The 98,688-nt window shown below is 60.9% G+C and carries 83 protein-coding genes, 1 tRNA gene and 1 pseudogene (1 of these 85 running past the window's edge); 35 read left to right on the forward strand and 50 right to left on the reverse strand.

Features of this window, described 5'->3' with window-relative positions; genetic code table 11:
- Positions 1 to 900, forward strand: partial view of a Do family serine endopeptidase gene (locus CCE89_RS04805; RefSeq protein ID WP_234989940.1) — the 3' portion only. It extends 624 nt beyond the left edge of the window; 900 of the gene's 1,524 nt are visible here — the last part of the coding sequence; its start codon lies beyond the left edge, outside the window; it ends in the stop codon at positions 898 to 900.
- Positions 901 to 987: 87 nt separating this feature from the next.
- Here the strand turns inward: CCE89_RS04805 and CCE89_RS04810 are convergent, their stop codons facing one another.
- The 4 genes from CCE89_RS04810 to CCE89_RS04825 form a co-directional block, all read right to left on the reverse strand.
- Positions 988 to 3,231, reverse strand: a complete 2,244-nt coding sequence (locus CCE89_RS04810; protein WP_407640387.1) for a transglycosylase domain-containing protein — start codon at positions 3,229 to 3,231, stop codon at positions 988 to 990.
- Between the two features lie 109 nt (positions 3,232 to 3,340).
- Positions 3,341 to 3,766 carry a peptide-methionine (R)-S-oxide reductase MsrB gene (msrB, locus tag CCE89_RS04815; protein WP_086436830.1) on the reverse strand — a complete coding sequence of 142 codons (426 nt, stop codon included), beginning with the start codon at positions 3,764 to 3,766 and terminating at the stop codon, positions 3,341 to 3,343.
- 209 nt (positions 3,767 to 3,975) lie between these two features.
- Positions 3,976 to 4,647: a glutathione S-transferase family protein gene (locus tag CCE89_RS04820; RefSeq protein WP_086436831.1), complete on the reverse strand. Its 672-nt coding sequence runs from the start codon at positions 4,645 to 4,647 to the stop codon at positions 3,976 to 3,978.
- Between the two features lie 225 nt (positions 4,648 to 4,872).
- Complete coding sequence (locus CCE89_RS04825) at positions 4,873 to 5,259, reverse strand: hypothetical protein (protein ID WP_086436832.1); 387 nt, start codon at positions 5,257 to 5,259, stop codon at positions 4,873 to 4,875.
- Positions 5,260 to 5,332: 73 nt separating this feature from the next.
- Between CCE89_RS04825 and CCE89_RS04830 the strand changes: the two genes are divergently transcribed.
- On the forward strand, positions 5,333 to 5,704 hold the full coding sequence (locus CCE89_RS04830) for a VOC family protein (protein ID WP_086436833.1): 372 nt from the start codon (positions 5,333 to 5,335) through the stop codon (positions 5,702 to 5,704).
- Positions 5,705 to 5,719: 15 nt separating this feature from the next.
- Here CCE89_RS04830 and metW read toward each other — a convergent pair whose 3' ends face one another.
- Positions 5,720 to 6,325: a methionine biosynthesis protein MetW gene (gene metW, locus CCE89_RS04835; protein ID WP_143255962.1), complete on the reverse strand. Its 606-nt coding sequence runs from the start codon at positions 6,323 to 6,325 to the stop codon at positions 5,720 to 5,722.
- Positions 6,322 to 7,416, reverse strand: a complete 1,095-nt coding sequence (metX, locus tag CCE89_RS04840; protein ID WP_086436834.1) for a homoserine O-acetyltransferase MetX — start codon at positions 7,414 to 7,416, stop codon at positions 6,322 to 6,324. The genes metW and metX overlap by 4 nt, the downstream gene beginning before the upstream one ends.
- Positions 7,417 to 7,523: 107 nt before the next feature.
- Here metX and hisC point away from each other — a divergent pair, with 107 nt between their 5' ends.
- From hisC to CCE89_RS04855, 3 genes are all read left to right on the forward strand, one after another.
- Complete coding sequence (gene hisC / locus CCE89_RS04845) at positions 7,524 to 8,624, forward strand: histidinol-phosphate transaminase (RefSeq protein WP_086436835.1); 1,101 nt, start codon at positions 7,524 to 7,526, stop codon at positions 8,622 to 8,624.
- Positions 8,621 to 9,523 carry a prephenate/arogenate dehydrogenase family protein gene (locus CCE89_RS04850; protein WP_086436836.1) on the forward strand — a complete coding sequence of 301 codons (903 nt, stop codon included), beginning with the start codon at positions 8,621 to 8,623 and terminating at the stop codon, positions 9,521 to 9,523. The genes hisC and CCE89_RS04850 overlap by 4 nt, the downstream gene beginning before the upstream one ends.
- A 209-nt stretch (positions 9,524 to 9,732) precedes the next feature.
- The gene (locus tag CCE89_RS04855; RefSeq protein ID WP_143255963.1) at positions 9,733 to 10,218 is read left to right on the forward strand and encodes a PilZ domain-containing protein; all 486 of its coding nucleotides are present in this window, start codon (positions 9,733 to 9,735) and stop codon (positions 10,216 to 10,218) included.
- A gap of 54 nt (positions 10,219 to 10,272) precedes the next feature.
- Here the strand turns inward: CCE89_RS04855 and CCE89_RS04860 are convergent, their stop codons facing one another.
- Genes CCE89_RS04860 through ftsE form a run of 4 tightly spaced genes read right to left on the reverse strand, consistent with a single transcriptional unit; the run spans position 10,273 to position 13,178 of the window.
- Entirely contained in the window at positions 10,273 to 10,953 is a 681-nt protein-coding gene (locus CCE89_RS04860; RefSeq protein WP_086436838.1) for a lysophospholipid acyltransferase family protein, read from the reverse strand.
- Positions 10,954 to 10,960: 7 nt separating this feature from the next.
- Complete coding sequence (locus CCE89_RS04865; RefSeq protein WP_086436839.1) at positions 10,961 to 11,491, reverse strand: YdcF family protein; 531 nt, start codon at positions 11,489 to 11,491, stop codon at positions 10,961 to 10,963.
- A complete protein-coding gene (locus CCE89_RS04870) occupies positions 11,488 to 12,423 on the reverse strand; it encodes a cell division protein FtsX (RefSeq protein WP_086436840.1) in 936 nt (311 codons plus the stop codon). Before CCE89_RS04870 ends, CCE89_RS04865 begins: the two co-directional genes overlap by 4 nt.
- Complete coding sequence (gene ftsE, locus CCE89_RS04875) at positions 12,417 to 13,178, reverse strand: cell division ATP-binding protein FtsE (RefSeq protein WP_086436841.1); 762 nt, start codon at positions 13,176 to 13,178, stop codon at positions 12,417 to 12,419. The genes CCE89_RS04870 and ftsE overlap by 7 nt, the downstream gene beginning before the upstream one ends.
- Before the next feature lie 156 nt (positions 13,179 to 13,334).
- Between ftsE and CCE89_RS04880 the strand changes: the two genes are divergently transcribed.
- Both CCE89_RS04880 and CCE89_RS04885 read left to right on the forward strand, forming a co-directional pair.
- Positions 13,335 to 14,369 carry an MJ0042-type zinc finger domain-containing protein gene (locus tag CCE89_RS04880; RefSeq protein WP_086436842.1) on the forward strand — a complete coding sequence of 345 codons (1,035 nt, stop codon included), beginning with the start codon at positions 13,335 to 13,337 and terminating at the stop codon, positions 14,367 to 14,369.
- 134 nt (positions 14,370 to 14,503) lie between these two features.
- Positions 14,504 to 14,590 (forward strand) — tRNA-Leu (locus CCE89_RS04885).
- A 202-nt stretch (positions 14,591 to 14,792) separates the two neighbouring features.
- Here the strand turns inward: CCE89_RS04885 and CCE89_RS04890 are convergent.
- From CCE89_RS04890 to CCE89_RS04900, 3 genes are read right to left on the reverse strand one after another with little or no spacing between them, the layout of a single operon-like run.
- Positions 14,793 to 16,430: a recombinase family protein gene (locus CCE89_RS04890; protein ID WP_143255964.1), complete on the reverse strand. Its 1,638-nt coding sequence runs from the start codon at positions 16,428 to 16,430 to the stop codon at positions 14,793 to 14,795.
- The gene (locus CCE89_RS04895; protein ID WP_086436844.1) at positions 16,427 to 16,846 is read right to left on the reverse strand and encodes a DUF2924 domain-containing protein; all 420 of its coding nucleotides are present in this window, start codon (positions 16,844 to 16,846) and stop codon (positions 16,427 to 16,429) included. Before CCE89_RS04895 ends, CCE89_RS04890 begins: the two co-directional genes overlap by 4 nt.
- Positions 16,846 to 17,097 carry a DUF3489 domain-containing protein gene (locus CCE89_RS04900; protein ID WP_086436845.1) on the reverse strand — a complete coding sequence of 84 codons (252 nt, stop codon included), beginning with the start codon at positions 17,095 to 17,097 and terminating at the stop codon, positions 16,846 to 16,848. Before CCE89_RS04900 ends, CCE89_RS04895 begins: the two co-directional genes overlap by 1 nt.
- Before the next feature lie 252 nt (positions 17,098 to 17,349).
- On the opposite strand from CCE89_RS04900, the gene CCE89_RS04905 reads away from it, so the two are divergent.
- Positions 17,350 to 17,982: a tyrosine-type recombinase/integrase gene (locus tag CCE89_RS04905; RefSeq protein WP_086437022.1), complete on the forward strand. Its 633-nt coding sequence runs from the start codon at positions 17,350 to 17,352 to the stop codon at positions 17,980 to 17,982.
- Positions 17,983 to 18,063: 81 nt separating this feature from the next.
- On the opposite strand, the gene CCE89_RS04910 is transcribed toward CCE89_RS04905, so the two are convergent.
- Positions 18,064 to 18,387 (reverse strand): hypothetical protein, encoded by a 324-nt coding sequence (locus CCE89_RS04910; protein ID WP_143255965.1) that lies wholly within the window; start codon positions 18,385 to 18,387, stop codon positions 18,064 to 18,066.
- Between the two features lie 190 nt (positions 18,388 to 18,577).
- Here CCE89_RS04910 and CCE89_RS04915 point away from each other — a divergent pair, with 190 nt between their 5' ends.
- Positions 18,578 to 18,919, forward strand: coding sequence for a c-type cytochrome (locus CCE89_RS04915; RefSeq protein WP_086436847.1), 342 nt, complete (start codon positions 18,578 to 18,580; stop codon positions 18,917 to 18,919).
- A 153-nt stretch (positions 18,920 to 19,072) separates the two neighbouring features.
- Positions 19,073 to 19,981, forward strand: a complete 909-nt coding sequence (locus tag CCE89_RS04920) for a cyclase family protein (RefSeq protein WP_159456580.1) — start codon at positions 19,073 to 19,075, stop codon at positions 19,979 to 19,981.
- 153 nt (positions 19,982 to 20,134) lie between these two features.
- Here the strand turns inward: CCE89_RS04920 and CCE89_RS04925 are convergent, their stop codons facing one another.
- Entirely contained in the window at positions 20,135 to 21,226 is a 1,092-nt protein-coding gene (locus CCE89_RS04925) for a helix-turn-helix transcriptional regulator (RefSeq protein ID WP_086436849.1), read from the reverse strand.
- Positions 21,227 to 21,705: 479 nt separating this feature from the next.
- On the opposite strand from CCE89_RS04925, the gene CCE89_RS15085 reads away from it, so the two are divergent.
- The gene (locus CCE89_RS15085; protein WP_143255966.1) at positions 21,706 to 23,136 is read left to right on the forward strand and encodes a hypothetical protein; all 1,431 of its coding nucleotides are present in this window, start codon (positions 21,706 to 21,708) and stop codon (positions 23,134 to 23,136) included.
- 33 nt (positions 23,137 to 23,169) lie between these two features.
- Positions 23,170 to 23,583, forward strand: coding sequence for a hypothetical protein (locus CCE89_RS04935; RefSeq protein WP_086436851.1), 414 nt, complete (start codon positions 23,170 to 23,172; stop codon positions 23,581 to 23,583).
- Between the two features lie 348 nt (positions 23,584 to 23,931).
- Here the strand turns inward: CCE89_RS04935 and CCE89_RS04940 are convergent, their stop codons facing one another.
- Both CCE89_RS04940 and CCE89_RS04945 read right to left on the reverse strand, forming a co-directional pair.
- Positions 23,932 to 24,222, reverse strand: coding sequence for a hypothetical protein (locus tag CCE89_RS04940; protein ID WP_143255967.1), 291 nt, complete (start codon positions 24,220 to 24,222; stop codon positions 23,932 to 23,934).
- A gap of 323 nt (positions 24,223 to 24,545) precedes the next feature.
- The gene (locus CCE89_RS04945; RefSeq protein WP_086436853.1) at positions 24,546 to 25,163 is read right to left on the reverse strand and encodes a TetR/AcrR family transcriptional regulator; all 618 of its coding nucleotides are present in this window, start codon (positions 25,161 to 25,163) and stop codon (positions 24,546 to 24,548) included.
- 205 nt (positions 25,164 to 25,368) lie between these two features.
- Here CCE89_RS04945 and CCE89_RS04950 point away from each other — a divergent pair, with 205 nt between their 5' ends.
- Positions 25,369 to 26,322: a homocysteine S-methyltransferase family protein gene (locus CCE89_RS04950; protein ID WP_200810282.1), complete on the forward strand. Its 954-nt coding sequence runs from the start codon at positions 25,369 to 25,371 to the stop codon at positions 26,320 to 26,322.
- 265 nt (positions 26,323 to 26,587) lie between these two features.
- Here the strand turns inward: CCE89_RS04950 and CCE89_RS04955 are convergent, their stop codons facing one another.
- Together CCE89_RS04955 and CCE89_RS04960 are read right to left on the reverse strand one after the other, a co-directional pair.
- Positions 26,588 to 27,115, reverse strand: coding sequence for a group I truncated hemoglobin (locus CCE89_RS04955; protein ID WP_086436854.1), 528 nt, complete (start codon positions 27,113 to 27,115; stop codon positions 26,588 to 26,590).
- 11 nt (positions 27,116 to 27,126) lie between these two features.
- Positions 27,127 to 28,002 (reverse strand): DUF3034 family protein, encoded by an 876-nt coding sequence (locus CCE89_RS04960; protein WP_086436855.1) that lies wholly within the window; start codon positions 28,000 to 28,002, stop codon positions 27,127 to 27,129.
- A gap of 204 nt (positions 28,003 to 28,206) precedes the next feature.
- Between CCE89_RS04960 and CCE89_RS04965 the strand changes: the two genes are divergently transcribed.
- Together CCE89_RS04965 and CCE89_RS04970 are read left to right on the forward strand one after the other, a co-directional pair.
- A complete protein-coding gene (locus CCE89_RS04965) occupies positions 28,207 to 28,704 on the forward strand; it encodes a cupredoxin domain-containing protein (protein ID WP_234989941.1) in 498 nt (165 codons plus the stop codon).
- Positions 28,701 to 31,010, forward strand: a complete 2,310-nt coding sequence (locus CCE89_RS04970) for a putative bifunctional diguanylate cyclase/phosphodiesterase (protein WP_086436857.1) — start codon at positions 28,701 to 28,703, stop codon at positions 31,008 to 31,010. The genes CCE89_RS04965 and CCE89_RS04970 overlap by 4 nt, the downstream gene beginning before the upstream one ends.
- Before the next feature lie 236 nt (positions 31,011 to 31,246).
- On the opposite strand, the gene CCE89_RS04975 is transcribed toward CCE89_RS04970, so the two are convergent.
- From CCE89_RS04975 to CCE89_RS05025, 11 genes are all read right to left on the reverse strand, one after another.
- Entirely contained in the window at positions 31,247 to 32,704 is a 1,458-nt protein-coding gene (locus CCE89_RS04975) for an ADP-ribosylglycohydrolase family protein (RefSeq protein ID WP_086437024.1), read from the reverse strand.
- Positions 32,705 to 32,762: 58 nt separating this feature from the next.
- Positions 32,763 to 33,185: a DUF5681 domain-containing protein gene (locus CCE89_RS04980; RefSeq protein ID WP_086436858.1), complete on the reverse strand. Its 423-nt coding sequence runs from the start codon at positions 33,183 to 33,185 to the stop codon at positions 32,763 to 32,765.
- A complete protein-coding gene (locus tag CCE89_RS04985) occupies positions 33,185 to 34,519 on the reverse strand; it encodes a site-specific DNA-methyltransferase (protein ID WP_086436859.1) in 1,335 nt (444 codons plus the stop codon). Before CCE89_RS04985 ends, CCE89_RS04980 begins: the two co-directional genes overlap by 1 nt.
- A gap of 671 nt (positions 34,520 to 35,190) precedes the next feature.
- On the reverse strand, positions 35,191 to 36,882 hold the full coding sequence (locus CCE89_RS04990; protein ID WP_234989942.1) for a recombinase family protein: 1,692 nt from the start codon (positions 36,880 to 36,882) through the stop codon (positions 35,191 to 35,193).
- Positions 36,840 to 37,253 carry a DUF2924 domain-containing protein gene (locus CCE89_RS04995; RefSeq protein ID WP_086436861.1) on the reverse strand — a complete coding sequence of 138 codons (414 nt, stop codon included), beginning with the start codon at positions 37,251 to 37,253 and terminating at the stop codon, positions 36,840 to 36,842. Before CCE89_RS04995 ends, CCE89_RS04990 begins: the two co-directional genes overlap by 43 nt.
- Positions 37,250 to 37,480 (reverse strand): DUF3489 domain-containing protein, encoded by a 231-nt coding sequence (locus tag CCE89_RS05000; protein ID WP_086437025.1) that lies wholly within the window; start codon positions 37,478 to 37,480, stop codon positions 37,250 to 37,252. The genes CCE89_RS04995 and CCE89_RS05000 overlap by 4 nt, the downstream gene beginning before the upstream one ends.
- 501 nt (positions 37,481 to 37,981) lie before the next feature.
- Positions 37,982 to 38,965 (reverse strand): alpha/beta fold hydrolase, encoded by a 984-nt coding sequence (locus CCE89_RS05005; protein WP_086436862.1) that lies wholly within the window; start codon positions 38,963 to 38,965, stop codon positions 37,982 to 37,984.
- A 58-nt stretch (positions 38,966 to 39,023) separates the two neighbouring features.
- The gene (locus tag CCE89_RS05010; RefSeq protein ID WP_086436863.1) at positions 39,024 to 39,953 is read right to left on the reverse strand and encodes a glutathione S-transferase N-terminal domain-containing protein; all 930 of its coding nucleotides are present in this window, start codon (positions 39,951 to 39,953) and stop codon (positions 39,024 to 39,026) included.
- A 27-nt stretch (positions 39,954 to 39,980) separates the two neighbouring features.
- Entirely contained in the window at positions 39,981 to 40,766 is a 786-nt protein-coding gene (locus CCE89_RS05015) for a glutathione S-transferase family protein (protein WP_086436864.1), read from the reverse strand.
- 14 nt (positions 40,767 to 40,780) lie between these two features.
- A complete protein-coding gene (locus CCE89_RS05020) occupies positions 40,781 to 41,728 on the reverse strand; it encodes an NAD(P)H-dependent flavin oxidoreductase (RefSeq protein WP_086436865.1) in 948 nt (315 codons plus the stop codon).
- Between the two features lie 162 nt (positions 41,729 to 41,890).
- Positions 41,891 to 42,784, reverse strand: coding sequence for an oxygenase MpaB family protein (locus CCE89_RS05025; RefSeq protein ID WP_086436866.1), 894 nt, complete (start codon positions 42,782 to 42,784; stop codon positions 41,891 to 41,893).
- Positions 42,785 to 42,875: 91 nt separating this feature from the next.
- Here CCE89_RS05025 and CCE89_RS05030 point away from each other — a divergent pair, with 91 nt between their 5' ends.
- The gene (locus CCE89_RS05030) at positions 42,876 to 44,105 is read left to right on the forward strand and encodes an acyl-CoA dehydrogenase family protein (protein WP_086436867.1); all 1,230 of its coding nucleotides are present in this window, start codon (positions 42,876 to 42,878) and stop codon (positions 44,103 to 44,105) included.
- On the opposite strand, the gene CCE89_RS05035 is transcribed toward CCE89_RS05030, so the two are convergent.
- Positions 44,102 to 45,196: an acyl-CoA dehydrogenase family protein gene (locus tag CCE89_RS05035; RefSeq protein WP_086436868.1), complete on the reverse strand. Its 1,095-nt coding sequence runs from the start codon at positions 45,194 to 45,196 to the stop codon at positions 44,102 to 44,104. The two genes, CCE89_RS05030 and CCE89_RS05035, sit on opposite strands and share 4 nt — an antisense overlap.
- Before the next feature lie 44 nt (positions 45,197 to 45,240).
- Positions 45,241 to 45,900, reverse strand: coding sequence for a TetR family transcriptional regulator (locus CCE89_RS05040; protein WP_086436869.1), 660 nt, complete (start codon positions 45,898 to 45,900; stop codon positions 45,241 to 45,243).
- A gap of 96 nt (positions 45,901 to 45,996) precedes the next feature.
- Between CCE89_RS05040 and CCE89_RS05045 the strand changes: the two genes are divergently transcribed.
- Both CCE89_RS05045 and CCE89_RS05050 read left to right on the forward strand, forming a co-directional pair.
- On the forward strand, positions 45,997 to 48,501 hold the full coding sequence (locus CCE89_RS05045) for a TonB-dependent receptor (RefSeq protein ID WP_086436870.1): 2,505 nt from the start codon (positions 45,997 to 45,999) through the stop codon (positions 48,499 to 48,501).
- 54 nt (positions 48,502 to 48,555) lie between these two features.
- Entirely contained in the window at positions 48,556 to 50,394 is a 1,839-nt protein-coding gene (locus CCE89_RS05050; RefSeq protein ID WP_086436871.1) for an AMP-binding protein, read from the forward strand.
- A 367-nt stretch (positions 50,395 to 50,761) separates the two neighbouring features.
- On the opposite strand, the gene CCE89_RS15560 is transcribed toward CCE89_RS05050, so the two are convergent.
- The 3 genes from CCE89_RS15560 to CCE89_RS05065 form a co-directional block, all read right to left on the reverse strand.
- Entirely contained in the window at positions 50,762 to 50,980 is a 219-nt protein-coding gene (locus CCE89_RS15560; protein WP_086437026.1) for a DUF1971 domain-containing protein, read from the reverse strand.
- Between the two features lie 90 nt (positions 50,981 to 51,070).
- Complete coding sequence (locus CCE89_RS05060) at positions 51,071 to 51,529, reverse strand: hypothetical protein (protein ID WP_086436872.1); 459 nt, start codon at positions 51,527 to 51,529, stop codon at positions 51,071 to 51,073.
- Entirely contained in the window at positions 51,522 to 52,007 is a 486-nt protein-coding gene (locus CCE89_RS05065) for a group III truncated hemoglobin (protein ID WP_086436873.1), read from the reverse strand. Before CCE89_RS05065 ends, CCE89_RS05060 begins: the two co-directional genes overlap by 8 nt.
- A gap of 83 nt (positions 52,008 to 52,090) precedes the next feature.
- Here CCE89_RS05065 and CCE89_RS05070 point away from each other — a divergent pair, with 83 nt between their 5' ends.
- On the forward strand, positions 52,091 to 52,525 hold the full coding sequence (locus CCE89_RS05070) for an RrF2 family transcriptional regulator (protein WP_086436874.1): 435 nt from the start codon (positions 52,091 to 52,093) through the stop codon (positions 52,523 to 52,525).
- 185 nt (positions 52,526 to 52,710) lie between these two features.
- Here CCE89_RS05070 and CCE89_RS05075 read toward each other — a convergent pair whose 3' ends face one another.
- Together CCE89_RS05075 and CCE89_RS05080 are read right to left on the reverse strand one after the other, a co-directional pair.
- Positions 52,711 to 54,066, reverse strand: coding sequence for a dienelactone hydrolase family protein (locus CCE89_RS05075; protein ID WP_086436875.1), 1,356 nt, complete (start codon positions 54,064 to 54,066; stop codon positions 52,711 to 52,713).
- 252 nt (positions 54,067 to 54,318) lie between these two features.
- Positions 54,319 to 54,507 carry a hypothetical protein gene (locus tag CCE89_RS05080; RefSeq protein WP_086436876.1) on the reverse strand — a complete coding sequence of 63 codons (189 nt, stop codon included), beginning with the start codon at positions 54,505 to 54,507 and terminating at the stop codon, positions 54,319 to 54,321.
- A 95-nt stretch (positions 54,508 to 54,602) separates the two neighbouring features.
- On the opposite strand from CCE89_RS05080, the pseudogene CCE89_RS05085 reads away from it, so the two are divergent.
- The 3 genes and pseudogenes from CCE89_RS05085 to CCE89_RS05095 form a co-directional block, all read left to right on the forward strand.
- Positions 54,603 to 55,163 (forward strand): annotated as a pseudogene (locus tag CCE89_RS05085) (ImmA/IrrE family metallo-endopeptidase); the annotation flags it as partial.
- A gap of 718 nt (positions 55,164 to 55,881) precedes the next feature.
- Positions 55,882 to 56,664, forward strand: a complete 783-nt coding sequence (locus CCE89_RS05090; protein ID WP_086436878.1) for a Crp/Fnr family transcriptional regulator — start codon at positions 55,882 to 55,884, stop codon at positions 56,662 to 56,664.
- Positions 56,665 to 56,742: 78 nt separating this feature from the next.
- Positions 56,743 to 61,131 carry a CheR family methyltransferase gene (locus CCE89_RS05095; protein WP_086436879.1) on the forward strand — a complete coding sequence of 1,463 codons (4,389 nt, stop codon included), beginning with the start codon at positions 56,743 to 56,745 and terminating at the stop codon, positions 61,129 to 61,131.
- A gap of 23 nt (positions 61,132 to 61,154) precedes the next feature.
- Here the strand turns inward: CCE89_RS05095 and CCE89_RS05100 are convergent, their stop codons facing one another.
- The gene (locus tag CCE89_RS05100; RefSeq protein WP_086436880.1) at positions 61,155 to 61,367 is read right to left on the reverse strand and encodes a hypothetical protein; all 213 of its coding nucleotides are present in this window, start codon (positions 61,365 to 61,367) and stop codon (positions 61,155 to 61,157) included.
- Between the two features lie 489 nt (positions 61,368 to 61,856).
- Between CCE89_RS05100 and CCE89_RS05105 the strand changes: the two genes are divergently transcribed.
- Positions 61,857 to 62,471, forward strand: a complete 615-nt coding sequence (locus CCE89_RS05105; RefSeq protein WP_086436881.1) for a GNAT family N-acetyltransferase — start codon at positions 61,857 to 61,859, stop codon at positions 62,469 to 62,471.
- A gap of 63 nt (positions 62,472 to 62,534) precedes the next feature.
- The gene (locus CCE89_RS05110; RefSeq protein WP_086436882.1) at positions 62,535 to 63,098 is read left to right on the forward strand and encodes an ATP-dependent Clp protease proteolytic subunit; all 564 of its coding nucleotides are present in this window, start codon (positions 62,535 to 62,537) and stop codon (positions 63,096 to 63,098) included.
- A gap of 8 nt (positions 63,099 to 63,106) precedes the next feature.
- On the opposite strand, the gene CCE89_RS05115 is transcribed toward CCE89_RS05110, so the two are convergent.
- From CCE89_RS05115 to CCE89_RS05140, 6 genes are read right to left on the reverse strand one after another with little or no spacing between them, the layout of a single operon-like run.
- Complete coding sequence (locus CCE89_RS05115; RefSeq protein WP_086436883.1) at positions 63,107 to 67,291, reverse strand: hypothetical protein; 4,185 nt, start codon at positions 67,289 to 67,291, stop codon at positions 63,107 to 63,109.
- Positions 67,288 to 68,151 (reverse strand): hypothetical protein, encoded by an 864-nt coding sequence (locus CCE89_RS05120; protein WP_086436884.1) that lies wholly within the window; start codon positions 68,149 to 68,151, stop codon positions 67,288 to 67,290. Before CCE89_RS05120 ends, CCE89_RS05115 begins: the two co-directional genes overlap by 4 nt.
- Positions 68,148 to 68,927 carry a hypothetical protein gene (locus CCE89_RS05125; protein WP_086436885.1) on the reverse strand — a complete coding sequence of 260 codons (780 nt, stop codon included), beginning with the start codon at positions 68,925 to 68,927 and terminating at the stop codon, positions 68,148 to 68,150. Before CCE89_RS05125 ends, CCE89_RS05120 begins: the two co-directional genes overlap by 4 nt.
- Complete coding sequence (locus CCE89_RS05130; protein WP_086436886.1) at positions 68,924 to 71,476, reverse strand: poly-gamma-glutamate biosynthesis protein PgsC/CapC; 2,553 nt, start codon at positions 71,474 to 71,476, stop codon at positions 68,924 to 68,926. Before CCE89_RS05130 ends, CCE89_RS05125 begins: the two co-directional genes overlap by 4 nt.
- A 4-nt stretch (positions 71,477 to 71,480) precedes the next feature.
- Positions 71,481 to 71,858, reverse strand: coding sequence for a response regulator (locus CCE89_RS05135; RefSeq protein ID WP_086436887.1), 378 nt, complete (start codon positions 71,856 to 71,858; stop codon positions 71,481 to 71,483).
- The gene (locus tag CCE89_RS05140; RefSeq protein ID WP_143255969.1) at positions 71,858 to 74,389 is read right to left on the reverse strand and encodes an ATP-binding protein; all 2,532 of its coding nucleotides are present in this window, start codon (positions 74,387 to 74,389) and stop codon (positions 71,858 to 71,860) included. Before CCE89_RS05140 ends, CCE89_RS05135 begins: the two co-directional genes overlap by 1 nt.
- 422 nt (positions 74,390 to 74,811) lie before the next feature.
- On the opposite strand from CCE89_RS05140, the gene CCE89_RS05145 reads away from it, so the two are divergent.
- The 4 genes from CCE89_RS05145 (at position 74,812) to CCE89_RS05160 (ending at position 79,649) form a co-directional block, all read left to right on the forward strand.
- The gene (locus CCE89_RS05145) at positions 74,812 to 75,561 is read left to right on the forward strand and encodes a response regulator (RefSeq protein WP_086436889.1); all 750 of its coding nucleotides are present in this window, start codon (positions 74,812 to 74,814) and stop codon (positions 75,559 to 75,561) included.
- 4 nt (positions 75,562 to 75,565) lie between these two features.
- Entirely contained in the window at positions 75,566 to 76,507 is a 942-nt protein-coding gene (locus tag CCE89_RS05150; RefSeq protein WP_086436890.1) for a hypothetical protein, read from the forward strand.
- 249 nt (positions 76,508 to 76,756) lie between these two features.
- The gene (locus CCE89_RS05155) at positions 76,757 to 78,277 is read left to right on the forward strand and encodes an MFS transporter (protein WP_086436891.1); all 1,521 of its coding nucleotides are present in this window, start codon (positions 76,757 to 76,759) and stop codon (positions 78,275 to 78,277) included.
- Positions 78,270 to 79,649: an alpha-amylase family glycosyl hydrolase gene (locus CCE89_RS05160; protein WP_086436892.1), complete on the forward strand. Its 1,380-nt coding sequence runs from the start codon at positions 78,270 to 78,272 to the stop codon at positions 79,647 to 79,649. The genes CCE89_RS05155 and CCE89_RS05160 overlap by 8 nt, the downstream gene beginning before the upstream one ends.
- Before the next feature lie 23 nt (positions 79,650 to 79,672).
- Here CCE89_RS05160 and CCE89_RS05165 read toward each other — a convergent pair whose 3' ends face one another.
- Complete coding sequence (locus CCE89_RS05165) at positions 79,673 to 82,924, reverse strand: amidohydrolase family protein (protein ID WP_086436893.1); 3,252 nt, start codon at positions 82,922 to 82,924, stop codon at positions 79,673 to 79,675.
- Between the two features lie 146 nt (positions 82,925 to 83,070).
- On the opposite strand from CCE89_RS05165, the gene CCE89_RS05170 reads away from it, so the two are divergent.
- Both CCE89_RS05170 and CCE89_RS05175 read left to right on the forward strand, forming a co-directional pair.
- Complete coding sequence (locus CCE89_RS05170) at positions 83,071 to 84,372, forward strand: APC family permease (protein WP_086436894.1); 1,302 nt, start codon at positions 83,071 to 83,073, stop codon at positions 84,370 to 84,372.
- Positions 84,373 to 84,502: 130 nt separating this feature from the next.
- Complete coding sequence (locus CCE89_RS05175; protein ID WP_268762215.1) at positions 84,503 to 85,783, forward strand: APC family permease; 1,281 nt, start codon at positions 84,503 to 84,505, stop codon at positions 85,781 to 85,783.
- On the opposite strand, the gene CCE89_RS05180 is transcribed toward CCE89_RS05175, so the two are convergent.
- From CCE89_RS05180 to CCE89_RS05190, 3 genes are all read right to left on the reverse strand, one after another.
- Positions 85,780 to 87,066: an acyl-CoA dehydrogenase family protein gene (locus CCE89_RS05180; RefSeq protein WP_086436896.1), complete on the reverse strand. Its 1,287-nt coding sequence runs from the start codon at positions 87,064 to 87,066 to the stop codon at positions 85,780 to 85,782. The two genes, CCE89_RS05175 and CCE89_RS05180, sit on opposite strands and share 4 nt — an antisense overlap.
- A 3-nt stretch (positions 87,067 to 87,069) precedes the next feature.
- Positions 87,070 to 88,431 (reverse strand): phosphotransferase family protein, encoded by a 1,362-nt coding sequence (locus CCE89_RS05185; RefSeq protein ID WP_086436897.1) that lies wholly within the window; start codon positions 88,429 to 88,431, stop codon positions 87,070 to 87,072.
- A gap of 68 nt (positions 88,432 to 88,499) precedes the next feature.
- Positions 88,500 to 89,927, reverse strand: a complete 1,428-nt coding sequence (locus CCE89_RS05190) for an aldehyde dehydrogenase family protein (protein WP_086436898.1) — start codon at positions 89,925 to 89,927, stop codon at positions 88,500 to 88,502.
- A gap of 187 nt (positions 89,928 to 90,114) precedes the next feature.
- On the opposite strand from CCE89_RS05190, the gene CCE89_RS05195 reads away from it, so the two are divergent.
- The 3 genes from CCE89_RS05195 (at position 90,115) to CCE89_RS05205 (ending at position 92,374) form a co-directional block, all read left to right on the forward strand.
- Entirely contained in the window at positions 90,115 to 90,810 is a 696-nt protein-coding gene (locus CCE89_RS05195; protein WP_086436899.1) for a glutathione S-transferase family protein, read from the forward strand.
- A 100-nt stretch (positions 90,811 to 90,910) separates the two neighbouring features.
- A complete protein-coding gene (mtnP, locus tag CCE89_RS05200; protein WP_086437027.1) occupies positions 90,911 to 91,783 on the forward strand; it encodes an S-methyl-5'-thioadenosine phosphorylase in 873 nt (290 codons plus the stop codon).
- A 39-nt stretch (positions 91,784 to 91,822) separates the two neighbouring features.
- The gene (locus tag CCE89_RS05205; protein WP_234989944.1) at positions 91,823 to 92,374 is read left to right on the forward strand and encodes a hypothetical protein; all 552 of its coding nucleotides are present in this window, start codon (positions 91,823 to 91,825) and stop codon (positions 92,372 to 92,374) included.
- Between the two features lie 175 nt (positions 92,375 to 92,549).
- Here CCE89_RS05205 and CCE89_RS05210 read toward each other — a convergent pair whose 3' ends face one another.
- A complete protein-coding gene (locus CCE89_RS05210; RefSeq protein WP_086436900.1) occupies positions 92,550 to 95,051 on the reverse strand; it encodes a TonB-dependent receptor in 2,502 nt (833 codons plus the stop codon).
- Positions 95,052 to 95,122: 71 nt separating this feature from the next.
- Here CCE89_RS05210 and CCE89_RS05215 point away from each other — a divergent pair, with 71 nt between their 5' ends.
- Together CCE89_RS05215 and dcd are read left to right on the forward strand one after the other, a co-directional pair.
- Positions 95,123 to 96,751, forward strand: coding sequence for a tetratricopeptide repeat-containing sulfotransferase family protein (locus CCE89_RS05215; RefSeq protein ID WP_159456584.1), 1,629 nt, complete (start codon positions 95,123 to 95,125; stop codon positions 96,749 to 96,751).
- Between the two features lie 180 nt (positions 96,752 to 96,931).
- Positions 96,932 to 97,486, forward strand: a complete 555-nt coding sequence (dcd, locus tag CCE89_RS05220) for a dCTP deaminase (protein ID WP_086436902.1) — start codon at positions 96,932 to 96,934, stop codon at positions 97,484 to 97,486.
- Positions 97,487 to 97,509: 23 nt separating this feature from the next.
- Here dcd and CCE89_RS05225 read toward each other — a convergent pair whose 3' ends face one another.
- A complete protein-coding gene (locus tag CCE89_RS05225; RefSeq protein WP_234989945.1) occupies positions 97,510 to 98,376 on the reverse strand; it encodes a class I SAM-dependent methyltransferase in 867 nt (288 codons plus the stop codon).
- Between the last annotated feature and the right edge of the window lie 312 nt (positions 98,377 to 98,688).

The following is a 98,688-nucleotide window of genomic DNA, read 5'->3' on the forward strand; positions in this document are numbered from 1 at the left end:
GTGCTGCGTAACGCAGGCGGCGGTGCCTATGACCGCTACATCCAGACCGATGCCAGCATCAACCGCGGCAATTCGGGCGGCCCGCTGTTCGACATGCAGGGCAATGTGATCGGCATCAACAACGCGATCATCTCGCCCACCGGCGGCAGCGTCGGGATCGGCTTTGCCATCCCTGCAGACGTCGCCGCGCCGATTGTCGAGCAGCTGCGCGCGGGCGAGGAAATCGAACGCGGCTTCCTGGGCGTGAGCATCCAGCCGATCAATGACGATCTCGCGGATTCGCTCGGCCTGCCGCGTAACCGCGGCGAGTTCGTCCAGACCGTGCAGCCCGATGGCGCGGCCGACCGCGCAGGGATCCGTCCGGGCGATGTCGTGATCAGCATCGATGGCCAGGCGGTGACCGAAGAGCAGACCCTGTCCTTCCTCGTCGCCAACATCACCCCCGGCACGCGCATTCCGATCGAGCTGGTCCGCGACGGCGAACGCCGCACGGTGCAGGCCACCGTCGGCAAGCGTCCGAGCGAGGAAGAGCTGCGTCAGCAGCAGATGTTCGACCCTGATGCCGAGCCCGAAACCGGGCCCGAGACCTCGGACGGTCTGATCGAGGAAAAGCTCGGCCTGCAGGTCATGACCATGACCCCGCAGATCGCGCGCCAGCTGGGCGCGGATGAGGACCTGACCGGTCTCGTCATCGGCGCGGTCGATCCGAATGCCGATGCCGCCCGCAAGGGCCTGCGCCGCGGCGATATCATCCTCACCGCTAATTATCGCGCGGTGGCGCAAATCGCCGACCTCGAGGCGATTATCGCCGAAGCAGAAGCTGGCGGCCGGGATGCTGTGCTGCTGCGCATCCAGCGGCGCGGAGGCCAGACGGCCTACTTCCCGATCCGTCTGCGCTAGGCGAGGCCAACTGCCGAAAAGAAAAGGCGCTGCGGAGAGATCCGCGGCGCCTTTTTCGTTTGCCACTCCGGTCCGGGAGGACGGCGTTTAATTGGGCGGTGGTGGTTGTTCGCGGTTCCGCTCGTTCGGCCTGTCCGAGGGACGGATCGTGCGCGGCATCGGAGGCCTCTGCGGATCGGGCGGAAGCTGCTGCCCCGTGGCCCGCTCCAGAAAATCGTCGCTGGCCGCCTGAGAGTCCTCGCCGCCGCCATCGGAGCGAGGTTGCCGATCGTCCCCCGGCACCTGCTCGCCTTCGACCGGGAACGGCAGACCGTTTTCATCGACTTGCTGGCCCCGGCCCGGCTCGATCAGATTGCCCTGCTCGTCGATGAAATAATAGTCGTCCGGATCGCCGAAGAAGTATTCGTCATCAGGTTCGAGTTGCCATTCGGGCAGCTTGAGATCGGTGTCGAATTCCTCGACCGGGCGATCCTTGACGGCGTAGCGCATGAAGGCCGCGAAAGCCTGCGCCGGCGCGCGGCCACCCTGCAGGCCCGCAACGCGCTGATTGTCGTCGCGTCCCATCCACACCCCGGTCGTGATGCCTGAGGAAAAGCCGACGAAATAGCCATCCTTGTTGGAACTGGTCGTGCCGGTCTTGCCCGCTACCGGGCGGCCGATCTGCGCCGCCTTGCCGGTGCCGGTGTTGACCGCCGTCTGCAACAGGTCGGTGATGCCAGCTGCGACATAGTCCGGCACCAGTTTCGAGGCGCGCGTCGCCTCGTGCTCATAAAGCACTTCCCCGCCTGCGGTTGTGACCTTGGTCACGCCATAAGGCTCCACCGAGGTGCCGCGCGCCGACACCGCGGCAAAGGCCCGGGTCATGTCGATCAGGCGCACTTCGGAAGAGCCGAGCACCATCGAAGGGTAGGTCGAAATCGGCGTGGTAATGCCGAAACGCCGCGCCATCGAAGCGACAGTGCCGAAGCCGACTTCGTTGCCGAGCTGGGCTGCGACCGTGTTGATCGAATAGGCGAAGGAGGTGCGCAGATCGATCTCGCCGACATTGCGGCCCGAGGAGTTGCGCGGGCTCCACCCGTTGATCGTCACCGGCGTATCGACCACGCGATCATCCGGCGTGTAGCCGGCTTCCAATGCGGCGAGAAACACGAACAGTTTCCAGGCCGAGCCCGGCTGGCGCATCGAGTTCGTCGCACGGTTGTAATTCGTCTCGACGTAATCGGTCCCGCCGACCATGGCGAGAATCGCGCCGTCGCGATCGAGACTGACCAGCGCGCCCTGCGCCCCGTCCGGCGTGTTCGATTTGATCGAGGCGGTCGCAGCGCGCTGCATGCCGACGTCGATCGTGGTCCATACCTCGATCGGCTCGAAGGTTTCGGGCAGTAGCAGGTCGAGCTGCGGCAGCACCCAGTCGGTGAAATAGCGCACCGAGTTCTGCCCGGTGCTCTTCTTGAGCTTCACCGCATCGACATCCACGGAAGCCTGCTGCGGAGTGATGAAGCCCTGCTGTTCCATCAGCATGAGGACCACCCGCGCACGATCGACCGCCGCATCGACATCGGCCGTCGGTGAATAGCGCGAGGGCGCCTTCACGAGACCGGCAATGATCGCCGCTTCCGCCGTCGAGAGCGTCGTCCCCGGATGGCTGAAAAAGTTGCGGCTGGCGCTGTCGATGCCGTAGGCACCGCCGCCGAAATAGACCTTGTTGAGATAGAGCTCGAGGATCTGTTCCTTCGAGAATTTCCATTCGAGCGCCATCGCCAGCACGGCCTCCCGCAACTTGCGGTCGATGGTGCGGTTGTTGTTGAGGAAGACGTTGCGCGCCAACTGCTGAGTGATGGTCGATGTACCGCCTACGCGCTCGCGCCTGCCGGTAAACCCTTCGATGATGGCGCCGGTGGTCCGGATCGGATCGATCCCGTAGTGCGAGAAGAAGCGACGGTCTTCCACCGCCACCATCGCCTGCTTCATCGAAGTCGGGATTTCGCTGTAGGACAGCCATTCGCCGAAACTCGGCCCGAGTTCGACGATCTCGCTGCCGTCGCGCGCGCGCACGAGAATGGTCTGCGCATTCTGCGTCGTCTTGAGCTGATAGTAGCTGGGGATGGACCGCGCGGCAAAACCGACCGCCACGGCGATCATCAGCGCGACGAGGACTGCGGCGCCGCCGCCCCAGATCGCCAAACGCTTGAACCAGCGACCGACGCGCGAACCCTCGCCGGAGCCGCCCGAACCGCCGCCTGACTTGCGCCGACGGGATTTGCCCGACGAGCGCGTTTCCTGCGCAAGCTGCTGCGACGCGGCTCGCCTGCCGCCACGCTTCATGCGCATCTTTGCTCCGCGTTTGGAATTCACCGCTCGTCAGTCACTCGCTTGCCACCCTGCATGGGCTCAAACTGCATAGGCGAGTTGTAACGCGTCGTGAACGGGGTATTCCCGCCTATTCCCCGTCCTTTTCGCCGTCGTTCTTCTCGTCGAAATCGAGGCTGAGCGAGTTGATGCAGTAGCGCATGCCGCCCTCTTCGGGTGGGCCGTCTGGGAAAACATGCCCGAGATGCCCGCCGCATTCGGCGCACAGCACTTCGGTGCGAACCATGCCGAAAGACATGTCGCGCTTTTCCTCGATCTTGTCGTTCTCGGCCGGCTTGGTGAAGGCCGGCCAGCCGCAGCCGCTGTTGTACTTCGCATCGCTTTCGAACAGCACGGTTCCGCAACCGGCACAGGTGTAGGTGCCTTCCTCGTAATGCTTGTCATACTGGCCGGTGAAGGCGCGCTCGGTCCCCGCCTCGCGCAGCACGTGGTATTGCTCGGGCGTCAGGCGCTCGCGCCATTCGGCTTCGGTCAGGTTCTTGGGGTTATCGGTCATCTGTTTTCTCCTCAAGCGCCGGCGGGGCCATCCGGCCCCTTGGCTATCCTCGCGCCTTGCGACCTGTTGCCCTGTCGCTTCGCTACATCAGTGCGAAGGTCGCGGCGCTGCGGGCGCGCAGTCGCGCTTGCGGTCGCTGCGCGACCGTTTGGCTCAATCCAGGAATTGGTGTGATCGCGTCGGAATTCAATCTCGAGCGCCGCGCGAAACTATATATCTATCTGCGCATAGTGCGCAGGCGGCTGGATCACCTCCATCCGCTCGGTCAGCAGCGGGCGGAAGCTCGGGCGGCTCTTGAACACCGAATACCAGCCGCGCGTTTGTTCGTGCCCCTTCCAGTCGATCCCTCCGAGGTAATCCGCGACCGAGATCTGCGCCGCCGCGGCGAGATCGGCAAGGCTCATCTGCGAACCCGCCAGCCAGGGGCGGTTATCGATCAGATAGTCCATGTAGTCGAGATGCCCGTGCGCCATCTTCATCGCTTCGCGCAGCGCGCGCGAATCGGGCGGCTGGCGCAGCACGATGCGCTTCTTCATTCGTTCGGAGAGAAGAGGCGCGGTGACGTCGGCGTAGAAGTTCTCGTCGAACAGGGCGACAAGCCTGCGGATCTCGGCCCGGTTGGCGACAGTGCCGTTGATCATCGGCGCCTTGTCGACCGTCTCTTCGAAATATTCGGAGATTGCCCGGCTGTCCGACAGCACGATCTCCCGCTCCGCATCGACCAGCACCGGCGTGCGGCCTGCCGGATTGAGGTTGTAGAACATGTCCGACGCAGCCCAGGGGTCCTCGCGCACCATATCGTACGCGATCTGCTTCTCGCCCATGAGCAAGCGGATCTTGCGACTGAACGGACAAAGAGGGAATTGGTAGAGGCGCCACATACTTGGCATTGCTAATGCCTCAAGCAGCACGCTCCGTCCACATAACTAATTGGCAAAAAGAGTTGCCCGCCGGCCGAAGCCAGCGGGCGGCGCACACGATCGTCAGCTACCCCCGTGCTCGATCTGCGCGCGAAATGTCCGGGCCATGAGTTCTGACCATCATTCCGGCTTACACGAGGGTTTAGTTCATCTTCACTTAGCGAAAGCTGAACGAAAAGGTGTCGATCAAAGCCCCGACAGGTCGAGCATGGCGAGGCAGGCCGGCATGACCTGATCGATCTCGCCCGACTCCAGCAGCCGCTGTGCCTCCGCCTGCGCCATACGCGCGGCGTCTTCGCGGCCCATGCCGGTCTCGTCCATGATCTGCGCCATCGTGCGAACGAAGAACTCGCGGCCCCGCTCGTCGAGGTCGGGCCATTGCCGCGCCGCCTCGTTATTGTTGGCCTGCCCGTAGGAGACGAGCGCGAAGGCAGCCGAGCACCGCAAGGCGGCGTTGCTCTCCGCCGATAGCGCGACGGGCGGGACATAGGGCTGCGCTTCAGCCTGCGGGGTGGACTGTGCGGGAACGGATTGAAGGGCAACCAGCGCCGCTGCAAAAAGAAAAGTGCTCATGCCGATTGCCTATAGCAGCGCGGATGAACCCCATGCTACCGCTCGCTGAGAATTAGGAAGAGGAGACGCAAGCATGTACAGTCACATGATGGTCGGATCGAACGACATCGAGCGATCGAAGAAGTTCTACGATGCAACTTTCAAGGCAATGGGCGGCCAGGAAGGGATCAAGGATGACAAGGGTCGTCTGATGTATCTCCATAACGGCAGCGCGTTCCTCGTCACGCCGCCGATCGACGGCAAGCCCGCAACGCATGGCAACGGCTGCACCATCGGCTTCGCCATGACGCCGGAACAGGCAGACGCGTGGCATGCCGCAGGCGTAGAGGCCGGTGGTACGGCGATCGAAGACCCGCCGGGGGAGCGCCCGGGTTCGGGCCTCTATCTCGCCTATCTGCGCGATCCCGACGGCAACAAGCTGTGCGCGCTACACCGCATGGGGTGACCCGATCGGCAGCCCTCAGCGGCTGAGCAGGAATACGGCGAACTCGGCGCGCCAATTGGCGCCCGAGGCGCCGACCTGCCGATTGCCGGCGAAGAACCAGCTAGCCTCCACCGTGACGTTCATTTCGCGCAATAGAGCGTGGAAGTCCTTCACGGTGAGATGGTGGATGTTCTGTGTCTCGTACCAGCTGACGGGCAGGTGGCGCGTCACCGGCATGCGTCCGCGCACCAGCAGGTCGCGGCGCATCCGCCAATGGGCGAAATTCGGAAAACTGACGAAGGCCTTGCTACCGACGCGTAGCAGTTCGTCCAGCATGCGGTCGGGACGCGCGGCGGTTTGCAACGTCTGCGAGAGGATCGCGTAGTCGAACGCCTTGTCGGGATAGTCCGCAAGATCGCGGTCGGCATCGCCCTGCACCACCGATAGCCCGCGCGCGACGCAGCGTTCGACCAGTTCGCCGTCGATCTCCATGCCGCGCGCATCGACATCGCTGCGCGAGGTGAGTTCCGCCATCAGGCTGCCATCCCCGCAGCCAATGTCCAGCACGCGGCTGCCCGGTGCGACATGCTCGGCTATGACGGCGAGGTCGGGCCGTAGCGCGCTTTTCTGCTCGGGGCTCATTCGAGGAACCCCTTCACCACGCGGTCGAGCGCGGGCACGTCGAGCAGGAAACTGTCGTGGCCGAAAGGCGCCGATAGCTCGACGAAGCTGACCTTGGCTCCCGACGCGTTCAGCGCATGGACCACGTGGCGGCTTTCCGAAGTCGGATAGAGCCAGTCGGTGTCGAAGCTGACCACGCAAAAACGAGCGCTCGTACCGGCAAAGGCATTGGCGAGCCGTCCGCCATGCTCCTCCGCGAGGTCGAAATAGTCCATCGCGCGGGTGATGTAGAGATAGCTGTTCGCATCGAAACGCTGGGTGAAGCCCGAGCCCTGATAGCGCAGATAGCTTTCCACCTGGAAATCGGCATCGAAGCCGAAGCTCTTGGAGTCGCGATCCTGCAGGCGGCGCCCGAACTTCTCGGTCAGCCCTTCCTCGCTGAGGTAGGTGATATGCGCAGCCATGCGCGCCACGGCGAGCCCGGCAGCGGGCACTTCGCCGTCATAATAATTGCCTTCGTTCCAGTTGGGATCGGCCATGATCGCCTGCCGCCCCACTTCGTGGAAGGCGATATTCTGCGCCGAATGGCGCGCCGTGGTTGCAATCGCGAGGACCCGTTCGGCGCGTTCGGGGAAGTTGGCCGCGAGGCTCAGCGCCTGCATTCCGCCCATCGATCCGCCGACGACGGTGTGCAATTTCTCGATCCCCAACCCGTCAAGCAGCGCGACCAGCCCGCGGGTCATGTCGCGGATCGTGATGACCGGGAAGCGCATCGCATAGGGCGACCCGTCGCTCGCCTTGGAGGCAGGACCGGTAGAGCCCATGCAGCTGCCGATGACATTGGCGCAGATCACGTGGAAGCGATCGGTATCGATCGGCTTGCCCGGGCCGACCATCCGTTCCCACCAGCCGGGCTTGCCGGTCATCGGATGGGTCGAGGCGACATATTGGTCGCCCGTCAGCGCATGGCAGATCAGCACCGCGTTGGACCTGTCAGCATTCAGCTTGCCATAGGTCTCGTACGCGATCTCCACGCCCGAAAGGGCCTGCCCGCTGTCGAGCGGCAGGTCGCGGGGGAGCGCATAGCTCTTCGAGGCGGCAGCAGTGGCCATGGGCGGCGTGGATTGGGCGAGCGCAATCGCCCTGTCAATCTCACTGTCACTTGCCCTATCAATCACACTGTCAATCGCGCACACTTCGGGCTATTGCGCCGCGCGCTATGTCAACGCGTCCTGAAGCCAAGCCCTGGATCATGGGCATCCACGCCTATGTGCCCGGCAAATCGTCGGGTGCGGACGGGCGTCCGCTGGTCAAGCTGTCGGCCAACGAGAACCCGCTCGGCACGAGTGATGCGGCGCTTGCTGCTTTGAGCGGGGCCAAGGCACCAGCCAATTATCCCGACCCCGATGCGCGCGCGCTGCGCGAGAAGATCGGCGAAGTGCACGGCGTCGATCCGGTGCGGATCGTGTGCGGCACAGGCTCGGACGAATTGCTCAACCTTGCAGCGCAAGGTTTCGCGGGGCCGGGCGATGAAGTGTTGTTCGGGCGCTACAGCTTTGCGGTGTACGACATCGCGGCGCGGCGCTGCGGCGCGACGCCGGTCGAAGCGGCGGACACTGATTTCGCGATGGACGTCGATGCGCTGCTGGCTGCGGTGACCGAAAAGACCCGCGTCGTCTTCCTCGCCAATCCGAACAATCCTACGGGCACCTATCTTCCGCGCAGCGAGATCGAGCGGCTCCATGCAGGCCTGCCGGGTGACGTTCTTTTCGTGCTCGACCAGGCCTATGCGGAATACCTCACGCCCGAAGAGGACGATAGCGGGCTGGAGCTCGCCGCGGCGCATGACAATGTGCTCGTCACGCGCACCTTTTCCAAGATCTACGGCCTTGCCGGAGAGCGGATCGGCTGGGCGACCGGCGCGCCGCATCTGGTCGATGTGCTCAACCGCATTCGCGGACCCTTCAACGTCACGCTGAGCGGACAGGCGGCTGCGGTGGCCGCGCTTGGCGATCAGGACTTCGTGGAGCGCTCGCGCGAACACAATGCGCGCGGTCTTGCACGGTTCGAAGAGGCGATCGCGGCGCTCGGCAATCATGGTCTGCGCGCCGTGCCGAGCAAGGCCAATTTCAGCCTCGTCCTGTTCGAAGGCGAATTGCAGGCCGAAACCGCTCTCGCTGCCATTGCCGAGGCTGGTTACGCCGTGCGGCATCTGCCGGGGCAGGGCCTGCCGCAAGGTCTGCGTATCACCATCGGCAGCGACGCCGACATGGAGCGGGTCATTGCCTGCCTGCGCGAGCTCTGCGGGGAAAGCGCATGAGCATCCAGAGCGTCGCGATCATCGGGCTGGGCCTGCTGGGCGGATCGATCGGGCTCGCGATTGCCGAGCATGCTCCCGATATCGCCACCAAGGGCTATGATGCCGACGCCGATGTCCGCAAGAAAGCGGCGGCGCGCGGGCTGGTGCAGGAGGTGTGCGACAGCGCGGAAGCCGCCGTGGCGAATGCCGACCTCGTGATCCTGTGCGTTCCCGTCGGCGCAATGGCCGGGGCGGCCAGCGCCTTTGCGGATGCTTTGCCGGATGGCGCAATCGTGAGCGACGTCGGATCCTCCAAGCAGAGCGTGATCGACGACCTGGCGGCGGTTCTTCCCGGTCGCACGGTCATCCCGGCTCACCCCGTCGCAGGTACCGAGCAGAGCGGTCCGGAAGCGGGCTTTCCCAGCCTGTTCGAAAACCGCTGGTGCATCCTGACGCCCCCTGCCGGTGCCGACCAAACAGCGGTCGACGCGCTTTCCGCCTTCTGGGAGCGGCTCGGCGCGCGGATCGAGATCATGGATGCAGAACACCACGACCTCGTGCTCGCCGTGACGAGCCATATCCCGCACCTCATCGCCTACACCATCGTCGGCACCGCGTCCGATCTCGAGGACGTGACCCGCAGCGAGGTTATCAAATATTCGGCCGGTGGTTTCCGCGATTTCACGCGCATCGCCGCTTCCGACCCGACCATGTGGCGCGACGTCTTCCTGCATAACAAGAGCGCAGTGCTCGAAATGCTGGGGCGCTTCACCGAGGACCTGACCGCCCTCCAGCGCGCGATCCGGTCAGGCGATGGCGAGACGTTGCACGAACTCTTCAGCCGGACCCGCGCAATCCGCCGCGGCATCATCGAAGAGGGACAGGACGACGCTGCGCCCGACTTCGGCCGCGAGCATTAGAGCTGCGTTTCGGTCAAGGTCCGCTTACGACCCGACAACCGCCGGTAGCCGTTTTCAGGCCGTGCGTTCCAAGCCGCCGGACGATTCTGCTGGCGTCCAGATTTCGATAGTTTGAAAATCGACCAATTGAGCCGACCGAGAGACTAAAAGAGCGAGGGCTTTATTACGCCTTAACTTAATAGCGCTCAAATGACGCATGGATATAATTCATGCTTCCTAAGGTCGCTCAAATATCGTCCCCTGTAGCTTCTGCCGACCGGCGCAGCGCTGAACGGCGGGTAATCACCTTTGGGTTCGATACAGGTGGAGCTCGAAGCGATGCTCGCATCGTCATCCTCAATCTATCTCGTACAGGCTTGCTCATGCAAACGGCAGCACAGCTTGAGGTGGGTGAGACATTCCAGATCGGGATACCCGAAGCCGGATTGGGGGACGCCAAGATCATGCGCCGGAATGGCGATCAGTTCGGAGCAATGTTCGATAACCCCATCTCCCAGGCAGCATTGAGTGCGGTGCTCCTCGCCTCACCGGCGACCCCGCCGACGTCAGACCAAGAGGACACCCTAGGGGTCCGGCACAATTATCCGAGTTATGATCCCATGCCGGAATGGCTGCTGTGGAGCGTCTTGATCGCTACAACCCTGGCAACAGTTCTCTTCGTATATGCGCTGGCTTTCTTACCGATCGCAGGCTGAAATATTGGGTAATCCCGATTCCCGAGATTCCGCTTTTCACCCAATTCCGGCCAATCAATCGTTCAGCGCATTCATCGCATCGAGCACACGTGCCTCGACCTCGTCGCGCGGCAGCCCCGCCGGGATCGGCTCCCCGAAACGATAAGTCACCGTTCCGCTGCGCTTCCAAGTGCGGTGATAGAGGGGTCCACTATTCACCGCGACCGGCACCACCGACATGCCGAGCAGCTTGTAGAGACCGGCGAAGCCCGATTGCAGCGGGCGGCGTTCGCCATGCGGCACGCGCGTCCCCTCCGGGAAAATAACCAGCGGGCGGTTTGCCTCGACCATCGTGCGCGCAGTGCCGATCATCTGGCGCAGCGCCTTTGCTCCGCCATCGCGCGACACCGGGATCAGCCCGTAGACCACCGCCGAATGACCCCACAGCGGGATGTTGAACAGCTCGCGCTTGGCAAAAACCGAAGGGAACTCGAACAGGGTCGGCATGTCGATCGCTTCGAAGAAGCTCTCGTGCTTGATCGCCAGCAGGACGGCACCCTCCGGGACCTCGCCTTCGATGCGGACCTCGATGCCGAGGATGTGATTGACGCACCAGCGGTGCCAATCGGTCCACATGCGCACGAGGCGCCGCAGCGCGCCCTGCCCGATCAGGCTGGCGATCGCCGCCCCTGCCACCAGGAAGAAGCTGACCCCGTAGAACAGCGGGTAATAGAGAAGGCTGCGGAGTACCGACATATCGGCCCTACAGCCCGGTCAGGCCGCGCACCGTGCTGGCGAGCAGCTTGTGATATTCGAGGAAGAGCGCGCCGAGGCTGGGGTTGGACGGCACGGCATCGCGCACAATCCGGATGTCATCAGGGAGCATGCGTTCGAGCTCTCCGGCCGCGCGGCGCATATGCCAATCGGTCGTCACAAGGCGAAGCGACTTTATCTCCTGATCTTCGACCCATTCGGCGGTCTCGGTCGCGTTGGAACGCGTATCGACGGCGGAAAAGCCGAGCGTTACGCAGCACTTCATCTGCCGCTCACTCACTTCGAACTCGGCGGCGAACTCTTCCGGAGTGACTTCCGGATCGACGCCGGTCACCAGCATGGTCCGCGCCTGCCCCTCGCTCAGCACCTCGAGCCCCTGCGATATCCGCCCCGGCCCGCCGGTCGGCACGATTACCGCATCGGTCTGCTCGTCTCCGGCAGGCTGAGGGAGCGCCGCGGCAAACCAGAGGAAGCCGAGCGCCCAGACCATGAAAAGAGCAGCGAAAAAGCGACGCATCACAACATTCGTTTCAGCGCGGAAAGGACAGTGAAGCGCGCCGTTACAATGGCGAGCACCAGCCCGACAAGGGGGATAGCGGCGATCAGACCCCAATCCATGGGGGAAAGTCCGCCGCCTGCGACCATGCCTGAATCGAGCGCTGCGAATTGTCGCCCGATCAGCCACACCGCGCCGGCCCCGAGCGCAAGGCCAGCGAGCCCGCCGAGCGCCGCGTCCACTGCTACGGAGCGCTGGAAGATGCGCGCGATCTGGCGGTCGGTGCCGCCCAGCAGGTGGACGATCTCTACCGTTTCGCGATGGGCCGAAAAGGCGCTGCGCGAAGCGAGCCAGACCGCTGCGCCGGCTGTTAGCGCCAGCAGCACGATCAGCGCGAGCGCGAGATACTGCAGCGCGGACAGCGCGGAATAGACCGGGCGCAACCAGTCCGATTGCGCATCGACGCGCGCTGTCGGCACTGCGTCTTCGAGCAAGGCCTGCAGGCGCGCGACCTCCGCCTCATCCGCATCACGGCGCAATTGTACGTCGATCAGGGCCGGGATCGGCACCGCATCGCCCGCACCGACATCGCCAAGCCAGGGCTCGAGCAATTCGCCAAGTTCCTCTTGCGGCACGGCGCGCAGACTTGCCACTGCCGGATCATCGACGAGGATTGCGCTCAACTCCTCGACCTGCGCCGCGCGGGTGCGGGCATTCGCCTCGACCACCTGCACCGTGATCGCGCCCGAGAGATCGCTGCGCGCACGCTCGGCGAGGTTCGCAAGGCCCAGCCCTCCGGCGGCGGCGACCACGATCAGCGCGATCATGATGGCGATCACCCAGGAAACAGGCCCTGCCACGCGACGCTGGACGAGTTGCTGGCCTGCACCGCTGCGCGCGAATGGCGAGCCACCACCGAGCAGCTTTCGCTTAATCTGCGGGGGGTTCGTCACCATATGTCGGCCCCTGGCATGTCGGTTTCTGCGCCGGGCTGAGTACCCTCGTGCCGCGGCGGGAAACGCAGGGCGCCAGTCGGGTCGAGCAGCTTGCCCTGAGCCAGTCGCATGATGAGCGATTGCGGCGCCTTCTTCAGCAAGTTGATATCGTGCGTCGCGACCACCACGGTCGTGCCAAGCCGGTTCATGGCTTCGAACAGGCGGAGCAGCTTCAAAGCCATTTCCGGATCGACGTTGCCCGTCGGCTCGTCGGCCACCAGCAGCTTGGGCCGCGCGATGACCGCACGCGCAATCGCGACGCGCTGCTTCTCTCCGCCCGACAGCTTTTCGGGTATGGCGTGCGACCGCTCTGCCAGCCCGACCCAGGCGAGCATATCGTCGACCGGCTTCCTGAGGTCATTCTCGCTCACCCCGGCGACGCGCAGCGGCAGCGCGACATTGTCGAAGGCGGAGAGGTGTTCGACCAGTCGGAAATCCTGGAACACCACGCCCATCCGGCGGCGAAAGTCGGGCAGGCGCGAACGCGGCATGGTGATCACGTCCTGCCCGAACATCCTTACCGCCCCGCGCGATGGGCGCTGGGCGAGATAAAGCAGCTTCAGCAGGCTGGTCTTGCCCGCGCCGCTGGCGCCTGTGAGGAAGTAGAAATTGCCCGGATAGAGCGTGAAAGAAACGTTGCGCAGCACCTCTGGATCGGTGCCGTAACGAAGGCCCACATTGTCGAAAGTCACTATTTCGGCGCGCCGCTCGTTCATGGCGCGGCTCTATCCCAAGGGGGGCACGCTGCAAACACTATCATGGGTCATGCAGGCTATATCCGGGCTACGATGTGGAAAAAAGCGCACAATTCCCCCTGCGCTACCCCCAAAGGCTTGTTGCGATTCGCGCACGGACCTAAGACTTAACCACCGATGATTATTGCCTGCCCTGCTTGCAAGACGCGCTATGTCGTGCCGGATGCCGCGATCGGTATCGAGGGTCGCACCGTTCGTTGCGCCAAGTGCAAGCACAGCTGGTATCAGGACGGACCCGAGATCGAGACGCCTGCGGCGAAGGCGGAAACGCCTGCGGCCGAGGCTCCGCCGAGCCCGCCTCCCCCGACCACGGCGCCACCACCCCCGACTCCTGCGGAATCGCCGCCTGAGGACACGTCGGAAGAGGGCGCGCCCGAAGAGACACCGAGCGAACCAGTTGCTGCGGAGCGTGCTCCTGCACCGACACCAACTCCGGTGCCTCCCACGTCCGAAGACAACGCGAAGCCCTCGGTCAATTACTGGCAGACCCCGCAAAAAATGGCGGCCGCCGTTGCATCGAGCGTCCGGCGCGCGCAGAAAACCGAAGAACCCGCGAGCCCGCCGCCGCCCGCTCAGCCTCCGGCACGCGAGCCAGAGCCGGTGGGATATGCGGCTGACACCGGTGACAGCGGCGCGGGCCTTGGCAGCGATGCGAAGCCAGCATGGGCCGCCGACGATGATGACGAGGGTTCGCGCTTCGATTACGAGCCGCCCTTCCGCCCGCGCCACAACCCGCTCAAGATCTGGACTGCAGCCGCCGTCGGCTTCTTCATTTTCGCTGCCGCGCTGATCGCTGCGGTCAGCTATTGGGGGTTGCCCAGCTGGGTTCCGATAAGTCAGCCGACCTTTGCCGCGAACGAGCCAAGCCTCGAGCTCGATTTCCCGCCCGACCAGCAGGACCGGCGCACGCTTCCCAATGGCACCGAATATTTCGGCGCCAGCGGCACCGTCACCAATGTCGGACGCGAAACGGTCGCAGTCCCGCCGATCCTGATCGTGATGCGCGATGAGCGCGATACCATTGTCTATGATTGGGAGATCGCCCCCTCGCAGCCGACCCTGGCACCGGGTGAAACTCTGACGATCAAGGAAGCGGTTACCGATGTCCCGCGCTCGGCCAAATTCGCCGAGATCGGCTGGGGCCACGACTGACCGCTTGACGGTCCGATCCGTCAGAACCTCGCACAGCTTTTCTTTAAGTGCTTGCGGACCACCAAGCCCCTTGCTAGGGGGCCGCACCTGTTCGCGAAGCGGGCGATTCACTCGCCCGTTTTTTTGATGACTGTGCGGTCGTGGCGGAACTGGTAGACGCGCAACGTTGAGGTCGTTGTGGCCGAAAGGCCGTGGAAGTTCGAGTCTTCTCGACCGCACCATACAGTCCCCGAGAGGACTAGGTCATCGCCTTCGGACAGAGACTGCGCCCGGAGTGGCGCAGTTCTGCGGGCTTCGCAGCCATAGCATCCTCAGCCTGCAGCCAGAGACCGCCGCAGCAGCGGTGCGAGAACCGTCAAAACCCGCAACATTCTCTGTTACGGATTTTGTGGCTTCACTGTCTTTTTGATTGGGCGATTGGTTTTAGCGAGCAAAACCCAGAAGGCGCTCTTGCTCGATCCAATCCACCGGGAGTTCGCAGTTCAGGAGCTGGGCGCGCTTCAGGTTTGATGGTTGTGTACCGCTCAGGATGGCCTCGACGATCCCTGGGCTAAGCCAAGATAACCGCAGGAGCTTTGCCAGCTGCGTTCTACATCGTCCTTCGCGCTTGCCGATTTGGTTGAGGCTGAGTTCTGGGGAACAAAGGATAAGCGTTTGGGCATTCGCTGCGTCAATCAGCAACTGAACAAGCCGCTGATCTGGCTTGGGTTGCCCGCTCTCTTTATCGATCCTCAGCTTGGCTTCGCGGAATGGCTTGCGAGACGGAAGTGACATTGACCAGCGTATTGGGTCCTCGTTCGCGAGGCCAAGAGCACCTGGATGGATCATTATTTCGATCCGGCCTTCCTTGATCTGTACGGCCTGCCCAATCGAACGTATCGCCGCTTCGCGGGTGGCCGGATTACCCAGCTCTGTTTTTCTAAGATTCGCTTTCTTGAACATGGCGGACAACTGACCTGCATCCTCTATGTTCGATAGCCGCCTGAGCGCATGTTGATCGCCAAGCAGATCCGACAGGCTGGTGACGATGTGCTTGTCCAGAGAGCCCCGCGACCAGCGCGTCGCTGGTGCATCTCCAGCCTTCACGAGGTCCTTGCGGGTCTCGTAATACGCATAGCGCCTGCTGCCCTTGGTGACGTAGGTCGGGACCATTAATCGCCCCTCGCTATCGGTCAGCAGCCCACGCAACATGGCCTGCTGCGGATCATTGGTCACTCGCCTGCGCGGAGGAGCTTTCTGCTTGAGCCGCGCCTGGACGGCTTCCCAGAGGTCCTCGTCGACGATGGCCTCGTGCTGGCCATCATATACCTTGCCCTTATGCACGATCTTGCCGCGATAGACCGGGTTCTTCAGCAGATGGAACAGACTGCCTCGTTTGAACGGGATACCACCCCTGTGAGGGCCGCTGGTCCTGCGCTGGATCTTCGTTAGGATGCCTTCAGCCTTGAGCTCCTCAATCAGCTCGTTTGCTGAAGTGGAGGCGATATAGCGCCGCATGATGGTGCGGACCCGTTTGGCCTCCTCAGGTGCTGGGATCAGCTTCCTGTCGATGACCTGGTAGCCCAGCGGAACCGGTCCTCCCATCCACAGGCCCTTCTTCTTGGAAGCCGCAATTTTGTCCCTGATCCGCTCGCCGGTGACCTCACGCTCGAACTGGGCAAAAGACAGCAGCACATTCAGGGTTAGCCGCCCCATGCTGTTGGTAGTGTTGAACGCCTGCGTCACGCTAACGAAGCTGGCTTCCTTCGCATCGAGCCGTTCGACGATCTTGGCAAAGTCCGCGAGGCTTCGTGTTAGCCGGTCGACCTTGTAGACGACGATCACATCGACAAGGCCGGCCTCCACATCATCCATCAATCCCTTCAGGCCCGGGCGCTCCATGTTGCCGCCAGAGAAGCCGCCGTCACCGTAGTGTCGCTCATTAAGCACCCAGCCTTCGTGCCGCTGGCTCAGGATATAAGCCTCACAAGCTTCCCTCTGGGCGTGGAGGCTATTAAACTCCTGCTCCAATCCATCCTCGGTTGACTTGCGGGTGTAAACGGCGCAGCGAAGCGTCTTCACGTCAGGCCAAAGAAGCGAGGCCCGTTCCAATGCGAGCCGGTGATCGCCTTGGCGACCGCTGTTAGCGATCGCCAGGTCCGGCCATCGTATTCGAAGCCCTTTTCAAGCACTGTCACCGTATGACCAACACCATGCCAGTCGCGGACGAGCCTTGTCCCTGAAAGGAGTTTGCGCGGCAAGGGCGCGGCGTCTTTGGCTGTCACGCTCAGCTTGGCATGCTGTCTCAGTAGCGATGTGGCCTCACGGCTGAGCCCGCCCTTCCGTTGTTCCTGCAACCTGTAGCCCAAGCCAAGCCGGAGGAAGTTTGACGAGATATTGGGCGCAGGCGAGCCGAACAGGCGCGCCCACTCCTCCTTTAGCTCGGCCTGCGACAGCTCAGGCAGTCTCGCCAGCCGCTCTTGCCTGGCGCCGACCATCACGCTTTTGCCTTTGCAGCTTCGAGCGGGGTCATCTTGTAGGTGCTCTCACCCTTATCGTTCCTGTAACGGACGACCTCGCGTCCTTTCTTGCGCAGTCCAGTGAGGAAGGCGCGACAGCTGTGGCTCTGCCATCCTGTAGCCTCGCACATCGCTTCGACAGTGGCGCCATCCTTGCGTTCCAGCAGGCGTTTCACGATCGAGCTCTTGGTATTCTTTGCGGTCCGCTTCTTTGTTTCAGTTTTCGTCATGGGTGGTTCTCCTTGCGAAGCAGCAACTCGCTGCTCTCACCACCCGGAACCCCAATCCGCGTTCAGCGTAGGGGCAGCGTCCTCTCGGGCGCGTTTCAATGACAGCACCAATGCTCGGTTCAGATCAGAAGTCGAATGGTTTTTTGTGCGGACTCCAAGGGCCAGTTTTGCCCATCCAAGACGCAAGCATCCAAGTTCTTAGTTCCCGAAGGCGGACATTCTCTCCGGCCATTCTGGCCAAGGAGAATGACGATGACTTACTCGCAATTTGATCCGGCGGCTCAAAGCCGCGTGCCCTGGAACTTTGGTGCCAAGATTGGTCCAAAGCGGCCATTCAATCAGAAGCAGATCTGGGCGATCCGGTTCTTCCTTGATCGCGAGAAGCGCATTCGAGATCGAGCGCTGTTCGATCTGGCGATCGACAGCAAGTTGAGAGGCTGTGACCTTGTCGAGCTCAAGATCGAAGATTTGGTCAGTGGAGCGGAGATCAGGACACGAGCCACGATCACCCAACGGAAAACCGGCCGTCCAGTCCAGTTCGAGATTGCCTCAGATGCCAGGGCAAGCCTGCTGGCTTGGCTCGAACGTCGGGGCGGCTGCGTTGAAGACTATGTCTTTCCAAGCCGCATTGATCATACAAGGCACCTGAGTACGCGCCAATATGCTCGCCTAGTCGACGAGTGGGTCGAGGGTATCGGACTTCGAACTGAGGAGTTTGGGACCCATTCACTTCGTCGCACCAAAGCCTCGATCATCTACAAAGCCACAGGCAACATTAGGGCCATCCAGATCTTGCTGGGGCATTCCAAGATCGAAAACACCGTTCGCTATCTAGGAGTCGATATTGAAGACGCCCTGACATTAGCGGAGAAGACCGAGATTTGACTGCTGCAGGGCGCCGGCTCGATCTGGGCTGGCGTCCGCTATTGGGTGGAAAGCGGACATTTGGCCAGCGATGGCGACGGATCAAACTATGGTTGCGCCGTTGGCAATCGCGATGAAACCCGAGCCCGAGAATGCGAGAATTACTACGCGCCAAATGTTTTGATTTGCGCGGCTCATTTCCCGCCTTTGTCCAGAGAGGCTGACATGCGAGCCGACGAGACATGTCACCGCCATAAATAGCAGCCAGTTCACCCCGATGATGGGCCAAATCGGAAGCGAGGGCTTCACCAGCGTCACGATCACCATGCTAAGCGAAACCGTGACGGAAAGAACCGCGCCAGCGATTATCGCTTGCTGCCTTTTTCGGGATACAAAACTGTGACCATCAGAGCGCATAGCAGTCATTCTTCCACGACACTCCAATGTCCGCAACCGGGTCGTTAGCGGACTGTCCGGTTCGAACGCTTGAGGAAGAGAACCAGACTTTCAGCTTTCGACCCGATTGAGGTCGCCAAGACCATTGCCCTCTGGGTTCTTGCTCATTTGCGTCGGCCCGCCCCGCTGCGATATAATGGTCAGGTGAAAGGGAGGCCGTATGGTGCTCAAGCGTCCATTTATCCTTACATTTCCTCTACTCGCTGCAGCGTGCGCAACTGATCGGGATGCGAACGCGCTCTCCGAAAGTGCCGCAGAGGGCAGGGTCTTCGCGCAAGCGAACTGCGCAAGCTGTCACGCGCTTGATGACGGGGTGTCGCCCCATCCGAAGGCTCCGAGCCTTCGAAGGGCCGCCAACCGTTTGCCAGCATGGGCGGTCGAAGCGTCGTTCGAACGGGGAGTCCAGGTAGGACATTCAATGGAAATGCCAGCTTTCGTATTCGAGGAAGGCGACATCGCCAATTTGCTCGCCTACCTCGAGGCGCTGAAAGAAGAAGAGTGAACGGTGCCTAGCCCGAAAGCGTCTGGTCGACTGACCACAGATGTGGCCAATAGCGCGGCCGAACATCGGATATTAGACAGCTGCAATGTGTGCGGATAACTTCCCGTGAGAACCACTTTGGGGGGATTTATGTCCAAGCGAAAAACATGCCTCATGACAGTCGTCGCCACCGCGTTCGTTTTGACTGGATGCAGTAAGGTTGAAGCCGAGGAGCATACGAGTGTCGCTGTCGAACCGGACCCGGTTCTCGGGATGGTCGGGACCATCACTCCCGAGCAGGTTCGTCGCGGAGCTGACTTGATAACTCAAGGCAAGGTTTATCAGCTCGGGATAGTTACCGGTCCCCAGACACCCGCCTGGGGCAACCGCAAGTTCGAAATGCAGGTGTTCGACCTCGGCGAGTTTGGCTCAAACAAGCTGACTGGTCACGACGATCGGGTCATCACCCATATCGGGATTGGCTCCCAGATAGACGGGTTCGGGCACATCGGCCTCGATAGCGTGTATTATGGTGGATTCACGGGGGACCAGGTCTTCGCCGCGGACGGCCTAAAAATGCACGGCGCCCACAATATTCCCCCTATTGCGACGCGGGGCGTCGTTATCGACATGGCCATGCATTTCGAGAGCGCAGTGCTTGAGCCATTAACGAGCTATGGTGCTGACGATATTCGCGCGGCGGCAGCTGCACAGAATGTCGAGATACGCCCCGGCGACGTCGTTCTACTTCACACCGGCTGGCTATCGAGAATTGACGAGGCAGAAACCTTCGGGACACGTCAACCTGGGATCAATCTGGATGGAGCCCGTTATCTTGCCAATCTCGGGGTCGTGGCTGTCGGGTCGGACACGCCTGGATTGGAGTCTGATGCACCAACCGCCGATGGCGCGGCGTTCCCTGTGCACGGTTATCTCCTCGCTGAAAAAGGCATCCACATTCTAGAGAACATGAACACCGCGGAACTTGTCGCCGACAATGCAAACGAGTTCTTTTTCGTTCTGGGAACTCCGCGCCTCGAAGGCTCCGTTCAAGCAATAATCAATCCTTTGGCAATTCGATAGACATGGGATGTCCGCTTCCCACCCAATAGTAGCCTTTGATTGGACGCAGGCAGCGTCCTGAAAGCCGACTGGCAGCTCTGTCACTCAATCTTCCAAAATCAGTCCGGCTGCTAACGACCCGATTGCGGACTTTAGCGCTTCACGAAGGTATGATTAGCCTTGAGGCTGACGGATGCGAGGTAGGCTTGCGACCAGCTGAGCTAATTGGCTGGCCTTCTTGACACCGGTTTTCTGATAGATGTGCTGGATATGTGTGCGCACGGTCGCAATCGAGATCTGATGCTGGTCCGATATTTCTGCCGCGGAATATCCCTGGCTGACCGCCATAAGAATGGGAAGCTCAGCTTCGGTCAGGCCATAGATCTGCTGCATGGCTATAGAAGCTGATGCGCTTGCTTTGCACCGGTCAATCCAGACCAAAACCTTCGTTTCACCTTCGAATGCTTTTGGTGCCAGAGTGAAGCGCCATATGGTCCCACTGTTATCTTTGGCTAGAAAAGAGAGCCTGCCGGACCGGTGATTATGATTGGCGTCGTTTAAAGCAGCAGAAAGCTTTTGATCGTCTTGCGGACGATGGAGAAAAAGTCTCCCTTGGAAGGCTTGCAGCAGACTGTGATGGTTGAGCAAGGCCTCTGCCTCAGCATTGGCAAAGGAAATCCTGCGGTCGGCAGCTAGAACGAGATAGGCATCTTCGATCTCGTTTAGCCCGAGGATTGCGCCCGATGCCAGTTCCTTCTGCTTGCGAAGGTTGCGGCGGAGGGCAGCCATACGCGCTATATGAGGGCGTAATATTTCAAGCAGTCCGAGTTCATCGTCGGAAAAGTCATCCTCCGTATGCGCTTTTTGAATGCCTACAACGACCAAACCGTCATCGCTCTGCTTTGAAATGAAGCCCATGCACTGACCGGAATCATCTCCGAAGCGGCGAATAAACTCATTGAAGAAAAACGAATCTCTGAAATCAGAAACTTCCATGAAATCCGAATGCTTTGCGGACCGGTTGAGCCCTATCCGTGTAAGATTCGTTCTGGTCCACGCATCATGCCGATGCATAGAGTGGAGTCGGTAATAATCGTCCATGTCAGCGCTGAAATGGTTGTGCCACATTTCTTCGAGTTCAAATTGTGGCGAGAAAGTTTGAATTGTGCAGGAGCGCCCCCCGAGTGCGCCGGCAAGACGGCCAGGCATGGACGAAATAGCTTCGTCATCATCGAGTGACTCGTAAATCTGGCTGACTATTTCCATACGCTCGCTCCTAGTCTTGAATTTAGAGCACAGCGGTCTCCATCATTCGGCTCAAAGGTATTAAGACGAAATAGCACACGCGAATTGAATGCTCATTATCAGGGCAAATGATGAGAACATCACCACCTTAATGAGAGATATATAAATCGCATCACTAGAACAACGTCAGGCATTGGACCTTCGGTTACCGATGGAGCCAAGGCCTGCCACTATACTTTAGCCGGATAGGATGCCCAACCTAACGGTGTATGTCCGCTTCGAGCAAATCCATCCGTAAAGGATTTGGTGCAACGTCATTAGTTCTGATGATGCCCTCCTTGTCGAATTACGCAACTTTCCCAACAGATCGATTCGCGAGACGCGAGGCGACGATGTCCTTCGTTTACGACTGAAAAAGGACACGGATCGCTCGTGTCACTAAAAGTCTGCAAACAGGGGGTGGAATAGATATGCGGAGCACGAAAGCTTATTGGAGGCTATTGGTCTGCCTGCCGATCCTCGGCGCGGTTTACGGATGTGGCGGCGGAGATTCGTCGAGCAGTAGTGGCCCAACAGGAACAGCAACACCAACGCCAGCGCCCGCGACGATCTCCCTGACGAACGTGGGTCCTTCGTTCTACGTCGACGATACCGAAATAAAGCTAAAGATCGGACCGGCAACGGCCGGCGGAGACCCAATAACGGCAACGTCGCTTTCGTTATCTTCTGACCTCCAGGGCCAAATCGCGGACAATCTTACGCCAGATACGGCAATCAACTTTCGCTTAAATGATGGCGCACATAAGCTGACGTTAACGGGGGATTTTGGCGCCAACGGGACAGCGAGTGCAACTTTGGATATCCTTGTCCTGCCGCGCCATGCACCAATCCCAGAAACAGCGAAAAGAGCTGGTCAAAGTGACCGTAGGGTCCCCGTCGTAGTTGTGACCTATATTCCAACCGAAGACGGGGTGAATCTCGATACATCGGTGGCCGACTACAATGTTATACCAGCGGATTGGTCTGATAAAAAAGTGCAAAGTATCATAGATTATTCAACGACCCTCTCAGTACGATCTGCATTCATGCTTACAGAGATGTCCCGCTTCCGTGGGCACAAGGATAACACACAACCGTACTTAGGCTACGAGGTGGTGGATCATATTATCTACTATAAGCCATATCCGCAAAAGGACTATCCTCGAGATCCCAGTCAAAAAATATTTGACTATAAAGCGGCTTTGGGAGGTATCAGCGCGCAACGCCTTGTAGAAAACGAAGGCGTAAAAGAGTTTTGGCTCATGACCTACTTTGCGGGAGATGATGTCAAATTGTGGGAGTCAAATATGGCCAGCCCCACAACCGGTGACATCTCGAATAGCGATAGGGCTCAGGATGATCTCCCCATCTATGCGAACACATATATTGTCTACGGAAATAACTATCACAGGACCCAGGCAGAAGCGGTTCACAACCACGGACATCAAATCGAAGCCATGCTGGATTATCTCGATTTGCGGGCCAATGGCTTGCATGACTTATTCTGGGGAAGCTTCGTAGGCTGGCCTTCCTTCCCAAGTGGGTCCATGACCCCTGGTTCTTGCGGCTGGACCCATTCTCCGCCGTACACCAATGAGAACTACGGTTATCTGAATGGCTCTCAAGTTCAGTCAAACTGCGAAGACTGGCATCCGGATGGAACTGGCGCGACGACACTTGTTAGCGCGAATTATATGGATTCTTTAGGTTATAACTGGCCCGGCGGGAACCCGCCGCAAAAAGTAGAATCCAATTTTTACATCTGGTGGGGGCAAAACATTCCGGGAAAGAACAATAATGTAAAATACGGGGGCAGGGAGTTGAATAACTGGTGGGAGCTTCTGAACGATTGGGATGATACATCGTCATCATCGAAGCTACTCTACAAATAACAGTACCTTTTCCTCGGTTGCTACGGAGGCCGTATGAGCATTCATATTTGCCCAAACTGTGGTTGTAGACTTACGCAATTCAATCACTTTGCCTTTGGCAACGTTGAAGTTGACCAGTCCGGCTTCATCATATTTGAAGGGCGCCCAATCGAGCTGCCCCGAACCCAACACCTCATAGTTGATGCATTAGTCAAAGCGCAGGGGCGCGCGCTGACACGGTCAATCCTCGTCGAAATTTTGGGCAACGACATCATCGATCGGACAGTTGCCAAATACGTTGAGCGAATTCGGTCGAGTTTTCGCGACGTGCGAAGTGACTTCGATCAAGTTGAGGCGCTACGTGGCTTTGCTGCGTATCGCTGGATCTTCAAGCCCGCTAAAACGAGAGCACGTAACAAAAGTATTCGCACCCAATCATTCTTCGGAGCGGAGCTTGCACCTATTTAGGTTCACGAAGCGGTCAATCACTACTCGGTTAAAGGGTGAAGCGCCTCGCAGCAAAGAGCTCGTCAGGAACGTTTCAGGGCAACCATAGGTTTTTCATAAAATCTTGAGCAAGCTTGCTGTTAGCTCGACAAAATTGGAAGCAGAGGCGGAATCTTCGAAATAAGTCGTCGGAAAGGCCGGAACGCGTTGGAAGGAACGTTCTACCAAATTCCAATGCGTTTGCTCGATCCGTACAAATATCGAAAAGGTGGGAGTGGAGCGAACTTTGTTGCAATCGCGCGTTTAATGACTGCTTTCCACCCAATTCCGGACATTCGGTGGCGGTTCTCGATTGCCCGATTGCCGACCTTATTGAGTGGCGTCAGCCGACAGCCTCCAGCCCCATAGACTGAGCGCCAGCATTGCAGCATTTGCGCCAAAATCTAGCGCCAGCCATCGATTGAAGATAGGCACTTCGAAGACGAACCAATAATTGAACCAGAAGAAGGGCAAGAGCGCTATCGCGTAGACTAAGAAGGTCCGGCGCTGCCATTGGCTGAACCAAATGAACAGACCACCCAAGACAGCTTGAGCGCCAAAGCATCCAATTAGCAGTGCGCTAGTTTCACTAAGATGCTGATATGCCGGTGTGATCGTCAATCTCTCAACCATTCCAGGTGCAACGAGACACCAACCCCCAAGAATGAAATATGGAAGCGAGATTAGCCGTTGAAGATGTTGCGGCTGCATGAAAAAAGCTCCGAGAACCGATGGCTTTTGATACCACAGTCGTGGATGACGTAGGAAGCCAGGCATCAATAAATCTCTAATCCGCTTTCCCACCCCATTGGGAGCACCGATTTCTGCCGCGCGGTGGTCCTCAAACCGGTCTGGGAGCTTTAGCAAAATTAGAGGCGAGAGCTGCCGGCCAGGCAACGCCCGACTTTGCAAACATTTTCAGGTGCAAGGACAACGGGTAGAACTCATTGCGAATTCGGCCGGTACAGCAGCTTGATGTACGACCTCAGCAGATGGACCTGCTGCGACGTGAGCGACGGTTCACTCAGTGCCCGTGCCATGACGATGCCTCCTTCCAGCACGGCGCTGACCATATCCGCTAGCGCATCGCGATCGACCGCATCATTGGGCGGGTAAACGTCCTCAATTTCATCGAACATTTGTTTGAAGCGGTTTCTCCATCCCATGACTGCGCGCTTATTGGCTTCTCGGACGTTCTGGTCGAACAACCGGTCTTGATAGGCCGCAGTTGCAACGATGCATCCCGGGTGTCCGCCGGGCATGTCTTCGATCAACTCTGCAAGTAGCTTCAGGCCAATCAGCAATATCTGCAGAGGATCGTCGGTGAGCTCCCTGGCTCGATCCATAAGCTCATCGAAGAGGTCGTCTTCGACTACGATGTGACGCTCGATCAACGCATGGGCCAGCGCATTTTTGTCTTTGAAATGGTAGAAGAAGCCGCTCTTGGTTATCTCGGCGTTGGCCACAATCTCGTCTATCGAAGTGGCGTCGAACCCCTTGTTGAGGATCGCCTCCTGAGCCACGTCCATGATCTTTTGGCGAGTCTCGAAGCCGCGGGCCACTATTGCCTCCTGCAAAAACCGCACCGAAGGTACTGTACTCGCAGTATGGTTTTTGCCAAAGCTATACTGCGAGGGCTGTCAGACGCATCGCCAAGACTCTGATTATTAGTACGATTTTACCAAAAGATAATTTGTACCACAGGTCGGCTAGAGCAAAAGCTTTTATTCCACCATCACTTCCTCATCCCAATCCCTAATGAGGAATATGAAAATGTCAGCCTTTAATAAATTGATGGCAACGAGGAGAGCGTTCCTTACTGATGGCGGTCTTGAAACCTGGCTATTCTTCCAGCAAGGTTTCGACGCACCGGAGTTTGCAGCAGTGACACTGGTCGATGATCCCGCAGCCAGGCAGGCTCTCAACACTTACTTCGACCATTTCCTCGCCATCGCAGAACAGGCCGATACTGGTTTCGTTCTCGACACGAACACTTGGCGCGGCTGCACCATCTGGGCGGAGAAACTGGGCGTCAGCGCGCAGGAACTGCTCGCTATGTCTGCCAAGTCAGTGGAGTTTGCAAAGCAGATTCGCTCGCGTTGGAGTAGCCGGGTGGAGCCAATCCTTATTAATGGAGTGATTGGACCCGCCGACGATGGCTATCGGCCGGGAGAATTGCTGAAGGCCGAGGCCGCCGAAGCTTTGCACTGGCCGCAGATCGAGACCTTTGCAAATGCGGGTACCGACATGATTTCGGCGATCACCATAACCAACATCGGTGAAGCAGTGGGCATCGCTCGCGGTGCAACCAAAGTCGGCCTGCCTGTCGTGATCTCGTTTACCGCTGAAACGGATGGACGCCTTCCAACAGGCGATCTGCTGGGTGAAGCGATCGAAGCGGTAGATTCAGCCACGGATGGTGCGCCGGCCTATTACATGATCAATTGCGCGCACCCGGACCATTTCCGTGATGCCATCGCAAAAGGCGAGGCTTGGATAAGCCGGATCGGTGGACTAAGAGCCAATGCCTCCCGCCTCAGCCACGAAGAACTCGACGAGTCCGAGGAACTCGACCAGGGTGACCCAGTGGAATTCGGCCATCTTCACCTCGATCTCGCCCAGCTACTGCCCAATCTCAGAGTTGTAGGCGGTTGTTGCGGCACCGACTTCCGGCATGTTGGTTGCGTATCGCAGGAGTTGCACCTCGCTCATGCAGTTTGAATTGAGAACTGGCGTCGGCCCCATGAATGTGGGGTCGGCGTCGAACGCAAGAGGACACACTTATCAGACATTTAATGGAGCAAGATGGGACGAATGCTCGCTTGTCCGCTTTCCACCCGTTGGTGACGCTCCTACTTTGGCGAGCTGTTCCCGAAAGCGGAATCCGGCGAAAATAGCGACGGAAGGTCCGCTATTGGGCCGTTTGCGGACTATCCGCTTATGGATTTAAGAACTCAAAACCACACTGAGCGAAGTCTTGCGCTCTTCAGCGCTCGACGACATCTCGTGACATGGGGGCGAGTTTGGATAGTAGCTTGTTCTGTGCGCGGAAGGGCACATCGGCCTCACGCATGGCTTGCTGCAGGTTTTCGACCAACGCGTTGAGGTCAGCCGTTGTCAGGCCCATGCCGTCATGCGCTGACTTCATGTCTCGACCGCTGTAGTCGCACCCCGCATTGAGCAGGTAGCAGAACTGCTCTGAGAGCGTCCGCTTGAGGCGAACCGTGTCATGCGCGACGAAGATCCCGGAAATGCGCGGATCGGATTCGCTGATTTCTACGGTCCGCTCTGCCATCCGCGCGATACCCTCGCGGCCGCCGAAGGCAGCGGCAAGGCGATCGCCAGAGAAAGGTTCTGCGCCGGCATTGGCATTGTCTTCCACATAGGGATCGACCGGATATTCGCCGGTCTCGGGATCGCGGACCCGTTCCTCGACGCCGTACTCCTTGTCCCAATCGACCCCTTCGGCCGGAGTTTGCTGCAGGAGTGCGATGACTAGTGCGCTGGCAAACATGAAGTAACCTCTCAGAATGCCAGCTGCGCAGACAGGAACGCGCCGCGCTGGTCTTCGAATGTAGCGATCGAACCGAGATCGGCATAGGCTGCCGTCACGGTGACATTGTCGGTCACCGCATAGGCGGCGAACAGGTCGAACCAGTCATCCTCGCCCAGCCCGAGGTTGTCAGGCTTGCTGCGAAACTCGGCCCCCAGCACTGCGCGTCGTGAGAGCTGATAAGCCAGCGAACCTTCGAACTGGAGCGAATAGCCTGCTCCGGCGGCACTGCCGAAACCCAGCAGTCCGTTCTGGTTCGCCTCGGTATAGCGCGCGGTCGCGCTGACCAGAACACTGTGTTCCAGGAACAGCTTGGTCGCGCTCAACGTGATGTCGGTGCTCCGGTCGTCCGCAGCGCCGACGGCTAACGCCACCGGACCATCGAGATTGCGCTTGTGCTCCACCCCGACACTCACCTGCGGCACCATGGCGGCACCATAGACGAGGTCGCCGAACAGCCGCAGCTTGGCGCCGTAAATGTCCTGGTTGAGGGTATAACCCTGACCGAGACCCAGCGCCGCGCCAACATCGCGGGTGTCCAAGTTCTGGCGGGCATAGGAAAACTCGACGCGGTTCGCGATGCCGATCGACACGCCGTGGCTCTGCCAGCCGTAATCGGGCAGTTCGACTATGGTTGCATGGCCGGATACGCCGATCCCGCGATCGGTTTCCATGCCGGCGATAGTCGCCCAGGTCGCGATCCCGCCGCCGCTAGTGCCTTCTATGGTCGAGACGCCGTTTGTCAGCACGAGCTTGTCGCCCTCGAAGACCTCGAAAGCTTCGGCCTTCGCTTCATAATTGGCATGCAGCCCCAAGGAGAAGGCCGCGCATATTAGTGACTTATGCATGAAAGGCGCTTTAGGTGGACATGGTAAAATCCCCATTAAGATTGAACCGAGGAAATCTTAAGCCTTGCCGCCTAGTCAGCCTTCATGACTTTGCGCTGGCTGCTACTGGTTTTGATCCCGACAGGAATTCTTCTCGCGGCCGCCGCTCATGCGGGTCCGGCGTCGAGCTTGCGCGTTCAGGTGACCGATGAGAATGGACTCCCGGTGCGCGACGCCGTGGTCGAGTTTCACGCCTCGTCGAATGGTTCCGGTCCGATCCGTTTTCCCTGGCGCATGGCGATGGCGCAGAAGAACGAGCACTTCATTCCAGGAACGCTGATCGTCGCCAAGGGTAGCACCGTCGCCTTCCCGAACCTCGACCGGGTCCGTCACTCGATCTACAGTTTCTCAAAGCCGGCCCGGTTCGAGATCGATCTGTATGGACGCGACCAGTCCCGCAGCCAGGGTTTCCCGATTACCGGGAGCGTCAAGCTGGGCTGCAATATCCATGATCAGATGCGCGGCTATATCCGTGTGACCGACACGCCCTTTGCGGCGAAAACCGATCACAATGGCTATGTCGACCTTGGCTCAATACCCAGCGGCGCGGGCAAACTCACCATCTGGCACCCGCGCCTTCGCGCACCTGCCAACGAGATGAAGCAAAAGCTGACGCTGCGGGCCGGCGCGCAATCGCGCAAGGTCAAGGTTCGCCTCCGGTGACCGAAGGCCCGCTCTCTTTCGACGCGCTGCGGTTTGGCTCACTGAAGCTGCGTATCGCGGTGCTCTACGCCGGGCTCTTCGCGCTTGTCCTCGCGGTTGTGGTGATCATCGCTGGAAATGGATTGTCGCGTTTCGGCGAGAACAGCGCGGCGCGCGACATGGCATCGAACGCGCGCGTTTTCGACGAGATCATCGAACTGCGGGCGCGCCAGATGCGCGGAGCTGCCGATGTGCTGGCGCGAGACTTCGGATTTCGAGAGGCAGCTGCGACCCGCGATGCGCCGACGATCGACAGTGCGCTCGAGAGCCTGCAGATGCGCTCGCGCACCGATGCGGCCTTTGTCCTCGAACTTGACGGATCGCTACTCGCCGAGGGCGGTGCTGCGGTCAAATCTCCCGAGGCGCTCTGGTACGCTCTCGACGAAGGTACACAGCACGGGATTATCCGGCTGGGAGATGAACTGGCCTTGGCAGCGGCTGCCCCTATCGAGGCCCCGGATCTGATCGGCTGGTTGGTCCTTGCTCAACCGCTCGATGCAACGGAGATGGAGAGACTTACACATCTGGCGGCGATCGACATAGATGCCGAAGTCGCACTGAAGGGTAACCTGCCGCAGGGGTTGACGACAACCGCTGAGGGGAAGGTGTTCGAGCACGAGACCACCGAGCGCTTTCTTTATCAGGTCTCGGAGCTGCCCACCCTTGAAGACGGGCTCGAGCCGCGCCTGATCCTGCGACACTCGCTGACTGCCACGCTCGCGCAATACTCCAGCCTCAACTACCTGCTTGCCGTGCTCGCATTCTGCGGCATCGCCGCAGTAATAGGCCTCAGTTGGCGTGTCGCCAGAACCGTCACTGGCCCACTTCAGAAACTCGACGAGGCGACTCGCCTGCTGGGCGAAGGCAAGGAAGTCACGCTGAAAGTGGATACGCATGACGAGATCGGGCGGCTTGCTTCCAGCTTCAACGCCATGGCCAATGCGATCGAGGAACGCGAGCGCGAGATCATCCATGTCGGGCTGCACGATGGCCTCACCGGACTGCCCAATCGCAAGCTTTTTATCGAACAGCTCAATCTTAAGGCAAGCCGGCTCGCGGAGGGCGAGCAGATGATGGTGATCTATGCCGATCTCGATGACTTCAAGGTCGTCAACGACACGCTCGGCCACCCCAGCGGTGACGCGCTGCTGCGCGAAGTAGCAAACAATCTGCGCAATCAGTTGCCGGATGCGCTCGTTGCCCGGCTCGGAGGCGACGAGTTTGCCATCAAGATCACCCTCGACAATGCAAAGGAAAGTCCCGCCGCCGTTGCCGAGCGGGTGCAGGCTTGTTTTGAACGGACCGTGATGATCGACGGGCAGCAGGCGGAATGCAGCGCGAGTCTCGGCATAGCGATCGCCCCGGGAGACGGCTCGGAAGGTGTGACATTGATGAAGAATGCCGACCTCGCCTTGTATCGCGCTAAGAGCGAGGGCAAATCGACCTACCAGTTCTTCGAACCCGAGCTCGATGCGCAGGCACGCCTGCGCCGCCAAACCGAGCTCGACCTGCGTACCGCCTTGCGCGATGGTCATTTCGAGCTCAATTTCCAGCCGCTCTACAGCCTTGCCGAAGAAAAGATGACCGGCTTCGAAGCGCTGATCCGCTGGAACCATCCGGAGCGCGGACGCGTCAGTCCGGCCGAGTTCATCCCTCTGGCGGAAGAAACCGGTCTGATCGTTCCGATCGGCGATTGGGTGGTTCGCGAGGCCTGCCGACAGGCAGCTTTATGGCCCGAAGATATCTCGGTCGCCGTCAACATCTCGCCCAAGCAGTTCGGCTCTCCCGGGCTTGCCAACACCATTCTCCAGGCACTGTCGGGCAGCGGATTAGAGCCCAAGCGCCTCGAACTGGAGATTACCGAAAGCATCTTCATCGCCGATGTCGAACGAACGCTTTCAACGCTTTACAGCCTGCGCAATCTTGGCGTCAGGATCGCGCTGGACGACTTCGGAACGGGCTATTCCTCGCTGAGCTATTTGCGCTCTTTCCCGTTCGACAAGGTCAAGATCGACCGCAGCTTTGTCGAAGATCTCGCCAACGGCGGCAACGCGCACGCGGTTATCCGCGCCATAACGACGCTGGCCGATGCCTTGGGCATGGACACGCTGGCAGAAGGTGTCGAGGTACACGAGCAACTCGACGTGTTGCGCCGCGAAGGCTGCAATTACATCCAGGGTTTCCTGTTCAGCAAACCGGTGGCGGGCGACCAAGTGTTCGACGTTCTGGGAATTGGCCATGGCGGCGAACGCATAAGGGTCGCTTGAAATGGGCCCGCGCGCACCCGGCTGAGTAAGCCATTCTCCTTGGCCAGAATGGCCTTGGACAACGTCCGCTTTCAGGACCTAGAATCTCGGATCGCAATGTCTTTGATGTGGGCGCAAGGCAGACGTTCGAGAGTGCATCTAAGGACATCCGCGATCCGATGGGATTTGGTCTGAACCGCTGCAAGCAGACGGCTAGCTATTGGGATTGCGGGTGAGCGATAGTCAGGCAAGATGCGTCATCCTCGCAGGAGTCCCAAGGCCTTGCTCTCTATTTCCTCCCGCCAGGCCACCTTCTCGAGCCATTCGGCTGGAATGCCGCTGGCACCGTAGAGCGTGCCGGCAAGCTGCCCGGCAATGGCGGCAGTGGTGTCGGCGTCACCGCCAAGATTGGCTGCGGTCAGAATGGCGGAGCGGAAATCGCTTGTTCGCCCGATCGACCAAAGGGCGGCCTTCAATGAGTGCGCAACGTAACCACTCGACCCGATGTCTTCACGCGAAGCACCGCGCCAGGACCCGCGCATGATGGTCTCGATCTTGCCGGCATGGTTGGACCTTCGAGGTGCAAGCACCTCGTGCCTTGGCTGGCCTGCAATCGCATCGGCAATAAGGTCTGCGTAGGCAACGCACGCACTCACCGCTTCAGGCGCGCCATGGGTTGTCTGGCTCTGGATCGCTGCAACCTTGCGCATCGTTTCCCGGTCCTGCCAGTGGCGGATGGCGACAGGAGAAAGGCGCATGAGTGAGCCGTTGCCGGCGGACTGGGGATCGGTTGAACCGGCGATCGGATCTCCGCTCCGTTTCCAGCGCGATAGGGCAGAGGCTACCGTCCCGCCGATGTCGAAGCAGGAACCGGTGCACGAGTATTTGCCCTGATCACGCCAGGCGACAAAGCGCTCCATCAGATCTGCCGGATCGAACTCGTCGGTAGCGAGCAGGCTGTCCGCCAGCGCCAGCGCCATCGAGGTGTCATCGGTCCATTGGCCTGCTTGGAGCCCGAAAGGACCGCCTCCCACCATGTCGATAAGCAAAGGATAGCTATCGCGCGATTTGAACTCGAGCGTTGTGCCTACTGCATCGCCCACCGCTAGACCGAGGAGTGCGCCGATCGCCCGGTCTTTGATGGCCTCGTGGCTGGCGGAAGGCGCTGACTCTTCGACCGGGGTATGGCCGAGCACATAGCGCTCCTGCGCGGGTGTCTCGATCGCGCCTTCTCTGACCGCGCGGACCTCATTGATTGCATCTGCAGGGTCGGTTCCCAATTCGACGAGTAGTCTTGCTGCGATCGTACCGGCACGACCGAGACCGCCCTTGCAATGGACCACCACGTTAAAGCCGTCCCTGATCCGCGCCCTCAAGCCCGGGCCATGGACCTGCCAGGCCTGCTCGAAGTCAGGGCCGGGGACCGAGACGTCTGCAATGGGTAAATGCAGCCAGTCCATGTGTCGCAGCACTGCCTGCTCGCCAATGCCATGCACTCCGAGATCGCTGATCTCGTGATCCTCGATCAGGGTGACGAGCGCAGCAGCACCGAAAGCCTGGATCGCGTCGAGGTCCAGTCCGAGGTCGCGGTCCCAGGCACCGGTCAGGGCACCGGACTGCTTCTTGCCGGGGCAAAAGGTGATCCCCACACTTCCGAGGCCCGGACCGACTTTCGCTTCTGCAATCTCGAGCGGGTGGGACTGACTTGTTCTCATGGCTTTACCATTGCTTCCTTTCGAGCCGAAAGCCACTCGAAAGAAGACCGCCAGCCCTTCAGAATTCCTCCTCGGGGCCTTCCAATCGTTCACGCCACCGCCGGTTGCTTTCAGCGATCTCCTTCGCACGCTCTTCCTCTTCCTCGAAAACGAGGGTCACGGTCATCACCTCCTCCCCCTCCGCCGCTTCACGGTTCTTTTTGGCTGCGCGGTAGAGTTCGCTGACAAATCGAACGGCCTTGGGATCGCCCTGCATCGCGAGGTTGACCTGCCTCTTGAGCACGATCTCCATCTTGGTCATGCTCTTCTTCTTCCCGCCCTCGGTGATAGGCACGAGGGCGTTGAGCTCTCGGAGCATGATCTCCTCTTCGTTGCGCACCTTCTTTGGCCTGCCGCTTGGGTTACCCGATTGTCCCTTCTTGAACTGCGTATGCTTGGGGGGCTTCTTGAAACCTACCTCGTAATCCTTCTCCTCGGCCATTACGCTGCCTCCTTGCCTTGAAGACGACGGGCAGCGACCTCCTCAAAGCTCTCGCCCGTCGCAGACAGGCGCGGCTCGGCATTCATTTCCTTCCCCAGGCGCCTGAGAGCACAGTCCACGTAGCCCGGGTCGAGCTCGATGCCGTAGCCTCGCCGCTTTGCCCGGTGGGCTGCGACCAGTGTCGTTCCTACGCCGGCGAAAGGATCGAGAATGATGCCCTTTGGCTTCGAGCAATCGAGGATCGCGTCCTCGACCATCTTGACGGGCTTGACCGTGGGATGATCGGCCAGGTCTTCATCGCGTCCTTTGCGGAACGTGTTCGCCCCGGCATAGGTCCATAGGTTGGTCCGGTATCTTCCTTTCTCGCCCAGGCCGAAGTTGTTGATGTGTTTGGCCGTCCCGACCTTCCAGACAAACACGAACTCGTGCTGCGAGCGATAGAATGTCCCCAAGCCTGCATTGGCCTTGGCCCACACGCAGATGTTCTTGAGCTCGGAATAGACCGCGCAGCCAGCCTCTTCCATCTCGCCCGCGTGGCGCCAGTCCATACAGATGAAGTGTATCGAGCCATTCGCACTGGACCGGGCCATGAGTGTCATGACTGTCCGCAGGAAAGCAGTGAACTCTGTCCGGGACATTTCGCCAGAGGCCATGGCGAACTCGCGGTGCTTCGCCTTGCCGAGGCCCGAAACATGGCCGGCGATAGGCACGTTATAGGGCGGGTCGGTGAAGACCATCTGCGCTGTCTCGCTTGCCAGGAGGCGCGTGTAGCTTTCAGGCTCGAGAGCATTTGCACATAGCAGGCGATGCGGGCCAATCTGCCAGAGGTCGCCAACTTCTGAAACCGCTGGCTCATTACCTGGAAGCTCAACCGGCGGTTCCTCTGGCTGACTTTCCTCTGTCTCCTCCTGACTTCGAAGAACGATGTGGTCGATCTCCGATGCATCGAACCCAATCGCCTCGAGATCGAGATTGATGTCCTCATCGAGAAGAAGACCGAGTTCCTCGCCGAGGATGTCGAAATCCCATCCGGCCAGCTCAGCGAGCCTGTTGTCTGCAATGATGTAGGCACGCTTTTGAGCTCCGCTCATGTGCGACACCTGGATGGTAGGAACTTCCTTCATCCCGCGACGCTTCGCTGCGGCATGTCGTGCATGTCCGACAAGGATGTTGCCGGCTTCATCGATGATGATCGGATTGATGAAGCCGAACTCATCGAGCGACTTCGCGATCAGTTCGATCTGCTTGTCAGTATGCGTACGGGCGTTGCGTGGATCGGGCGTAAGCTCCCCGAGCGGCATCAACGTGATTTTCAGTGCTGATAAGTTTCCCATGGTTAAACCTCCTGGTTCTTCGTTCTTCACTCGGGCAGGTGAACCGGAGGCCAGGCGGTCGCAGCGCAACCCAAGCCAAGGCTTGCTGCCGCGGAAAGCGCCGGTTGATCAATGAGGTCGGAGGTAACAATCCACAGAAAAAACGTTTAGAATCTTGTGCTTGTGTCAATAGATTGATACATTTCGCTCAATTTGCGCGGCTTCGAGACCTAGGTTTCAGAGAAGCAACGCTGCTTTTCGCGGCAAATTCGCCACTCTAACTTTCGCTGTTCTCGGGATGAAAATTCCCTTTTAGGCGCGACAAAATTCCCTGCTCGAAGGATGGCCGAGCGCGAATGCTCCGCAGTATTCCGCGGTTCTCAGCGGCGAGATGCCGGCAAGTTTCGAGATAATCCCTGAAAATTTCCCTGAAAGCAGGGAAAATTGGCTTGAGACTGGTTCGGTCGTGACTGCGTCACGCACCATTCATCCGGGTAGCGAACTCCAATCGGAGATTTCTCCAATAATTCGAGCCGAAAGCCCGCAGTTCTGCGGGATTTCGGCGCTGGTCATGTTGGCATGAGGTCGGGAGACCCCACCAGGTAGCGCCAAACCAGGGCGCTTTTGGCCTGAAGTCTCCACTCGCAAAAAGCCCGCCTCACCGGGCGGGCCATTGTACCGTAATACTGCGCTTAGGAACTTGCGGAGAATCCCAGAAAGAACGCCTGCTCTTGCCAGTCGAGAGGCAAATCGGCGTTCATGAGGCGGTTGCGCGTCAGTCTCTTGGGCTGCCGCCCATCACAAATCGCTTCCACAATCTCGGGGCTCAGCCACGATATCCGTAGCAGTTTGGTCAACTGTTTGCGGCAACGTCCTTCCTGCTGAGCAAGCTGCAGCAGTGACTTATCTGGCTGGCCCAGAACTAGAGATTGGACATCTCGCGCCTGACGCAGAAGCTTCACGAGTGAGGCATCCGGCTTGCCAGGATGGTCAGCTGGTGCATCGAGCCGAAGCTTCGGCTCGCGGAATGGTTTCTTTCGCAGGCGCGCGACGGCGTACTCGGTGGCCCCGCCCGCTCCATCCAGGCCCAGTCCTTCCGGCCGGATCGACAGGACAAGTCGCCGTTCTTCGACTTGGATGCTCGCCAGTATCTTGCCGATTGGCTCGCGCCAGACCGCCTCATTCTGAAGGTTGTTCGCCAGAGCCCCCGCATCCTTGAGCGCCCTCTCGAGCGTCGCTGCATCGTCGATCCTGAACAGGCGCCTGATGGCATGCTCGTCTGAAAGCAACGTTTTGAGCGCATCGACCACATGACGATCAAGCTGGCGCATGGGATAGCGCGTTGCCTTGGGCTGATCCGGCGCGGCGAGATCGCGGCGTGTCTCGTAGTAGCGGTAGCGCCTCGTCCCCTTGCAAGCGAAGGTCGGCACCATCGGCCTGCCCTGAGGATCGGTCAGCCGGCCAACCAGCAACGCATCGTTTTGTTTGTTTACGCCGGCCCGTCTGGGAGGTGCATTGGCTCTCAGCTTGGCCTGGACAGCATCCCACAGCGCTTCATCGACAATCGCTCGGTGCTCACCTTCATACGCCTTGCCCTTGTGAACGATCTTGCCTCGGTACACGGGGTTCTTGAGAAGGTGGAACAGGCTGCCCCGCTGAAAGGGAATGCCACCGCGGTGCGGCCCGCTGACCCGCTTCTGGACCTTTGTGACAATGCCTTCAGCCGCAAGCTCATCCAGCAGCGCGGGAGCAGAGGGCAGTGCGAGATAGCGCTGCATGATATGTCGCACGCGCTGCGCCTCTTCTTCCACTGGCACAAGCTTGCGCTCGATCGCCTGGTAGCCAAGCGGGACCGGCCCTCCCATCCACAAGCCCTTTTTCTTCGACGCAGCTATCTTGTCCCTGATCCGCTCGCTGGTCACTTCGCGGTCGAACTGGGCGAAGGAAAGCAGGACATTGAGCGTCAGGCGGCCCATGCTGGTCGTCGTGTTAAAGGCTTGTGTGACCGAGACGAAGCTCGCTTCCTTCGCATCGAGCCGTTCGACGATCTTGGCAAAGTCCGCGAGGCTGCGAGTCAGGCGATCAACCTTGTAGACAACGATAACGTCGACCTGTCCGGCATCGACCTCGGCGAGCAGCTCCTTGAGCCCGGGCCTGTCCATGTTGCCGCCCGAGAAGCCGCCATCGTCATAGCTTCTCTCGATCAGCTCCCATCCCTCGTGCTTCTGGCTACAAATGAACGCTTCACAGGCCTCACGCTGCGCATCGAGGCTGTTAAACTCCTGCTCCAGGCCATCCTCGGTCGATTTACGAGTATAGATTGCACACCGGACCGTCTTCATCACGACGCGCCAGTCAGCCCGAAGAAGCGTGGCCCAGACCATTTCGCACCGGTGATGTGCCGAGCGATCGCGGTGAGCGATGACCAGTGCTGGCCATCATATACAAAGCCTTCCTCGAGAACGGTGACGCTGTGTCCCTGACCGTGCCAGTCGCGTACCAGACGCGTGCCAGAAGTGAGCTGGCGCGAGGAGCCCGTAGTAACAGCCAATCGGGGATCCTCACTCAGCTCGCGCTTTGCATCCCTGCTCAAGCCACCGAGCGCCTTCTCCTGTATCTTCCAAGCCAGGCCGAGCCGAAGAAGCTTCACTGAGATGTTAGGCGCTGAAGATTTGACCTGGGCCTGCCACTCCGATCGCAGCTCAGCCAACGGCATCTCTCTAATCGCGTCGAGCCTCACTTCGAGCCGCGTCATGTGTTGGTCTCATTGACAAGCCGATAGATGCTGACGCCATCGGCAACGCTCCGCTCAACTACGTGCCCCCTCTTCTTCAGGCCGGTCAGTGCGGCCCTGACCGAATGCTTCTGCCAGCCAGTTGCCTGCATCATCTGCTCGAGGGTTGCGCCGCTCTTGCGCTGCATCAGCTTGGCGACTTGCGAAATCTTGGTTTGTCCAAACTTGTCTGATTGAGGCCTTGGCATGCGTGGTTCTCCTGGATCGGAGCCGCCCTGCGCGGCTCCCACCACCCAAAGCCCCGTTTCGCGATCAGCGTCGGGGCAGCAGCCTCTTTGGCCTCGCTTCAATGACAGCACCAATGCTCGGTTCAGAGGGGAAGTCGAATGGTTTTTTGGATGAATGCTAATGACCGCTTTGCGCCCTCACCTGAGACATTGCGATCCGAGATTTTAGGTCCAGAAAGCGGACGTATATCGTAACCACGAGTCGAATAAGCTCTGGTGATGAATTGAAATTGCGGGACGGAGTGTGGCTTTCTAGGTCAGAGTAAGGGGGCGCCTTACCCTGACCTCCTCATCCGTCGATCAGGTGCATTTGGTTTGAGAGCGCCAAGCCAAGGACCGTTGCGGAAAGCAGAGCAATGAACGACGGACTTACCATACCTACTGTGCAGGACAGCAACTAATGCAATCTTCTCAGCCGTATAGACACAAGGCCACGAAGGGATTGATCGCTAACCCGACACCTCAAGCAAGCGTGGTAAGGAAATCGATGAGAAGCCGATTGCAGTCTTTGGGCCGCTCCTGCTGTGTCCAGTGACCGCACCCATCAAGAATGTGCAGGCCGCGATTATCCGGCAATAGCTTCGTCATCGCAGACAGAGGTTCCTTGCCCGCGAGACGCGTCGCCAGATCGCGTGTTCCGCTGATAAACATGCTTGGCTGGGCGATGACATGGGATCCGCGCTGCGTCAGCATGTCATAGTCCCGCCGCCGGTTGCGATAGCGGTTCAGGGGACCGCGAAAGCCCGATTTGGCGAACTCGCCCGCAAGATACTCCACATCTTCGTAAGTGAGCCATGGCAGCGGCATTGGCGGCTCTGGCAAGCCTTTCAGCAGGCCATCCCCAGGCTTCTTGTCGGTCGGCCAGGTCCCTTCCGGCGCGTCTCCGGACAAGGCGTAGTAGAACCGGCGGATCGTTGCGGCCCGATCGGCTTCAAGCTCGGCTTCCGCCTCTCCTATGCGCTGAAAATCATTGATGTAGAAGTATCTGCCGCGCTGAGTGAACACCTTGTCATGGATCATATCGGTCGGTTCGGACCCGGGTGCGGAGTGCGGAACGGAAAGGCCTGCGACCGCGCGAAATCTGTCCGGATGCACCAGGGCTGAAGTCCAGGCGATGGGTGCGCCCCAGTCGTGCCCGACAATGACGACCGGTTCGTCCGGCGAGAGCATTTCGGCCAGATTGGCGAAATCGCCCGCGAGTTCTTCCAGGCAATAGGCTTCGATTTCAGCGGGAGCGGAAGATCCCCCATAGCCCCTGACATCGGGAGCGACCACTCGCCAGCCAGCATTTGCGAGAGCGGGAATCTGGTGGCGCCAGCTGTACCAGCTTTCGGGAAAGCCGTGGATCAAGAGGACCACCGGTCCCGTACCCATTTCGGCGCAACGCAAGGTGATGCCGGGTTTCACCTCGTAATGACAAAAGCGAATGTCTTCCAGAATACTCATGGCTTTTCAGCCCGCCGTTGCGACCCGGGTCGCCATTTGTACCTTGGCGCAGACACACTCATGTTGCCTCTCTCACGATGAAGCCGACCTGAGGGAAGGTGATATTGACCGTTCCGGTGGCGGGATCGGTTCGCCTGATCACGATGCGTTGGCTGGTAGCGGCGAGGAGCTCTCCTGCGATGGGATCGCGACCGTAGTCATCGGCTGAAACGATCACCTGCTTTCCGATGAGATCGTGGGCCCCACCGGCTTCGTCGTGACCGAGTGAAACGTCGGCCGGTTCCGCTCCAGCAGCCACCTGTATCGCATCGGCACCGCTGATCTCGGCCCGGTCGCCTTGGCCGATAGTCTCTATGGCCTCGCGCCATTGGTGGAGGCGTTCAAAGCCCTGCAGTAATTCGTCGGCCATGTCGGGGAAGACGGATGCGAGGAACCAGATGTTCATGTGCGCGGCGAGATCGCCGATGCCGGGTTTCGCGCCACCCAGATAATCGATTCCGGCGGAAGCGAGTGCGGATTCGATCCATCCTGCCTGCGCACGCCATTGTTCCTTGGCCGGTTCGGCGGCTGCGGCCATTGCCTTCACGTCGAAAGGTCGCCCTGACAGCTTTTCACGATCCTTGATAAATGCCGGGTCCACCTGGTCTCCGAGCGAGCCGAAAATGATCGCGACCGAATGCTGGAACCAGATGCGATCGGCCCAGATATTCACCGGCCAACTCGCGCCCAGATCGGTCTTCGGCTCAGGGTGGCGGCGCTCGATCTCGGCCATGATGGCCTGGCTGTCGCAGTAGATGTCGGCCCCGATCTGCATCACCGGTGCGCGGCGGTAGCCCCCGGTCAGCGGGATCAGAACCGGCTTCGGCATCATGTTGGGTGTGACAACCGATTTCCAGCGGAGGCCCTTGAGACCCAGCAGGAGGCGCACCTTGTTCGAGAACGGCGATGCATCGTAGTGATGCAGGATGATGTCGTGACTGCCTGACATGGCCAGTCCCTCCAAATCGAAGAATTTTCAGCCGGGGAGCGGCGTGAACCGGATGTTGTCTCTTGCCAGCCCCTGCACGACGATGTCCAACCCACCGGATTTCACCATCCATTCGAGCCTGTGATCGCGGTACTCGCGCTTGAATATGCCGGCTTCGACGGCCCCTGCTACTTGCTCCATGCCGCTGAGTACTTCCTGAGCGGCGGTGCTGGCTGAGTTTACCGAAGGCCTTGCGTTGGCCCTGTCGAGCCAGGCGGCGAGGCGCGAACCCTCTGCTGGCGTATATCCGAATCCCGCTGCGCCATTCACGTAGGGCGCGGTGCACATATCGGCCCATCCGAACTCGTCACCCCCGAACCAGCGGTCCTCTCCCAACTGCTTCTCGAGCCAGCGATAATAGCCGTCGATCTGGTCCTTGGCGGCAGATTGCATCGCCTCGGCGAGTTCTCCATCGGCCCGCTTGAACCACTTGAGTTCGCCCAGACCCCACACGATCGCTTCGAACTGCGTGTCGAGCACGTCCTCGATCGTGCGATGCCTGGCACGCTGGGCGGGACCGCGCGGAAGCAGGGCGGGTTCCGGCCACTTTTCCTCGATGTATTCGAGGATGATGGTGGATTCGAACAAGCGGGTATCGCCATCGATGAGGGCGGGAACTTCGAGGCGCGGGCTGGCTTCGACAAAATCGCCCTGAGCGCCGCCTATTCCTATCCCGTCGGGCACGCGTGTTTCGTACCCCACGCCCTTTTCATCGAGAGCGATCTTCACCTTCTGCGCATAGGGCGAGAGCGGGTGGTCATAGAGTATGAGCATTCGCGCGAGCCCGCCTATGAAGCCATCTCGGCCAGACGCTGGGTGATGATCGCATCGGCTTCGTCGATGATCCGGTCCACCAGTTCACCCACGCTAGGAACATCGTGGATGAGGCCCTGGATCATGCCGGCGCTCCATACGCCGCGATCGGTGTCGCCGCTTTCATAGCCTTCCAGACCGCGCTGCCCTTTCACCAGATGCGCTACCTCTTCGAAGGGTTTGCCTTCACGCTCCAGTTTCACGACTTCTTCCGAGATGGCATTGGTCGCGACACGTGCCGTGTTGCGATAGGTGCGGAAGATGAGCTTCGTCTGGCGCTCGTCCGCTTCGACCATGGCCTGCTTGAAGTTCTCGTGGATCGGTGCCTCTTTCGTCGCGCAAAAGCGGGTGCCCATGTTGATGCCGTCGGCGCCCAGCGCGAGCGCTGCTGCGAGACCCCGGCCATCGCCGAAGCCACCTGATGCCAGCATCGGAATCGAAATCTTGTCGGCGGCAGCGGGGATAAGGATCAGCCCGGGAATGTCGTCCTCACCCGGATGGCCGGCGCATTCGAACCCGTCGATCGAGATCGCATCGACGCCCATCTTCTGGGCCGAGACCGCGTGACGGACAGCCGTGCACTTGTGGATGACCTTGACATCGTGCTCTTTGAAGTGGTCGACATGCTCCTGCGGCTTGTAGCCTGCCGTCTCGACGATCTTGATCCCGCTCTCGATGATCGCAGCGCGATACTCGGCATAGGGCGGCGGGTTGATGCTTGGCAGAATGGTGAGGTTCACGCCGAACGGCTTGTCCGTCATGTCGCGGCAGCGCGCGATTTCCTTGGTCAGTTCTTCGGGAGTGGGCTGAGTGAGGGCGGTGAGGAAGCCCAGCGCCCCGGCGTTTGCCACGGCGGAAACCAGCTCCGCCTTGCCGACCCACATCATGCCGCCCTGGGCGATCGGATGCTCGACGCCGAACATCTCGGTAAACCGTGTCTTCAAGTCATTTCTCCCGCATTCAAATAAGGTTCTGTCTTTCGTTGATGATGAAAACCGGCCCTCTCGTGAACTCGCAATATGACGCACCGCTAGGGAGCGCCACGCGCCATTACAAACGGAGCCAGTTCTCCTGACTTTAGGAAATTAGCGCCGCCAGGCCGTGTCACCCGGCAGGCCGAGGCGCAGTGCCGCCTGATAGGCAGGATGCCCGCTTTCGACCTTCTTGTCGGCCGCGCGCCCGACGAACTTCACAAGCAGGCGCTCCGGGTAGGAGAGGTTCCATTCCGGACCAAGCTCCAGTTTCTGCCGCACGACCGGCGGCAGAATGTCGACGGCGGCACGGGCCAGCGCCTTGTGAATGAACTTCGGGATTTCCGGACGGGCCTTGCCCGAGGATACGATCTCCAGGAAATCGCTGTTGATCTGGTGCGGCTCGAAGCGCGGGACCAGCCGTTCCATCATCGCGAGGAACTCCGCTTCGGAATGGGGTATCTCGGTGACGCCGTAGAGCTTCGCCACCTCGTCCCCGCCGGTCCAGTATTCGTGCTTTTCCTCGTCGCTCAGCTTGTAAACGAAGCGGTCATAGGCCGTCAGGAAACCATATTGCGCGGTCGCCGATACCCAGTCGAGCAATTCGGGATCGAGCGCGGTATAGGCCTCTCCCTTCGGAGTTTCGCCGGACACCTTCGCATGCATCCGTCCGACGCCTGCGATCACCTTGCGCGCCATGCTTTGCGGTCCGTAGACACCGAGCATCGCCGCCATCCCGGTGCGCTGCGAACGGCCGATCGGGTCGACCGGATAGACCGAGTGGTCCCACACGCCAGACCGGATGCGGGCATCGGCAAACTCAAGCAGGACGGCGGCCACTCCGCCGATGGCCATGGCGATGCTGTTCTTGAAGATCCGCCAATGAACCGAACCGGGGTCGCTGAAGGCAGGCTCTCCGGCCGGTTTCGTGAAATCGAACTTCGTCGGCGTCGTGCTCCTCTGATAAGCCTTGCCATCCGTTCTGGTGATCGAAGAGTGTTCGTTCATGACTTCCCGTTCCCAAGCTATCCAGTCGCAAGATTGACCTGCGGGGGAATATTGTTATCAGAACTGATAAATATCGGCAAATGGATAAAAGATGAACCTCGACTGGTCCCCGCAAGACAAGGCCTTCGCCTCCGAAATCTCACAGATTCTCGAGCGCGAACTGACCGACGACATTCGCGATGCAGGGCATAACGCGACGAGCGTCTATCCCGATCACGAAGCGTCGATGGAATGGCAGGAAAAGCTTCATGCAGCCGGCCTCGCAGCGCCGCACTGGCCGGTCGAACATGGCGGCAAGGACTGGAGTGTAGCGCAGCATTACCTGTTCGCGAACGAGAAGGCCAAGGCTGGCGCGCCATCGCTCTCGCCCATGGGCATCCACATGGTCGCCCATGTCATCGCGGCTTTCGGCACTCCCGAGCAGAAGGACTACTTCCTTCCGGGGATTCTCTCCGGCGAGGTCTTCTTCTGCCAGGGCTATTCTGAACCGAACGCCGGCTCCGACCTTGCCGCGCTGCAGATGAGCGCTGTTTCCGAAGGCGATGACTTCATCCTCAATGGCTCCAAGATCTGGACGACCCACGCGCAGGAAGCGAACTGGATCTTCTGCCTGGTTCGCACGAGCAATGAGGGGCGCAAGCAGCAGGGTATCACCTTCATCCTCGTCCCGATGGATCAGGACGGCGTAACGGTGCGCCCGCTCACCATGCTGTCGGGCGAGACGGTGCAGAACCAAGTTTTCTTCGACGACGTTCGTGTGGCCAAGTCGAATGTGATCGGCGAGGTCGATCACGGCTGGAGCGTGGCGAAATACCTCCTCGAGTTCGAGCGCGGAGGGTCGGCCTATTCGGCGGGTCTCAAGATCAGGGCATGGGATATCGAAGCCCATGCGCGCTCACAGACCATGGGCGACAAGACACTCCTGGAGCACGGCGACTTCGCCCAGCGCCTGGCGCGCGCCATGATCCGCATCGATGTTCTCGAAGTGCTGGAGCTCAAGCTGCTGTCTTCGGCCGGGCGCGGCGAAAGCGTCGGCCCCATGTCCTCGTTGATGAAGATCATGGGCACCGAACTCGCACAGCATCTTACCGAGCTGGCACTCGAGGCGGCCGGAGCGAGTGGAACTGTGTTCCAACCGCATCCCACCCGTCCCGGTGCGGATATCCCTGGCTACGAGGCGCCGGAGGATGGTTACGTCTCGGGCGAAAACTGGCAGGCAATTGCCCCGCTGCGCTACCTCAACGAACGGGCTGGTTCTATCTACGCCGGCTCGAACGAGGTCCAGCGCAACATTCTCGCCAAGGCGGTCCTGGGCCTCTAGCCGACCTGTCGGAGCATGCGGTAACGCTCCACGTGATCCGCGGCCGTTCCCAGACGGTTCTCGATCACGGTCGCGCGCTTGAAATAATGGCCGACACGCAGTTCTTCGGTCAGGCCCATCGCGCCGTGCAACTGCACGGCTTCCTGCCCGATCAGCCGCAGCGCATCGCCCACGGTAGCCTTGGCCGCAGATATCGCGGTGGGATCGTCCACCTTGAGCGAGGCAAGCAACGAGGCCGCTTCGATTTCCTGCGCCTTCGACCACATATCGACCATGCGGTGCTGCAATGCCTGGAATGAGGAGATCGGAACGCCGAACTGCTCGCGTTCCTTGGAGTATTCGACGGTATCGGCAACCATGACCGAGGCGATGCCGGAGGCTTCCGCGCAAACCGCCGCGAGTGCGCGCGCGACTGCCTTCTCGAGCGCGGACAGGACCTTCTCGCCGGTAGCTATGCAGGCGTCCTCGGGCAGTTCCAGCCCGTCACACACGACATCCGCAGAAGGAGTATCGTCGATCAGCGAGTAGGGTTTGAGCGAGGCGCCCAATGTCGCCGGATCGACCGCGAAAAGCGCGAACTCGCCGCCATCGACCTTGGCTGGAAGCAGTATCAATTCCGCCTGCGCGGCAAAATCGACGACCAGCTTGGTGCCGGTCAGGCGCCAGCTGGCTCCGGCCCGCTCGGCGCGCATCCGGGTGAGCGCGACATCGCCGCGCGTCTGCGGTTCTTCGATGGCTGTTGTGACAAACAGCTCGCCGCCTGCAATGCGCTGCGCCAATTCGGTTTGCCCGAGCTCGTCGAGCACAGTCGCCGACAGCACGTGGCACGCGATATAGGGCGTGACCGCAAGGGCGCGTCCTAGCGCGGCGGAGATGATCATCTCGCTCTCGCTACCGCCACCAAAGCCACCGGAGCGTTCTTCGATCCCGGCAGCAGCGATGCCCAGTTCCGATTCGAGTATCTTCCAGAAGGTCACGCTGTCGTCCCCCGATGTGTGCTCGCGGCGAACATCGAAGGGGAGCGTTTTTTCGAGATAGCGGTCGAGCGACTGCTTCAGCAGCTCTTGTTGCTCGTCAAGTTTCAGGTCCATGCGCGCATCTATGCCGTCTGCCGTGTAATTATCAAGTCTGATAATTAAATGAGAAGCCCTGCCATCAGCGTTTCCACGGTCTGGCGCTTGTAGCGCTCATGCAGCGCGTCGTCCGCTTCGGCGATGCCACCAAACACCGCAGAGAGGGTGAAGCGGTTGGCGTAGAGGCCGTCAGCCGAACCGATCGTGTTGAAGTAGAACAGTTTGGGATCGACCTTGCGGAACTCCCCGGCGGCGATGCCTTCCTGGATGATGCGATGTTGCGCGTTGGCGATCGGCTTGAGCAGCTCGTCGGCGATATGATGGACGCGCTCGGGCGAGGCATCGCGGACCATCAGCTGGATCAGCCGGTTGAGATAGGGAATCTGGTAGTAGGTATCGAGAATGCCCTCGAGGTGGATCCGCATCCGTTCGGTCGGGGTCATCTTCAACCGGAACAGCGCGGCAAGCTGCCTGATTCGTACGCCCACGTCCCGATCGAGCAGGGCAAGCAGCATCCCTTCCTTGCTGCCGAAGTAATAGCGGATCATGCCATGATTGACCTCGGCACGCGCGGCGATGTCGAGAATACCGATATCGACCGTGTCCTGCTCGCGCATCAGAGAACTCGCAGATTCGAGCAGCGTGTCGCGGATAGCCCCCTTGGGCAGCTGCTTCGTGGCGGTATTTGTACGAACCCGGTTCATCTCCGCTCTCATGGTCATTTCAGCGCTTCAAAGCAATTGCCCTTGCCAGAATTATCAGACTTGATAATCTATCATTCCTGATAAAAGCCCAGAAGGGTCGAAGGGAGAGAGTTGATGAAGAGGATCACGAAAGGCGTTCTCGCTTGCAGCGCGGCATCGGTAGCTTTGGGTGTCCCCACGTTTGCGCTGGCACAGTCTGCGGGTGACGAAGATGCGGTGGCGGAGACCGCCGCCGACAGAAACACGATTATCGTTACCGCCAATCGCCGTGAAGAAGCGATCACCGACGTCGGTGTCGCCATCCAGGCCTTCTCAGGCGAACAATTGGACAATCTCCAGGTCAATTCGACCGAAGATCTTCAGGCCGTCGTTCCCAGCCTCAATATCTCGCGCGGCTACCAGGGCATCCCGATTTACACCCTGCGCGGGATCGGCTTCAACACGATCAACCTGTCCGCGACCTCGACCGTCGGCACCTATCAGGACGAAGTCGCGCTTGCCTATCCGTTCATGAACAGCGGGCCGGTCTTCGATCTCAACCGCGTCGAAGTTCTCAAGGGGCCGCAGGGCACGCTCTATGGTCGCAACACCACAGGCGGTCTTGTCAATTTCATTTCGGCCAAGCCAGAATTCGGAGATTTCAACGGTAGCCTCGCGGTCGAGGCGGGCACGGAAGAAACGCTGAACACCGAAGGCCATATCAACCTTCCGGTGGGCGATGCCGTCGCCTTGCGCGCAGCGTGGCGCACCGAACGCAGTTGGGAAGGCTGGCAGAAGAGCGTCAGCCGCGACGAAAAACAGGGCGAGGTCGAACGCTATGGCGGCCGTCTGACCCTCGCGGCAGAGCCTATCCCCGACATGCGGATCGAGCTTGCGGGCAACTTCTGGATCAATAAGTCCGACACGCTTGCCGCGCAGGCCGTCGGCTTCACCCCGAATACCGATCCGGCCAACGGCACTGTGTTCAGCCTTTTCAACGCGCCCGGTCTTCCGGCTTTCGTCGCTGCCAACGCCGATAACTGGTCGAGCGACACGGCCGACTGGCAGCCGCTCGCTGCGCGTGCGCAGAACATCGGCCGCGGCACCGGTATCGATCAGCCCAATGCCGAAGACAGCAATTTCTACGGTCTGCGGGGCATGCTGCAGTTCGACCTGACGCCGGACATCAGCTTCATTTCGCTCACCGGTTTCAACCGCGTGAAGCGCGATGCGAGCTACGACTGGAGCGGCAGCCCTTATGAGATCCTAAGCCAGCGGGCCGAAGGCGAGGTCGAATCGCTTTCGCAAGAGATCCGCTTGCAGGGCACAACCGGCCCTGCTGAATGGGTTGTCGGCGGCTACTACGCAAATGACAAGGTGATCGACACCAACCAGACGCTGCTGGGAGAGAACGCCAATGTCGGTGCGATCCGTGGACTGATCTTGGCGCCCCAGGCTGCTCTCGGCGGCGCGAGCATCTACCAGTTCTTCGCCGCACAGGGGTATGCGCCCTATTCGGTGAACGACGTTCTGACCTCGTTCCGCACCTATCGTGACGAGGCGGAATTCGACGTCGAAACCTTCAGCGTCTTCGCCAGCGCAGACTGGGAGCTTACGCCTGCGCTGACCCTGACGACCGGCGTTCGCTACACCGAGGACACGCAGGATTACGAGGGCTGTTCGCGCGACTTCAACGGCTCGATGCTGCCGAACGTAAACCTGTTCAACCGCTTCTTCTTCTTCGCCACATATGGCGCGATCGTACCGCCGATTTCGGAGAACCAGTGCAACACTTTCGATGTCGACACACTGTCATTCGGCCCTGTCACATCGAGACTCGAGGAAGACAACGTCGCCTGGCGCGGTGCCCTTACGTGGGAGCCGAATGACGATACGCTGGTGTACGCTTCTGTCTCGCGCGGCTTCAAATCAGGCTCGACCCCGGTCAACGCGGCCAACATCGCCACGCAGAACCGGCCGGCACGTCAGGAACAGCTGACCGCCTATGAAATCGGCACCAAGCTCGCGCTGGCGAACAATGCGTTCAACCTCAACCTTGCCGGTTTCTATTACGATTACAAAGACAAGCAGCTTGCCGTGTACTTCGCCGATCCGATCTACACGACGCTGCTTCGGCTCGACAATATTCCCAAGTCGAAGGCTTACGGCATCGACGGCGATTTCACCTGGTATGCAACCGACGAGCTGACACTGTCGGTGGCGGGCACATGGCTGCAGACCGAGATCGTTGGCTACCAAGGGATCAATGCCGCAGGTCAGCCGCTCGATTACGACGGCTACGCGTTCCCCTACAGCCCGGAGTTTTCCGGCGCCGCAACGATTACCTATGACACTCCGATTACCGCCGGGCTTGGCCTGAGGGCGATTGCCAACGGCCGCTACCAGTCTTCGACGGGGAGCACGATCGAGGATTTCGATCCGCTTGCGATCGACAGCTACGGCATCCTCAACGCCAGCCTCGCGCTCTACGATCTGGACGGGGTCTGGGAGGCGTCCATCTGGGGCCGCAACGTGACCGATACCTATTACTGGTCTTCGGCTGCGACCAACGCCAACACCGCTGTGCGTTTCCCGGGGCGCAGTTCAAGCTTCGGCGCCACCGTTCGCTTCCGCTTCTGACAAGGGATAGTTCCCGGCACCGAAATCCTTACCCGCGGTGCCGGGAACGACTTTATGACTGATACCAAACCCCCATTCAGCCCGCTCCCCCAAAAGGGTCCTGCAACCGATGTCGAGCGCCGCGAAGACGGCTCCATCCTGATTCGGTCGCGCCACGATCCTGCCGATGTTCCGCCAAATCTTGCGGCCATTTTCCGCGAACGCAGCGAGGCGCATCCCGATCGGTCGTTCCTTCTGCAGCGCGAACCTGGTCATGGGCCCTGGACCGGCGTTACCTGGGCGGAAGCCAGGGCCGCAGCCGATTCCATCGCACAGTGGCTGATCGATCACGATTTCGGTGCAGACGACCCGGTTATGGTCATCTCGGGCAATTCGCTCGAGCATGGCTTGTTGATGCTCGGCTGTTACACCGCCGGTGTCCCGATTGCTCCTGTCAGCGCGGCCTATTCGCTGATGTCGCAGGACCACGAGAAACTGCTGCATTGCTTCCGCAAGATCGGCGCCAAGGCGGTTTTCGCAAAAGAAGGCAGCATGCATTCGGCAGCCCTTGCCCGACTGCGAGACGCGGCCCCCGATCTGATTGTCATCACCTGTGATGGCGAACCCGGGGGTGCGGTTGATTTCAGCGAGCTCTGCCGCCCTGAACCCACTGACAAAGTCGATGAGCGCGTTGTGGCAATCGGTCCTGACACCGTGGGAAAATATCTCTTCACTTCGGGGTCGACCGGCATGCCGAAATGCGTGCCTCAGACGCACGGAATGATGACGACCGTCATCGCGGGCCAGGAAGGTCTCGCGGAAGAGAGCCGGGACAAGCGCGAACCCGCTGTCGGACTCGAATGGATGCCGTGGAGCCATATCAGTGCCGGCAACATCTTCTTCAACGGCCTCCTGTGGGCAGGCGGCACGATGTATCTCGACGAGGGCAAGCCGATACCCGGCATGTTCGAGACCACGATCAAGAACCTCTACGAAGTCTCTCCCACGGTATTCGGTTCGGCTCCGGTGGCTTTTTCCATGCTCGCCGATGCGATGGAAAAGGACGAGCGGCTTCGCGCTTCCTTCTTCAAGCGGGTAATCTCGCTCGGTTACGGGGGAGCAACGCTTTCCGATGACCTATACGACCGGCTACAGGCACTCGCGATCGCCGAAACCGGGAAGCGCATTCCGATCACCACGATGTACGGTGCAACCGAAACCCAGGGCATTACGATGGTCCACTGGGTAGTCGACCGGGTTGGCCTGATTGGCCTGCCGATGCCCGGTATTACCCTCAAACTGGTGCCCAATGGCGCGAAAATGGAAGTGCGGGTGAAAGGGTCTTCGGTCACTCCCGGATACAAGGATGACCCCGAAAAGAACGCGGAGGCTTTCGACGAAGAGGGCTTTTACTGTCTGGGCGATGCGGCGGGATTCCTTGATGAAGACGATCCTGATCGCGGCCTCGTATTCGATGGTCGCGTCACCGAGGATTTCAAGCTATCGACAGGGACCTGGGTTTCGGTCGGCACGCTCAGACCGCAAATCGTTGCTGCTTGCAGCCCGCTCATCCACGATTGCGTCGTCGCCGGCCAAGACCGGGAACATATTGGCTTGCTCGTTTGGCCGAGCCCCGTCGCAGCGCAGAAATACGTGGCGGAGAACGGGCCTACTGGCCTTGCAAATCTGGCGGAGGATATCGCTTCGAAGCTGGCTTCGTTCAATGCGTCAGCAGGCGGCACTTCACGCAAGGTCGGCAGCATGATGCTGCTGACCGAGCCGCCGTCGCTTGATGCGGGCGAAATCACCGACAAGGGCTACATCAACCAGGGCGCAGTCCTTGCGAAGCGTGCCGAAGCCGTCGAAGCGCTTTACTCCAAGGAAAGCAACCCGCTGTTCTTGGAAGTCCCTTAAACTTCAGCCGATGCTGATTTGATGCAAGGCCAATATTTCACCCATAAGAGCCAATTGATTTGTGCTCGCAGCGAACTTCTTGATGAACCCAATCGCCCGCAAATAAGGCCTACCGTGGAGTGTCACTTTCGAGCGAAGGCGATCTAAAAGCGGACGGTCTGCTTACGGCCCAGTTTCCGACGTTTCGGCAGACAAAATCCGAATGGCCGATTGGGGGCCGTTTGCAGTAAGTCTGCTTTTGGTAGCTACAAACTGCAAACCGTCGTTCATCCTGCTACGCGATTGAGGACGGCGACGGCCCGATCTGGCATCGTCGGACATCATATCAGCCTCTACTCATCGACGTTGTTAGGGCAAAAAGCCGGCCTTATTTTGCCTCGGCAAGGAATTCGATTTCGATGCTAAAGTCCCCTTGTTGAGTCACGAGATGATGAGGGACACGCGGCGGTACATCGATGCTGTCGCCGGGGCCGAGGATGATCGTGTACTGCTCGCTCTCAGGATCATCCCAGGCAAAGCCAATCTCGCCCGAATGGACGGTGAGGCGCGCCCAGGTGCCTTGCTTGGTTCGATGCTCCCGAAGCAGGCAAGCTCGCGGCGTCGAACGGGCCTAGCTTGCGATAGGTCTTCATCGAAACTGGCGCTGTGAACCTATGCTTGTCGATTGGGTGCGCGATCATGAACCTGCGCCTTGCAACGCAATAATCACCGACACCGCGAGGCCGAAGAATGCCACTGCCGCGGGGACTACGACAATCTGTCCATAGACGGCCTTGCGATCCATAGGGCCGAAATGCGTCATCAACCGACCGTCGCGATCGAGTGGGGATGACGTCTGGTCGGGATTCTGCGCGACAATGATCCGGCCGACCGAAAAGAAGACCGCGACGTAGACAATTGAAACGACGATGGAGAGCAATGCCTTTCCGCTCGATCCCAACGTGGCGATCATGCTGGTCAGGAAGACGCCGTAGCAAGCAATCATCGTCAGCCAGATCCGGGCGAGGAGTTCAAAACCGCGGGCCTCCGGTTGCGCGGTGGTCTGCTCTTGCGTTGCGACCTTGATATCGGGAAGAATATCTTCGAGGCGGTCTGCAACCTCGAACTGGCGGCGGTCATTCTTGTATTCAGACATGGGGCAGATCCTTCCTTTCAATGGCTCCGCCAATGCCGTCGCGTTGAACGGAGATGCCGGTAAGCAGGCTATCTGCGATCATTCGCGCGCGATCCCCCACAAGTTGAACGGCGCGCGCGTCGAGATTCATCTGGTGTAGATTGGCGTAGAAGAGCTCCAGCCATCGACTGAAATGCCGTTCGGTCAGGCCCGGAATGGCAATGTGTTTCACCATTGGGTTGCCGGAAAAATCACCGCTGTTGTGCAGTATCGAGCGCCAGAACTGCTTCATCCGGGAAAGGTGTGGCGGCCATTCGTCGATCCGTTCGGCAAAGATGGGGCCGAGCAGTTCGTCCTCGCGGATCGAGGCGTAGAAGCGCTCGACCATGTCCGAGACGAAGTCTTCATCAATCCCGATAGCCTCGGCCTGAGCCCGCTTTGCCACGCGAACCCGCAAGGCATGGCGGTGCGCGTCTGGGGTTTGAAGTGTCTGGCTCATGGTCGGCACGACTCGTATATCAGTATCTGAAATGCCGATTTAACGGCCTTGCCGATAAAATCAATATTCTATATGCATATTTAATGCAATTGAGCCTCAAGACCGATTATGCCTTGCGCATGCTCATGGCACTGGCCGCAAACGACGAGGTCCTTTCGGTCGAGTGGATGGCCGAGCATTACGGCATTTCGCGCAATCACCTGGCCAAGGTCGCACAGCAGCTGAATGCAACGGGCCTGGTCCGCACCATGCGGGGCCGGGGCGGGGGGATGCAGCTCGCGCTTGAACCGGACGAGATCAATGTTGGCGCGGTCGTGCGCGAGTTCGAACGCTTCGAAGGCTTTGTCGCCTGCATGGGAGGAGAGGCTGCGTGCACAATTGACGGAGTGTGCGGGCTGAAGCCTGCTCTTGGAGGTGCACTCGAGGCGTTTCTGACGCACCTCGACAATTTCACCCTGGCGGATATCGCCAGAAGGCCCAAAGCCATAAGCGAACGCTTGCTCAGCGGAACCGGTTGAGGTTTCCGCTCCCAGTGCATCAGGATGATTGCACCTCGAACGCCATGCAGTAACCGAAGAGATCGTGCGTGGACCCTGATTTCGGCTGTCGGATTGGATATAGCTCAGCGGCGATAGCTGGGCCGATTTCAGACGGTCCGCTCATCAGGATGTGAGTGTGTAGACCAGAGGTGCCGCTAACGAACCTAAAGACGAGGGATCGATACGGACTTGATCGATTTCAGACGCAGCCTCTGACCGCTGAGCGGGTCATGGTTCGCGGGGGGCGGATCGAGAAATCCCATGACTTCGTCGAACCACAAATCCACCCCGTGGATGCCAAAGCCGTGTCCGTCGACCGGACCGATGCCATAAGTCGGAAAAACTCTCGCTCTGTAAGGCTTGCCCGAGGCGGCCAGCTCTTTGGCCAATTCAATGGTCGGCTGGGTGCTGAAATCATTCGCTGCCTGACCGAGGAAGATGGGAATGCGCGCATTTCTCGCGGCCTCTCGCATTCGCTCCCGAAATAGCGCCGACCCCTCCCAGTTCATCGCCGAACCCGCGAAATCGGCCGCTCCCTTGAGGCCAAGACCGCGCTCGGCTGCAAGCAGGGCCAGAACTCCGCCAAAGGAATTGCCGATTACGAAGATCCGCTTCCGTTCGATCTCGGGGTGCGAGGCCGCCATCGCGATCGCCGCGGCAAGGTCATCGAGCTGCGGGCCTTCCAGCTGAGCAATGGCGAACTGCGCGCGCGCTGCATCGCCCTCGTTCTTCTGGATCTCTGTAAGCTGAGCGAGCAGGTTGGGTGCCTGGTCTGCCGAAAGTCCGCTCCCGCGGCGGTGCACACCGATAACGTAATAACCGCGAGCGGCGATGGCAGGTCCCACGCTCTCGAACAGGGAGGTCGGGTCGGGTTCGTTGCCGTGAGCATAAACGACGACCGGGAAGGGCCCTTTGCCCTGCGGGCGGTAGACCATTGCCTTGAGGTTCAATTCGCCGCTTCGCACGGTGACAATGTCTGGCAGGGCCGGCATTCTCACGCTCTGATAACCAGAGAGTTGCCAGCCGTCTGCATCGCGCGTCCAGCGAAGGGTGTAGAGCGTCGAGTGGATCGCCTGCGCGTCCTCTCCTTCCGCAACTACCTGCGAGCGCGCCACGAACGTCGCTCCGGTCTCGCTCTCCCGTATCCGAACCTGTGTCCAGATACGCAGGGGAGCCGGACGTCGTTCGAAGGGCCAGTTGCGCAGGCTCGTGACGAGTTCTTCGCCATCGCGTAAGTCTCCGCGCGTATTGATAGCGACAAAGTCGGGTGCGATGATCGCGGCTACCTTCTCCGCATCACGCTGTTCAATCGCATCGACAGCGGCGATCGAGCGCTCTCGAACGTCATCGTTCGCAGACACCGGCAAAGCAGCCAGTGCGCCGAGAATGGCTATCGCATGGCAAAACCAGGTTCGCATGTGACGGTGTTCCTCTGCAGCACCCGATTGTCCACATAACCTGATTGCGGGGCCGAGGACAAAGCTTTCATCAGCGCCGAGTTTCCATCTCGCCTGTTCCATCGTTCCGAGATGGCATGCAAAATTGGCAAGCTGTCAGTGATCGGCACAAGGTGGATCAGGGTATTCGGCGGTCTGCCACAAGCACTCAGACCTTCGCCCTCACACCCAATCTCAGACGATAGAACCATGGCGATCGTTTCCTGAAATCGGTCGTTCGGCTTTCAGGTAATTGGGCACCGACCTCGAACGTCCGACTTTGGGGAGCAATGCAGACATTCGTGCTTCGTCCGGCTAGTCGCCCACGTAATCACCTCACTTGCGCCTCTCAGGCGGCCGCTTTCGATCCTCGGCGAACTCCCGCAGCGTCTCGCCGGCGCGTGATGCACCATCCCGGTATGAGCGATCGACGAGTTTCATCTTGTAGCGCTCGGGCATGGCATCATTGATGATGTCGAATATGCGCTGCTCCCAGTGCCATTCCTCAAGATATCGCTCTTTCATCCTATCGCTGCGAGCTCGGCGGTACTTGTCGGCAAAGTAACTGAGCAGTCCCAAGCTACGGCGGCGCTTTTCGATAGCCCACGCACGAACTTGGGCATTTTCTGATTGAGGCGCACTACCCCCGCGCTGATCAGCATAGGCAATGCGCGCTCGGCGATCTGCATATGCTCGATCCGCGAAGCATGGATAAACGGCGGCGCATCGAGGGTGAAGCCAACTCCTTTGCTGCCCAGCTGCCCATGCCGCCTAAACGCATTCGGGAGTATGTTGGCCGATCAGGCGTATCGCTCGAAAACCTCGTTGCCATGGCGCGCGACTTTGCAGTCAGCAAGGAAGCGATCGCCCGCGCCTTTGTCGACGCCCACAGAGAACCAATTGCAGTGATCGTCTCGCGCCACGGGCGGGTCGAACGCTTCTACCGCCATGAGGACTTTCCGTTTCTGACCGTATCGCGACGCAAGACCCTTCCTCCCGAAGCGATTGCAGCCGAACCAATGGAGCCAAGGGCCTTCTCGGAGAAGGAGGAAGTCGAAGCCGACACATGGCTGTCGGAACGAGATTGCGAGCGCGTCCTGGCCCTTACCGAACAGGCACTTGGACAGCGCAACGGCTTTGCGCTGACCCTGCTCCAGGCTGAGCTCGACGACGACGAATAGGGTACGTCCCCATTCCCTGCCTGGGACAAAGCGTTTCCCTGATCTCTCGCAAAGCCTTCCCTGCTTCAGCCGGAGAAGTTCCCTGCTTCCCGCGTAGGGAATTAAACCCGAGGAATGGCAGTTTTCTGCGGGTTTGAAGCGCTGTAGCGCGCCGAGGAAGGGCTGAAAACTTTCGAATTCCCTGTAGATTCCCTGCAAAACAGGGAAATCAGGCAAGAGACGCGTTCGCTACAAACTGCGTCGCGCACCAGTCACTCTTGGTTTTTACCCGAGATCGAGGTCGAAGACCTTAAGCGAACGAGGCGTCGCCGCCGTGCCGGGCGCGCGCCTTACTCCTTCAATAATCCTCTTCTTCGACCCGCCGGGAATAGTGGCAGGCCCGCTGGCCAAGGGCGTGTTGCGAAGCCGCGCGAGGATTTGGCAATTTCGAGAGCCGCCAAGCCCAGCCGCAAGCCCAGCCGCAAGGCCAGCCCCCTCCGGCCCATTTGTTATCGAAAGCAACCGTTGCCGAATCACCGTAAGTCATTAAGGTTGGGGGGAGTTTTGGGGAAAGTCCGTCCGATTTTTTGAACCGGCCCACGGCATCGTAATGAGCCAGTCGAGCAGTCCAGCCGATCCTTACGCCGGCAAACTTCGGAAAAGTCTGGCGGAATTTCCGGGGCATGGGCGTCACGCTTTGCATTCCTGGTGCAGGGTGTGATTGAGGAGCAGGTATCGAATGGCCGCCAATGCTGGCCCGAACAGTACGGCGAATACTCCGGGCAATCGCGGTCTCACCGCAACGCCCGGACTGCCCCAATTCGCGCGGCGTCTGGCAACCCTTGGCGAAAATATCGCTTTCCCGGATCTGACGCCTGCCGTCATCGGACGCAAATCTATCGAGACGGTGCAGCCGATCTGGGCTGATACCGACGGCCGCCAATCAATGTATGTCCTGGAAGAGGGTCTGGCATACAGCTTCACATTCCTGCCGGGCGGCAAGCGCCACATCGACGATATTTTTGGGCCCGGGGCAATTTGCAATTGGCCAAGGCTGCGCTCGCCGGACTACCAATGCAATCTCATGCTCAAACCGAACAGCTCGCTCGCCCTCGTTGATCCGGCAAGGTTCGGAGAGATCCTCAAGTCGAATGTTTCGTTTGCCGCAGCGCTCCGCCGGCTCGAACTGGCGCGAACCCTGCGCAATTCCCAACGCATCCGCGCGCTGATTTCCCTGCCCGCCCCGCACCGCCTGTCGATCTTCCTGCTCGATCTGCGGGAAGAATACAGGCTGAGCGGCAATGAGGACGATTGGCTCCCGCTCGGCTTCACACAGGAAGAGATCGCCGATCTGGCAGGCATGACGGAAGTTCATGTGAACCGAACGCTGGCCAAGATGCAGGAGGCAGGAGAGCTGACACGGCGCGCCGGGTATTTCTGCCTTCCGAACGCGGAAAAGCTCGAAGCACAGTTGGACTACCGCCGCTTCACCAGCGGGTATGGCGGAGACGGTCATGATTAATATACCATCGCGACGCCCTACTTTCCTCCGGCATTGTGCTGTAGTGCCGTTTGCCATCGCCGAATCGAGGTCTTCCTAATGTCCGCCTTCAACCACCCGGTTGTGGCCGTCGGTGCATCTGCCGGCGGAATCGAAGCGCTCAAGGCGTTGGTGGAATGCATTCCTGCCGACACCAAGGCTACCTTTGTAATCCTGCAGCACCTCGCCCCCGATCATGAAAGCCAGCTCGTCAATATCCTCTCGCGAAATGCGAAACTGCCATGTGTGGAAGCCGACAAGGATATGCCGGTTGAGCGAGGTCATATCTATATCCTGCCGCCCGGCCGATATCTGAAGATCGTCGACCACGGGCTGTTCAGCGAGGAACCGCCCGTACCGCACGGATCGCGGATGCCGATCGACTATTTCATGCGTTCGCTCGCCGATGCTGCCGGCCCGCAGTCGGCAGGCGTCGTCCTTTCCGGCACCGGAACCGACGGAACATTGGGCTTGCGAGCCATCAAGGGTGCTGGCGGTGTGACCTTCGCACAATCGCCGGAGACCGCGCTCTACGACGGTATGCCTCGAGCCGCGATCGATGGGAACCATGCCGATGAAGTGGGGACCATTTCGGAAATCTGCGATGGCATCATCCGCTTCGCCAAACAAAGTTCCGAAGATGTCGGCAAGGATTTCCAGCGGGCGGATTTGCATGCAGCTCTGGCGCTGCTCAAGGCGCGTCTCGGTTATGATTTTCATGCGTATAAGCCCGGCACGATCAGCCGTCGGGTTCGCAGGCGCATGAACCTTCTTCGCTTCGATACGCTTGGGGATTATGTCGAGCACCTGCGCTCTGACCCTCAAGAGATGAACCAGCTCGTCGAGGACATGCTGATCAACGTGACGTCATTCTTCCGCGATCGCGAGTTCTGGGAGGAACTGGCCGAGGAGGTTATCAAACCGCTCGCCGAGAATGCGCAGGGCAAGCCGATCCGGGTCTGGGTTCCCGCCTGTTCCAGTGGCGAGGAGGCCTATTCCTACGCCATCCTGTTCGATGAAGCCTGTGCGCAGATCAAACCTCCGTGCGACTGGCAGATCTTTGCAACCGACCTCGATGAAGATGCGATTTCGAAGGGCCGAGAGGGGCGCTACCCTGCCAGTATCGCAGGCGATGTCTCCGAAGAGCGGCTCAGCCGGTTCTTCGAGGGCGAGAATTCCGGCTATCGCGTCAAGAAGCGCCTCAGGGAACGCGTCGTCTTTGCCCAGCAGAACCTCTTGAGCGATCCGCCCTTCTCGCGCCTCGACCTGATTTCCTGCCGCAATCTGCTCATCTACCTTGATGCCGAGCACCAAGGGCAGCTGATCGAAACATTCCATTTCGCCCTCAAGGAAAACGGCTTCCTCGCACTGGGCACCTCTGAATCCGTGCCCTCCAAGGTCACGCTGTTCAAACCGATCTCTGCCAGATCGCACATCTACCGGCGGAAACCCGGCCGCTCCAGCGCACAGTTCAGTCGCAACGGCAGCAGCAGCAAGAGCCGGTCCGAAGTGACCAGCTTTCTCACTGAGGGGCGGCGCGAGAGTGGTCGCGACCTGAGCGATCTCGTCAGGCGGTCGCTGCTGGATCGATACGCTCCGGCCGGGGTGGTGGTCGATATGCCGGGTAATATCCTGCATTACTCCGGAGCCGTCCGGCGCTTCATCGAAACCCCGGAAGGCGAACCCACCAACAATATCTACAGCCTCTTGCCCAGTTCCCTCAAGGCGAGAGTTCGCAACGCCGTGCGCAAGGCATCGTCAGGCGCGAAAGTCGAAGACCGACATACCACGGTCCACCTGTCGGACAGCGAAGTGAATATCCGGATCGATTGCGAGCTGCTGCCCGACCGATCTGAAGATAGCGATCCGGCATTCATCGTCACCTTCGTCGAGATCGAGGGCGAACCTGCCAAACCGGCGATGGAAGGCGGCGATAACGATCAGGATTACGTCAAGCACCTCGAGCATGAGCTCGAGATCGTGCGCGAGGACCTTCAGACCACAATCGAGGAACTCGAGACTTCGAATGAAGAGCTCAAGGCCAGCCACGAAGAGGCGATGGTCTCGAACGAAGAGCTTCAGTCGACCAACGAGGAGCTCGAAACCAGCCGTGAAGAGCTACAGTCGCTCAACGAAGAGCTCGTCACGGTAAACCATCAGCTCGAAGACAAGATCAGCGAAGTCGAGAAGACGACCGACGATCTCAGGAACCTCATCACGTCCACGCGTCTGCCGGTGCTCTTCCTGGACCAGGACCTCAATATCTCGAGCTTTACCTCGACCATGAGCGGTCTGATCGAGCTACGCGATGGCGACGTCGGAAGACCGCTGAGCGAACTCGCGGCAAAGGTCGACGATCCGCACCTGACCGAAGATGCAAAAGCCGTCCTCGCCGATTTGCAGCCAAGGGAGCGGGAGGTCGAATCCAGTTCAGGCGCGGTCTACTCGCGGCGGATCCAGCCTTATCGGACCTCGGACGAACGCATTGGCGGCGTCGTCGCGACCTTCATGGACATAACCGAGAAGGCGACGGTCATTGCGCAGTTGGCCGCCCGCGAGAAGCAGGCGCGGATTCTCGCGCAGCTCGGTGAAAAGGCCCTCTCCGATCTTACCATCGACGACTTCCTCAGCGAAGCCTGCGGCGCATTGCGAGAGGCTATGAGTTGCGATTATGCCAAGATTCTCCAGCTCGATACGGACGAAGACTGTTTGAAATTGGTCGCAGGGACTGGCTGGAACAACGGGCTGGTCGGATCGGCCCGTGTCGAGACGGACCGCAAGAGCCAGGGGGGCTATACGCTTCGCGAAAGCCGCCCGATCCTCGTCGAAGACTTCAAGGATGAGCGCAGGTTCGAAGCGCCTCAGTTGCTGGTCGACCACAAGGTCCAGTCGGGAATCAGCATAGTCATTTCAGTGGGCGGGAAGCCCTGGGGTGCCCTCGGCCTGCACGACCGGGAGCCGAACCACTTCGGCAAACGCGACCTCGACATGTTGCAGGCAGTCGCCAACCTCATTTCGATGGCGATTTCGCAGAATCAGCGAGAGCGGATGCTGGCGAAGGAAAGCGTGACCTTGTCTCTGGCGCTTCGGGTTGCCGACATGGGCCTGTGGACGATCGAACCCGAGACAGGTGCCGCGACCTGGGACCAGAAGTTGAGAACCATCACGGGTCTCGGCAGCAAGACCTCAAGCCCCAAGATGGACGCTTTCATGGAGCGGATTCATCCTGAGGACCAGGAACGGATCAAACATCTGTTTCAGCAAACTGTCGATCACGGCGCATTCTTCGAAGCCGAATTTCGCTTCATTCGTCCGGATGGCGAGGAAATCTGGCTCGCCGGCAAGGGTGAGCGGATGAGCAACGGCACGATTATCGGCATCAACGCCGATATTACCGAGAGCAAACGAACCGAAGAACAGGCGCAATTCATGATGCGCGAGCTGGACCATCGGGTGAAGAACCTGCTCGCAGTCATCCTCTCGATCTGTCAAATCACCTCCAAGAAGACCAACAGCGTCGATGCTTTCACCTCTTCATTTACCGATCGCCTCAGCGCCATTGCACGCACACATAGCCTGCTGGCCCAAAGTCGCTGGCTGGGCACGAACCTGCGGGCGTTGCTACAGGAAGAATTGAGAACCCACGGCCTCGACGAACAGGTCGAACTGAGCGGCCCGGAAGTGTCGGTCTCGCCAAGCTCTGCTCAGGCGCTCTCGATGCTATTCCATGAGCTCACGACGAACGCGATCAAATATGGCGCGCTGTCGGTTCCCGAAGGCCGCCTCAGCGTCAAATGGACCCGTTCGAGCGAGTTGGACGGATCGGTGGAACTGGAATGGGTCGAAGAAGGTGGCCCGCCGGTTTCCGAGCCGACGCATACCGGGTTTGGCACCACGGTGATCGACCGGATTGCCGGAAGTGAGCTCGGTTCGGAAATCAAGACGAATTGGGAAAAGTCGGGGCTGCGGCTGTCATTCCGGATGTCGGAGAAGAATGTATCGCAAGTCGAAGAAATTGACCGCGCGACCACCATCAAGGCTCGGCGCGTGCCTCATGACGTTCTCACTGACAAGAATGTGGTGATCGTCGACGACGAATGGCTGATTGCGGAACAGCATGCGCACATGCTCGAATCTGCAGGGGCCAATGTGATCGGCCCCTTCACCCGAATCGAGCCAGCCCTGGAAATCGACATTTCCGATATCGACCTGGGCGTTCTCGATTTTGCGTTGGAGAACGGCGATATTCTCCCGTTCGCCAAGAAGCTGAATGCGGCAGGCGTGCCGATTGTGTTCGTCACGGGATATGGCTCGAACATACAATTGCCCGACGAGTTCTCCGACGATCTGATCATCGCCAAGCCTGCCGGGGCAAGTGCTGTGCTGGACAGTTCTGCCTGGTTGCTCACGCGTGGCGAGAAACGTCCGAGGGTTTCCGGGAATAGGTAGAAGAGGCGCGCTTTAAACGGGCTTCAGTCGATCTGCCAGATGGGCGCTTCGGGCGTCCCGGCATTCCTGATCCGGGCGAGCCGCCGCTCTCCGTGAAGCAATTCCGCGGTGCCTTTTCCGATCCGCTGCTGGGCGATCGAAAGCGCTTCCTGTGCCGAGGATGCGTCGATTGGAACCAATTCCGACGCACCGTTCACGCCGCCGCGTTGCATGAATCGCAGTTTGTATTCGTTCATCGATCCCTCCAGTTCGTCCAGAATGCCCGCCGACGTCGCCCGCGCGACAACAAATGTTGGCTCTGCATATTCGAGGCCCCCTAGACCGCTCTCCCGCCGGGGGGGGTGTGGGTCAGAAGGCGGGAGAGCGGAGGGAGGGGGCGATCAGAGACGACCTATCGCCAAAGCAGGTTATGAATCATTTTGCGCGGCCACACCCCAACAAATGTTGGAACCAGGCAATATTTTAGTCTCGCCGCCCTGTTCTTGCGCAATTTATCGCCAATAAACGGGTAGCTATGACTAGTTTGGATAAGTCGATCCCACAGTTATTCGGTCGTATTTCGGCGATGCACGCCAGTTTCTCGCGGTAGAAGAAGCAGCAGCGAAGCTCGCGAGATTGGCACGATGCCGGGCTGCCGACTGCGGCTTGGCGGGTGGGCGAAAATGAGGCCCGGGCCCCGTCTCGTCAGACTTAGAAATCGGCAAGAATGCTGATATGCAATCCGTATGACTGCACAGAAGTCAGGCATTCGATCAGCCGTCGTCCATCTCGAGGTGGATGAGACTCACACAATCTGCATTCGCAGCATCGGCAAGGACGATGAAGGCAGGTTGCGAGAGGGCATTGCCGCTCTCTCTCCCCGATCGAGATACTTGCGCTTCATGTCGGTTGCTCCGACCCCGCCCGATCAGGTGATCGATCGATTGCTGGACGTCGATGGCGAGCATCACCTGGCATGGGGCGCGATCGACATGAATGACGCCGACCGTCCAGCGATGGGCGCTGTCCATGCTATCCGGAGTGATAAATCGGGAGAGGTCGACATGTCGGTCGCTGTGCTTGATAGATACCAGGAAGCCGGAGTGGGTACGCTCCTCACGGCGGTTCTTCTGGTGGATTGCCATGCCCACGGGATCGAAGTCCTGCAGGCGCAAACACTCGCAGAGAACGATGCCGCCGTCAGGTTCCTGTTTCGCCTCGGCGGGGAAAGGCTTTCGACCAGCTCCGGCGTCTCCGAATTCAGGCTGGAAGTGGAACCGGCCCTCGCCAGATTGCGTTCAAACCCCAGATCCCGGGCGCTGTCTGATCTTTTCTCCCAGCTTGCGCCCTATCTCGACTGAAGGCTGCCTTGGCTGCAATCGGCCTTGGCGCGCAGTCATCCACACAGTGGCAAAGGCATCTGAATGTCCAGCAAGAACGATTATCCATTGCTCGCCGAGCCGCACATCAGGCTTTTCGGCACCATCGATGAAGCGCTCTACAAGAAATTCCGGGACGAGTTAGAAGCGTCGACCGACAAGGAAAACATCGTCATCTCGCTATGCACGCTTGGCGGCAATCCCGAGATCGCGCGCGCCATGGGAGACGACATCCGGTTGCTCAAGAAGTTCAACGAAACGAACGCGATCTTCCTCGGCAAGCAAGCCGTCTATTCGGCGGGCGCTACCTTCATGAGTTTCTTCGAGCGGAAGAACCGCTTTCTGACCAAGGGTACGCGGCTGATGATCCACGAGCGCCAGCTGGCCCAGACGATTACGTTGAACGGACCGCTATCCTCCTGCATCGCTACACTCGAGGCGAAGCTCAACGAAGTGAAGCAATCCATCGAGATAGAGAACGAAGGCTTTGCCGCGATCGCCGATGGCTCCGAGGTTGACCTGGAGGAAATCCAGAAGCGCGCCCCGTCAAACTGGTATATCGATGCCGAGGAGGCCAAGGAAATGGGGTTGGTCCTCGACGTGGTCTAGGCGTTCCCTCAGGCGGCCTTGCGCCATTCGGCGATGCTGCGCGCGCGTTCCTTGATCGATTTCGAAAGCCAGCCGCCCTTCTGGCGCGCGGTCAGTTCCTTCAATTCGCTTGCGGCGCGCTGAAGCGAGATCTGTTCCGCGATCAGCGCCTTGTAGATTCGGTCCGATGCCTTGCGACGGCGCACCGCATCGCCCGCATCGGCAAAGGCTTCGGTAAAGTTGATCAGCCGGTCGCCCGCCTCGGCGAACCAGTTGGCGGAATCGTCGTCCGCACCGGCATCGGCCTCATGCTCCGCCGCATCGAACTTCTTCATCTGTTCGGCAAGACGCGCCTCGATCGCATCGAGCTGGGCAGGTGCGATCGAGGGCACCTGGTCGATCCGCTCGCGCAGGCTGGCCACGGCGTCGCGCACCTCGGCATCGGAAAGCACGCCATATTCCTGGAAGCTGGCGAGCATGCGGTAACCGCGCTCGACCTCTACCGGATCGTCGGCACGCAGCTGCTGGCACGCCTTCCACACCGTCTCCCACGCCTGCCAGCGATAGACCCAGTCGAGCCCGGTGCCCTTGATGTTCTGCATGCCCATGATGCGGTTGACGAGGCCTGGCGGGGTGTTCTCCGCCACCAGTCGCACGATCATCTCGCCCTTGATGTAGAAATCGCGCACCGGGACGAGCTTCGCCTTGAAGGCGCGCTCAAGAAGTTCTCGCGTCTGCTTGTCGAGCGCATCGTTGGATCCGCCCTTGGCCACCGCATCCTTGAGCGCTGTATAGTCGCGGTGGAATCCGGCCATCGCCTCGTAATGTGCGGCGATCGCATCGACGCCTCTCGCGCCCGCGCTCTGAAGTTCGGACAACAGCCTGCCTTCGCGCGCTGCCTCCACCGCTTTCTGCACGTCGATCGTTCCCGACTGCGGTTTGAGCATGGCTGCGAGCAGACCATCCAGTTCGCTCTCATTGACCGCGATCCGCTGCTGCTTGGCCAGTTGTTCGAGTTTGGCAAGTGGCTCGATATCGTCATCGAAAAGCGTCAGGCCGCTCGCATAGGCTTCCCATTCCTCGTCAATGAAGCCCATCAGGCCTTCGATGTTCGATCCGATCAGGAAGTGCCGGTCGGCAGCAACGTCGTTGACCAGCATGCGCGCGAAAACGCGGCTGCGCGGCACGCGGTCGGCGCGGTTGTTGACCACGGTGGTGACGAAGATCTCGGGATCTCGCGACAAATCGTGCTCGGCAAAACCCATGCGGGTCCAGTTGCCCATCGCGCCGAAGCGTTCGTTGGCCGACATGCCCATGACGAACTCGAGCGTGCGCCCGTCGATCTCCGAGCGCGGATAGGTCTTGAGCACGCCGAGGTCGGCGACCACGCGGTCGGACATCTCGCGGATACAGTAATCGGGCTCGAGCCCCAGCTCGTCACCCATCGCGGTGACCAGCGCGATATTGTAGGGGTGCTCCTCGTAAGGGAACCGCTCGAGCAGGCTCTTGTGAATGAGCCCCGCCTCTTTCCAGGTTACCGCCCGCATCGAGGTGCCGCCCTTCGCAGCGCCTTCGTCGAGGATCGGACGCATTTCCTCTTCTGTGGTGAGGAGCGTCGAGCCATGCGGGATGAACTCGCACATGACTTCGGGGATGTTGCGCCCGGCAGGACCCTGCACGTCCTCGTGATCGGGATAGGTATTGGTGATCGTGCCGATATCGTCGCGCATCCAATCCTGCTGGAGCACGCGAACGTAGGACGGGTTGAGACCCATGCACTCCCACAGGAAGACGCGCGTTTTCAGCCCGTAGCTGGTCTTGAGCAGGTTGAACTGCTCCCAGATCGTCGCCTTGTCGTAGGGGCGGAAGAGGAACATCTCGGTCAGCCCGCCGAACGGATTGCCGATGATGAACATCGCTTCGCAACCGGTCGTCTTGGAGACGATCGAGGGGCCCAGCGCGTTGATAAGCCCGGCCTTCAGCCGCTCGGTGCCCGACTTGCCGCGCGTGCCCCAGCCGCCCAGGACGAGGCTCAGCGAATTGCGCAACCGCCGCGCGCGCCAGCCGAGGATCGCGTGGCGACCGAAGAACCAGAGGCTTGCCAGCGTCACGAAGATGCCCAGTTCGAGCAGGCTGTTTTCGTAAACGGTCGAGGCATAGGCGACGGCCTTGTCCCACAGCACCGGCAGCGCGACCAGCACGCCGCCCGCGCTGAACAGCTTGATCACTTCGGGATTGGGCTCCGCCTGGTCGCCGTAGCCGCGGAAAGTGATCGTAAGGCCGAGCGCCCGCAGCCGGTCGAGATATTCGTCCGGTTCGCGATTGCGCAGACCGGCCAGCGCTGCGAAGCCGCGCGTCACTTTCCAGAATGCGCGCATACGGGTGAACAGACCCGCCGGCGGCACGATCTCGGTAATTCCGGCACTGGTGTAGAGTTCGAGCGTCTGCCCCTTGTCCAGCGCGGTCAGAACCTGGTCGATCAGCGGCAGGTAATTGCGCCAGCCGCCTTCCTTGCTTTCGAACAGGGGCTCGCCCGGCACTTTGGTCGGCGCGAGCTCGGCCATGCGTGCACTCGGCGCGAGCATGGTGCCGAAGTAGTGCCGCCCGGTGGTGTGGAGGTGCGCCTGCCGCTTGTCGGTCGCCGAATTGCGCCCTTCGAACAGGATGCGCCAGCCGCGCCGCCTGATCCACTCGCCCCGCTGGATTCTCGGTGAGCCCTTGGGGTCCAGCGAGAGCCCGAAATCGTTCTGGGCAAGGACCGCCATGACCCGGCCGACTTTCTCACGGTCGGCCTTTACCCAATCGCGCAGCGGCTTGATCTTGCGGACTTCCGCCTCAAGCTGGCCTGCAATCCCCTCGCCAATGACGCCCGCGATTGCCACGGCCTCGTCGTCGGATACGATCCAGATGCGCTCGCGCGCTTCGTCAGCCCAGCGCAGCAGCTTGAAAGATAGCGCGCGGCGGCGGAACACCGCCACCGCCTCGGTGAGGCTGGCGCATATCTCTGCCAGCGCCGGGTCGCTTTCGCGGCGGCAATGCGCGGCCGTTGCGCAGGCCGCATCGAGCGCGATCCTCAGGACGAACTCGTCCTCGTCGAATTTCAGACCGCGCGCGATATGCATCGCATAGGTCGTCGGCTCGACACGCGAGAGCATGCGCGGCGCGTCGGCAAAAATCGCCGCGCGAACCTGCGGGTCCTTGTCGGTCCGCAGCCGCGTCATCAATCCCTTGGCCTGTTCGTGAGGAAGCAGGTGCAAGCCCTCGGCAAAGGCCTGGCGCACCGCACCTTCAGGATCATTGGCGAGCGCGGATAGCAGCGGTTTCAGCTGCGGAATGGCGCGATATTGCGCGCAGAACATGCGCACGATGTGGCGGCGCAGGAACAATTCATTGTCGCGTTGTTGCGGCGTCTTGGCGGCCAGCGAGGCAGTCGCGCGGCGCTCTATCACCGTCGGCACCGAACGCGGCGAAAGCGCCAGCAACGTGTCGAGCGCGGCGCACTGCACCCAGACATCTTCATTGTCATCAAGACACACCCGCCGCGTCGCGCTCAGGACGCTGTCGAACCACACCCCCTCGGGCCAGTGGTCTATCCGCTGGGCGATTGCGCCGAGGCAGCGATGCGCCGCGTAGCGAATGCGGGCGTCACCGCGCCAGCTGCGCATATCGGTGAGCAAGCCTTCGAACAATTCGACGAAGAAACCCGATTGCATGATCCCGGCATCGCCGGACAGCGCATCTGCCGTCACAGCGCCGAGACGTTCCAGCGCGTAGGCCAGTGCGCGCTCCCGCTCGCCGATCCGCTTGTGGAATCGTTCGAGCACCGCATCGGCATCGAAGAATGCATCGAAGGCCTTTGCGTCGCTTTGCGCCTGTTTGCGCGTTGCGCCGAGATCGCGTGCGAAATCGAGCACGGCTGCGCGCTCCTCCGCCTCGTCGACCGCGCTGGCAAGACGAGTCTGGAAGAGCTGTTCGGCGGCTCCGAAATCCTCGATGGTCCGGGCCTGACGGCTGCAATAATTGGCGACCACTTCGGCGTGGCGACGCGCAGTAGCAGGCGCCGCGCGATACTCGGCATAGGCGACGATCTCATCGCGCATGTCGGCATGGACGGGAACGAGCCGCGCGGCGATCCCGTCGTCGAGCCGCTCGGCCAGCGGACGCAGCGTGGGATCGGCAACGGGGGCCGCGATGATCTTTCCGAGGAAGCTCATGCGCTCGCCCCCACCAGGCATTCGCCAAGCTTGTCGCGCAGCGCATCGTCGGCAACCAGCGCCTCTCGCATGTCGGCGGAAATTTCGAGATGAACAAAACCGCCGAAACCCTCGGCGCGCAGCAATCGGCCCTGCGCATTGGTGAGCGCGCCCAGTTCGCCGGTCTGATGCGGATAGACCAGCACTTCGCGGGGGGCGAAAGCGAGGCTGAGGCAATCGGCGAGGTCGAGCAATCTGTCGGACGGTGCACTTGTGCCGTCGCTCAGGATCATTGCGGCTTCACTCGCGGGGAGGCTCTCGCGCCGATCGCCGTCAAAGCCGTGCAACTGAACGACAAGGCCGTGCGGATGCTCGGCGGCAAAAGCGGAGGCGAAGGCCGTGAACGGGTGCTTCTCCTCGCGCGCCAGATCAAGTGCATTGGCGCAAGTCTCGCTGGCCCGGCGTGGCGCGGAGTTCCACCCTGCACCGCGCGCGCCCGTTTCCATGAAAAGCGCCGCCGCCAGCGCACCTGTATGCCGGTCGGAACCCCGGTGCGGTGCGGTGAGCGCGATCGGCGCACCGGCCTCACGAAGCCAGTAGGTCCCGCGCCCGGCGCAGTCGCCCTCGGGCTCGACCAGAAGCGTAGCGCCCGGCGCTTCGGGAACATCAGCCGCTTCGAACCCGGCGCTGCGCAGTAGATGGGCTTCGGCTTCACCCGTAGCGAGATACGATGCGAACAGCGCCCGCGCCTGATCGAAGCCCGCAGCATCCTCGCGCGCAATCGGCCCGGCATCGCGCAGCGGCGGGAACAGCGCGGCAAGCGTTCCGGCACCCAGAAGCGCGGCGATGCCGCCCATGACGATCGGCTTGCGCGCGGTCATTGCACGCCCCCCGCCGCTTTCTCCGAAGCGGTCAGCTTGGCTTCGTAAAGCACCAGGCCCTCATAATCGCGCCCGGCAATGCCGAGTGGACCGACAGGTTTCCAGGCATTGAGTCCGAGGTAGAACTTCTCGCTGCGCGAAAGCATGTCCGCAGGGAACGCATTGGCTTCAGCGAGCCACGCCTTGTCCTGTTCGCTCAGCCGCTCGAACGCAGCGGTCGCGTTCGCCCCCATGAAAGGCTGCCTTTCGTAGAGCCGCAAATCGACCCCGACGATGGCGGGATCGGCATCGATTATCTCGATCTCGAGCCGCGCAGCAGGTGCAGGACTTTCGGTGATGATCTGATCCTGCTCGGCGATCAGTTCGGGTCGGGTGCGGAAGAAACGCCAGTTCTTGCCGGATACGAAGACAGCATCGGGGGCATCGGCCTGAAGGAACTGGTCGTAAGCGGCAAGCTCCGCGCCCGCCGCATCGAGCCAGCGGATGCGCAGTCCGTAAACGAAGCCTTCGGCCTTCGCCCGGTCTGCCTCGCCTACGGCGGGGTGAACCAGAATCTTGGCGAGATCGACGGGCTGCGAGAAAGCGAATGTGATGGCCCTGTCCGACGGCACGCGGTAGGCGAGAGAACGCCCTGAAATCTTGGTATCGCGCGCGGTCGAGTCTTGCGCCTCGGCAAGATAGTTGGCGAGCGGCAGGGCATATTCGCGGCCCGCCCAGGCCGACATCAGCGCGAGCACCAGGAAAAGCGTAAAGCGGCCGAGGAAGGACAGGCTCATTTCGCCCCTCCCTCGCTCATGGTCAGCCAGCCAAATGCATAGCGGCGCCCGCTGGTCCCGTTGAAATAGCGCATCGCCATCGCCGGGCGCGCTTCGAGACCAGCGTACTCGCGGCTGCCGTCTGCGACCACGGGGCGCAGACCCGCCGAACGCATCGAGGACACCAGATCGCCGAACCCTTCCGGCGGTTCGCCCAGTCGATCAGGGACCAGCACGAGATCGATGCTGCGACGCAGTCCGGCTGCCTCCTTTGGCCGCGCGCGCAACTGGAACGTCAGCGGATTATCGATCCCCTCCTGCTGACGGACCCATTCCTGCCACACGACATCGACCGTGCTGTGCGGCGAGCGCAGCAGGCTGTCGCTGCGATTGGCGACGAACAGGGCATCGCCCTCCCAATTGCGATGGATCGCAGCACCGACGCGGAGCGGCAGCAGGCTGTCTTCACTGCGATAGCCGAGCACTGCCCGCTTCGGTTCTTCTCCCTTGGCGAGGAAGACGAAGCCTTCCGCACGGTCCGGGGAATAGAGTGCCCAATGCGGCCTGCCTGCAAGTCGGCAACCCAGGAGCTCGAAACCGGCCTGGCGCGCGGCAGCGCGGGCCAGGAAGGGGGTGTCATCATCGCGCGCAACGGCAACCAGAGGCGCGGCAACTTCGTAGCGCATGAAAGCGAGTTGCTCGACCTCGGACCAGCCGGCGGCCTGCTCCCCGCCCTTCGGCAGGCGACAGGCACGCGCGAGCGAAAGGGGCGCAAGCGGAGCCGAGCGTGACGCAATGTGGAGCAAAGAGCGCGGGTTGAGCGCGAGCAGTCCGCGATCACCATCGCCGGTTCTGGCGGCCACCCTGATCCCGACATCGAGGCCCGGGATCGCCTTCCTCAAGCCTGCAATATCGGCTGCGACGGCTGCGGCACTTTCGAACTGTACCTGCGAAGGAGCATCTTCGGCAGATGCGCCGATGACGATCTGAGGATGGTTGCTGGCATTGGCAAAGGCTTCGACAACTCCGGTCGAACGGATTGCGGAGGCAGGTGCTGGAGCACCGATAACCAGCCAGCTTGCGTTCTGGTTCTGCTGGAGCGAGATCGCGGCCGTACCGAGCCCGACCGACGCGGTCGGATCCGGCAGCACGATAGCGAGGTTTCGCGTCGAAGCCGGATCGTAAACCAGCAATTCGTGACCCGCGCCGTCGGCACGGGCAATGGCGATGCGCCCGCCGTTCAGCTGGACGACGCGCCAGCCGTCCGCTTCCATGTCAAAGCCGGGTGCGCCCACCGGGGCACCGGCTTCGAACAGTTCGACCAGATCGCCCAGCGCTTCTGCCGATCGCGGCGTGAGCGGCTGCGCTTCCTGACGGACCTTGCGCGCATGAGCATCGCCGATCGCTTCGACGACGAGCGAGCCGAAGCGCGGATCGACTGAATTGCTCGTGGCGCTGGCATCCGGACCCGCTGCCCAGGGCGTGCGCGTCGCCGCGGCCGACAGCGTGAAGCCGACAATGTTGCCGAATACGGCGCCCATCAGGCTGACCTGCAAGGTCGAGCGGGCGAGACGCGGGAAGATGTTCTTGTCATGCGCCTTGATCGCGATCAGCGTCGAGAGCAGGTAGCCGAAGCCGTAAAAATCGGTCGTCTTGACGTCGAGGCCCTGCCACACGATCAGCCAGCCCACTGCCATCTTCCAGGCAAAGCTGATGTTGAAGAACAGCAGCAGCTTGCGCCCGCCCTCCATCGTGACATTGGCCATCATGGGAAGTTTCAGAATCAGACGCGCGATGCAGTAGATCGCGATCGCCTCTGCGAAGGAGGTGAGGATCTTGCTGGGCTGATACCATTGCAAGGCGATCAGCGCGGGGATCAGAATGCCGGAGAAGTCCCAGCCGTATTTGACGTTCACATGGCTCGCCAGCATCGCTGTGAGGGTGAGAATGATATAGGCCTTGGGGCTCGCGAGGATCGAGCTGGCGATGCCTTCGTAGAGATAGGACACGCCGCTGATGCGGAAATTGGTCAGCTCCATCAGCCCGTAGCGCACGATCAGCCAGGTCAGCCCGATCGTCACCACAGCTGCAACGAGCCCGCGCGCCAGCCCCGGTTTCCAGAACTGGTTGGCGAGCAGCGATATGATGACGAGGCCGAAGCTCTGGAGATTATCCTCCCAGTCGATCCGCCGGTCGAAGTTCTCCTCCATCCAGCCGGCGAACTCGGGCAGCACCAGACCGTCCATCGTGAGACGCACGATAATGCTGGCGAGGATAAGGCCCATGAAACGGTCGCGCCCGAACAGGCTGGGGAAGCGGCCCCGGCTCAGCTTCTCGGAGAACAGCCAGACCAGTGCATAGGCGAGCACCGCTTCGATCACGATCACCACCGCCGCGGCAGGCTTCACGATCACCAGCGGGACAAGATAGCCCGGTACCACGAGGCCCGACAGCACCCAGCCGAAGCGCAGGTTGAAGAAGCACAGCACGAACACCCCGACCCACACGGTCGTGATGATCGAGCTGACCAGCCCGCCTTCGGGGAAAATGGTGATCGGGAGGAGTTCCATGGCCTTAGACCGCGGCTCCCGTGGCAAGCGCGGCCCTGGCGCGTTCTACCAGCATGGCAGGCTCGACCGGCTTGCGAGCGATATCGACCACACCCATCGCGCGGTGCTGCTCGGTCAGCTCGGTCCCGGTGGCAGAGGAGACGATCATGACCGGCGGGCGTTTGGCGTCGCCTTCGTTCAGGAGGCGCAGGAACTTGATACCGTCCATCCGCGGCATGACGAGATCGAGCAGGATCAGGTCGAACGGCTTCTGCCGGACCAGCGCCAACCCCTCGTCGCCGTCTGCCGCAGTATCGACCTCGAAGCCTTCGAGCTCGAGCGTGAGCTGCAGCAATCCGGCGAGGATCACGTCATCGTCGATGATCAGAATACGCGCTGTCATTATCCAATTCGCCTCAAATCGATGTTGAAACCGAAGCCGTCCGCCTCTCGTCCCCAATAGGAGACGCTGGCATCCCACTGGACGGCCTTGGCCATGCCCTCGCCGATCACACGGTATTCGCCGACCGCCTCGTCTTCGTAATTGGAGAGGAGCCACATCAGCCGGCCGAAGCCGATCCCGAAGCCGCCGGAGACGCGGATATGCGTGCGGCCCTCAAGCTCCTCGAGTTTGAGTTTCGCCGCGCCCGCTTGCGGCGTATCGGCGATCACGACGCGCAGCATTGCGACGAGCATTTCTTCGAGAGCGTGCGGTTCGGCGACGGTAAAGCCGCTCATTTCCGGCAGATCGCCTTCGATCGAAACACCGAGCTCCCCGGCAAAGCCCGCCACCTTCTCGATTGCTTCGCTGACCACCTTGCGCGCATCGACGGGGTAGCTCGCATCAACGATCTGGCTGTTTTCAGCGCGCACCAGTTCGGCCACTTCGTCGAGCCGGTCCGTCGCGCGCCTTGCGGTCTCGCCGATCCGTTGAACCACCGGCTGGATCCGCTCGGCGGTCATGCGCTTGTCTCCTGCGAGGCCAGCGCCCAGCAGGATCGCTTCGAAATCGTTGCGCAGCTGGAGGTCGATGAACATTGCCACGGCCTGGCGCAGGTCGGCGGCACGATGGAGGTCGGAGACGTCGATCGCCTCGAGCACCAGCACACGGTCGCCGCCGCGCGCATGGCTGGCCGGAGAGGCGAGCCGCAACACGCGCTTGCCCGGCCCGAGCTCGCGCATGGGCATGCGCATCTCGCCCCCATTGTGCATGAGGTCGGCAATCATCGCGTCGATCCGGCGCGGGCCAAGTTGGCTCAGCTTGAGCAGCGCGTCGCGCAGCGAAGTGTCGGAAACCACCATTCCGGCTTCGCGGTAAAGCTCACGCATCTTCGTATTGGCGTGGAGCGGCGAGCCGATCAGGTGGAAAATGACCACAGCCGTATCGATCGTGTCGAAGCCGTGGCGCACCTGTTCGGATTCATTGGCAACGAGGGCGATTGCACTGGCGACCTTTTCGTCGACCGGGAGATAACGCTCCTCCTGCCTGGAGCGCGCATTGAGCTGCGAGCGCCAACGGAAGAGTTCGCGGAAGCTGGCGACGATTGCGCGCACCAGGTGCGCCGACTTGCCGGGGCCGACGGTTTCCGGATGCGAGTGCAGCCAGAACAGGTCGTGCTCGCCTGCGCCCAGCCATTCGATCCGCGTCTTGCCTTGCCATGACGGCACGACCTCATTGGCATCTTGCGCGCTATGCGTTCCACGCAGGCTGCCGAGCAATTGGGCGAATGCCTTGTCGGCAAGCGCAATGTCGCCGAGCGACGCGTTGAGCGTGGAAACCTCGTGCAGGCTGCCATCGCCATGTCGCTCGAACAGCAGGCTACGCTCGACCCCTGCGTAACGCGCGGCGGAACCGAGAAACTGCGGAAGACGCGCCCCTTCGCGAAGCGCCGAGCGGCGGAACGATAGCTGCACGGCGCGCGAGGCGGACTCTTCCAGCCTGCGATCCTGCCATGCTTCTCGGGCAAGAACGCGCTGGAAAGTGACTAGCCAAGGCGCGGCAAGAAGCGCGGTGACCGGGAGCAGCTTGTGCGCGAACTGCAGCGCCATCCATGCGCCGCCCAGGATCAGGACGGAAAGCGCAAAAGGATAGATCAGCGCAATCTGCTTGGCATCGGTCCGGCGGTAGGCGAGCGCCAGAACAGCGCCGACGATCGCGAGCAGAACCCAGTTTTCCCAAGCCCGCGCCAGGTAGACTTCGCGCCCTTCGTGCAGCGCGTTGATGGCATGAGCGCGAAACGCGGCCTCGCTGGTGGCACGTCGGTTTGGCGTCAGCGGGGTTGCAAGGCTCGCCCGCAGTGAAGGCTGGTCGGCGACGAGCGCCAGCATGCCATCGAGTTCGCCCTGCTCAAGCTGACCGTCGATCAACTGGCTCGCGGTGATCTGGGGAATGCTTTGCCGGGCAGGCATACGCACGAGATATCTGGCATCGGCGGGCGTGCGCCCGGCCATTGCAGCTTCAAAACTCGCGATCGGGCCGTCGACGCCTTCGAGCCAGCCCGTCTGGCTGCGGTTGATGCCATATTCCGGAAGCGCGAGGACGCGAGCGGCAGGCGCAGCCTTTACGGGCACAGCGCTGTGCGGGACGAGTTCCCAGTTGTCGCTCGCGGGAAGCGAACGTGCCGGAAGACCAAGCACGACACCATTGGACGCTGCAGGCACGGCTCCTAGATAGCCGACCCGTGCGCTGCCGAGCCGCTGCAGTGTTCGTTCAAGCTCGGTGAAGCGGGCGGCGCTCTGCGCTTCGAACGCCGCATCCCTCCGCACGATGACGACGGATGAGGGCCGGCCAGGTGCTGCTGTGCTTACGGCATCGAAGAACCGCCCGTCGAGCAATGCGAGCACCCCGAATTGCTGGATCGCTCCAAGCGCAGCGACGATCACAAGCGGGCCAAGCCACGCGTTGACAGCCTCGCGGCGGAGCATCCGGCCCAAACCGCGCAGCCAACCACGCGGGTGCGCGCGCGCAAGCACGTGACGGAAGCCCGGGACGGGACCTGGAGGTTCGATTACGCCGTGCAAGTGGCAGTTGCCCTTCGGGTCGCGGAGCGAGAAGCACGATCTTGCGATTGGGCACAGTGCGGTACTGTCCCGTCGCTACGGATTGCGCGCTCTGTCATCTGGTTCCCCGCACTTCCCCTTGACGGGCAGCATTTGGCGCTGCCGGTCACCAAGCCGGTGGCGACGTCTTGCCCTCCGGCAGACAGGAGAGCTCCTGCCTTGATGCGGAGCTAGGGAATTATCCTTAATTTTGCGTTAGTATTAACAGGGCGTCGAGGAGAGCGCCCATGGGCAGCAAGTCGATTAGGTAATTGCCCTAAACTCGATCTTAACCATGTTCGCGCAAAAGCCCGCCTGTGTTCGAACCGTCATCCAAGGACTGGACCGGCAAGACCGGTGACAGCGGGGCCTCCCCGCTGCGCGTGTTGCTGGCCGAAGACACGCCGATCAACGCCGAGATGATGCGGGCCATGGCGAGCCATCTCAAGATCGACATGGATGTTGCGGCCAATGGTCTCGAAACGATTGCGATGATCGAAGCGGCCAGAGATGCTGGCAATCCGTACTCGCTGCTCCTGCTCGACGTCATGATGCCGATCCTGGACGGGGTCGAAACAGCCAAGCGTCTTCGCCAATCTGGTTATAACGAAACAGAACTTCCTATCGTTGCGGTTACAGCGGCCACAAGTCTGGACGAAGTGCGGAGCTATCGCGCTGCCGGTATGCAGGCCTTCCTCGAAAAGCCGGTTGCGCTCGATGATCTTAGGGCCGCGCTGAAAGCCTGGGGCCATAGCACGAGATCTCCCAAGCAGCGCGTTTCGAAGGCTTCGCTCGAAGCGCTGCAGCAGCAGTTCGAAGAGCGGAACCTGCAGACGCTCGACCGGATCGATGCGGCGCTCGAACAAGAGCGCTTTGACGAGGAAATCGTCATGGAAATCAGGAACCTGCTTCATCAGATCGCGGGGACCGCAACCACTTTCGGCAATCCCGGGCTGGGCGATGATGCCCGCACTCACGAAAACGCCCTGATGGCCGCCTTCTTCGCAAATGACGACGTGCGCAGCGCGCTTGAAGACGCCGGCAAAAGCCTGCGCGAGAGGATTTAGGAACATGAGTATCCGTGATGTCCTGCAGCCATTCGGCAAGACCGGCATGCTGCTCCCGCTCTTCTTCATTCTGGGCCTACTGGCACCTTCTCAGCCTCTTGCGGCCAAGGACGACCCGGTCGAATTCGATGCTCGCATAGAACTGCGCGCGGTCCAGTCGGATCTCGATTTCGACGAGGGCGAGGAAATCGACAGCTCCGGCTTTGGCGCGCGGGCCGATGTCGGCGCTACCTGGAAGGCGTCCGACAAGACGGCGGTTCGTATCGCGGTCGATGCCGGCGTGTTCGATTACACCGACGACAATCGTGAAACGCGCGAAAGCGTGGGCGGCCGCATCGAGGTCACACATGATGTTTCAGACGAGGTGGAACTGCGCGTCTACGCCCGCCGGGTCGAGAATATCGCCCTGCTGGAAACGTTCAGCGCGGACCAGACCAGCGCCGGAGCCCGTGTGCAGTGGCAGAAGGGCAATGATCGCGTGCGCTTTCAGGCCGAATATCGCGAGCGCGAGTATGATCTCAGCACGCCTGCCAAGGGTGATGGCTATCGGATTTCGGCACAATATAACCGCCGCCTCGGCTCCTATCACTGGGTCCGGCTGGATGTGCGCCATGAGGACATGAAAAGCGAGGATTCCTCCCGTCGCAGCTTCGATCGGCGCGTTGCGCGGATCAAGTACAGCCTGCCGGTGGCCAAGCGCCTGCGCGTCCGCCCTTCGGTCGAATATCGCGAGTGGAAGTATGATTCCCGCATCGCCCAGGGCGATCCGGACGGCGACCTGCGCGAAGACAGCTATGTCGCACCGGCGCTGGAAGTCGCGTGGGGCCGTGGTTCAAGAGGCCCATATGCAACCGCCAGCGCGGAATACCGCCTGCGCACTTCGAACGACGAACGCTATGACAACGACGCAATTCGCGTCGGCCTGCGAGTCGGATATCGCTTCTAGGCGGGCGATATTAGCGCAAAGATTTGCAATTTGTCCGCGAGCTGTCGATTCCGACATCACCGATCTGGCAATAGATCATCCATCTAGTTCTCCATATTTGCTCTTTCAGGGGCAAAATTCACGCATAAACGCACCCGCATTCGTATGCGGCGCAATTCGCATCTTGTTGCAAACTTCATTTCGTGCGACCCCCTGTTCCTGACCAAACCGGCGTGAGACCGGCCTATACCGGGTAAGGGGACTTGAGAGATGGAAAAGCCACGCCAGGGCTTTGCCGGATTGTGGAACATCAGCTTCGGCTTTTTCGGCATCCAGATCGGCTTCGCGCTGCAGAATGCGAACATGAGCCGCGTGTTCCAGTCACTCGGCAGTGCGATCGACGATCTTCCCGCCTTGTGGGTAGCTGCCCCTCTCACCGGACTGCTGGTCCAGCCCGTGATCGGCCATCTTTCGGACAAGACCTGGCTCGGCAGGCTCGGTCGTCGGCGCCCCTACTTCCTGCTGGGTGCGGTGCTGGCCGCACTTTCGCTTTTCCTCATGCCGCTTTCCGAAGTGCTGATCATGGCGGCCGTGCTGCTGTGGGTGCTCGATGCGAGTCTCAATATCTCGATGGAGCCCTTCCGCGCCTTTGTCGGCGACATGCTGAGGAAGGACCAGCATACCGCAGGCTATGCCGTGCAGACCGCCTTCATCGGTGCGGGCGCGGTGGTCGGCTCGATCGTGCCCTGGCTGATGACGCAGATGGGCGTCGCCAATGTCGCGGCGGACGGCGGTATCCCCGACACGGTGCGCTTCAGTTTCTGGCTCGGCGGCGCGGCGCTGTTCCTCGCGGTGCTGTGGACCGTTGTTACGACCAGGGAGTATTCGCCTGAGGAAATGCAGACTTTCGGCGAGGCCGAGGAAGGCGAAGGCATGGCGCAGCCGGTCCGCGCGCTCGCCACGAAGCCCTATTCCTCCTGCGCGATCTGGATCGCGGCGGGCGTTGCCGTGATCCTCGCCGTGCTCGGCTTCGACCTCGAGAAGGAGGTTTACCTGCTCGGCGCGCTGCTGGTTCTATACGGTGCGCTCAGCGCCGTTGCCATCTCGATGGCGAAGCAAGGCAACACCACCGGCATGCTTACCAGCATCGTCGGCGATTTCTCCGGCATGCCCGACGTCATGAAGCGGCTTGCGGTGGTCCAGTTCTTCAGCTGGTCGGCGCTCTTCATCATGTGGATCAACACCACGCCGGTCGTCACGCAATATGTCTATGGCAGCACCGACACTGCCAGCGCCGCCTATAACGAGGGGGCAAACTGGGTCGGCTGGCTGTTCGCCACCTACAACGGCGTCGCGGCCATCGCGGCACTGACGCTGCTGCCGATGCTGGCGAAGAAGCTCGGCAAGGCGAAGACGCACATTGTCGGCCTGCTCGCAGGTGCCGCAGGCTTCGCCAGCTTCTTCGTCATCCGCGACCCGCAAACCTTGCTGATCGCCGAAATCGGCATCGGCATCGCCTGGGCAAGCATTCTCGCCATGCCCTACGCGATCCTTGCCAGCAGCCTGCCGCAAGCGAAGCTCGGTATCTACATGGGCCTGTTCAACATCTTCATCGTCGTGCCGCAATTGCTGGTGGCAACCGTGATGGGCTCGATCATGAAGGCGTTCTTTCCGGACGAACCGATCTGGACCATGGCTTTCGCAGCGGCAACGCTGGTGATCGCCGCGCTCGCCATGCTGCGGGTAGAAGTGCCCGGTGAGGAAACCGCAGGAGAGCCCGCCAATGCGTAAGCTTGCCCTGGCCCTAGCGCCGATCGCACTTGCTGCCTGCACCGCGTCTGCGTCGAACGGCGGAGACTGGACGCCGCGCGATGTCGTGACCCTCGAAAACCCTGATTGGTCGCGGGATGCCGTGCTTTACCAGATCAACACCCGCCAGTTTACCGAGGAAGGCACCTTTGCCGCCGCGCAGCGCGAATTGCCGCGCCTCAAGAAACTGGGCGTCGACATCCTCTGGCTTATGCCGATCCACCCGATCGGCGAGAAAAACCGCAAGGGCACGCTCGGCAGCCCCTATTCGGTGAAGGACTATTATGCGGTCAATCCCGAGTTCGGGACGGAGGAGGATTTCCGCGCATTCGTCGACGCCGCACACGAGCAGGGCTTCAAAGTCATTCTCGACCTCGTTGCCAATCACACCGCTTGGGACAACGCGCTCGCGAGCGAACACCCCGACTGGTACGAGAAGGACTGGAAGGGCGACTTCCGCCCCACACCGTGGTGGGACTGGTCGGACATCATCGACCTAGACTGGTCGCAGCCGGGCGTGCGCGAGCACATCGGTCTCGCGATGGAGTATTGGGTGCGCGAGTTTGGCGTCGATGGCTATCGCGCCGACGTCGCAGGCTATGTCCCGGTCGATTTCTGGGAAAATGCGCGCAAACGCATGGAAGCGATCAAGCCGGTCTTCATGCTCGGCGAGGTCCAGCAGACCGCGTGGCACCATGCGGCTTTCGATGCGACCTATGCCTGGGACTGGCACCACACGTCGAAAGACATCGCAAAGGGCGATGGAAATGCGATGAGCCTCTACGGCTATTACGCCGAGAACGAGAGCCTGTGGCCGCGCCAGGCAATGCGCATGACCTATATCGAAAACCACGATTCCAATGCGTGGGAGGGCACTCTCCAAGAGAACTATGGCGATGCGCTCTATGCGATGACCGCGCTGGCCTTTGCCGGAGAAGGCCTGCCGCTGATCCATAACGGGATGGAGGCGTGCAATGCCAAGCGGCTCGAGTTTTTCGAGAAGGACCCGATCGACTGGAGCCAGTCGCGGGGCTGCGTCTACGGCACCCTGCTCGAACAGCTGATCACCTTCCGCAAGGCCAACCCCGCGCTGGAGAACGGCCAGTGGGGCGCGCGCATGCAGAAGGTCGAAAACGACGCGCCCGAACAGCTCTTCTCATGGGTGCGGCAGGAAGAGGGCAACAAAGTCCTCGGCCTGTTCAACCTGAGTGACAGGCCTGTCAGTGCCACGCTCACAAGCGCGCTGCCTGCCGGAACCTATGGCGAATTTCCGTTCGGCCGTGCTGTCACTATTGCCGAAGGCGAGCGCATTGAGCTTCCCGCCTGGGGCTGGCGCCTGCTGTCGGCGAAATAGGGTGGGGAGGCCCTCGCCTCCCCTTATTCTTCCCACCAATATTTCATACGCTGAGCGTCACCCGTCTCGACCTCGTTCATGGTCGTTGCGTCATAGAGCCTGCCGCCGAGCATAACGCGATCGATCTTGTCCGAATTGCGAATGTCAGCGGAGGGATCTGCGTTGAGCACCACGAGGTCGGCCAGCTTGCCCACTTCGATACTGCCGATGTCGGCCGCCATCTTGAGCGATTTGGCTGGCTCGATCGTGCCTGCCCGCAGCGCCATCGCCGGGCTCATGCCGCCGCGCGCGAAGCTCCACAGCTCCCAATGCGCGCCGATCCCCGCCTGCTGGCCATGCGCGCCGATGGAAACCGCGACGCCGCGTTCAGCGAGCTTCTTCGCCTCGCGCGCATTATTGTCGTCGACGAAGGCCCACTCGGGTGCCTTGGTCCGGCGCGCGTTATCGGCCAGCAGCTGCTTGGGCGGCGTATGCACCAGCAGCGGATTGTCGAAGACGTCGGTCGCCTGCCGCCAGTAGGGATCGCCAGCCAGGCCGCCATAGGTGACGACGATGGTGGGGGTGTAGTTCGTGCCCGAAGGACCGAAGAACTGCAGCACGTCTTCATAGAAGATGTCGACCGGGACATTGTGTTCGACCGTCGAATTGCCATCGGCGACGAGATTCATGTCCATGCCGAAGAGCGAGCCACCCTCGGCCACGACCAGCAGCCCTTCTTCGACCGCGGCGCGCGCGACCTGCTGGCGCTGTTCGCGCCGGGGCTGGTTGTAGTTCTTTACCGATACCCCGCCCTGCGCCTTGATCCGGCGAACATGGGCGAGCGCATCTTCATAGCTGTCGATGCGCGCGAAGAAGCCCGGCGCCTTTGCGCCGTAGATCACTTCGCCGGTCGAGAAGATGCGCGGGGCGAGGATTTCGCCCGCCTGCTGGCGCTCGGCCGCAGCAAAAACCTGCGTCGCGTCGGAAGACGGGTTGTGGATCGTCGTCACGCCCATCGCGAGATCCTGAAGCAGCGTCCAGTTCTGCTGCGGGATAAGATCGCCCGTGCCATAGGGGCCGTGCGCGTGCGCATCGATCAGGCCGGGCATGATCGTCTTGCCGGTGGCATCGATCACTGTCGCGCCCGATGGCACGGCAACTTCGCTCGCCGGGCCGACCGCCGCGATCCGGTCGCCCTCGATCACGATCACGGCATTGTCGATCGCGCCGGGATCATCCTTGTCGAGACCGTCGCGCATGGTCAGCACCCGCGCGCCGGTGATCACTACCGTGCCCGTCGCCTTGTCCGCGTTGACGGTGCGCGTGAGCGAGATGCCCATCTCGGGCGGAGTGAATTTCGCGTCTTCACCCTCACCCTTGGGCGTATCGCGGAACAGCTGGTTGACCTGCGCCGTCTTGAGCCACGGGCCGATCGACCAGTGGATCTGTTCCCCGCCGCGCGACCAGCCGATGTAGTCGGCACCGCCCTGGCTGACCTTGGTCACCGGCAGCGGACCGCCGGTCTCGCTCACATCCACCGGCTTGCCACCCGGCAACAGCGGCATGGCAAAGACTTCGTAATTCTGGCTGAACGCGACAGTCTGCCCATCGGGCGCGACCGAGAATGCTGCGGCGAGATCGCCCTGCGCGTGCGTGCGTTCATCATTGCCGTCGAGATCGGCCGAGAGCAGCGCCAGCTTGTCTCCGCCGAAGCGGCTGAAGAATATGCGGTCGCTCGCTGCCCCGAAATGCGGGTCGGAGCCGTTGCGCGTCACCAGTTGCGCTTCGCCGCCGACGACGGGCATCGTGTAGATACCGGCGTTTTCGGAATAGTCGGGCGAGGTCAGGCCGCCGCCGCTGCGCTTTTCGAATACGATGGTTCGCCCGTCCGGCGAGAATTGCGGCACCGCGTAGTGGCCCGGCTGGCTGGTCACGACCCTGCCGCCCGAACCGTTGGCATCGGCGACGACTATCTCGCCGAGACCAGCATCGGTCCAGCGCACATAGGCTAGCCGCCTGCCGTCGCGGCTGAAAGCGGGCCAAAGCTCGAGCGCATCTCCTTCGCCGTTCCCGATCAGCGGGCGCGGCGCATCGCGGCCGCGCGCCGATTTGGTGTAAAGCTTGCCCATGCTTTCGAACACGACGCGGCTGCCATCGGGCGAGAAGGTCGCAAAGCGCGGCATGTTGGTCGTGAAGCTCTCGGGCGCGACTTCGATCGTGACTTGCGGCACGTCAGCCACCCCGCGCGTGTCGCTGACGGTAAAGGGGATTTCGGCAAAGCCGCTGCCATCGGCATTGATGCGGTTCAGCTTGCCGCCCGCCCAGAACACGATGCTGCGGCTGTCGGGCGTCCAGTCCATGTTCGGATAGACCCCGGTGACCGCCCAGGTTTCCTGGACGTCGAGGTCGAGCTTGTCATAGACCTTGCGCTCCTGACCCGAAGCGATGTCCTTGATCCACAGCTGCGACTGATCCTTCTCGCGCCGCACGAAGGCGATGCTCTTGCCGTCGGGCGAAGGGGTCGGGCGCACCGCGCCGCCATATCCGTCGACCGCGGTGGTCACTTCGCCGGTTTCGAGATCGTGCTTCTCGATCGCGAAGATCCCCGCGTTCGAATCCTGCGCGTAGATGAATGTGTTCCCCGGCGTGGTGTTGCGCGTGTAGTAGATTGCGCTGCCATCCGGCGAGAAGATCGGTTCTCCCAATTCCTTCTGCAGCGCTTCATTGGCGCGCTCGACCACCTGCACGCCGCCGCCGCCCGACACGTGGTACATCCAGATCTCGCCCGTGCCGAGCGAGCGCCCGGTGGTGAAATGCTTCTTTGCCGCGATGAAGCGACCATCAGGCGACCAGCTTGGCTGGTTGAGGAGGCGGAAGTCCTCCTTGGTCAGCTGGCGCTTGTCCGAACCGTCCGCATTCATCACCCAGATATTGTCGCCACCGCCGCGATCGGATGTGAAGGCAATGCGCGATCCGTCGGGCGAGAAGCGCGGGTGCACTTCCCACGCCAGTCCCTCGGCAATGCGCGTCGGCGTGCCGCCCGAAATCGGCATGGTGTAGATATCGCCGAGCAGCGTGAAGGCGATGCGGCTGCCGTCGGGCGAGACGTCGACATCCATCCACGTGCCTTCGCTGACATTGATCGGCAGCTGCGTGATGGTGGCGTCCTTGGGCGCGTTGACGTCCCATTCCTCTTCTGCTGCGTCGCCTGCATCCTGTGCTGCGAGCGGCGAGGCGAAGAGCGCCGCACCTGTCAGCAGGCTGGCGGCAAAATGGCGGATTGCGGAACGGCGCATGTAATATCTCCCTGAGTTGACGGGAGTCATAGCTGCGCCGCCCGATTATGGAAGGGTGCCATTTCCCCAATCGGATTTGACAAAACTCTCGATCACGTCAGTCTGGCTCATGGGTGGCTATCGCAGGCAAGCGGGGGAACTTGCGCATGGCCGAGAATACCAAGCCACCACGCGTCGTCGGAGCATTCGGCGCGACCCTCATGAGCATCAATGGCATGATCGGCGCAGGCATATTCGCCTTGCCCGCCCTGCTCTACCAGGAGACCGGCGACTTCGCGCCCTGGCTGTTCCTGATTTTCGGCCTGCTCTTCAGTTGCAGCATTTTCATATCGGCGCGCCTTTCCAACATGTTCCGATCCTCGGGCGGGCCGCAATTGTGGTCGCAGGCGGCTTTCGGGCCGTTCGTAGGCTTCCAGGTCGGTTGGGTCATGGTGCTGGCCATGGCGGCGGGTCGCGCCGCGACGCTATACGTCCTCGTGTCCTACCTGGCGGTCATCTTTCCGGTATTTGCCGAACCGTTCGCACGGGGACTGGCCCTGATGTTCCTGCTGATCGCGATCACCGGAATCATCATTTCGGGCATGAGAAACAGCGTCGGTTCGCTGGCCATAGGCACAGTGCTGAAGGCCTCGCCGATCCTGCTGCTGTGCCTTTTCGCCTATGCGAAGGGCGGGATCGCGACCGATTTCCAATTGCCGCGCTTCAGCACATTCGAAAGCGTTGCCTTGCTGGTCTATTTCGCCTTTTCGGGTGCAAACAGCTCGAGCTATTCGGCCGGTGAGCTCAGGAACCCGCGGCGCGACCTGCCCCTGACGATGCTCGGCTCGCTCGGCCTGATCATCATCTTCTACATGGCGGTGCAATGGGCCTATATCGCGGCCGGAGCGCCACAGGGCGAGGGCGACGTCACGCCTCTGGCCTCCGCAGCAGGCGCGGTGATGGGCGAGAATGGCGCGCTCCTACTCAGCCTCGCCGCGATTTTCTCGATTGCGACCAATTCGCTGAGTTTCTTCATCGCCGGGCCGCGTGTCGTATTCGCCATGGCTGACCGTGGGCTGCTGCCGCAGACCTTCGCGCATGTATCGCCGCGCCTTGCCACGCCAGACCGTGCGATCCTGCTTTTCTCAGCGGTTGTCGCGCTCATGCTGTTTAGCGGTGCATTCACTTTCCTCGCGACGGTAACCTCCCTCGGCGGACAAACGGTGACAGTGATGATTGTCGCCAGCTTTGCCGTGCTGATGCGCCGGTCGAGCGAGAACCATAACGGTCACCTGGCCTGGTACTGGTGGCCGATCATGCTGATCTGCGCGGGCTTCGCGGTCTTCACGATCATTCAGGCGCCACAAAGTGCCTTCGCCCTGCTCGCCGGATTGCTGGTGATCGGCACCGGGCTCTATTTCGTGGCGCGGCGCAGTCAGGTCGCGGTGGTGGAGCCGATCTTCGACTAGCCGCCCTGCCCGCGGCAACACCGAAAAGCGATTGCCCTTTACATTTGTCGGGGGCGGCCTAGCCTCGCCCCGGGGCGCGTTCCAGTCGGGGGACTGAACGATCGGATACGACAAGAAGCCGCCGCGCGCGATCGGGCTTGCGGGCGCTATCGTCATCAATCTCAATGCCGTTGTCGGTTCGGGCATATTCGCGCTGCCGGCACTGCTGTTTGCGGCGGCGGGCACATTCTCGCCCTTCGCGCTGCTCATATTCGCCTGCTTCTATGGCTGTGTGATGGCGGTGGTCGCCAAGCTGTCGACCATCTTCCGGCAATCGGGCGGCCCCCAGCTTTATGCGCAGCATGCTTTCGGACCGGTCGTCGGCTTCCAGGTGGGCTGGTTGTCGCTGTTGACGAATATGATCGGGGCGTCGGCCAATTTTCACGTGCTGGTGTCCTATCTCGCCGCGATATTCCCTTTCTTTGCCGATCCCTTTGTCCGGCTCGCGACCATCGCCACGCTGATCGCTTTCTTCACCGCCATCAGCATCAGCGGCACCAAACGCTCGGTAAGAGCAATCGAACTCGGCACGGTTCTCAAGCTGGCACCGCTGCTGCTGCTCGTGGTTCTCGGCTTCGCGCAGAATGGCGTGCCGACAGACGTGAAGCTCCCGGTTTTTTCAGAGGTCGAGTCGATTGCGCTGCTGCTCGCCTTCGCCTTTTCCGGGGCCGACGTCGCGGTTGCCGCTGCCGGCGAGACCAAGGAGCCGCGCAAGACGCTGATGCGTGCCATCTTCATCAACCTTGCCGGTATCGCGATATTCTACGCGCTCATCATGTGGGCCTATATCGCGATTGCGCCCGACCCGACCAATGTCGACACGCCGCTTGCCGCCGCAGGTGAAGCGGTGCTCGGCCCGATGGGCAGTCTCATGATCAGCGTGGCCGCGATCTTCTCGACCGCAACCTTCCAGCTGAACGTGTTCGTGGCCCTTCCGCGGATCGCCTATGGCATGGCCCGGCGCGGGCTGATGCCGCATGTGTTCGCTTATGTTTCGCCCCGGTTCCAGACGCCGGTCGCGGCCATCGCGGGCTATGGAGCGGTCGTCTCCGTACTGGCGCTGTCAGGCAGCTTCACCGCGCTGGCAGTGCTGATGGTGAGCGTCGAGCAGATCCTCTTCACCTCCAGCATCGCCGCGCTGGTCGTGATGTGGTGGCGCAATGACGCGGGCCTGCGCGATACGATGGACGCGCGTTGGCTCGTCATCTTTCCGGTCGCGATCGGACTGGTCCTCTGGCTCTTCTCGCAAGTGCCATGGGACAGCGTGCCGCCGACGCTCGCCTTCATCGGCGTCGGCTTCGTGCTGTACCTGCTCTCGCGCCGCGGTGCGGTGGCGCAGGACGGGATCGAATTGCCCGAAGCGCGGGCCTAACCGTATTTGCCGCGCTTCGGACCGAGGTAGCCGAACAGATAGGCAGCGACCTTGCGCATCTGGATTTCCTCTGCCCCTTCGGTGATGCGGTAGCGGCGGTGGTGGCGATAGATATGCTCGAACGGCTTGTGCCGTGAGTAACCGATCCCGCCGTGCACCTGCATCGCCCGGTCGGCCGCCTGGCACACCAGCCGGTTCGCCCAGTAATTGCACATGGAAACCTTGTCGGAGATCGTCTTCTCGATCTGCTCATGCGGCATGTTGTCCATCTCCCACGCCGTCTTGTAGATCAGCAGGCGGAGCATCTCGCATTGCGTCGCGAGCTCGACCAGCGGGAACTGGATCGCCTGATTCTTCGCCAGCTCTTCGCCAAAGGGCTTGCGCTCACGCGCATATTTGACGCTTTCCTCGATGCAGAATTGCGCCGCGCCGAGCGAGCTTGCCGCCTGGCGGATGCGGTTCTGGTGGACGAAGCTCTGCGCCAGCGCGAGACCGAGCCCCTCCTGGCCGAGCATCGCGCTTTCGGGCACCCAGACGTTGTTGACTGAGAGGCGCGGATGGTCGGTCGGCATGTTGAAGGTCCACATCCATTCCTCGATCTCCAAACCCTCGGTCGGATTGGGGACGAGCAGGCAGGTGATCCCGCGCGCATCGCCATCTTCGCCGGAAGTGCGGCAGAACATCGCGCAATGGGTCGCGACATGCATGCCGGTGATCCACATCTTCTCGCCATTGATCAGCCAGCCATCGACACCGTCACGCGTCTCGCGCACCGCCCGCGTTTCCATATGGGTCGCGTCGGAGCCGTGGTTGGCCTCGGTCAGGCCGAAGGCCACGCGGCGCGTCCCTTCGAAACCGCCGAAGATGAACTCGTCCTTCTGCTCTTCGGTACCGAAAGTCTCGAACATGGCGACGAAGGGAAAATTGCCGACGATCGAGTGTTCGTTCTGAAGGTCATTGTGCAGACCCAGCCCGCGCTGGGCGAACCGGTCGCGGATCACCGCCATCCAGAGGTTGGAGCCGTCCTTGCCGCCGTATTTCTTGGGCGCGGAGAAGCGCCAGTGACCGGCCTCGTCAGCCGCCTTGCGCGCCTTGCCGAGCAGTTCCTCCCACTCGTGATTGGGCAGGCCTTCGCGCTCCCAATCGGTTCGCGCATTCTCGCGGCGATGGTCGAAGAAGCGGATGTTGTCGTCCTGCTGCTCGAGCGGAACGATCGTGTCCTCGATGAATTTTTCGAGCTCGGCGTAGTAGTCCTCAAGCTCTTGCGGGATGGTGAAATCCATGGGTCAGTCCTCTCCGGTCCATTTGTTCTGCGCCACTTCGAGCGCAGGATATCGGGGTATGTCGACTTCGAGCTTTTCAAGCGCGCGCGATCTCAATTCGGCCAATAGCCCCTCCGTCTGGAGCGACAGTTCGCCGCGGATCAGCCGGTCAGCCAGCTCCAGGTCGGTATCGCGCGGCATGAACGCATGGTCGCGCGCGATCATACCCAGAGCATTTCTTGCCACTGCCAGTTGAAACCGGTCATGCCCCTGCATCTGGTCCTTGATCGTTGCGAGCCATTCGGAAATCGCCGTCGCCAGTTCACCGGCGCTCGCTTCGCCGTGCGGCGGGAATGGTCGCGAAACATCGACTGCTCGCGCACGCTCGGCTTCCGGTGCGCTTTCCTCGAGCAGCATGAGCAGGTCGAGTTCCTGTTCGCTGGTGCGCCGCGAGATTACCGCGCGTTCGAGGCTGCGGTCGCTCCCTTCGCGCCAGCTCTTCGCGCAGCCAAGGCAGCCCATCGCCCACCACACGGTGCGATGGATCAGCCAGTAGCGAAAGCGCTCGCGGTCGACCGTGCGTCCGCTCTCCGCCTCATAGGCACTGAAATAGTCCACAAGGGCACCGAGACCCAGCGCAGGCCGGTCGTATCGCGCAAAACGCCACACCGCCATGCAACCGAAGGCAAGGTCTTCGTGCGGGTCGCCGAAATGCGCCAGTTCCCAATCGAGCACGCCGGTAAGATGGCCGTCTTCAGCGAGGATATTGCCCATCCGGTAATCGCCGTGGATCAGCACCGGCTCGACCGGATCGGGGCAATTGTCCTCCATCCACTTGAGGCCCAATGCGATGATCGGGCGGTCGCCGCCTGCTTCTTCGAACTGTTCGCGCAGGCCCGCAATGGCCTCGCGGTAATTCATGACCGGTACGTCGGCGGGCACGTCGGCGCGATTGACCGAGTGGATCCGGGCGAGATCGCGCGCCGCCTCGCGCAGGATCGTCTCCGCCCCTTCCATCGCGAGGATTTCTTTCGGATTTGGCGTCCCGGGTAGCGCGCGCATCACGAAACCGCTGCCGATGCCGTCGCTTTCCTCCAGCACGGTAACGACTTCGGGCGCAGTAACGCCTGCAGCCCGCACAGCCTCGATTATCGCAGCCTCCGTAGCGTGACCGTAGGGCCGATCCTCGATAAACTCGAGGCTGGGAGCGCGGCGCAGCACATAGTCCTCGCCACCTGACGAGAAGCGCCAGCTTTCCATCGTGGCGCCGCCGGTCAAGCGCCGCAGCCCCTCGGGCTTGCCCATCCCCACGCGTTCAAGCGCGCGCGCAAGGCCCGCCAGCAGTTCACCTTCGCCCAATTGTCTCTCCCCAAATTGTGCTGTCATTGTTCACATAAAAGCGGCCGCCCGGGTCTCCCCAGACGGCCGCCATATCGGTTCAACTCATTCGAGCATCAGGCCGGTACGTTGTCCTTCTTGACCGTGATGACCTGCGGGTAGGTGAACTCCTTCAGACCATCGAGGCCGTATTCGGCACCGAAGCCCGACTGCTTGTGACCACCAAACGGGGTGAACGGCGAGAGGTGGAGATATTCATTGATCCACACCGTGCCCGTTTCGAGCTGCTCTGCGATCTCGACACCCTTTTCCGGATTGCCGGTCCACACCGCGCCGGCGAGGCCATAGTCCGAATTGTTGGCGCGCTGGATGACTTCGTCCTCGCTCGAGAACTTCATCAGCGGCATGACCGGGCCGAACTGTTCCTCGGCCACGATGCGCGCGTCTTCGGGCGGATTGTCCATGATGGTGATCGGCACGTAATAACCGGTGCCCGAAGGATCGACTTCGCCGCCGACGAGGAACTTGTAGCCGTTTTCCTTGGCATCCTCGATCAGCTCGCAGACACGATCGAACTGCTTCTTGTTCTGGATCGGACCGACGCCGGTGCCCTGGTGAGAGCCGTCGCCGACCTTCACGTTCTTGGCATATTCGACCAGCGCTTCTGACAACTCGTCATAGATATCCTCGTGGATATAGATGCGCTTTGCCGCGACGCAGATCTGGCCCGCGTTGGAGAAGCTCGACCAGAACAGCTGTTCGGCAACCTTCTTGGGGTCCGCATCGGGCAGCACGATCGAAGCGTCGTTGCCGCCCAGCTCGAGCGTGATGCGCTTGAGGTCGGCGCTGGCACCTTCCATGATCTTCTTGCCGGTAGCGGTAGAGCCGGTGAAAGTGATCTTGTCGATGTCCGGGTGGCTGGTGATCAGCGGGCCGAGGCTGTCTTCGCCGGTGATGATGTTCACCGTACCGGCCGGCACCTTGTCCGCGATCAGCTCGGCGATGCGGAGCGTGGTCAGCGGGGTGAAGGGCGACGGCTTGAGCACGATCGTGCAGCCGCTCATCAGCGCAGGGATGATCTTCTGCACCGCCATCATGACCGGGAAGTTCCACGGCACGATACCGCCGACGACGCCCACCGGAACGCGGCGGGTGCGCGACAGGCGCTGGTCGGTATCTTCATTGATGACGTCTTCGAGCTTGAGCGTCGCCTGCGCTGCCGACATGCCGGCCGCACCGAAGATCTCGCCCTTGGCCTGCTCGTGCGGCTTGCCCTGCTCGCTTGTCAGGAGGCGATAAAGCTCCTCGGCGTTTTCCTTGATCGCGCCGGAGATCGCCATGCAGGCAGCCTGGCGTTCCTCGAAGCTCGTCTTCTTCCAGCTCTTGAACGCTTCCCGCGCAGCAGCGACAGCCTTGTCCAGCTCCGCCTTGCCGCAAGCCGGGACCTGCCCGATCACTTCCTCGTTCGCCGGGTTCACGACGTCGAGCCATTCGCTGGTCTCGACCATCTCGCCATTGATCAGGTTCTTGTACTTGGTAGCCATGAGGGTCCTCTCTCGAATCGATGGAATGACTTGAAGGAAAGCGTGGCCTTCTCATACCCGGAAGGCAATTGTCATTTGCGTCTATCTTACTCCCCCGGCGCGCGATACGCGCCTATCGATTGCGCTATGCAACTTAATAGGTAAGAACGCCGCGGCATTGGAACAAGAGATTTTGGAGAGAGACGAGATGGCGAATCTGGTGATCTACGGCAGCCCCGTGTCGCCCTTCGTGCGCAAGGTTGCAGGCCTGTGCATCGAAAAGGGCGTCGAATATGAAATCGAGGCCGTCGATATCTTCAATCCGCCCGAATGGTTCGTCGAAATCAGCCCGGCGCGGCGCATCCCGGTGATGCGCGACCGGTCGATCGCCGAAGAAGGCCCGGATGGGACCATCGCCGATTCTTCCGCCATCTGCGGCTATATCGAGAAGAAGCACCCCGAACCTGCGCTCTATCCCGCCGATCCTTACGATCATGGCCGTGCGCTGTGGTACGAGGAATATTCGGACAGCCTGCTCGCGATGAACGGCGGCGGCGGCATGTTTCGCCCCATCTTCTTCTCGCTGCTTCAGGGCAAGGACGCCGATGTGGACACTGCCCGCGCGACATGGAGCGAGAAGGTCAGCCCGATCTTCGACTATCTCGACGGCCAGCTGGAGGACCGTGAATACCTCGTCGGCGACGCGCTTTCGATCGCGGACATTTCGGTCACGACATGCATGATGCAGATCGCGCTGGTGGCAGACATGAAGCTCGACAACTGGAGCAATCTTGCCGCGCATTACGAGCGCATGACCGCGCGCGATTCGATCGCCGGGCCTTTCGAGAAGGCAGAAAGGTTCGTCCGCAAGACCATGCCCGAACGGATTTCGCTCGACCAATAGGGCACACGCTTTATCTCAGCGCTAACCAATATTTTGCCTCTTCGCGTCAGATCGGTTTAAAGCGGTGCACATTCTGGTCGCAAAAGCAGGGGATCCGGGCATGGTAAGCCCTTGGACAATTGGCATTATCGGTGGATCCGGCCTCTACGCCATAGAGGGGCTGGAAGAAGCCCAGTGGATCCCGGTCGACTCGCCCTGGGGGAAGCCCTCGGACGAGATTCTGTGCGGACGGATTGGCGACGTAAACGTCCGCTTCCTGCCGCGCCACGGTCGCGGGCACCCGATTTCGCCAGGCGACCTCAACGCGCGTGCCAATATCGACGCGTTGAAGCGCGCTGGCTGCACCGATATTCTCGCGATCTCCGCAGTCGGGTCTCTGCGCGAGCAGATCGAACCGGGCCGGTTTGCCGTCGTCGAACAATTCATCGACCGCACCACAAGCCGCGACAACAGCTTCTTCGGCACCGGTTTCGTCACCCATGTCTCGATGGCCGATCCGGTCTGCCCGCGCCTGTCGGAAATGGCGGCGACCGCTATCGCCGGTGCCAAGGGCAAGGTCGCGACCGGCGCGACCTATCTCGCGATGGAAGGCCCGCAATTCTCCACCCGCGCGGAAAGCCGCATGTACCGCGAATGGGGTGCGGACGTGATCGGCATGACCGCCATGCCCGAAGCGAAGCTCGCCCGCGAGGCAGAGCTCCCCTACGCGCTGATCGGCATGGTCACCGACTATGACTGCTGGAAGGACGGTGAAGCGGTCGATGTCGGCAAGGTCGTCGCCCAGATGCAGAAGAACAGCCAGCTCGCCCGCGAGGCGGTGGTTCGTTTCATCAACGCGCTGCCCGCCGAACGCGAGTCGTCACCGATCGATTTCGCCCTGGAAGACGCGATCATCACAGCGCCCGATCATCATGATCCCGCGCTCCTCGCCAAGCTCGATGCCGTCGCCGGAAGGCTTCTCGCACCGCGCTGATTGCACGCCCCATGCCTCAGGGCCTTGCAGAGTAGGCGCATGCCGCGATACATGCGCCAGATGCGTCGCATCCTCTCGATTTTTCTCGCCATTCTGTCACTCGGCTGGGCCCCGCAGGCCTTCGCCCAGGTCGAGCTGAGCTTTCACAGCTTCAACGGATCGGTCCTGTTCGGGCGATATCCGCACACCTTCATCGTGATGCAGGGCACGCTCGAGGAAACCGGCGAGGCGGTGAACGAGAACTACGGCTTCACTGCCAAGAACGTGAGCCCGGCGATCCTCAACGGGCCGGTCTATCACGATATCTCGATCGAGAAGCCGAAATATCTGGAGAAGACCAACGTCCACTTCACCATCCCGATCAGCGACAAGCAATACCGCCAGATCGTGGCCGAGGTGAAGAAGTGGCGGAACCAGCCGGGCAAGTATTACGATCTCGACACCCGTAACTGCATCCATTTCGTCGGACGCATGGCGCAGATCGTCGGCCTCAAGGTCGAATATCCCGACGACATGCTGCGTCGCCCGAAGAAGTGGCTCAACCACATCACGGGGCTTAACCCGCAGCTGGGCGCGCGGGCTATCAAGTAGGGCTGAACCACCCGCACCCTCCACCCTTCCACCCGGAGCCTGCCGGGATACCATCCGGGCGGAAGGGTAGAGGGCGCGGGTGCCGAGGATTGCCAGAATATCAAAAGGGCGGCACGCCCGGCTTTCGCCACAGCATGCCGCCCGAAAATCAGCCGGACTTATCCGGTGCGTTTGCTCAGTCTCCGAACCTGATCTTGAACCGGACGCCGATCTGGCGCGGCGGCAGGATGTGGGTCGAGAAAGCGCGCGGATAGACGTTGCCGCCTTCGAAATCCGTCACGATCTGGTTGTTGAGCGCGGTGCCGATGGCGCCTGTTTCCGCGAACTTGTCGAACACATTGTCGACGAACAGGGTCGCCGACCAGCGGTCCGCTTCGTAGCTGACCGATGTATTGGCAACGCCATAGCCATCAAGCGTGAGGCTTGAGCCCCTGCCGCCTGCGCGGGTGAGGACGCTGCTCTGGTAGGAATAGCTCGCGTTGAAGACCAGCCCGTCGCCATTGCTGAGCGGATACTCGTAGGAGCCGAAGAGCGAGAACTGCGTCTTCGGCGAACCGGGCAGCCGGTCGCCATCCTCGCCATCCTCGAAGTCCGAACCGAAGCCGGGCGGTGTGATCGTCCGGATGAGGTCGGGCGTCAGCGTGGTCAGCTGTGAATCGATATAGCTGAAGTTGCCGCGCAACTGCAGGCGCTCGGTCGGCCGCCAGTTGGCAGACAGCTCGACACCCTTCGATTCCGCACCGCCGCCATTGACCGTGATCGGGATATTGGCGTTGACTGTGGAAGAGCCCAGCTGCGGGTCGATCCAGTCGATGTAATAGACCGCACCATTCAGCGTCAGTGCCCCGTTCGCGAGCGTAGATTTGAAGCCCAGCTCGTAGTTACGTGTCTTGTCGGGCGTGAACTGACGTTCGTCGCGGATCGAGAAGTCGTCCGGCCCAGGGCCGAACTGCTGTCCCGGTGCGAGCGCGCAGGCACCCTGCGTCGCATTCGGATCGTAAGCACCGCACTCACCCACGCCGTTGACGCCGCCGATGCGATAGCCTTCGCTGACCGTTGCATAGACCAGCAGGTCCGGATTGACTTCCCAGCTCGCGTTGAACTTGAACAGGAAGCCGTCGTCCTTCTGCGCCAGCTCGGGATCGAACGGATTCTGGCTGATCTCGTCCAGCGTTTGCGGGGTGTAGCTCAGCGGTTCGAATAGCGGGAAATCGACCGAGGAGGCCGCCTTCAGGCTGTAATCGTAATAGCGCCCACCGGCCGTCAGCGTCAGCGCGTCGAACAGAGTGTAACTCAGCTCGCCGAATAGCGCCGTTTCCGTCAGCCGGATGCGGTCGGTCGAGAAATATTCGAGCGCATCGGGCCGGTCGGTCAGGCCGAAGTCAAGCGCCGGCTGGTTCACATAAGGCACGTAGTTCGGGACAAACTCGGATGACGAGGCAGCCGCATCGTACCGGTTGTAATAGCCGCCGATGATCCAGCTGAACGGTCCACCATGGGTCGAGACCAGGCGCAGTTCCTGGTTGATCCGCTCTTCCTCACCCACTTCGCGGGTGAAGGAAGTGAAGCTCGGGAACAGCTCGTAGCTGTATTCGAGCGTGATCAGCAGCGTCGTCTGGTCGCGCTGACCATCGTCGCTGTAATTGCTCCAGCCGGTGGCCGAAGTCAGTTCGGCGAAACCGAGATCGGCGACCACTTCCAGAGCGAGGAGATCGTTCTTGATCTCGTTCGGTTCGCGAACGCGGAAGGCGTTTTCATAACGGCCGACGCTCGCTTCGCCTTCGAGCAGGCCCGGTACGATATCGCGATAATGCGACACGCGCCGCCCTTCGATGTCCGATTCCTGATAGTAATAGGTCAGCGTCGCATCGAGGCTGTCGGTCGGCTGCCAGCGCGCCGCGATCCGGCCCGAGAGCGTTTCTTCGCCATCGGCATCCTTGATCCGGTTGAGCCCATCGGCCGTGTCCGGATTGGTCACACCGATCTGGTCGACGACGTTGACGTAGTCGATGAAGCCGGAATCGTCGGTCCAGTCGAGCGAACCGCGGATGGCGAGCGTGTCGGTCAGGCCGAAGTTCACGGTAAAGCCGGTTTCATGGCTGAGGCTCGACGCCTTGGAGTATTTCGAGGCCTCGGCGCGCACGATCACGGTCGTTTCGCCGAATTTCGGCTTGGTCGGGATGTAACGGATCGCGCCGCCCAGCGTGCCTGCACCGTAAAGCGTGCCCTGCGGCCCGAGCAGCACTTCGACGCGTTCGAGATCGTTCAGCTTGAGGTCGACGAAGACCGGGATCTCGCCAAGGTAGGTGGCGACCGTGCCGCCGCCGTCATTATTGCCGTCGCCCGATCCGATCGCATCGACGTTGAGGCCGCGCACGATGACGGGGTTGCCCTGGCGGCCGCCGCGATCGACGATATTGATGCCGGGCACGAAGGGCAGGAGATCGGAAAGCTCGGTAAGGCCTTGCTCTTCGATCTGTTCCTGGCCGACCGCCGCGATGTTGAGCGGAATGTCCTGGACGCTTTCGGCACGGCGGGTCGCCGTGACGATGATTTCGTTGTTGACCGGTTGCGGAGCAGCTTCCTGCGCCATTGCGGGCACCGCATAAGCCGATGCCAAGATCGTGCTGCCCAGAAGAGCAGTGCGCGCGACCCCGTTGGTATATTGTATGTTCATGATAAAAGGTTCCTCATGTTATTTCGTTGAGAGGCACCAGTCCCGATGCTGCAAAGCAGCAAGCGCATTTGGTGCGACGGACGCGCAAGATTGTCAAACCCGACAGGCGGAGATACGAAATTTCCGGAAAACTATCCTCGATCAGTGTTGCCAAAAGGGAACTATTCGCCGGGAGGTTCGAACAGGCCCATGCCGCAGCGCAGCAAGTCCTTCGCTCAAACCCGCAGGAAATCGAGGCCGTGCTGGTCATGGCAGCCATCGCCGTCGAGCACGGCAATGCGCCCGGAGCGGCCAAATTATGTGACATCCTGGTCAAGGGCGGGGTGGAGCATTGCTGGCTTTCCGTGCTGCAGGCGCGAACAGCGTTGTTGCAACAGGACCAGGATGCCGCGCGAAGCCATGCGCGCCAGGCCAGCGCGCTCGGGACCGAAGACCCGCATATCGCCAACCAGCTTGGCGTGATCCTGTCACGCACGGGATGGCACGCCGAAGCGGTCCCCCCGATGCGCCTCGCGGTCGAACACGTGCCGAAGAACCCCGACTATCGCTACAATCTCGCGGTGGCACTTCAGTTCGAAGGAGAGCTTGCCGAAGCGGAACTGCAATTCCGCGAGTTGGTTCGGCTCGACCCGGGACATGCCAGCGGCTGGCTGGCGCTGGTCCAGTTGGCGAAGGAACCGGACAAGGGTTGGCAGGAGACACTCGAGAGACAGCTTGCGGCAAGCAGCGATCCGGACCAGCGGCTCCTGTTCGGCCATGCGCTCGCGCGGCTGGCCGAGAGCGCCGAGGAATGGGACGCATCGCTCACCTGGCTCGACCGGGCGAAAGGAGCGAAACGCGGCGAAGTCGATCACGACCGTAAGACGACCGGGGCGCTGGTCGATGCGGCCATTGCTTCGTCCTCCACGCAGTCCATCGCCGAAACGCCGGAGGGTGATGAGCGCCCGATCTTCATCGTCGGCATGCCCCGCAGTGGAACCACGCTGGTCGAGCGCATCCTGTCCTCGCACTCTCAGGTCACTTCCGTCGGCGAGCTGTCCGATTTCGCCATCCTGCTCAAACGGACGCTCGGCACGCCGGGGCCGCATGTGCTGGAGCCGCAGATCCTCGAAGCGGCGGCCAAGGCTCCCGACCTGGACCCGGTCGGCCAGGAATATCTGCGCCGCGCCGGCATGCTGGCAAAAGACAGCCCCCGCTTCATCGACAAGATGCCGTTCAATTCCTTCTACGTGCCTGCAATCCTGCGGGCATTGCCTGGCGCGCGCGTGATCTGCCTCAGGCGCTCTCCCTTCGATATGCTCTTCGCAAATTACCGCCAGCTCTTCGCGACCGGCTTCAGCTATTACAGCTACAATTACGACTTCGGTGACACGGCCCATTTCGTCGCGCAGTTCGAGCGCATGGCGAAGGCTTACCAAGCCGCTCTGCCAGAGGGCCGGTTCATGGCGATCGCGTATGAGGACATCATCGAAGACCAGCGCGGCAAGACCGAAGAATTGCTCGCGTTCTGCGACCTCGATTGGGAAGAAGCCTGCATGGACTTCCACCAGAACCGCGATCCCGTCGCCACGGCGAGTTCGGTTCAGGTGCGCCAGCCGCTCTATTCAAGCTCGATCGCCCAATGGCGCCGCTACTCCGAAGGGGGGCAACGCGCAGTCGAGGAGCTTGGGCGGTACGGGATCAAAGCCGGCGTAGATTGAGTGAAATCCTGACCTCCCGCACCCTCCGCCCTTCCACCCGGAGCCTGACGGGATACCATCCGGGTGGAAGGGCGGAGGGTGCGGGTGGCCGGGCCGCTAACCGACCAAGCCACCAAACCTCCCACATCTAAATTTCCACGTCCGCTTGCCCTGCCAGCGCCCATGCGGAATCAATCCCGCATGGCGATTCTTTCCGACAAATGGATCCGCGAACAGGCGCAGACGCATGGCATGATCGAGCCGTTCGTCGAGGCGCAGCGGCGCGAAGGCGTGATCAGCTACGGGCTGAGCTCATACGGCTATGACGCGCGCGTCGCGCCCGAGTTCAAGATCTTCACCAATGTCGACAGCGCGGTGGTCGACCCCAAGGACTTTGCCTCGAACAGCTTCGTCGACCGCGAAACCGATGTCTGCGTGATCCCGCCCAACAGCTTCGCGCTGGCCCGCACGGTCGAGTATTTCCGCGTGCCGGAAGACGTTCTGGTGATCTGCCTCGGCAAGTCGACCTATGCCCGCTGCGGCATCATCGTGAACGTCACCCCGCTGGAGCCGGGCTGGGAGGGCCATGTGACGCTGGAGTTTTCGAACACCACGCCGCTTCCCGCCAAGATCTACGCCAATGAGGGCGCGTGCCAGTTCCTCTTCCTCAAGGGGAACGAGCGCTGCGAGACGAGCTACAAGGACCGCGCGGGCAAATATATGGGTCAGAAGGGCGTGACCCTGCCGCGCCTCTGATGGTCACGCCGGGGGCGCGTTGATCAGGCTCTCGCCGAAACCAGCCAGGCCTTGCAGCCCATCATCACGCCTTCGCCAGCGACGAGGTATCGTTCGAAGAGAGCCTTGAGATCCTCGCTCGCGCGCTGGCGTATTGCGTCATCCTGTTCATCGAGGATGCGCCCGACACCAAGTGACGACAGGACGAAGCGAACCGCCTCTTCAGGCGAGGTCTTCGGACCGCCAATCGCCTGCTCGCCTTCGTAGGCGGCAATCTCGATCTCGCCGAAACCTCCGCCCGTCAGCACCTCGCTCAGATAGTCGACGTCTTCGAAGGCGAAGGGTCCGGGCGCGCGAGGAACTGCGGGCGGCACTTCGACATGCTGGCGCACCACTCCCATCAGTTCCATCATCCAGAGATTGTCACGCGGAGGCCCCCAGACCGCGAGGTCGATCCGGGCACCGGGGCTCAACATGGCGTGCAGATTGGCAAAAGCGGGGATCGGATCGTCGAAGAACATCGACCCGAAGCGAGAAAAAAGCCGGTCGAACGGGGCATCGTCCAGACGCGCGGTCGCGGCATCTGCGCAGACAAAGCGTGCATTGCCTATCCCCTCGGCCGCCGAACGTCTCTCCGCTTCTTCGACGAGCATGGGCGCAACATCGAGGCCAATCGCCTTGCCAGCCGGCGCGACGGCTCGAGCAATTGCACGCGTGGTTGCGCCCCCGCCGGGGCCGACATCGAGCACTGTTTCGCCCGGCTGATAAGCTGCTCTCTCCAGCAAGGCAGCGCCGATCGGCGCGATCATGCTTTCGAACCGGTCGAGACTGGCAAGCCATCTCTCGCCCATTTCGCCGGACCAGTCCTCGGCATGAAGGTCCTCGGGAGAATTGGTCGCTTCGTTGCTCACCTGCTCGCTCCTGTCGTGTCGAAGGCCTCCAGTCTGGCCCGTAAACGCGTCGGAGGGAAGCCTTGTGACATTGAGCCGCGCCCGTTTCCTAAGTCGGGCCAATCCGCTTGAAGCTGGCCGATGGATTATTCGCCTTGCCCCATCGCAGCGCAGTTCGATCGCGCGCTCGCGAGTGACACTGCTCGACACAATTGCACTTGCAAACCAGCCCGTCCTCCATATTTGACGGGGGTTACCGGGCCCCTCTGGCGATAGCTCTTCGTGCAATCGCGATGTCGGAACAAATGGTTTTTCAGGATCGTTTGATCGGAC

This window comes from Altererythrobacter xiamenensis (assembly GCF_900177715.1).
Taxonomy (GTDB): Bacteria; Pseudomonadota; Alphaproteobacteria; order Sphingomonadales; family Sphingomonadaceae; genus Erythrobacter; species Erythrobacter xiamenensis.

Coding starts and splice junctions, on each gene's coding strand:
- CCE89_RS05160 (WP_086436892.1), top strand. CDS start 78,270: ATGCGTAAGCTTGCCCTGGCCCTAGCGCCGATCGCACTTGCTGCCTGC.
- CCE89_RS05090 (WP_086436878.1), top strand. CDS start 55,882: ATGGCCGCCAATGCTGGCCCGAACAGTACGGCGAATACTCCGGGCAAT.
- CCE89_RS05040 (WP_086436869.1), bottom strand. CDS start 45,900: ATGACCATGAGAGCGGAGATGAACCGGGTTCGTACAAATACCGCCACG.
- CCE89_RS05210 (WP_086436900.1), bottom strand. CDS start 95,051: ATGAACATACAATATACCAACGGGGTCGCGCGCACTGCTCTTCTGGGC.
- CCE89_RS05065 (WP_086436873.1), bottom strand. CDS start 52,007: ATGAGCCAGACACTTCAAACCCCAGACGCGCACCGCCATGCCTTGCGG.
- CCE89_RS04990 (WP_234989942.1), bottom strand. CDS start 36,882: ATGGTCTGGGCCACGCTTCTTCGGGCTGACTGGCGCGTCGTGATGAAG.
- CCE89_RS05155 (WP_086436891.1), top strand. CDS start 76,757: ATGGAAAAGCCACGCCAGGGCTTTGCCGGATTGTGGAACATCAGCTTC.
- CCE89_RS04850 (WP_086436836.1), top strand. CDS start 8,621: ATGAGCATCCAGAGCGTCGCGATCATCGGGCTGGGCCTGCTGGGCGGA.
- CCE89_RS05190 (WP_086436898.1), bottom strand. CDS start 89,927: ATGGCTACCAAGTACAAGAACCTGATCAATGGCGAGATGGTCGAGACC.
- CCE89_RS05075 (WP_086436875.1), bottom strand. CDS start 54,066: ATGGAACAGGCGAGATGGAAACTCGGCGCTGATGAAAGCTTTGTCCTC.
- CCE89_RS05135 (WP_086436887.1), bottom strand. CDS start 71,858: ATGACAGCGCGTATTCTGATCATCGACGATGACGTGATCCTCGCCGGA.
- CCE89_RS05185 (WP_086436897.1), bottom strand. CDS start 88,431: ATGACAGCACAATTTGGGGAGAGACAATTGGGCGAAGGTGAACTGCTG.
- ftsE (WP_086436841.1), bottom strand. CDS start 13,178: ATGAACGAGCGGCGCGCCGAAATAGTGACTTTCGACAATGTGGGCCTT.
- CCE89_RS04925 (WP_086436849.1), bottom strand. CDS start 21,226: ATGGAAATAGTCAGCCAGATTTACGAGTCACTCGATGATGACGAAGCT.
- CCE89_RS05130 (WP_086436886.1), bottom strand. CDS start 71,476: ATGGAACTCCTCCCGATCACCATTTTCCCCGAAGGCGGGCTGGTCAGC.
- CCE89_RS05205 (WP_234989944.1), top strand. CDS start 91,823: ATGCCGCGATACATGCGCCAGATGCGTCGCATCCTCTCGATTTTTCTC.
- CCE89_RS04985 (WP_086436859.1), bottom strand. CDS start 34,519: ATGGGAAACTTATCAGCACTGAAAATCACGTTGATGCCGCTCGGGGAG.
- CCE89_RS05100 (WP_086436880.1), bottom strand. CDS start 61,367: ATGAACGAATACAAACTGCGATTCATGCAACGCGGCGGCGTGAACGGT.
- CCE89_RS04915 (WP_086436847.1), top strand. CDS start 18,578: ATGGTGCTCAAGCGTCCATTTATCCTTACATTTCCTCTACTCGCTGCA.
- CCE89_RS04900 (WP_086436845.1), bottom strand. CDS start 17,097: ATGACGAAAACTGAAACAAAGAAGCGGACCGCAAAGAATACCAAGAGC.
- CCE89_RS04820 (WP_086436831.1), bottom strand. CDS start 4,647: ATGTGGCGCCTCTACCAATTCCCTCTTTGTCCGTTCAGTCGCAAGATC.
- CCE89_RS04920 (WP_159456580.1), top strand. CDS start 19,073: ATGACAGTCGTCGCCACCGCGTTCGTTTTGACTGGATGCAGTAAGGTT.
- CCE89_RS05030 (WP_086436867.1), top strand. CDS start 42,876: ATGAACCTCGACTGGTCCCCGCAAGACAAGGCCTTCGCCTCCGAAATC.
- CCE89_RS05170 (WP_086436894.1), top strand. CDS start 83,071: ATGGCCGAGAATACCAAGCCACCACGCGTCGTCGGAGCATTCGGCGCG.
- CCE89_RS04810 (WP_407640387.1), bottom strand. CDS start 3,231: ATGCGCATGAAGCGTGGCGGCAGGCGAGCCGCGTCGCAGCAGCTTGCG.
- CCE89_RS04975 (WP_086437024.1), bottom strand. CDS start 32,704: ATGAGAACAAGTCAGTCCCACCCGCTCGAGATTGCAGAAGCGAAAGTC.
- msrB (WP_086436830.1), bottom strand. CDS start 3,766: ATGACCGATAACCCCAAGAACCTGACCGAAGCCGAATGGCGCGAGCGC.
- CCE89_RS04855 (WP_143255963.1), top strand. CDS start 9,733: ATGCTTCCTAAGGTCGCTCAAATATCGTCCCCTGTAGCTTCTGCCGAC.
- CCE89_RS04860 (WP_086436838.1), bottom strand. CDS start 10,953: ATGTCGGTACTCCGCAGCCTTCTCTATTACCCGCTGTTCTACGGGGTC.
- CCE89_RS05105 (WP_086436881.1), top strand. CDS start 61,857: ATGACTGCACAGAAGTCAGGCATTCGATCAGCCGTCGTCCATCTCGAG.
- CCE89_RS05070 (WP_086436874.1), top strand. CDS start 52,091: ATGCAATTGAGCCTCAAGACCGATTATGCCTTGCGCATGCTCATGGCA.
- CCE89_RS05005 (WP_086436862.1), bottom strand. CDS start 38,965: ATGAGTATTCTGGAAGACATTCGCTTTTGTCATTACGAGGTGAAACCC.
- mtnP (WP_086437027.1), top strand. CDS start 90,911: ATGGTAAGCCCTTGGACAATTGGCATTATCGGTGGATCCGGCCTCTAC.
- CCE89_RS04960 (WP_086436855.1), bottom strand. CDS start 28,002: ATGCATAAGTCACTAATATGCGCGGCCTTCTCCTTGGGGCTGCATGCC.
- CCE89_RS05150 (WP_086436890.1), top strand. CDS start 75,566: ATGAGTATCCGTGATGTCCTGCAGCCATTCGGCAAGACCGGCATGCTG.
- CCE89_RS05195 (WP_086436899.1), top strand. CDS start 90,115: ATGGCGAATCTGGTGATCTACGGCAGCCCCGTGTCGCCCTTCGTGCGC.
- CCE89_RS04995 (WP_086436861.1), bottom strand. CDS start 37,253: ATGACGCGGCTCGAAGTGAGGCTCGACGCGATTAGAGAGATGCCGTTG.
- CCE89_RS05180 (WP_086436896.1), bottom strand. CDS start 87,066: ATGGATTTCACCATCCCGCAAGAGCTTGAGGACTACTACGCCGAGCTC.
- CCE89_RS05020 (WP_086436865.1), bottom strand. CDS start 41,728: ATGTTCGGCGTCGAGCATCCGATCGCCCAGGGCGGCATGATGTGGGTC.
- CCE89_RS05045 (WP_086436870.1), top strand. CDS start 45,997: ATGAAGAGGATCACGAAAGGCGTTCTCGCTTGCAGCGCGGCATCGGTA.
- CCE89_RS04905 (WP_086437022.1), top strand. CDS start 17,350: ATGACTTACTCGCAATTTGATCCGGCGGCTCAAAGCCGCGTGCCCTGG.
- CCE89_RS04980 (WP_086436858.1), bottom strand. CDS start 33,185: ATGGCCGAGGAGAAGGATTACGAGGTAGGTTTCAAGAAGCCCCCCAAG.
- CCE89_RS04950 (WP_200810282.1), top strand. CDS start 25,369: ATGAAAATGTCAGCCTTTAATAAATTGATGGCAACGAGGAGAGCGTTC.
- CCE89_RS04910 (WP_143255965.1), bottom strand. CDS start 18,387: ATGACTGCTATGCGCTCTGATGGTCACAGTTTTGTATCCCGAAAAAGG.
- CCE89_RS05060 (WP_086436872.1), bottom strand. CDS start 51,529: ATGTCTGAATACAAGAATGACCGCCGCCAGTTCGAGGTTGCAGACCGC.
- CCE89_RS05000 (WP_086437025.1), bottom strand. CDS start 37,480: ATGCCAAGGCCTCAATCAGACAAGTTTGGACAAACCAAGATTTCGCAA.
- CCE89_RS05120 (WP_086436884.1), bottom strand. CDS start 68,151: ATGACCGCGCGCAAGCCGATCGTCATGGGCGGCATCGCCGCGCTTCTG.
- CCE89_RS04870 (WP_086436840.1), bottom strand. CDS start 12,423: ATGGTGACGAACCCCCCGCAGATTAAGCGAAAGCTGCTCGGTGGTGGC.
- CCE89_RS05010 (WP_086436863.1), bottom strand. CDS start 39,953: ATGTCAGGCAGTCACGACATCATCCTGCATCACTACGATGCATCGCCG.
- CCE89_RS05050 (WP_086436871.1), top strand. CDS start 48,556: ATGACTGATACCAAACCCCCATTCAGCCCGCTCCCCCAAAAGGGTCCT.
- CCE89_RS05165 (WP_086436893.1), bottom strand. CDS start 82,924: ATGCGCCGTTCCGCAATCCGCCATTTTGCCGCCAGCCTGCTGACAGGT.
- dcd (WP_086436902.1), top strand. CDS start 96,932: ATGGCGATTCTTTCCGACAAATGGATCCGCGAACAGGCGCAGACGCAT.
- CCE89_RS04880 (WP_086436842.1), top strand. CDS start 13,335: ATGATTATTGCCTGCCCTGCTTGCAAGACGCGCTATGTCGTGCCGGAT.
- CCE89_RS05080 (WP_086436876.1), bottom strand. CDS start 54,507: ATGAAAGAGCGATATCTTGAGGAATGGCACTGGGAGCAGCGCATATTC.
- CCE89_RS05095 (WP_086436879.1), top strand. CDS start 56,743: ATGTCCGCCTTCAACCACCCGGTTGTGGCCGTCGGTGCATCTGCCGGC.
- CCE89_RS05125 (WP_086436885.1), bottom strand. CDS start 68,927: ATGAGCCTGTCCTTCCTCGGCCGCTTTACGCTTTTCCTGGTGCTCGCG.
- metW (WP_143255962.1), bottom strand. CDS start 6,325: ATGAGCCCCGAGCAGAAAAGCGCGCTACGGCCCGACCTCGCCGTCATA.
- CCE89_RS04935 (WP_086436851.1), top strand. CDS start 23,170: ATGAGCATTCATATTTGCCCAAACTGTGGTTGTAGACTTACGCAATTC.
- CCE89_RS04825 (WP_086436832.1), bottom strand. CDS start 5,259: ATGAGCACTTTTCTTTTTGCAGCGGCGCTGGTTGCCCTTCAATCCGTT.
- hisC (WP_086436835.1), top strand. CDS start 7,524: ATGTCAACGCGTCCTGAAGCCAAGCCCTGGATCATGGGCATCCACGCC.
- CCE89_RS05035 (WP_086436868.1), bottom strand. CDS start 45,196: ATGGACCTGAAACTTGACGAGCAACAAGAGCTGCTGAAGCAGTCGCTC.
- metX (WP_086436834.1), bottom strand. CDS start 7,416: ATGGCCACTGCTGCCGCCTCGAAGAGCTATGCGCTCCCCCGCGACCTG.
- CCE89_RS04955 (WP_086436854.1), bottom strand. CDS start 27,115: ATGTTTGCCAGCGCACTAGTCATCGCACTCCTGCAGCAAACTCCGGCC.
- CCE89_RS04895 (WP_086436844.1), bottom strand. CDS start 16,846: ATGGTCGGCGCCAGGCAAGAGCGGCTGGCGAGACTGCCTGAGCTGTCG.
- CCE89_RS05110 (WP_086436882.1), top strand. CDS start 62,535: ATGTCCAGCAAGAACGATTATCCATTGCTCGCCGAGCCGCACATCAGG.
- CCE89_RS05115 (WP_086436883.1), bottom strand. CDS start 67,291: ATGAGCTTCCTCGGAAAGATCATCGCGGCCCCCGTTGCCGATCCCACG.
- CCE89_RS05025 (WP_086436866.1), bottom strand. CDS start 42,784: ATGAACGAACACTCTTCGATCACCAGAACGGATGGCAAGGCTTATCAG.
- CCE89_RS04830 (WP_086436833.1), top strand. CDS start 5,333: ATGTACAGTCACATGATGGTCGGATCGAACGACATCGAGCGATCGAAG.
- CCE89_RS05015 (WP_086436864.1), bottom strand. CDS start 40,766: ATGCTCATACTCTATGACCACCCGCTCTCGCCCTATGCGCAGAAGGTG.